The organism is Rhizobium sp. LCM 4573 (assembly GCF_001854865.1).
Taxonomy (GTDB): Bacteria; Pseudomonadota; Alphaproteobacteria; order Rhizobiales; family Rhizobiaceae; genus Neorhizobium.
In genome coordinates, this window is record NZ_MDDW01000024.1 from 57,672 (window position 1) to 155,192 (window position 97,521).

General features: G+C 62.3%; 84 protein-coding genes. 57 read left to right on the forward strand and 27 right to left on the reverse strand.

From position 1 onward, the window contains the following. Positions 1–151 precede the first annotated feature (151 nt). Genes LCM4573_RS18730 through LCM4573_RS18755 form a run of 6 tightly spaced genes read left to right on the forward strand, consistent with a single transcriptional unit; the run spans position 152 to position 7,674 of the window. Complete coding sequence (locus tag LCM4573_RS18730; protein ID WP_071007896.1) at positions 152–2,464, forward strand: bifunctional salicylyl-CoA 5-hydroxylase/oxidoreductase; 2,313 nt, start codon at positions 152–154, stop codon at positions 2,462–2,464. A gap of 11 nt (positions 2,465–2,475) precedes the next feature. Then, positions 2,476–3,267, forward strand: coding sequence for an SDR family NAD(P)-dependent oxidoreductase (locus LCM4573_RS18735; RefSeq protein ID WP_071007897.1), 792 nt, complete (start codon positions 2,476–2,478; stop codon positions 3,265–3,267). Continuing rightward, positions 3,264–4,109: an enoyl-CoA hydratase family protein gene (locus LCM4573_RS18740; RefSeq protein ID WP_071007898.1), complete on the forward strand. Its 846-nt coding sequence runs from the start codon at positions 3,264–3,266 to the stop codon at positions 4,107–4,109. The genes LCM4573_RS18735 and LCM4573_RS18740 overlap by 4 nt, the downstream gene beginning before the upstream one ends. Beyond that, positions 4,109–5,308, forward strand: coding sequence for an acyl-CoA dehydrogenase family protein (locus LCM4573_RS18745; RefSeq protein ID WP_071007899.1), 1,200 nt, complete (start codon positions 4,109–4,111; stop codon positions 5,306–5,308). Before LCM4573_RS18740 ends, LCM4573_RS18745 begins: the two co-directional genes overlap by 1 nt. Continuing rightward, entirely contained in the window at positions 5,301–5,696 is a 396-nt protein-coding gene (locus LCM4573_RS18750) for a RidA family protein (protein ID WP_071007900.1), read from the forward strand. Before LCM4573_RS18745 ends, LCM4573_RS18750 begins: the two co-directional genes overlap by 8 nt. Before the next feature lie 4 nt (positions 5,697–5,700). Continuing rightward, positions 5,701–7,674: a 3-hydroxyacyl-CoA dehydrogenase NAD-binding domain-containing protein gene (locus tag LCM4573_RS18755; protein WP_071007901.1), complete on the forward strand. Its 1,974-nt coding sequence runs from the start codon at positions 5,701–5,703 to the stop codon at positions 7,672–7,674. Here LCM4573_RS18755 and LCM4573_RS18760 read toward each other — a convergent pair. From LCM4573_RS18760 to LCM4573_RS18785, 6 genes are all read right to left on the reverse strand, one after another. Next, positions 7,659–8,342: an ABC transporter ATP-binding protein gene (locus tag LCM4573_RS18760; protein WP_083347531.1), complete on the reverse strand. Its 684-nt coding sequence runs from the start codon at positions 8,340–8,342 to the stop codon at positions 7,659–7,661. The genes LCM4573_RS18755 and LCM4573_RS18760 overlap by 16 nt on opposite strands. Next, entirely contained in the window at positions 8,342–9,091 is a 750-nt protein-coding gene (locus LCM4573_RS18765) for an ABC transporter ATP-binding protein (RefSeq protein ID WP_071007903.1), read from the reverse strand. Before LCM4573_RS18765 ends, LCM4573_RS18760 begins: the two co-directional genes overlap by 1 nt. Next, on the reverse strand, positions 9,084–10,055 hold the full coding sequence (locus LCM4573_RS18770; protein WP_071007975.1) for a branched-chain amino acid ABC transporter permease: 972 nt from the start codon (positions 10,053–10,055) through the stop codon (positions 9,084–9,086). Before LCM4573_RS18770 ends, LCM4573_RS18765 begins: the two co-directional genes overlap by 8 nt. A gap of 10 nt (positions 10,056–10,065) precedes the next feature. After that, positions 10,066–10,989: a branched-chain amino acid ABC transporter permease gene (locus LCM4573_RS18775; protein ID WP_071007904.1), complete on the reverse strand. Its 924-nt coding sequence runs from the start codon at positions 10,987–10,989 to the stop codon at positions 10,066–10,068. Between the two features lie 9 nt (positions 10,990–10,998). Continuing rightward, the gene (locus tag LCM4573_RS18780) at positions 10,999–12,135 is read right to left on the reverse strand and encodes an ABC transporter substrate-binding protein (protein WP_071007905.1); all 1,137 of its coding nucleotides are present in this window, start codon (positions 12,133–12,135) and stop codon (positions 10,999–11,001) included. A 97-nt stretch (positions 12,136–12,232) separates the two neighbouring features. After that, positions 12,233–13,858 carry an AMP-binding protein gene (locus LCM4573_RS18785; protein WP_071007976.1) on the reverse strand — a complete coding sequence of 542 codons (1,626 nt, stop codon included), beginning with the start codon at positions 13,856–13,858 and terminating at the stop codon, positions 12,233–12,235. A gap of 238 nt (positions 13,859–14,096) precedes the next feature. On the opposite strand from LCM4573_RS18785, the gene LCM4573_RS18790 reads away from it, so the two are divergent. After that, positions 14,097–14,921, forward strand: a complete 825-nt coding sequence (locus LCM4573_RS18790) for an alpha/beta hydrolase (protein WP_071007906.1) — start codon at positions 14,097–14,099, stop codon at positions 14,919–14,921. Here the strand turns inward: LCM4573_RS18790 and LCM4573_RS18795 are convergent. From LCM4573_RS18795 to LCM4573_RS18810, 4 genes are read right to left on the reverse strand one after another with little or no spacing between them, the layout of a single operon-like run. Beyond that, positions 14,918–15,436, reverse strand: coding sequence for a winged helix DNA-binding protein (locus LCM4573_RS18795; protein ID WP_071007907.1), 519 nt, complete (start codon positions 15,434–15,436; stop codon positions 14,918–14,920). The genes LCM4573_RS18790 and LCM4573_RS18795 overlap by 4 nt on opposite strands. Before the next feature lie 55 nt (positions 15,437–15,491). Beyond that, the gene (locus LCM4573_RS18800) at positions 15,492–16,472 is read right to left on the reverse strand and encodes a TRAP transporter substrate-binding protein (protein WP_071007977.1); all 981 of its coding nucleotides are present in this window, start codon (positions 16,470–16,472) and stop codon (positions 15,492–15,494) included. Between the two features lie 30 nt (positions 16,473–16,502). Further along, positions 16,503–17,816, reverse strand: coding sequence for a TRAP transporter large permease (locus tag LCM4573_RS18805; protein WP_071007908.1), 1,314 nt, complete (start codon positions 17,814–17,816; stop codon positions 16,503–16,505). A 3-nt stretch (positions 17,817–17,819) separates the two neighbouring features. After that, the gene (locus LCM4573_RS18810) at positions 17,820–18,404 is read right to left on the reverse strand and encodes a TRAP transporter small permease (protein WP_071007909.1); all 585 of its coding nucleotides are present in this window, start codon (positions 18,402–18,404) and stop codon (positions 17,820–17,822) included. Between the two features lie 200 nt (positions 18,405–18,604). Between LCM4573_RS18810 and LCM4573_RS18815 the strand changes: the two genes are divergently transcribed. The 3 genes from LCM4573_RS18815 to LCM4573_RS18825 are packed head-to-tail and all read left to right on the forward strand — an operon-like array spanning position 18,605 to position 24,281. After that, the gene (locus LCM4573_RS18815) at positions 18,605–22,219 is read left to right on the forward strand and encodes a hydantoinase B/oxoprolinase family protein (protein ID WP_071007910.1); all 3,615 of its coding nucleotides are present in this window, start codon (positions 18,605–18,607) and stop codon (positions 22,217–22,219) included. 19 nt (positions 22,220–22,238) lie between these two features. Continuing rightward, the gene (locus tag LCM4573_RS18820; RefSeq protein ID WP_071007911.1) at positions 22,239–23,444 is read left to right on the forward strand and encodes a TIGR03862 family flavoprotein; all 1,206 of its coding nucleotides are present in this window, start codon (positions 22,239–22,241) and stop codon (positions 23,442–23,444) included. Between the two features lie 48 nt (positions 23,445–23,492). Beyond that, on the forward strand, positions 23,493–24,281 hold the full coding sequence (locus LCM4573_RS18825; protein ID WP_071007912.1) for a YdcF family protein: 789 nt from the start codon (positions 23,493–23,495) through the stop codon (positions 24,279–24,281). A gap of 4 nt (positions 24,282–24,285) precedes the next feature. Here LCM4573_RS18825 and LCM4573_RS18830 read toward each other — a convergent pair whose 3' ends face one another. Further along, complete coding sequence (locus tag LCM4573_RS18830) at positions 24,286–24,747, reverse strand: hypothetical protein (protein ID WP_071007913.1); 462 nt, start codon at positions 24,745–24,747, stop codon at positions 24,286–24,288. A gap of 142 nt (positions 24,748–24,889) precedes the next feature. On the opposite strand from LCM4573_RS18830, the gene LCM4573_RS18835 reads away from it, so the two are divergent. Further along, complete coding sequence (locus LCM4573_RS18835; RefSeq protein ID WP_071007914.1) at positions 24,890–25,537, forward strand: trimeric intracellular cation channel family protein; 648 nt, start codon at positions 24,890–24,892, stop codon at positions 25,535–25,537. 5 nt (positions 25,538–25,542) lie between these two features. On the opposite strand, the gene irrA is transcribed toward LCM4573_RS18835, so the two are convergent. Continuing rightward, the gene (gene irrA, locus LCM4573_RS18840; protein WP_071007915.1) at positions 25,543–25,953 is read right to left on the reverse strand and encodes an iron response transcriptional regulator IrrA; all 411 of its coding nucleotides are present in this window, start codon (positions 25,951–25,953) and stop codon (positions 25,543–25,545) included. Positions 25,954–26,250: 297 nt separating this feature from the next. On the opposite strand from irrA, the gene fabA reads away from it, so the two are divergent. The 5 genes from fabA (at position 26,251) to LCM4573_RS18865 (ending at position 30,512) form a co-directional block, all read left to right on the forward strand. Next, positions 26,251–26,766: a 3-hydroxyacyl-[acyl-carrier-protein] dehydratase FabA gene (fabA, locus tag LCM4573_RS18845; protein WP_071007916.1), complete on the forward strand. Its 516-nt coding sequence runs from the start codon at positions 26,251–26,253 to the stop codon at positions 26,764–26,766. A 41-nt stretch (positions 26,767–26,807) separates the two neighbouring features. Beyond that, positions 26,808–28,031 (forward strand): beta-ketoacyl-ACP synthase I, encoded by a 1,224-nt coding sequence (fabB, locus tag LCM4573_RS18850; RefSeq protein ID WP_071007917.1) that lies wholly within the window; start codon positions 26,808–26,810, stop codon positions 28,029–28,031. A 4-nt stretch (positions 28,032–28,035) separates the two neighbouring features. Next, positions 28,036–28,842, forward strand: coding sequence for an enoyl-ACP reductase FabI (gene fabI, locus LCM4573_RS18855; protein ID WP_071007918.1), 807 nt, complete (start codon positions 28,036–28,038; stop codon positions 28,840–28,842). A gap of 110 nt (positions 28,843–28,952) precedes the next feature. Then, the gene (locus tag LCM4573_RS18860; protein ID WP_071007919.1) at positions 28,953–30,164 is read left to right on the forward strand and encodes a S8 family serine peptidase; all 1,212 of its coding nucleotides are present in this window, start codon (positions 28,953–28,955) and stop codon (positions 30,162–30,164) included. 105 nt (positions 30,165–30,269) lie between these two features. Then, on the forward strand, positions 30,270–30,512 hold the full coding sequence (locus LCM4573_RS18865) for a hypothetical protein (RefSeq protein ID WP_071007920.1): 243 nt from the start codon (positions 30,270–30,272) through the stop codon (positions 30,510–30,512). 11 nt (positions 30,513–30,523) lie between these two features. On the opposite strand, the gene LCM4573_RS18870 is transcribed toward LCM4573_RS18865, so the two are convergent. The 6 genes from LCM4573_RS18870 to LCM4573_RS18895 all read right to left on the reverse strand — a co-directional run bounded on the left by LCM4573_RS18870 (position 30,524) and on the right by LCM4573_RS18895 (position 37,071). After that, entirely contained in the window at positions 30,524–31,531 is a 1,008-nt protein-coding gene (locus LCM4573_RS18870) for a class I SAM-dependent methyltransferase (RefSeq protein WP_071007921.1), read from the reverse strand. Positions 31,532–31,616: 85 nt separating this feature from the next. Beyond that, a complete protein-coding gene (pnp, locus tag LCM4573_RS18875) occupies positions 31,617–33,764 on the reverse strand; it encodes a polyribonucleotide nucleotidyltransferase (protein WP_071007922.1) in 2,148 nt (715 codons plus the stop codon). Positions 33,765–34,090: 326 nt separating this feature from the next. After that, complete coding sequence (rpsO, locus tag LCM4573_RS18880) at positions 34,091–34,360, reverse strand: 30S ribosomal protein S15 (RefSeq protein WP_046793802.1); 270 nt, start codon at positions 34,358–34,360, stop codon at positions 34,091–34,093. Positions 34,361–34,524: 164 nt separating this feature from the next. Continuing rightward, the gene (gene truB, locus LCM4573_RS18885) at positions 34,525–35,454 is read right to left on the reverse strand and encodes a tRNA pseudouridine(55) synthase TruB (RefSeq protein WP_071007923.1); all 930 of its coding nucleotides are present in this window, start codon (positions 35,452–35,454) and stop codon (positions 34,525–34,527) included. A gap of 21 nt (positions 35,455–35,475) precedes the next feature. Continuing rightward, entirely contained in the window at positions 35,476–35,886 is a 411-nt protein-coding gene (gene rbfA, locus LCM4573_RS18890) for a 30S ribosome-binding factor RbfA (protein WP_071007924.1), read from the reverse strand. Between the two features lie 159 nt (positions 35,887–36,045). Further along, positions 36,046–37,071 (reverse strand): GntR family transcriptional regulator, encoded by a 1,026-nt coding sequence (locus LCM4573_RS18895; protein ID WP_198539761.1) that lies wholly within the window; start codon positions 37,069–37,071, stop codon positions 36,046–36,048. 295 nt (positions 37,072–37,366) lie between these two features. On the opposite strand from LCM4573_RS18895, the gene LCM4573_RS18900 reads away from it, so the two are divergent. From LCM4573_RS18900 to LCM4573_RS18915, 4 genes are all read left to right on the forward strand, one after another. Then, positions 37,367–38,452, forward strand: a complete 1,086-nt coding sequence (locus LCM4573_RS18900) for an Ldh family oxidoreductase (RefSeq protein WP_071007926.1) — start codon at positions 37,367–37,369, stop codon at positions 38,450–38,452. A 68-nt stretch (positions 38,453–38,520) separates the two neighbouring features. After that, positions 38,521–39,510 carry a C4-dicarboxylate TRAP transporter substrate-binding protein gene (locus LCM4573_RS18905; RefSeq protein WP_071007927.1) on the forward strand — a complete coding sequence of 330 codons (990 nt, stop codon included), beginning with the start codon at positions 38,521–38,523 and terminating at the stop codon, positions 39,508–39,510. A 29-nt stretch (positions 39,511–39,539) separates the two neighbouring features. Next, the gene (locus tag LCM4573_RS18910; RefSeq protein ID WP_071007928.1) at positions 39,540–40,034 is read left to right on the forward strand and encodes a TRAP transporter small permease; all 495 of its coding nucleotides are present in this window, start codon (positions 39,540–39,542) and stop codon (positions 40,032–40,034) included. Positions 40,035–40,038: 4 nt separating this feature from the next. Continuing rightward, the gene (locus tag LCM4573_RS18915; protein WP_071007978.1) at positions 40,039–41,322 is read left to right on the forward strand and encodes a TRAP transporter large permease; all 1,284 of its coding nucleotides are present in this window, start codon (positions 40,039–40,041) and stop codon (positions 41,320–41,322) included. 12 nt (positions 41,323–41,334) lie between these two features. Here LCM4573_RS18915 and LCM4573_RS18920 read toward each other — a convergent pair whose 3' ends face one another. Next, complete coding sequence (locus LCM4573_RS18920; RefSeq protein WP_083347532.1) at positions 41,335–42,372, reverse strand: NAD(P)-dependent alcohol dehydrogenase; 1,038 nt, start codon at positions 42,370–42,372, stop codon at positions 41,335–41,337. Positions 42,373–42,600: 228 nt separating this feature from the next. Between LCM4573_RS18920 and yghU the strand changes: the two genes are divergently transcribed. Beyond that, on the forward strand, positions 42,601–43,506 hold the full coding sequence (gene yghU, locus LCM4573_RS18925; protein WP_071007930.1) for a glutathione-dependent disulfide-bond oxidoreductase: 906 nt from the start codon (positions 42,601–42,603) through the stop codon (positions 43,504–43,506). 37 nt (positions 43,507–43,543) lie between these two features. Here yghU and LCM4573_RS18930 read toward each other — a convergent pair whose 3' ends face one another. After that, a complete protein-coding gene (locus tag LCM4573_RS18930; protein ID WP_116285601.1) occupies positions 43,544–44,677 on the reverse strand; it encodes an NAD(P)/FAD-dependent oxidoreductase in 1,134 nt (377 codons plus the stop codon). A gap of 207 nt (positions 44,678–44,884) precedes the next feature. Here LCM4573_RS18930 and LCM4573_RS18935 point away from each other — a divergent pair, with 207 nt between their 5' ends. Next, complete coding sequence (locus LCM4573_RS18935) at positions 44,885–46,144, forward strand: alpha/beta hydrolase (RefSeq protein WP_071007979.1); 1,260 nt, start codon at positions 44,885–44,887, stop codon at positions 46,142–46,144. Between the two features lie 37 nt (positions 46,145–46,181). On the opposite strand, the gene LCM4573_RS18940 is transcribed toward LCM4573_RS18935, so the two are convergent. Next, entirely contained in the window at positions 46,182–47,153 is a 972-nt protein-coding gene (locus LCM4573_RS18940) for a LysR family transcriptional regulator (protein ID WP_071007932.1), read from the reverse strand. Between the two features lie 154 nt (positions 47,154–47,307). On the opposite strand from LCM4573_RS18940, the gene LCM4573_RS18945 reads away from it, so the two are divergent. From LCM4573_RS18945 to LCM4573_RS19020, 16 genes are all read left to right on the forward strand, one after another. Beyond that, positions 47,308–48,105 (forward strand): alpha/beta hydrolase fold domain-containing protein, encoded by a 798-nt coding sequence (locus LCM4573_RS18945; RefSeq protein WP_071007933.1) that lies wholly within the window; start codon positions 47,308–47,310, stop codon positions 48,103–48,105. Positions 48,106–48,163: 58 nt separating this feature from the next. Continuing rightward, positions 48,164–49,351, forward strand: a complete 1,188-nt coding sequence (locus tag LCM4573_RS18950) for an efflux RND transporter periplasmic adaptor subunit (protein WP_071007934.1) — start codon at positions 48,164–48,166, stop codon at positions 49,349–49,351. 120 nt (positions 49,352–49,471) lie between these two features. Next, a complete protein-coding gene (locus tag LCM4573_RS18955) occupies positions 49,472–52,678 on the forward strand; it encodes an efflux RND transporter permease subunit (protein WP_071007935.1) in 3,207 nt (1,068 codons plus the stop codon). A 211-nt stretch (positions 52,679–52,889) separates the two neighbouring features. Further along, positions 52,890–54,500, forward strand: a complete 1,611-nt coding sequence (locus tag LCM4573_RS18960) for an ABC transporter substrate-binding protein (protein WP_071007980.1) — start codon at positions 52,890–52,892, stop codon at positions 54,498–54,500. 43 nt (positions 54,501–54,543) lie between these two features. Continuing rightward, positions 54,544–55,533 carry an ABC transporter permease gene (locus LCM4573_RS18965; protein WP_071007936.1) on the forward strand — a complete coding sequence of 330 codons (990 nt, stop codon included), beginning with the start codon at positions 54,544–54,546 and terminating at the stop codon, positions 55,531–55,533. Further along, entirely contained in the window at positions 55,530–56,363 is an 834-nt protein-coding gene (locus tag LCM4573_RS18970) for an ABC transporter permease (RefSeq protein ID WP_071007937.1), read from the forward strand. Before LCM4573_RS18965 ends, LCM4573_RS18970 begins: the two co-directional genes overlap by 4 nt. Further along, on the forward strand, positions 56,360–57,151 hold the full coding sequence (locus LCM4573_RS18975) for an ABC transporter ATP-binding protein (RefSeq protein WP_071007938.1): 792 nt from the start codon (positions 56,360–56,362) through the stop codon (positions 57,149–57,151). Before LCM4573_RS18970 ends, LCM4573_RS18975 begins: the two co-directional genes overlap by 4 nt. After that, the gene (locus LCM4573_RS18980; protein ID WP_071007939.1) at positions 57,148–57,951 is read left to right on the forward strand and encodes an ABC transporter ATP-binding protein; all 804 of its coding nucleotides are present in this window, start codon (positions 57,148–57,150) and stop codon (positions 57,949–57,951) included. Before LCM4573_RS18975 ends, LCM4573_RS18980 begins: the two co-directional genes overlap by 4 nt. Continuing rightward, positions 57,941–59,035, forward strand: a complete 1,095-nt coding sequence (locus tag LCM4573_RS18985; protein WP_071007940.1) for an aminotransferase class V-fold PLP-dependent enzyme — start codon at positions 57,941–57,943, stop codon at positions 59,033–59,035. Before LCM4573_RS18980 ends, LCM4573_RS18985 begins: the two co-directional genes overlap by 11 nt. A gap of 60 nt (positions 59,036–59,095) precedes the next feature. Next, a complete protein-coding gene (locus LCM4573_RS18990) occupies positions 59,096–59,305 on the forward strand; it encodes a hypothetical protein (RefSeq protein WP_131818996.1) in 210 nt (69 codons plus the stop codon). A gap of 13 nt (positions 59,306–59,318) precedes the next feature. Then, positions 59,319–59,408 carry a K(+)-transporting ATPase subunit F gene (locus LCM4573_RS18995; protein ID WP_046793781.1) on the forward strand — a complete coding sequence of 30 codons (90 nt, stop codon included), beginning with the start codon at positions 59,319–59,321 and terminating at the stop codon, positions 59,406–59,408. 36 nt (positions 59,409–59,444) lie between these two features. Beyond that, on the forward strand, positions 59,445–61,148 hold the full coding sequence (gene kdpA / locus LCM4573_RS19000) for a potassium-transporting ATPase subunit KdpA (protein WP_071007942.1): 1,704 nt from the start codon (positions 59,445–59,447) through the stop codon (positions 61,146–61,148). A gap of 49 nt (positions 61,149–61,197) precedes the next feature. After that, on the forward strand, positions 61,198–63,243 hold the full coding sequence (gene kdpB, locus LCM4573_RS19005) for a potassium-transporting ATPase subunit KdpB (protein ID WP_071007943.1): 2,046 nt from the start codon (positions 61,198–61,200) through the stop codon (positions 63,241–63,243). Positions 63,244–63,254: 11 nt separating this feature from the next. Then, complete coding sequence (gene kdpC, locus LCM4573_RS19010) at positions 63,255–63,821, forward strand: potassium-transporting ATPase subunit KdpC (protein ID WP_071007944.1); 567 nt, start codon at positions 63,255–63,257, stop codon at positions 63,819–63,821. Positions 63,822–63,886: 65 nt separating this feature from the next. Then, a complete protein-coding gene (locus tag LCM4573_RS19015) occupies positions 63,887–66,583 on the forward strand; it encodes a sensor histidine kinase KdpD (RefSeq protein ID WP_071007945.1) in 2,697 nt (898 codons plus the stop codon). Further along, positions 66,580–67,272 carry a response regulator transcription factor gene (locus LCM4573_RS19020; protein WP_071007946.1) on the forward strand — a complete coding sequence of 231 codons (693 nt, stop codon included), beginning with the start codon at positions 66,580–66,582 and terminating at the stop codon, positions 67,270–67,272. The genes LCM4573_RS19015 and LCM4573_RS19020 overlap by 4 nt, the downstream gene beginning before the upstream one ends. 380 nt (positions 67,273–67,652) lie before the next feature. Here the strand turns inward: LCM4573_RS19020 and LCM4573_RS19025 are convergent, their stop codons facing one another. Then, a complete protein-coding gene (locus LCM4573_RS19025; protein WP_071007947.1) occupies positions 67,653–69,464 on the reverse strand; it encodes a hypothetical protein in 1,812 nt (603 codons plus the stop codon). Positions 69,465–69,586: 122 nt separating this feature from the next. Between LCM4573_RS19025 and LCM4573_RS19030 the strand changes: the two genes are divergently transcribed. Genes LCM4573_RS19030 through LCM4573_RS19040 form a run of 3 tightly spaced genes read left to right on the forward strand, consistent with a single transcriptional unit; the run spans position 69,587 to position 72,279 of the window. Then, positions 69,587–70,690: an inositol-3-phosphate synthase gene (locus tag LCM4573_RS19030; RefSeq protein ID WP_071007948.1), complete on the forward strand. Its 1,104-nt coding sequence runs from the start codon at positions 69,587–69,589 to the stop codon at positions 70,688–70,690. After that, the gene (locus LCM4573_RS19035) at positions 70,687–71,286 is read left to right on the forward strand and encodes a histidine phosphatase family protein (protein ID WP_071007949.1); all 600 of its coding nucleotides are present in this window, start codon (positions 70,687–70,689) and stop codon (positions 71,284–71,286) included. The genes LCM4573_RS19030 and LCM4573_RS19035 overlap by 4 nt, the downstream gene beginning before the upstream one ends. Before the next feature lie 21 nt (positions 71,287–71,307). Next, positions 71,308–72,279 carry a beta-xylosidase gene (locus tag LCM4573_RS19040; protein WP_071007950.1) on the forward strand — a complete coding sequence of 324 codons (972 nt, stop codon included), beginning with the start codon at positions 71,308–71,310 and terminating at the stop codon, positions 72,277–72,279. A gap of 19 nt (positions 72,280–72,298) precedes the next feature. Here LCM4573_RS19040 and LCM4573_RS19045 read toward each other — a convergent pair whose 3' ends face one another. Both LCM4573_RS19045 and LCM4573_RS19050 read right to left on the reverse strand, forming a co-directional pair. Further along, complete coding sequence (locus LCM4573_RS19045) at positions 72,299–73,741, reverse strand: M81 family metallopeptidase (RefSeq protein WP_071007951.1); 1,443 nt, start codon at positions 73,739–73,741, stop codon at positions 72,299–72,301. A gap of 8 nt (positions 73,742–73,749) precedes the next feature. After that, positions 73,750–74,883, reverse strand: coding sequence for an ROK family transcriptional regulator (locus tag LCM4573_RS19050; RefSeq protein ID WP_071007981.1), 1,134 nt, complete (start codon positions 74,881–74,883; stop codon positions 73,750–73,752). Between the two features lie 142 nt (positions 74,884–75,025). Here LCM4573_RS19050 and LCM4573_RS19055 point away from each other — a divergent pair, with 142 nt between their 5' ends. The 12 genes from LCM4573_RS19055 (at position 75,026) to LCM4573_RS19110 (ending at position 87,307) form a co-directional block, all read left to right on the forward strand. Continuing rightward, positions 75,026–76,576: an ABC transporter substrate-binding protein gene (locus tag LCM4573_RS19055; protein WP_071007952.1), complete on the forward strand. Its 1,551-nt coding sequence runs from the start codon at positions 75,026–75,028 to the stop codon at positions 76,574–76,576. Between the two features lie 49 nt (positions 76,577–76,625). Beyond that, entirely contained in the window at positions 76,626–77,546 is a 921-nt protein-coding gene (locus tag LCM4573_RS19060) for an ABC transporter permease (RefSeq protein WP_071007953.1), read from the forward strand. Next, positions 77,546–78,418 carry an ABC transporter permease gene (locus LCM4573_RS19065; protein WP_071007954.1) on the forward strand — a complete coding sequence of 291 codons (873 nt, stop codon included), beginning with the start codon at positions 77,546–77,548 and terminating at the stop codon, positions 78,416–78,418. The genes LCM4573_RS19060 and LCM4573_RS19065 overlap by 1 nt, the downstream gene beginning before the upstream one ends. After that, positions 78,415–79,350 carry an ROK family protein gene (locus tag LCM4573_RS19070; protein ID WP_071007955.1) on the forward strand — a complete coding sequence of 312 codons (936 nt, stop codon included), beginning with the start codon at positions 78,415–78,417 and terminating at the stop codon, positions 79,348–79,350. Before LCM4573_RS19065 ends, LCM4573_RS19070 begins: the two co-directional genes overlap by 4 nt. Position 79,351: 1 nt before the next feature. Then, complete coding sequence (locus tag LCM4573_RS19075; protein WP_071007956.1) at positions 79,352–80,080, forward strand: copper homeostasis protein CutC; 729 nt, start codon at positions 79,352–79,354, stop codon at positions 80,078–80,080. Positions 80,081–80,289: 209 nt separating this feature from the next. Next, positions 80,290–81,894, forward strand: a complete 1,605-nt coding sequence (locus tag LCM4573_RS19080; protein WP_071007957.1) for an ABC transporter substrate-binding protein — start codon at positions 80,290–80,292, stop codon at positions 81,892–81,894. A 61-nt stretch (positions 81,895–81,955) separates the two neighbouring features. Continuing rightward, positions 81,956–82,972: an ABC transporter permease gene (locus LCM4573_RS19085; RefSeq protein ID WP_071007958.1), complete on the forward strand. Its 1,017-nt coding sequence runs from the start codon at positions 81,956–81,958 to the stop codon at positions 82,970–82,972. 1 nt (position 82,973) lies between these two features. Next, positions 82,974–83,879 (forward strand): ABC transporter permease, encoded by a 906-nt coding sequence (locus LCM4573_RS19090; RefSeq protein ID WP_083347533.1) that lies wholly within the window; start codon positions 82,974–82,976, stop codon positions 83,877–83,879. A gap of 10 nt (positions 83,880–83,889) precedes the next feature. Then, entirely contained in the window at positions 83,890–84,735 is an 846-nt protein-coding gene (locus LCM4573_RS19095) for an ABC transporter ATP-binding protein (RefSeq protein ID WP_071007959.1), read from the forward strand. Then, positions 84,732–85,490: an ABC transporter ATP-binding protein gene (locus LCM4573_RS19100; RefSeq protein ID WP_071007960.1), complete on the forward strand. Its 759-nt coding sequence runs from the start codon at positions 84,732–84,734 to the stop codon at positions 85,488–85,490. Before LCM4573_RS19095 ends, LCM4573_RS19100 begins: the two co-directional genes overlap by 4 nt. A gap of 18 nt (positions 85,491–85,508) precedes the next feature. Next, entirely contained in the window at positions 85,509–86,258 is a 750-nt protein-coding gene (locus tag LCM4573_RS19105) for a FadR/GntR family transcriptional regulator (protein ID WP_071007961.1), read from the forward strand. Then, positions 86,255–87,307, forward strand: coding sequence for a dienelactone hydrolase family protein (locus tag LCM4573_RS19110; protein WP_071007962.1), 1,053 nt, complete (start codon positions 86,255–86,257; stop codon positions 87,305–87,307). Before LCM4573_RS19105 ends, LCM4573_RS19110 begins: the two co-directional genes overlap by 4 nt. A gap of 78 nt (positions 87,308–87,385) precedes the next feature. On the opposite strand, the gene LCM4573_RS19115 is transcribed toward LCM4573_RS19110, so the two are convergent. Beyond that, on the reverse strand, positions 87,386–88,534 hold the full coding sequence (locus tag LCM4573_RS19115; RefSeq protein ID WP_071007963.1) for a mandelate racemase family protein: 1,149 nt from the start codon (positions 88,532–88,534) through the stop codon (positions 87,386–87,388). A 213-nt stretch (positions 88,535–88,747) separates the two neighbouring features. Here LCM4573_RS19115 and LCM4573_RS19120 point away from each other — a divergent pair, with 213 nt between their 5' ends. Both LCM4573_RS19120 and kdgD read left to right on the forward strand, forming a co-directional pair. Further along, positions 88,748–89,485 (forward strand): FadR/GntR family transcriptional regulator, encoded by a 738-nt coding sequence (locus LCM4573_RS19120; protein WP_244505365.1) that lies wholly within the window; start codon positions 88,748–88,750, stop codon positions 89,483–89,485. A gap of 89 nt (positions 89,486–89,574) precedes the next feature. Then, the gene (gene kdgD, locus LCM4573_RS19125; protein ID WP_071007964.1) at positions 89,575–90,498 is read left to right on the forward strand and encodes a 5-dehydro-4-deoxyglucarate dehydratase; all 924 of its coding nucleotides are present in this window, start codon (positions 89,575–89,577) and stop codon (positions 90,496–90,498) included. 107 nt (positions 90,499–90,605) lie between these two features. Here the strand turns inward: kdgD and putA are convergent, their stop codons facing one another. Then, on the reverse strand, positions 90,606–94,301 hold the full coding sequence (putA, locus tag LCM4573_RS19130) for a trifunctional transcriptional regulator/proline dehydrogenase/L-glutamate gamma-semialdehyde dehydrogenase (RefSeq protein WP_071007984.1): 3,696 nt from the start codon (positions 94,299–94,301) through the stop codon (positions 90,606–90,608). A gap of 216 nt (positions 94,302–94,517) precedes the next feature. Between putA and LCM4573_RS19135 the strand changes: the two genes are divergently transcribed. Next, a complete protein-coding gene (locus tag LCM4573_RS19135; RefSeq protein ID WP_071007965.1) occupies positions 94,518–94,979 on the forward strand; it encodes an Lrp/AsnC family transcriptional regulator in 462 nt (153 codons plus the stop codon). Between the two features lie 37 nt (positions 94,980–95,016). On the opposite strand, the gene LCM4573_RS19140 is transcribed toward LCM4573_RS19135, so the two are convergent. Next, positions 95,017–96,174 (reverse strand): iron-containing alcohol dehydrogenase, encoded by a 1,158-nt coding sequence (locus LCM4573_RS19140; RefSeq protein WP_071007985.1) that lies wholly within the window; start codon positions 96,172–96,174, stop codon positions 95,017–95,019. Between the two features lie 208 nt (positions 96,175–96,382). On the opposite strand from LCM4573_RS19140, the gene LCM4573_RS19145 reads away from it, so the two are divergent. Further along, positions 96,383–97,327: a lytic transglycosylase domain-containing protein gene (locus tag LCM4573_RS19145; protein ID WP_083347534.1), complete on the forward strand. Its 945-nt coding sequence runs from the start codon at positions 96,383–96,385 to the stop codon at positions 97,325–97,327. Positions 97,328–97,521 lie beyond the last annotated feature (194 nt).

Consider the following 97,521-nt stretch of genomic DNA (forward strand, 5'->3'; position numbering starts at 1 on the left):
TCCGCTCTTGTTTCAGAACTACGGGCCGATATTTCAAATGTCAAAGGCCCAATTACGGGCCTACGCAAGCCCTTGACGCATCGCCTCACATCCATATAGTTTAAACTTAAAATAATATAAGATCGGTGGAACGTCAGGAGGAATCTGGTTCATGCGAATCGTCTGCATCGGCGGTGGTCCCGCTGGCCTCTATTTCGCGCTGCTGATGAAGAAACAGCATCCCGAGCATCGCATTTCCGTGGTCGAGCGCAACCGGCTCTACGATACCTTCGGCTGGGGCGTCGTCTTCTCCGATGCCACGATGGAATCGATGAAGACCTGGGATGTGGAAAGCGCAGCGGAGATCCAGGATGCGTTCAACCACTGGGACGATATCGAGGTGGTCTTCAAGGGCACCCGTCAGCGAACCACCGGCCACGGTTTCGTCGGGATCGGCCGCAAGAAACTCTTGAACATCCTGCAGCGCCGCTGCGAGGCGCTCGGTGTTGAGCTCATCTTCGAGACCGAGGCCGAGAGCGACCTCGACTTTCCGGATGCCGATCTCGTCATCGCTTCCGACGGATTCAATTCCAGTATCCGCAACCGCTACCCGGAAGTCTTCCAGCCGGATCTCGTCGTGCGCCCGAACCGCTATATCTGGCTCGGCACCAACAAGCTCTTCGACGCCTTCACCTTCGATTTCCGCAAGACGAAACACGGCTGGTTCCAGGCGCATATCTACAAATTCGACGAGAACACCTCGACCTTCATCGTCGAGACGACCGAAGAAGCCTATGAAAAGCACGGGCTCGGCGAGATCGATCAGCAGGGCTCTATCGACTTCTGCCAGAACCTCTTTTCGGAAGTTCTCGAAGGCGCCTCGCTGATGACCAATGCTCGGCATCTGCGCGGCAGCGCCTGGCTCAACTTCAACCGGCTGATCTGCGGCAAGTGGAGCCATTTCAACGGCAAGTCCCATGTGGTGCTTATGGGCGACGCCGCCCATACCGCACATTTCGCGATCGGTTCCGGCACCAAGCTCGCGATCGACGATGCCATCGAGCTTACCCGGCAGTTCGACCTGCGGGGGCACGACAGGAAGAATATTCCGGCCGTCCTGCAAACCTATGAGGAAATCCGCCGCGTCGACGTCGCCCGCATCCAGAACGCGGCGCGCAACGCCATGGAATGGTTCGAGGTGGTGGGCCACCGCTATGCGGATACGCTGCCTCCCGAACAGTTCATGTATTCCATGCTGACACGCTCGCAGCGCATCAGCCACGAGAACCTGAGGCTTCGCGACAAGGCCTGGCTCGAAGGCTATGAACGCTGGTTCGCCGAACAATCCGGCATCGAGACCGGTTCGAACGGCCGCGTGCTCCCGCCGATGTTCACCCCCTATTCGGTGCGCGGCGTCGAGCTTTCGAACCGCATCGTGATGTCGCCCATGGCTATGTATTCCGCCAGGGACGGACTGATGGACGATTTCCATCTCGTGCATCTCGGCTCGCGGGCACTCGGCGGCGCCGGCCTCGTCTTTGCCGAAATGACTTGTGTTTCGCCGGATGCCCGTATCACGCCCGGCTGCCTCGGGCTCTGGAACCAGGAACAGGCAGCAGGATGGAAGCGCTTCGTCACGTTCGTGCATGAGAACAGCGCGGCCAAGGTCGGCATCCAGCTTGGCCATGCCGGGCGCAAGGGCGCGACCAAAGTCGCGTGGGAAGGTATCGATCAGCCCCTGCCCGAGGGCGGGTGGCCGCTCCTTTCAGCCTCCGCCATCCCCTACCTGCCGCATAGCCAGCTCCCCAGGGCGATGGATCGGGATGACATGGACCGGGTGAAGGCGGATTTCGTGCGTTCAGCCGAGCTTGCGATCACCACCGGCGCCGACTGGCTAGAGCTGCACTGTGCCCATGGCTACCTGCTGTCGAGCTTCCTTTCGCCGCTGACGAACCTGCGCGAGGACGATTATGGCGGCAGCCATGAGAACCGGGCGCGCTTTCCGCTGGAGGTGTTTAGGGCGATCCGCGCCGTCTGGCCGGACGACAAGCCAATCTCGGTACGCCTTTCCTGCCACGACTGGTTCGAGGGCGGCAATACGCCGGAGGACGCAACGATCTTTGCGCGCATGTTCAAGGAGGCCGGCGCCGATCTGATCGACTGCTCATCCGGGCAGGTGTGGAAGGAGGAAAAGCCGGTCTATGGCCGTCTTTTCCAGACACCTTTCTCCGACAAGATCCGCAACGAGATCGGCATTCCGACCATTGCCGTCGGCGCAATTTCGGAAGCGGACCATGCGAACTCGATTATCGCCGCCGGCCGCGCCGATCTCTGCGCCGTCGCCCGGCCGCATCTCGCCGATCCCGCTTGGGTGCTGCACGAGGCGGCAAAGATCGGCCTCACGAACATTGCTTGGCCGAAGCAATATTACTCGGGCAAGGCGCAATACGAGACCAATCTCGCCCGCGCAGCGGCGGCAAAGTGAGGGAGGCTGCCATGACAGCATCCGGCAAGCTTGCCAATCGTCATGCCCTCGTCACCGGCGCCGGCGGTGGCATCGGTGTCGCGATCGCAACCGCACTGGTCGCAGCCGGCGCCCGCGTGACACTGGCCGGAAGGCGGCCGGAGCCGCTGGAAAAGCTTGCAAGCCTGCTCGGAGCCGACAAGGTGTGCATTGCCGACGGCTTCGACGTCGCCGACCCGATCGCCATCGATAACGGGCTCAAGAATGCCCATGCCTGCTTCGGGCCGGTCGACATTCTTGTCAACAATGCCGGCGAAGCGCCGAGCGCGCCTTTCGAAAAGACCTCGCTCGACACCTGGAATCGGGTGCTCGCCATCGATCTTACCGGGGTGTTCCTGGTGACCAGGGCCCTGCTGCCCGATCTCAAGGTTTACGGCGAGGGCGCGCGCATCATCAACATCGCTTCGACGGCCGGGCTCACCGGCTATCCCTACGTTTCAGCCTATACCGCGGCAAAGCATGGAGTCGTTGGCCTTACCCGTTCCCTGGCGCGGGAGTTGGCAAAGACAGGCATCACGGTGAACGCTGTCTGCCCCGGCTTCACCGACACGCCGCTGATCGCCCGATCAATCGACACGATCACCGCGAAGACAGGGCGGAGCGCCGAGGAGACGATGCAGGAATTCACCAAGGGCAATCCGCAGGGGCGGCTCGTCAGACCGGAGGAGGTGGCCGACGCCGTTCTGTGGCTCGCATCCCCAACAGCGGCATCGATCAACGGCCAGGCAATCGCGATCGCCGGCGGGGAGGTATTGGCAGGATGAACGAGACTTCGATGGCAGGGCATCTGCGGCCCTTCAAGGGCTATCAGGCAAAGCATTTTCTCTGGCAGGTGAGCGATGACGGTCGCGTGGCGACCATCCGCCTCAACCGGCCGGAGCGCAAGAACCCGCTGACCTTCGAGAGCTATGCGGAGCTGCGCGACCTTTTTCGCGATCTCGCCTATGCTTCGGAYATCCGGGCCGTGATGCTGACGGGCGCGGGAGGCAATTTCTCCTCCGGCGGGGACGTATTCGAGATCATCGAGCCGCTGACGAAGATGGCTATGCCGGACCTCCTTGCGTTCACGCGAATGACCGGCGATCTCGTCAAGGCGATGCGCAAGTGCCCACAGCCGATCATCGCCGCCGTGGACGGCATCTGCGCGGGTGCCGGCGCGATCCTCGCCATGGCTTCCGACATGCGGCTGGCGACGCCGGAAGCGAAGACCGCCTTCCTCTTTACCCGGGTCGGACTTGCCGGAGCGGATATGGGCGCCTGCGGTATCCTGCCCCGCATCATCGGGCAGGGGCGCGCCGCCGAACTGCTCTTCACCGGCCGCTCGATGAGCGCTGCGGAGGGCCAAGCCTGGGGGTTCTACAATGCGCTCCACTCCGCCGAAAGCCTTGAAGCGGAGGCGCTGAAGCTCGCCCATTCGCTGGCGGATGGACCGTGGTTCGCGCACACGATGACCAAGACCATGCTGAACCAGGAATGGGCGATGGGCATAGACGAGATGATCGAGTCGGAAGCGCAGGCGCAGGCGATCTGCATGGCAACCAAGGATTTCCGCCGCGCTTTCGAGGCCTTTGCCGAGAAGCGCAAGCCGATATTCGAGGGCGACTGATGGCGGCTCTCACCAATATCAAAGGGCCCGACCGGGAGTTTCTCGACTGGCCGTTTTTCGACAAAAGCCACAAGGCGCTCGCGGAGAAACTCGACCATTTTACCGCTTCGGGTGCGCTTTCCGGCATCGACCATCTGGACGTGGATACAGCTTGCCGCAAGATCGTCCGGACGCTCGGCGACGCCGGATTGCTGCATGCGGCGACCGGTACCGGCGGAGAGCGCCCAATCGATTCGCGCGCAGCCTGCCTGACCCGCGAAACGCTCGCCTGGCATGACGGACTTGCCGACTTCGCCTTTGCCATGCAAGGACTCGGAACCGGGGCTATCGGACTTTCGGGCTCGGAAGAACTACGACGCACGGTGCTGCCGAAGGCACGCTCCGGCGAATGGCTTTCGGCGTTCGCGCTTTCCGAAAAGGATGCCGGCTCCGATGTGGCGGCTATGAGCTGCGCCGCCCGAGAGGAGGGTGACCACTATGTCCTGGACGGCGAAAAGACCTGGATTTCCAATGGCGGCATTGCCGACGTCTATACGGTCTTTGCCCGGACCGGAGAAGCGCCGGGCACGCGCGGCATCTCCGCCTTCGTCGTCTTCGCCGACGATCCGGGCTTTTCCATCGCCGAACGGATCGAGGTGATCGCCCCGCATCCGCTCGCGACCATTCGGTTCGAGAACTGCCGCATTCCGGCTTCTCGCCTGCTCGGCACCCCCGGCGAGGGGTTCAAGATCGCTATGCGTACGCTCGACATTTTTCGTGCTTCCGTCGCGGCCGCAGCGCTCGGCTTTGCCAAGCGCGCATTGGACGAGGCCTTGGCTCACGCGAAAGCCCGGCCGATATTCGGCGCTCATCTTGCCGACCTGCAGCTCACCCAGGCCGCCTTCGGCGATATGGCGGCCGGAATCGATGCGGCCGCACTTCTCACCTATCGCGCCGCCTGGCGCCGCGACGTGCAAAACCTGCCGACCACAAAGGAAGCCGCCATGGCCAAGATGGCTGCCACAGAAACCGCCCAGAGCGTCATCGACCGAGCCGTGCAGATCTTCGGCGGGCGCGGCGTGAAGAGCGGCGAAATTACCGAGAAGCTTTATCGCGAGATCCGGGCTCTGCGCATCTACGAAGGTGCGACGGAGGTCCAGAAACTCATCATTGCGCGCGAACTCCTGAAGTCCGCGCCTCCGGAGAAGACGAATGCATGACATCCTGCAGCCGGAAGGCTGGGCGAAACCGGTCGGCTATGCCAATGGCATGGCCGCAAGGGGGCGGCAGATTTATGTGGGCGGACAGATCGGCTGGAACGGCCAGTGCCGGTTCGAGACCGACGATTTCGTGGAGCAGGTGCGCCAGACGCTGAAGAACGTGGTTGCCGTGCTCTCCGAAGCCGGTGCACGGCCGGAGCATGTGACCTCCATGACCTGGTACTTTACCGACAAGGCGGAATATGTCGAAAATCTCAAGGGCATCGGCAAGGTCTATCGCGAGGTGATGGGCCGGCATTTTCCCGCCATGGCGGCGATGCAGGTGATGGCACTGGTGGAGGATCGCGCCAAGATCGAGATTCAGGCAATCGCCGTGATCCCGGAGTGAGCCGATGAATGAACGGCTTCAGTTCTCCGACAGCGTCTCGGCCGAGCTTCGGAAAGGCGTCCTCATCGTCACGATCGACAATCCGCCGGTCAACGCGACATCAATCAGCGTGCGGCAAGGGCTTGCCGCGGCACTCGCCCATGCGGAGATAACGGACGATGTTCAAGGTCTTGTGCTGACAGGCGCGGGCAAGACCTTCATCGGCGGCGCCGATATCAAGGAATTCGGCCAGGCACCGGTGGAGCCCATTCTGCCGGTAGTGATCGAGGCCATCGAAGCCTTGGCGAAGCCAGTGGTCGCCGCAATCAATGGTGCGGCCCTCGGCGGAGGGCTGGAGGTGGCGCTCGCCTGCCACTGCCGGATTGCATCGCCACCCGCCCAAATGGGCCTGCCGGAGGTCAAACTCGGCATCGTGCCGGGAGCCAGCGGCACGCAGCGCCTGCCGCGTCTTACTGGCATTCCGGCGGCCATCGATCTCATAGCCTCCGGACGGGTAGTGAAGGCGCAGGAAGCGCTGGCACTCGGTATTCTCGATGAGATCGCCCAGGGCGACCTCGTGGAAGCTGCGATCTCCGGAGTGAACCGGTTTGCCGGCAAGCCGCTCCGCCGCACCGGCACGTTGACGATCGCCTCAGCCGATCCCGCTGAAATCGAAAAAACGTCAGCCAAGATTCTCGGCAAAGTACGCGGGCAGAAAGCGCCGGCCGAGGTGATCCGCCTTGTGGGGTCCGCCACTCGCCCGTTGATGGAAGGACTGGCGGACGAACGCGCCACCTTCCTGACACTCAAGGACAGCGATGAAGCCGCAGCCCTCAGGCATGTCTTTTTTGCCGAGCGAGAAGCTTCCAAAGTACCCGGTTTGGAAGGCGTCGAGCCTCGCCCGGTCAGTACCGTCGGCATCTGTGGGCTGGGCCTGATGGGCAGCGGGATCGCGGTTGCGGCACTGGGAGTCGGCTATTCGGTAGTCGGTCTTGACCAGACGGCTGAGGCTGTCGAAAAGGGCCGGGAACGTATCATCGGCCTGCTGGAGCGGACGAAAACCTCCGGGCGACTGGATCAAGCGGCTTTCGATGCTCAGGTCGCACGGCTTTCGGTGACGGCATCGGATGCCGATCTGGCTCCCTGCGACCTTGTGATCGAAGCCGTGTTCGACGATCTTTCCGTCAAAACGGAGCTCTTCCAGCAGCTCGACAAGGTCGTCCGCCCGGATGCGGTGCTTGCGACCAATACCAGCTATCTGAACCCGGACGAGATTGCCGGCGCGACCGCCCATCCGGAACGCGTGATCGGTCTGCACTTCTTCTCTCCGGCACATGTCATRCGGCTTGTGGAGGTGGTGCACTGCGGCAGAACCGCGCCGGATGTGCTTGCAACAGGGCTCGCATTTGCCAAGCGGTTGCGCAAACTGCCGGTGGTCACCGGTGTAACGGAAGGCTTTATCGGCAACCGCATCTTCTCCGCCTATCGACGGGAAGCGGAATTCCTGCTGGAAGACGGCGCCCTGCCTCACGAGATCGACGCGGCGCTGGAAAGCTACGGCTTCCCCATGGGGCTTTTCGCCGTCTATGACATGGCGGGGTTGGAAATTGCCTGGGCACGGCGAAAACGCCTTGCCGCAAGCCGCGATCCCAATGACCGCTACGTAGAAATCGCCGACAGGCTGTGCGAAGCCGGGCGTCTCGGCCAGAAGGCCGGGTGCGGCTGGTATGCCTATCACGATGGCAAGCGATCGATCGACCCGGAAGTGACGGCGATCATCGGAGCGTGCCGCGAGAAAAAGGGTATAGCGCCACGGAAGTTCTCGACCGAGGATATTATTAGCCGGCTTCTGAATGCCATGGCAACGGAGGGTGAAGTACTTCTCGCCGAGGGCATAGCCGCCCGCGCAAGCGATATCGATCTGGTGATGATCAACGGCTACGGCTTTCCGGCACACAAAGGCGGGCCGATGTTCGCCATGGCTCAGACGCCGAGATAGCGATCCTGCAAATCGGTGGAAAGCTCTGCGGGCACGCCTGCCCATACGCTGCGGCCGTTTTCCAGGATGATGCAGCGGTCGGCGACCGGGAGAAGTTCGGAAAGCGTTTTGTCGACCACCAGGATCGCGAGGCCTTCAGCCTTCAATCTGCGGATCGCCTTCCAGATGTCCTGCCGGATTACAGGCGCCAAGCCCTCGGTCGCCTCGTCGAGGATCAGGAGGCGCGGGTTGGTCATCAAAGCCCGGCCGATCGCCAGCATCTGCTGTTCGCCGCCGGAAAGGGAGCGCGCCATTTGGGCATGCCGCTCCTCAAGCCGCGGAAAAAGCGCGTTGACGCGGGCGAGAGTCCATTCACCCGGCCGCGCCGCAGCGACGAGGTTCTCGTGCACGGTCAGGTTCGGGAAGCAGCGGCGGCCTTCCGGCACGAGGCCGATGCCGAGCTTCGCCACCTGATGCGGCGGCTTGCCCTTCGTATCCACGCCGCCGAGCTTTACCTGGCCGGCGCGTGGCGGGTTGAGATTGCAGATAGCACGGATGGTTGTGGTCTTGCCCATGCCGTTGCGGCCCATCAGGGCCACGGCCTCGCCTTCACCAACGGAAAGATCGACCCCAAAAAGCGCCTGGCTCGCACCATAGAAGGCTTCGATCTTCTCGACATCGAGCAGCATCAGACGTGATCTCCGAGATAGGCGGTGCGAACGGCCGGATCGCGGCGGATCTCCTCCACAGTGCCGGTCGCTATGATGCGGCCGTAGACGAGCACGGAGATGCGGTCGGCAAGCGCGAAAACCGCATCCATGTCGTGCTCGACCAGAAGGATCGACGCCTCCTGCCTCAGCGTATCGAGAAAGCGGGTGAGCGACTTCGAACCTYCCGGTCCCATGCCAGCCATCGGCTCATCGAGCAGGAAGGCTTTTGCCCGAAGCGCCAGGGCGATGGCTATCTCGAGTTGCCGGCGCTCGCCATGGGAAAGCTCAGCGGCCGGCACGCGTGCGCGTTCCGCAAGTCCTACACGCTCCAGCATGGCCATGGCGGCATCGATGAGCGAAGTATCGCGCATCACCGGCCTGAAGAAGCGGAAGCTCGAACCCTCCCTCGCCTGCACCGCCAGCATGACGTTGCGAAGCGCGGAAAACTCCGGCGCCAGCGAGGAAACCTGGAAGGTACGGCCGAGGCCAAGCCGCGCGCGCTCGGCAACCGAGAGACTACCGATATCCTGTCCCGCTAAGCGGATCGTACCGATATCCTGACGCAGCGTTCCGCAGATCTGGTGGATGAGGGTGGATTTGCCCGCGCCATTGGGGCCGATCAAGGCGTGAATCTCGCCAAGGCGGAGATCGAGCGTCACGCCATCGGTGGCGCGCAGCGCACCGAAGCTTTTCACCAGCCCGGAGATTTCAAGAACCGGATCAGCCATGTTTGGCCCTCCCCGCAAGAAATCCCAGCAATCCGCCACGCGCGAAAAGTACCACACCGAGCAGGATCAGCCCGAGGAAGAACTGCCAGCGCTCCGTTATCCCGCCGAGCGCATACTCGAAGATGACGTAGAGCATTGCACCAGCGAGCGGGCCAAAGAGCCGCCCGACGCCGCCGAGGATGATCAGCACGATCAGCTCGCCCGACATATGCCAGGAGAGCATGGAGGGACTGACGAAGCGGTTGAGATCGGCAAACAGAGCACCCGCCAATCCGGTTACGGCTGCCGAAATGGCAAAGGCCGTCAGCCGGATGCGGAAGGGTGCGATGCCGACGGTCGCCACCCGCACCTCGTTCTGCCGCGCCGCCTGCAGGGCGGAGCCGAAGCGCGAGGCGCGGATCAGCGCAAAGAGACCAATCGCAGCGATAAGCACCAGGTAGCAGATCAGCAAGAAATTGAGTGGCCGCATGGTGTTGACGCCCGGAAACTGGTTCCGGACGAGGATCGACAGTCCGTCCTCGCCGCCATAGGCCGGCCAGGAGATCGCGAAGTAATAGACCATCTGCGCGAAGGCGAGCGTGATCATGATGAAGTAGACGCCGGATGTGCGCAGGCTGATTGCACCGATCGCCAGTCCGACCAGGCCCGCAACAACAACCGCCACCAACCAGACCACCAGCATCTGGTTCGTGCCGGGTAGCCCGAAGACGAGCGGATCCCCCGAAAAGCCATGGGTCGCCAGAATGCCCGCCGCATAGCCGCCGATGCCGAAGAAGGCCGCATGGCCGAAGGAGACGAGGCCGCCGAGGCCGAGTGCCAGGTTGAGGCCGGTCGCGGCAAGCGCCAGGATGGCGATGCGGGTGGCAAGCGTGATGTAGAAGTTCTGCCCCAGCGCATAGGCACCGAGCGGCACCGCCAGCAGCAGCGCAGCCAGAATCAGATTGGTGAGATTTTCGCGCGACATCATCGAGACCTCACGCATGCGCGGCCGGGAAGAGGCCGCGGGGTTTCACCGCGAGGATCAGCGCCATCACGACATAGATGAGCATCGAGGCAGCGGCACCGCCGATCATGCCGGCCTGGGCGGGCGGCACGAAGAGCGCCAGCAATTGCGGCAGCAGGAAGCGCCCCATGGTATCGGTAACGCCGACTAGCAGCGCGCCGAAAAGCGCTCCCTTGATCGAGCCTATGCCGCCGATGACGATCACCACGAAGGCGAGGATCAGCACCGGCTCGCCCATGCCGACCTGCACCGATTGCAGCGCGCCGACCATGGCGCCCGCAAGGCCCGCAAGCGCCGCGCCGAGCGCGAAAACCACAGTATAGAGCGTGCGGATATCGACGCCGAGCGCGCCGATCATCTCGCGGTCGCTTTCGCCGGCGCGGATGCGCATCCCAAGCCGCGTTTTTGAAATCAGTATATAAAGGCCGAAGGCGATAAGGGCGCCGGCGGCGATGATCGCCAGACGATAAACCGGGTATTGCAGCCCGCCCGGCAGCGGCACGGCGCCAGCCAGAAGGGGTGGAATATCGAGGTAGAGCGGAAAGGAGCCGAAGAGCCAGCGCGTGCCTTCCGAAAAGATCAGGATCAGCGCAAAGGTGGCGAGCACCTGATCGAGATGATCCCGATCATAGAGCCTGCGGATGACGAGGAGTTCGACGATGGCGCCGGCCGCAGCCGCGCAGGCGAGGCTGGCGACGAGGCCGATCCAGAAGGAACCGGTCGCCGCCGCCACCGCGGCGCAGGCGAAAGCGCCGACCATGTAAAGCGATCCGTGAGCGAGGTTGATCAGGCCCATGACGCCGAAGATCAGCGTCAGCCCGGCCGCCATGAGAAACAACATGACGCCGAGCTGCAGGCCGTTCAACAACTGCTCGAGAGCAAGTGCGAGGGTCACCAGCTGACCTTACATCTTGCAGTCTTTAGCATAGGCATCGCCATGATCGGCGAAGATCTTCTCCACCGTCTTGTTGGTGAGCACATCGCCTTCCTTCACCACTTCCGTGACATAGATGTCCTGGATCGGGTGCTGGTTGGTGTTGAACTTGAAGTTCCCGCGCGGCGATTGGATATCGGCCTTAAGGAGTTCCGCGCGGAAGGCTTCAGTGTCCTTCACATCCGCCTTGGCGGCAGCCGAGAGGATGAGCTGTGCCGCATCATAGGCCTGGACGGCATAGATCGACGGCAGACGGTTATACTCCTTCTGGAAGTCGGCAAGGAACTTCTTGCTGGCTTCGTTGTCGAAATCCGGAGCCCACTGGCCGGAGGCCTTGACGCCGAGCGCCGCATCGCCGATCGCCGGCAGCACGTCCTGGCTGAAGGAGAAGCCCGGGCCCATGACAGGAATGTTCACGCCCGACTGGGYGAACTGCTTCATGAAGGCGATGCCCATGCCGCCCGGCAGGAAGACGAAGATGCCATCGGCGCCKGAGGCGCGCATCTGGGCGATCTCCGCAGCGTAATCCGTCTGGCCGACCTGGGTATAGATCTCGCTGGCTACCTCGCCCTTGTAATAGCGCTTGAAGCCGGTCAGCGAATCCTTACCGGCCGGATAGTTCGGCGCCATGATGAACATCTTCTTGTAGCCCTTGTTGGCATATTCGCCCATGGCTTCGTGAAGATTGTCGTTCTGGTAGGCGGCGTTGAAATAGAGCGGGTTGCACTTCTCGCCGGCAAGGGCAGCCGGCGCGGCATTGGTAGAGACGTAGAGCTTGCCTTGCGCCACAGCGCTCGGTGCAACCGCCATCAGAAGGTTCGACCAGACGATGCCGGTCAGGATATCGACCTCGTCGCTCTGGATCATCTTGTCGGCGATCTGCACGGCCAGTTCCGGCTTCTGCCCATCATCCTCGGTGACGACCTCTATTTCCTTGTTACCGGAATTCTTGATCGCCAGCATGAAACCGTCGCGGGTGTCGATGCCGAGCCCGGCACCGCCGCCGGAAAGCGTAGTGATCATGCCGATCTTCAGCGGTTCGGCCATGGCAAGGCCGGAGACCCCGAGGCTCAAGGCCAGCGTGGCCACAGCAAGACTTTTCTTCATTTGATGGCTCCCAGTTGTTTTATTGTTCCCATAATTCACACTCGCCGCGAAACTTCCACCATCTCGATACCGGCTAAGATGTTTTTATTCTCAGGCCTCAGGCTCTTGCGGCCTGTTTCAGCCGAAACCTCTGGATCTTTCCCGATTCCGTCTTGGGCAAAGCATCGGTGAAGACGATGGAGCGCGGATACTTGTAGGGCGCGATCACGCTCTTCACATGCTCCTGTAAAAGTTTCACCAGCGCATCGCAGGCAGCGGAAGGATCGGCCAGCACGACATGCGCCTGAACGATCGTGCCGCGTTCCCCGTCCGGCGCGCCGATGACGGCGCATTCCAGCACGGCCTCATGCTTGAGGAGTGCCGCCTCCACTTCCGGACCGGCGATGTTGTAGCCGGCCGATATGATCATGTCGTCGGAGCGGGCGGCGAAGTGGAAATAACCGTCCTCGTCCTGGGCGAAGGAATCACCGGTCAGGTTCCAGCCGTCGCGAACATAGTCCTTCTGGCGCTCATCGGCGAGGTAACGGCAGCCGGTCGGTCCCTTGACGGCAAGCCGCCCTATCGTGCCGCGCGCAACCTCGTTCATGTCATCGTCCAGGATCACCGCTTCGAAGCCCTTGATCGGCCTGCCTGTGCAGGYGGGCTTCGCATCGCCGAGATGGTTGGAGATGAAGATGTGCAGCATTTCAGTGGAGCCGATGCCGTCGAGGATCGGCTTGCCCGTCTTCCGCGTCCACTCCTCGAAGACCGGCGCGGGAAGCGTCTCGCCGGCGGAGACGGCGATGCGCAGCGAGGAGAGATCCGCGCCCGCGTCCATGGCGGCGAGCATTGCCCGGTAGGCCGTCGGCGCGGTGAAGCTGATGGTCGCCTTATAGGTCTCAATGATCTCGATCATTTTCGGCGGGGTGGCCTGCTCCAGCAGCGTTGCCGCCGCACCGAAGCGCAAGGGGAAGATCGCAAGCCCGCCGAGCCCGAAGGTGAAGGCGAGCGGCGGCGAGCCGACGAAGACATCGTCCGGCGTGACGTTCAGCACTTCCCTGGCGTACGTATCGGCAATGATGAGAATATCCCGATGGAAATGCATGGTCGCCTTCGGCACGCCGGTGGAGCCGGAGGTGAAACCGAGCAGCGCCACATCGTCCCGTCCGGTCTTCACCGCCTCAAAGCGGACCGGCTTGTTCAGCGCCGCGCGGTCAAGTTCCGCATCATGATTGGCAGTTCCGTCGAAGCCGATGACCTGCTTCAGGAAAGCACTCTCCTTGGCTGCCGCCACCAATTCGTCCATGAGCCGCGTGTCGCAAAGCGCCATCGATATCTCTGCTTTGTCGATGACCTTGGTGAGCTCGCCGGCGCGCAGCATGGGCATGGTGTTGACCACCACCGCACCCGCCTTGGTGGCTGCAAGCCAGCAGGCCACCATGGCCGGGTTGTTGGCCGAGCGGATCAGAACGCGATTGCCAGGCTTCAGACCGTAATCCTCGACGAGCGCCCGCGCGATGCGGCTCGTCCAGTCGGAAAGCTCCTTATAGGTGCGGCGGCGGCCATTGCCGATCAGCGCCGTATGATCTCCGAAGCCGCGCTCGACCATTCGGTCCGTGAGCTCGACCGCGGCATTCAGCCATTCGGGATAGTCGAAGCCATCAAACTTGAGTTCGGGCCACTGATCCGCCGGCGGAAGATTGTCGCGCGCAAATGAATCCAGATGGCCTGTCGGTCCCAGCATCATTCATGTTCCCATTCTTTCTGATGCGGCCGGCCGATGGGAAGCTTTGCCTCCTCAAGCCCGATCGCGCGCGGCTTTTTGCCTTTTTGGTGAGAATTGCACCGCCTTCCGCGTCTGGCAAGAGAGAAATTTTAAGTTTGTAATAATTTTCGAAGCAGCGGTTTTCAGCACTTCGCGCCTTCCGTCGAGCGTGCTGCGGTGCCAGTATGCCTGACGGAGAAGACGAGGAGTACCAAGCATGCGCCACCGCATAACCGACTGGAACGATGCCTATGCCAACGGTCCGAACATTCCCGGCGGGGAGCGCTGGCCTGGGCTTTGGGTAGAGCCTGYGCGGCATTATCGCGACGTGCTGATGGATACCGGGCGCGCCAGGCTCGACATTGCTTATGGTCCGGAAGAGCGCAACCGCCTCGACCTTTTCCTTCCGGTCGGCGATCCCGTCGGCCTCGTCGTCTTCGTGCATGGCGGTTTCTGGCTGAGGCTGGACCGGAGTTACCTGTCTCATTTGGCGCGCGGGCCCGTGGAGCACGGTTACGCGGTCGCGATGCCTTCCTATACGCTCTGTCCGGATATCCGCATTTCCGGCATCACGGCCGAAATCGGCGCCGCGATTTCCGAGGCATCGGCCATCGTGGGCGGGCCGATCCGCCTCATCGGCCATTCGGCGGGCGGGCAATTGGCTACGCGAATGATATCGACAACCTCCCCGCTTGCCGAACCGGTGCTGGAACGTATCGTCAAGACGGTTTCGCTATCGGGCCTGCACGACCTGAGGCCCCTGATACACACCGGCATGAACAAGAGCCTGAAGATCGACCGGCAGGAAGCCTGGCGGGAGAGCCCGGCCCTCCTCGAGCCGCTGTCCGGCGTGCGGCTCACCTGCTGGGTCGGCGGCAGCGAGCGCTCGGAGTTCATCCGGCAAAGCGCGCTGCTTGCCAACATCTGGAAAGGACTGGGCGCGGAGACGGATTATGTGGAGGAGCCCGACAAGCATCACTTCACGATCGTCGATGGCCTGGCTGATCCGCGCCACCCGATGGTGAGCGCTCTACTGTCCTAAAGCGAAGCCGCGGCGCGGGCGGCCTGGTCATAATGGCCGGAAAGAGCTCTCAGCCGGGCTGCGACTTCCGAAAGGCTCTCGGCAGAGACCTCGGTCGCGAGCACCGAGCGGACGAGCAATGCCTCGCGTAATGATTTATATCGGACGCAGGCGTCGGCGCCCGCCTCCGTGACGCTGACCAGCTTTTCCTTGCCGCGCCGGYCGGATTTGATGAGCTTCAGGCGCTCGAGCTTTTTCAGGGCATAGGTCACGACATGGGTATCCTCGATATTCAGCACGAGGCAGATGTCGGCGAGCGTCTTGGGCTTGTTGCGGCTGTTGATGTTGTGGAGCACGAGGATATCGACCGGAGAGAGGTCCGGCACGCCGGAAGCGGCCATACACCGCACCATCCAGCGGCTGAAGGCATGGTTCAGCATGATGAGTCCAAACTCGATCTCGGACAAAGCCGGCAATGCGCCGCTCGCCAGATGTCCCGAGGACACGATCGGACCGAACTGATCCTTAGATGACATGCTTCGCCTCCCGAAAACGAGGGCGCCGCGGGCTTTCGGCCGCGGCGCCTCAAAATCACATCTTCCTGTAAGCGTCCAGAATGGCTTTGCCATCGTCGCCGGCCTTGGCGGCCCAATCCTCAGTGAGCTTGGCGCCGACTTCGGCAAGGCCGGTCTTCAGCTCTTCGCTCGGTGCGACGACCTGCATGCCGTTCTGCTTCAACGTGTCCATATAGGCGGCTGTCTTTTCCACCCCGAGACCGAAGCCGCGCGTTTCCGCTGCGGCGGCAGCGTCCGTCACGGCCTTCTGGACCGCCGGATCGAGCGCCTCGAAAGCCTCCTTGTTCACGAATACGACGTTCTTGGGGATCCAGGCCTGGGTATCATAATAGTGGGTCAGTGATTCCCAGATTTTCGAATCGACGCCGGTGGCGGAAGAGGTCATCAGGCCATCCACAACACCCGTCGCCAGCGCCTGAGGCAGCTCGGCCGCCTGGATCGTCACAGGCTGGGCATTCACCAGTTCGGCGATGCGCGCGGTGCCTACGTTATAGGCGCGCCACTTGAGGCCGGCGAGATCGGCAACCGAGTTCAGCTCCTTCTTGGTGAAGATGCCCTGCGGTGGCCAGGGCGTGGTGTAGAGCAGCTTCAGGCCCTGCTCGTCGAGCGCCTTTTCGATCGCCGGCTTGGAAGCCTCCCATAGCTTTTTCGACTGGTCGAAACTGGTGGCAAGGAAAGGCACGACATCAATGCCGAAAACCGGGTTCTCGTTCTCGTGTAGCGAAATCAGCACCTCGCCGGCCTGGGCCTGTCCGGTCTGCACGGCGCGCTTGATGTCGGGCGCCTTGAAGAGCGAGGCATTCGGGTGGACGGCGATCTTCAGGGCGCCATTGGTGGCGGCATCCACATCCGAGGCGAACTGGCTGAGGTTCTGGACATGATAGTTTGCCGGCGGATAGGCCGAGGGCAGGATCCAGGTGGTTTGCGCAAGCGCAGAGCCTGTGGCGGCGAACATCGCCGCGGTGACAAGCCCCGTTCGAACGAGGCTGGAAATCATCGGTTTCATTCTCATTCCCCTTTTCGCAAGTTAACCCGGGAAGGCCATTTTCGGCAGAACCATCACGATATCCGGGAAGACCGTGATGATGGCGACCGTCGCCACAAGCAGGAAGAAGAAGGGCAGCGAGGCGCGCGCCACCGTCAGGCTATCACGCCCGCTCATCGTCTGCAGGACGAAGAGGTTGAAGCCGACCGGCGGCGATACTTCGGCCATTTCGACGATCAGCACCAGGAAGATGCCGAACCAGATGAGATCGAAGCCCGCCTGTTGGATCATCGGCAGCACCACCACCGTCGTCAGCACGATCATCGAGAGCCCGTCGAGGGCGGCGCCCAGCAGGATGTACATGACCGTCAGCACGGCGATCAGGGCATAGGGGCTGAGATTGAAACTCTCCACCCAGGAGGCGAGCGCATTCGGAATGCCCGTATAACCCATGGCGATCGACATGAAGCCGGCACCTGTCAGGATCAGCATGATCATACAGGTAAGCCGGGTCGCGCCCATGACGCTTTCCCAGAAGGATTTCATCGTCAGCGAGCCGGACCAGGCGGCGATCGCGAGCGACCCCAGCACGCCCCAGGCGGCACACTCGGTAGCCRTCGCCCAACCGAGCAACAGGGTCGCGAAGACAAGGGCGATGAGAAGGGCGACGGGGATGAGGTTTGCGGACTCCTTCAGCTTCTCCCTGAAACTCATCTTCGGGGGCGCGGGCGGTGTCTTGTCCGGGTTCATGAGCGACCAGACGGCGATATAGCCGGAATAGAGCGCCATCACGATCAGGCTCGGCAGGAAACCCGCGAGGAATATCTGAATGATCGAGACGTTCGCCGCCACCGCGTAGACCACCATGGTGATGGACGGCGGAATGAGGATGCCGAGCGTACCCGCGCCGGCGAGCGAGCCGAGGCTCACCATCTCGTCATAGCCACGCTTCTTCAGTTCCGGCAGAGCGATCTTGGCGATCATGGCGGTGGTGGCCGCCGATGAGCCGGAGATCGAGCCGAAGAGGCCGCAGCCGAGCACGTTCACATGCATCAGCCGGCCAGGCAGCCAGCCGAGCCAGGGCGATAGGCCGCGAAACATCTCTTCCGAAAGCCGTGTCCGGAACAGGATCTCGCCCATCCAGACGAACAGGGGAAGGGCCGCCAGCGACCAGGAGGCGCTGCCGCTCCAGGAATTGGTGGCAAGCACCGCGCCGATTGGAATGCCCTGCACGAAGAGCATGGCGATCCAGCCGCAGATGAGGAGCGCAATGCCTATCCAGACACCGCCGGTCAGCAGCGCCAGCAAGGCAAACAGCACGACGCCCGCGATTTCAACGAGTTCCAGCGTTCCCATCGATCAGGCCCCGCTCTGGATGGCGCGTTCTATGACTTCCTCGGCGGTTTCCGGCTCCGGTTTCTCGTATCGCGGCATGCCGCCGAAAAGCACGTGCACAAGCTCGTCCACGAAGGCTATCGCCAGGATGACAAGCCCTCCGCAGAAGCCGAGCTGAGGGATCCACAAGGGAACTGCGATGACCCCCTGCGACAGATCGTTGAGGCGCAAGGAGGTCCGCGTCATGTCGACCGCATACCAAGCGAAATAGATGACGGCCGCGGCGCCGACTGCCAACGCGGTTACTTCCATGACCCGCCGCATCGGCCCCTTTATGCGCTCGATCAGCAGGCCGACCCGGATCRTCTCGCCGGAGCGGAACGTATGCGCAAGGCCGAGGAAGGCGGTTGCCGCCATGCACCACGAAGCGAAATCGTCGCCCGCAGGCACGTCGATCCCAAGCGGCCTGCCCGCCGATAGCGCCAGCATGATGAGAAAGATCGCAATCAGGAAAAGCCCGGCCAGCCACCCCGAAACGAGATAGAGGCCGTCGAGCGATTTTCGCAGCCATTCCGGCAGAACGCTGTGACGCGGATCAACGGAGGACATGCGACGCCCTCCCGGCACATGCACGGCAAAAGATCATGATCGGCTCCCCTCGGTTGCCGTTGTCAGGCAGGCTCTTGGCGGCCTTTGCCCGTAGTTTGGGCATGATGCTTCAATGTGCATTTTCCTGTCAACTAATCATTGACGTTTTATCGACGAACTGTTTTCGTTGGCAAAATCAGATTTCCAATAAGGGGCGGAACATGGGCAGCGGCAAGTGGGATTTCTGGATCGATCGCGGCGGCACCTTTACCGATATCGTCGGCCGCAAGCCGGATGGGTCGCTCACCGCACACAAGGTGCTTTCGGAAAACCCCGAAGCCTATCGCGATGCCGCCGTGCATGGCATTCGCGAACTRCTGGGCATGCCCGCCGGCGCGCCGATTCCATCCGAACTCATTGGCGCGGTGAAGATGGGCACCACCGTCGCCACCAATGCGCTGCTCGAGCGCAAGGGCGAGCGGACGCTGCTCGTAACCACCCGCGGCTTCCGCGATGCGCTGGCGATCGGCTATCAGGCACGCGCCGATATCTTTGCCAAGAAGATCATCAAGCCGGAACTTCTCTATTCCGCCGTCGTCGAGATCGATGAACGGGTGCGTGCCGATGGAATAGTTGAAGCCGTGCCAGACGAGGCGACGGTGCGCACCGAGCTTCAAAAGCACTTCGACTCCGGCATCCGCGCGGTCGGGATCGTCTTCATGCATGCCTATCGATATCCGGCTCACGAACAGCTCGCCGCGCGCATCGCCCAAGAGATCGGCTACACCCAGATCTCGCTCAGCCACGAGGTTTCGCCGCTCATCAAGCTCGTCGGCCGGGGCGATACGACCGTGGTCGACGCCTATCTTTCCCCCATCCTGCGGCGCTATGTCGACCAAGTGGCGGGCGAACTCGGTGCCGATGAAGAGACCGGTCCGCAGCTGATGTTCATGCAATCCTCGGGCGGATTGACCGCCGCGCGGCTCTTCCAGGGCAAGGACGCGATCCTCTCGGGCCCGGYCGGAGGCGTGGTGGGTGCGGTGGAAACCTCGCGGCTGGCGGGCTTCGACCGGATGATCGGCTTCGACATGGGCGGTACATCCACCGATGTCTCGCATTACGACGGCGAGTTGGAACGGTCCTTCGAGACGGAAGTCGCCGGCGTGCGCATGCGCGCGCCGATGATGTCGATCCACACGGTCGCGGCCGGCGGCGGCTCGATCCTGCATTTCGAAAACGGCCGCTTTCGTGTCGGTCCGGACTCGGCCGGCGCCAATCCGGGACCGAAGGCCTACCGCCGCAGTGGGCCACTCACGGTCACCGACGCCAACATCATGCTCGGCAAGCTTTCCCCGAAACTCTTTCCGGCGATCTTCGGCCCGAACCGCGATCAGCCGCTCGATGCCGATGCGGTACGCGCCGCCTTTGTGGAGATGGCGAAGGTGATCGGCGACGGCCGGACGTCGGAAGAAGTAGCCGACGGCTTTCTCGCCATTGCGGTCGAAAACATGGCCAATGCCGTGAAGAAAATCAGCGTGCAGCGCGGCTATGACGTGACCCAATACGTACTGACCTCCTTCGGCGGCGCGGGTGGCCAGCATGCCTGCCTCACCGCCGATGCGCTCGGCATCTCGACCGTTCTGATCCATCCCTTCTCCGGCATCCTCTCGGCTTACGGCATGGGGCTTGCCGATATCCGCGCCACCCGCCAGCGGACCATCTCCGAAGAATTGACGGAAGCACTCGAGGCGCTTCCGCCGATCCGCCAGGAACTCACTGCCAGCGTGCTCGAGGAAATGGGCTCGCAGGGCATCCACGACGCCGAAGCCGAAGTGCTGCATCGGGCGCATCTGCGCTACCAGGGCACTGATACGACTTTGCCCGTAATCGTGACGAATGCCGTCGACATGACGGTGGCCTTTGAGGCCGCGCACAGGAAGCAGTTCGGCTTCATCTTCGAAAACCGCGAGATCATCTTCGAAGCCTATGAGGTGGAGGCGATCGGCGGCGGCGCCGATTCCGCCGAGCCGGAATTCCCGCTCGAAACGTCTGCTCCGGTCGCAGCGGAGGAGACGAAATTCTTCTCCGGGGGCGCGTGGCGCGAGGCGCCCGTCTACAAGAGAGACGATATCAAGCCGGGTGCGAGAGCCAACGGTCCCTGCCTTATCATCGAGCCGCACCAGACGATCGTGGTCGAGGACGGCTGGGCCTTCGAGATCACGCAGCTGAACCATGTCGTTCTGAAGCGCGTAGCCGCGCTTTCCCGCGCCAAGCCGATCGGCACGGAGGCCGATCCGGTGCTGCTGGAAGTCTTCAACAACCTCTTCATGTCTATCGCAGAGCAGATGGGCGTAACGCTGCAGAACACCGCTTCCTCGGTCAACATCAAGGAGCGGCTCGACTTCTCCTGTGCGGTTTTCGACGCCAACGGCGCRCTAGTGGCGAATGCCCCGCACATGCCGGTGCATCTCGGCTCCATGGACCGTTCGGTGGAGACGGTGATCGCCGCCAACAAGGRCAAGATCCGTCCCGGCGACGTGTTCGCGCTCAACGCGCCCTATAACGGCGGCACGCATCTGCCGGATATTACCGTCGTGACGCCGGTATTCGACGATATCGGTCGGCAAATCCTCTTCTATGTCGCCTCGCGTGGCCATCATGCGGATGTCGGCGGCACGGCGCCGGGTTCGATGACGCCGCTTGCAACGACCGTGGACGAAGAGGGCGTGCTGTTCGACAACGTGCTTCTCGTGGATCAAGGCCGCTTCGACGAGGCAGGCATCACGAAGCTCCTTTCCGAGCACCCCTACCCCGCCCGCAATGTCGCCCAGAACGTCGCGGACCTGCGGGCGCAGATCGCCGCAAACGAAAAGGGCGTGCACGAGATGCGCAAGATGATCGCGCAGTTCGGTCTTGACGTGGTGCAGGCCTATATGGGCCATGTGCAGGACAATGCCGAGGAGAGCGTGCGCCGCGTCATCGAGAAGCTGAACGACGCGGAATTCTCCTACGCGACCGACCAGGGCAGCACGATCCGGGTGAAGATCACCGTGGACAAGGCTAAGCGCGAAGCCACAGTGGATTTCACCGGCACCAGCCCGCAGAGGCAAAACAACTTCAACGCTCCGGAACCGGTGACGCGCGCCGCCGTGCTCTATGTCTTCCGCGTGATGGTGGAAAGCTCGATCCCGATGAATGCCGGATGCCTGAGGCCAATCAGGATCATCGTGCCGGAAGGCTCGATGCTGAAACCAAAATATCCGGCCGCCGTCGTCGCCGGCAATGTCGAGACCAGCCAGCACGTCACCAACGCGCTATTCGGTGCACTGGGTGCGCTGGCCGCGAGCCAGGGCACGATGAACAACCTGACGTTCGGCAACGCGACCTATCAGTATTACGAAACGCTGTGCTCGGGCTCGCCGGCCGGCGTGTTCAACGATCTTAGCGGTTTCGACGGAACAGATGCCGTGCATGTCCACATGACCAATTCGCGCCTTACCGATCCGGAAATCCTCGAAACCCGCTATCCGGTACTGCTCGAAGATTTCCACATCCGAGAAAACTCCGGCGGCAAAGGCAGGTGGTCGGCAGGCAGYGGTACGAAACGTACCATCCGCTTCCTCGAAAAGATGGATTGCGCCATCCTCTCCTCTCACCGGACGATCCGCCCGCATGGGCTTGCCGGCGGCGAGGCGGGCGAGATGGGCCTGACCACCGTGCGACGTCTCAACGGATCATTCGAAGAACTCGGCGGCTGCGCCCAGACGCTCATCGAAGCGGGCGAGGCCGTCACAGTCCAGACACCGACAGCCGGAGGCTATGGCAAAATCGCTTGATCTGCCGTAACCGGAAAGCATGAAACAGGTTGCGATCATCGGCGGCGGCCCGGCGGGCCTTGCGGCGGCGGAGGTTCTCTCCGCCTCCGGCCATGTCGTGACTGTCTACGAGGCCATGCCGACCTTCGGCCGAAAATTCCTGTTGGCGGGAAAATCCGGCCTCAACATCACCCATTCCGAGGATTTTTCAACGTTTGCAGAGCGTTTCGGCGTGGCAAACGCATATCTGCGGCCGGCGCTCGAAGCCTTCACCCCGAACGACGTGCGGGAATGGGCGGCCGGCCTCGGGACGGAAACCTTCGTCGGAAGCTCCGGCAGGGTCTTTCCCAAGGTCATGAAGGCTTCGCCGCTTTTGCGCGCCTGGCTCAAGCGCCTGGAGGCCGAGGGCGTTGCATTGAAAACTCGTCATCGCTGGGTCGAGTTCGACGGAAACGGCTATTGTTTCGATACGCCGGAGGGTGAGACCATCGTGCGACCGGATGCCGTGCTTCTGGCACTCGGCGGCGCTAGCTGGCCGAAGCTGGGCTCGGATGCCGCATGGGTGCCGTGGCTGAGGAACGAGGGTATTGCAGTTTCCGATTTGCAGCCCGCCAACTGCGGTTTCGACGTCGCCTGGAGCGAGATGTTTCGCGAGCGCTTCGCCGGCGAGCCGCTGAAGTCGGTTGCGGCAACCTCGGATGCCGGCACGTTCCAGGGCGAGTTCGTGATCTCCAGGCACGGCATCGAGGGTAGCCTCGTCTATGCTCATTCCGCCGCGCTGCGCGACCATATCTCGGATGAGGGACAGGCGGCCCTCATCATCGATCTCGCGCCGGGACGCACCGCCGAGCGGCTCTCTCGCGATCTCGCGCGGCAAGATGCCAAGGCCAGTTTTTCCAATCGGCTGCGCAAGGGGGCTGGGCTGGAGGGTGTGAAAGCCGCCCTCTTCCGCGAGCTTGTGCCCGATGCCAATCGCCTCCCGACGGGAGATCTGGCAAAACTCATCAAGGCGCTGCCGATCCCGCTCCTCCGTCCTCGACCGATCGCGGAAGCCATCTCGTCTGCCGGCGGAATCCGCTGGAGCGAAATCGACGAAAATTACATGCTGAAAGCCCTTCCCGGCCTCTTCGCCGCCGGCGAGATGCTGGACTGGGAAGCGCCGACCGGCGGATATCTGCTTACCGCCTGTTTCGCCACGGGCCGAGCGGCGGCGCGGGGAATGGCGGCATGGCTCGCGGGAGGTTGATACGCGGCCACATTGACATCGGCTGCATCCGGCTGCGACAGGAGTTCCATGTTCCTGATTTCAAAAATCTTCTGGCTCGTTGCCCAGCCACTCTCGATCGCGTTCCTGTTCGCCGCTATTACCGCCCTTCTCGGCTTCACGGGATGGCGCAGGCTTTCCGCCGCCACCTCGCTGCTGGCAGCACTCGTGCTCTTCGTGACGCTCTATACGACCAGCGGAGCAGTCGCCCTCCAGGTTCTGGAAGATCGCTTTCCTAAACCGTCCGGCGACCCTGCCAATCTTTCCTGCATCGTCGTGCTCGGCGGAGCGCTCGAAAACGAGGTGACGACCTCCCGTGGAGGAACGGAGTTCAACCAGGCCGCAGATCGTTATGTCGAAACCCTACGGCTTGGGCTCAAATATCCACAGGCCCRCATTCTGGTTTCGGGCGGCGACGGGTCGCYCAGCGGCGAATATGAGGGTGAATCGGAAGCCTCTGAACGCTTCTTCGCAGCCTTCGGCATTTCGCCCGGCCGTCTCGTCAGGGAGAATGCGTCCCGCACGACCTACGAGAACACGCAGCAGACCTCGGAACTGCTGGCGCGAGAGGGGCTGAGCGATTGCCTGCTCGTGACTTCCGCCTTCCATATGCCGCGCGCCATGGGCCTATTCCGTAAGGCGGGCATATCCGTCATCCCCTGGCCGGTCGATTATCGCACCAGCGGTATTGCAACCCTGTCGCCCGACTTCACACAGCCGACCTCCAATGCACAGCTCACCGCGACCGCCATGCGCGAATGGATCGGACTTCTCGCCTATTATCTGACCGGCCGCATCGATCGGATCTTCCCGCGCTGACGCTTCATTTCTTGGAGATGGTGACGAAGCGGCCTCCGCGAACGCGAACGCGCATCACGCAAGGCTCCGTGTCGGTCCGGTCGCAGAAGCGCGGGTGCATCTTCAGCATGAAGACCATGTTGCCGAAATATTTGACGAAGTCGTAGCCGTAGATCCGCGCCGTGGCGATCATGAAATAGCCGCCCTCCTTGGCCTGGAGATAGAAATTATAGGGGCAGCCGTCCTCATCGCAGGCAGGGCCCTTCGCTCCGTTGCAGGTGAGCTCGGCATGATTGGCCACCGCATCGACGATGCCGTCATTGTTGATGTCGAAGCGTTTGATGAAGTCAGGTCCAAAATCGGCCGTCGCGCATTGCTGGCGGAAATGATCCTTCTCGTAGATCTCCGGATCAGTCAGCAACTGCTGCTGGGCAACCGAGCCGGCGGGAACGAAAACGAGCGCGGCCAGGTGCAAGGCGACGGCCAAAAAYTTCTTCACGTGCGGTCATTCCTCGAATTTCATCTGTTTAAAGCCCGCCGTTCCGGATGACGGACATGGCTGGTGATGCGTATGCTACGGCCACGCACTTGCGCGACGCTGACGCCGAAGAGGCAGGAGGGGACCTGGCGTGCTTCTGACCGTTCTCGATTATGCGGGGATTGCTGTCTTCGCCGCGACAGGCGCTCTTGCGGCTTCCCGCAAGCAGCTCGATCTCATCGGCTTTCTGTTCTTCGCGGCCGTTACCGGTCTTGGCGGCGGGACCTTGCGCGATCTGGTGCTGGGCCTCAGCCCGGTATTCTGGGTAGCCGACCCCACCCACATCATCGTCTGCGTGCTGATAGGTCTCTTCCTGTTCTTCACCGCTCACCGGGTAGAGTCGCGCTATCGCCTGCTGATCTGGCTCGATGCCGTGGGGCTTGCCGCCTATAGCGTGCTCGGCGCAGCAAAAGGACTTGCGGCCACCGGCTCTCCAACCATTGCCATCATCATGGGAGCGCTTACCGCGACATTCGGAGGCATCATGCGCGACCTCATCGCCCATGAACCTTCCGTGCTGCTGCGGCCGGAAATCTACATCACCGCGGCGCTTGCCGGCGCCTGCGGATTCACGGCCGGCCAAGCGCTCGGCATGCCCGCTTATGCGAGCTCGGCTTGCGGCGTTGTGATCGCATTCGCCCTGCGCGGCGGTGCAATCCACTACGGTTGGACCTTGCCGCGCTACAAGCCTCGGCCCGGCCGGAACCCGGAAGATTCATTGAAGAAGCGGGAAAGATAAGGCCGTCAGGCCCTCTTTTCCCTCAGGCGGATGATGACGTCCACATGGGCGATTTCCATGCCCTCGGGAGCCTCGGGCAGGTTTCCGATCGCAATATTGCTGACGGGAATATCGAGCACCTCGTTTCGGCCTTCCACGAAGAAATGGTGGTGATCGGAAACATTGGTGTCGAAATAGGTCCTGGCACTCTCGACGGCGAGCACCCGGATCATGCCGGCTTCGGTAAACTGATGCAGGGTGTTGTAGACAGTCGCCAGCGAAACCGGAACACCGGCCGACTGAGCCTCCTCATGGAGTTCCTCGACAGTCAGATGGCGGTCCCCCTTCGCGAACAGGAGATCGGCAAGCGCTACGCGCTGACGCGTCGGGCGCAGCCCGCAATCGCGCAGTCTCGTCTCGATGTCGGCTTCTGCCATAGTGCCGGTGAGCTCCTGAATCACGAGGTTTACGTTGTATCTTGACTTCCGGATATAACTTTTACGGCAGGCGCTTTCAATAGTTGCCAAGGGGCAGCCCAGGCCGGCTGCGGCTAAAAACGCGTTATTTGGGCACTTTGCCTCTGGTTTGCATCGATGGCTTCCTATATGCGGACCTGAGTGGGCAAGGTCTCCGCCCCGCCCTTCGGGTGGAGCCTGGCTATCGTCGAGCTTCATTTTCTGCCGATCTTGCTCTAAAGCTTCGGGGCGACGGCAAGAGGGGGTACAGGAAATTTAATGGAAACCAGACAGTCCAGCTTCACCTACGAAGAACTCCTCGCCTGTGCACATGGCGAACTGTTCGGACCTGGCAATGCGCAATTGCCCCTGCCGCCCATGCTGATGGTACACCGAATCACGGACATATCGGAAACGGGCGGCGCCTTCGACAAGGGCTATCTTCGGGCCGAATACGACGTGCGCCCCGAAGACTGGTACTTCCCCTGCCATTTCGAAGGCAACCCGATCATGCCGGRCTGCCTCGGCTTGGACGGCATGTGGCAGTTGACCGGTTTCTTCCTCGGCTGGCTGGGTGAAGAGGGCCGCGGCATGGCGCTTTCGACCGGCGAAGTGAAGTTCAAGGGCATGGTCCGTCCGCATACGAAGCTGCTGGAATACGGCATCGACTTCAAGCGCGTCATGCGCGGCCGTCTGGTGCTCGGCACCGCCGATGGCTGGCTGAAGGYAGACGGCGAAACTATTTATCAAGCGACCGATCTTCGCGTGGGTCTGTCGAAAGACAAGGTGGGCTGACCCGCCCCCTGTCCAACCGMAACAGTCAAAAGGTCCGAGAAATGAGACGGGTAGTTGTTACAGGTCTCGGTATCGTTTCCTCCATCGGAAGCGACGCCGCTGAAGTCACAGAATCCCTGCGCCACACGAAATCCGGCATTTCCTTTTCGCCGGATTTCGCCGAGCATGGCTTCAAGTGCCAGGTCTGGGGCAGGCCGATGCTCGATCCGACCGACCTCGTCGATCGACGCGCCATGCGCTTCCTGTCGCAGGGCGGCGCCTGGAACCATGTCGCCATGAAACAGGCGATCGCCGATTCCGGCCTGGAGGAGAAGGACTACAGCGAGAACGAGCGCACCGGCATCATCATGGGCTCGGGCGGGCCTTCCACCCGCACGCTCATCGAAGCTGCCGACATCACCCTCAAGAACAACAGCCCGAAGCGGATCGGTCCCTTCGCCGTGCCGAAGGCAATGTCGTCGACAGCCTCGGCGACGCTCGCCACCTGGTTCAAAATCCACGGCGTCAACTATTCCATCTCCTCGGCATGCTCCACCTCGGCCCATTGCATCGGCAATGCCGCTGAAATGATCCAGTGGGGCAAGCAGGACGTGATGTTCGCCGGCGGACACGAGGACCTAGACTGGACCATGTCGAACCTCTTCGATGCCATGGGCGCCATGTCCACCAAGTACAACGACCGGGCGGAAAAAGCCTCCCGCGCCTATGACGTCGACCGGGACGGCTTCGTCATCGCGGGCGGCGCAGGCGTGYTCGTCCTCGAGGAACTGGAGCATGCCAAGGCACGCGGCGCGAAGATCTATGCCGAAATCACCGGCTATGGCGCGACCTCGGACGGCTATGACATGGTAGCCCCGTCGGGCGAAGGCGCGGTGCGCTGCATGCGGCAGGCGCTTTCGACCGTCAAGGGCGAGATCGACTACATCAACACGCACGGCACCTCGACGCCGGTGGGCGACAGCAAGGAAATCGGCGCCATCCGCGAAGTCTTCGGCGACAAGGTTCCCCACATCCAGTCGACCAAGTCGCTGACCGGCCATTCGCTCGGCGCGGCGGGCGTWCAGGAATCGATCTACGGCTTGCTGATGATGCAGGAGCGCTTCATCGGCGAAAGCGCCCATATCGAAAACCTCGACCCGGAATTCGACGGCGTCCCGATCGTCCGCAAGCGCATCGATGATGCCAAGATCGACACCATCCTCTCCAACTCCTTCGGCTTCGGCGGCACCAATGCCACCCTCGTCTTCCAGCGCTACAATGGCTAACTCCATGACGGGACTTATGCAGGGCAAGCGCGGCCTCATCATGGGGGTCGCCAACAATCATTCCATCGCCTGGGGTATTTCGAARGCCGTTGCTGCACAGGGCGCGGAACTCGCCTTCACCTTCCAGGGCGAGGCGCTCGGCAAACGCGTGAAGCCGCTTGCCGCCGAAGTGGGTTCGGATTTCGTCCTGCCCTGCGATGTCGAGGACATCGCTTCCGTCGATGCCACCTTCGCTTCCATCAAGGAGCGTTGGGGCAAGCTCGATTTTCTGGTGCACGCGATCGGCTTTTCCGACAAGAACGAGCTGAAAGGTCTCTACGCGGACACCACGCGCGAGAATTTCAGCCGTACCATGGTGATCTCCTGCTTCTCGTTCACGGAAGTCGCCAAGCGCGCCGCGGACCTGATGACGGACGGCGGTTCGATGCTGACGCTCACCTATGGCGGCTCGGTGCGGGTCATCCCGAACTACAACGTCATGGGCGTCGCCAAGGCGGCGCTCGAATCCTCGGTGCGTTATCTGGCTGCCGATTACGGCCCGCAGAACATTCGCGTCAACGCGATTTCCGCCGGTCCGGTCCGTACCCTGGCCGGCGCGGGCATTTCCGATGCGCGGGCTATGTACTCCTGGAACCAGAAAAACGCCCCGCTACGCCGCACGGCGACGATCGAGGATATCGGCGGGTCTGCTCTCTACCTGCTGTCCAGCCTCTCGAACGGCGTCACCGGCGAGATCCACTATGTAGACGCCGGATACAATATCACCTCGCTGCCAACGCTCGAGCGACTGCGTAACGCCGACGCGGAATAGCAGTCATGGGGCGCCCGCTTCGGCGGGCTTCCCCCCGGCCTCACTTACGCCACCCTTGGCACAACGCGTTTCAATGCTAAATGGAAACGCTGTGACAATGGAGCGTGGCGATGGCGACAAATCCCGTACTGGAAAACCAGCGTCCGATCGCGACGGGAGCGATGATCGTCGCATTGCGCGACGATGCCGACGTGGCCGACTGCGTCCGTATCATGGAGCGGCAGACGGAATCGGAGGTGAGCGTCAGCACCTTCGGCGAGCAGGAAAATACCGCCATCTCTGCGGACAAGGTGACGTTTTTCCCCGAATTGCAGACGGCTTTCATTCCACGCGCAATCGCGGCGCGGCATGCTTCCCGGATGATTGAGCTCGTCAACGAGGAAGCCATCCTCGAAGCCAGGCCGGAGTTCTTCGTCTTCCTTCAACAGCAGTTCGTCGACGGTCAAAATTCGACATGGGGCATAGCGGCAGTCGGCGCGCATGAAAGCCCCTTTACCGGTGAAGGCATCAAGATCGCCGTTCTCGATACAGGCATCGATCTGAAGCATCCGGATTTTGCAGAGCGTACCATAGTCACGCAGAGCTTCGTCGCCGGCGAAACGGTAAACGATCAGCAGGGCCACGGCACCCATTGTGCCGGAACCGCGGTCGGCAAAGCCGTCGATCCCGGCGTTCCGCGCTACGGCGTGGCGCCCGATGCCAGCCTCTTCGTCGGCAAGATTCTCAACAATCGAGGCTTCGGGACCGAAAGCGACATCATCAATGGAATGAACTGGGCGATCGGCCAGAAGTGCGAAATCATCTCGATGTCGGTTGGTGGCCCGGTAAGGCCGGGTGAACGTCACAGCCTTCTCTACGAGCGGATCGGAAAGCTTGCGCTTAGAAATGGTAGTCTCATTGTCRCGGCCGCCGGCAACGAAAGCAACCGCAGCCTGGGCTTCATCGCCCCGGTGGCGAGCCCGGCCAATGCGCCGAGCATCCTCGCAGTCGGAGCGGTCGACGGAGCTCTCGATGTGGCATCGTTTTCCTCCGGCGGCGTCAATCCGGAGGGCGGCGAGGTCGATATCGCGGCGCCCGGCGTCGGCATCTTCTCGAGCGTTCCCCTTCCCCAGAAATACCGGACCCTGATGGGTACCAGCATGGCCTGCCCGCATGTCGCCGGCGTGGYGGCACTCTGGGCTCAATCGGACCCATCGCTGCGCGGCAGCGCGCTCTGGTCGGCCCTGCGACAGAATGCCAAAGCCTTGGCTCTGGAAAGCCGCGACGTCGGCTCCGGCCTCGTGCAGGCGCCGGGGACACCGGATGGCCAAGGACGAGTTTGAACACCCACCTCGGAGGGATTATATTGGCATGGAGGACGGGGCGTGGTTTCACCCTCGTCGCATGAAACTCGGGCATCCTTGATACCGGGCCGAAAGCCTCTTGCCATGAAAAGCTTGTACTATTCCATCGTCGTCGACGAGACACATCTCAGGCAAACGAACTCGATCGCAGAGGCCGCAAGCGCCCGCGGCTTCGAGGTCAGACAAGTCGTATCGGAAATCGGCGCGATCTTCGGCTGCGCCGATCAGGCAACGCTCGAGCGGCTGCAACAGATTCCCGGCGTGGAGGAGATACGGCCCTGCGAGGACTTCCAGCTCCCCACGTTCGACCCTTCCAAGCCGCAATAGCTATCTCAACCTCAGCGCTTCGCCCACAATACCTTGAAGCGGGCATTGCGGCAGGTTTCGCCGTGCTCGCGGAATTCGCTTGCAAGCACCGGCTCGTAAGGCAGGCCCCGATTGGCCACCAGCAATAGCCGCCCCCCACCCTTGAGAGCGGAAGCGGCGGCGCGGATCATCGCCTTGCCAAGTTCCGGATCAGCGGCCTGCGYCTCGTGAAAGGGCGGGTTCATGACGATAAGGTCGTATTTCTCCCTTACCGGCTCGCCGCCCAGATCGTGCCAGAAGAAGCGCGCGTGCAGATCCGGGCAGTTACGGGCGAGATTCTTCTTCGCAAATTCCAGTGCCCGATGATCCGCCTCATAGAGATCGATGCGGTTCACTCGCGGAGATTTTTCCGCCAGCATGACCGAGAGATAACCCCAGCCAGCGCCGAAATCGGCAGCATTGCCATCGAAATCCGTCAGCAGACGACCCGCGAGCAATTCGGAGCCGGCATCGACGCGGTCATGCGAGAACACGCCGGGTGCGGCCTCGTAGCGGGCTTCGATCACATCCGAGGATTTCTTCAACGCCTTGAGTGCTGCCTCGACGTTCTCCGGCCGGGCGAACCAGATCGCCACGCCGTGGTATTTCGGCGTATAATCGAGTTCGATACCGAGCTTCAGAAGCGTATTCCTGAGCGGCTGTATTCCGTCTTCCTTGCCGCCGGCAACCACGATCATTCCGCCAGCCCTGACGCGTTCCAGGGCTTCCGCAACGCGGTTCTCGTTCTCACCGCGATGCTTGCCGCAGAGGACCAGCCCCATATCATAACCGTCACCCTCAGGCTCGGGGAACGCGCCTTCGCGCAGACTGCGGAACAGCGGTCGGAACGGCTGAACGGCAGTCACCTCCGCGGCAAAGCCCTCGGGAAAGGGATGGCCGCCTTCCGCGCCGAGAAAGATCACCCRCTCGCCCTTTCCGGGCATAGGGAGCACTTCCGTGACGAAGGGGTGGAACAGGGTCTTGAGGGCGTCTCGGCTCATGGCGTCTCGATCGGTTAAGCTTCCGGATATGGAAAAGGCGCGGAAATGACTTCCGCGCCCCTATTCATGTGGTGAAGAGGCAGGCTTACTCGGCGGCTTCGCCGTCGTCGGCCTTCTTCTTCTCCTGGGCGATTTCCTGGCCGGTGGCTTGATCGACGACCTTCATGGACAGACGAACCTTGCCGCGCTCGTCGAAGCCCATCAGCTTGACCCATACCTTGTCGCCTTCCTTGACCACATCGGTGGTCTTGGCAACGCGCTCAGAGGCGAGCTGCGAGATATGGACGAGACCGTCACGAGCGCCGAAGAAGTTGACGAAGGCGCCGAAATCGGCGGTCTTGACGACCGTACCCTCATAGATCTGGCCGACTTCCGGCTCGGCGACGATCGAGTGGATCCACTTGCGGGCCGCTTCGATTTCCTTGCCGGAAGAGGAAGCGATCTTGACGGTGCCATCATCCTCGATGTTGATCTTGGCGCCGGTCTTCTCGACGATTTCGCGGATGACCTTGCCGCCCGAACCGATGACTTCGCGGATCTTGTCGACCGGGATGTTCATCACTTCGATGCGCGGCGCGAATTCGCCTAGCTGGCCGCGGCTTTCGGTGATGGCCTTGGCCATCTCGCCGAGGATGTGCTTGCGGCCGCCCTGTGCCTGCTCGAGCGCCACCTTCATGATCTCTTCGGTGATGCCGGCGATCTTGATGTCCATCTGCAGCGAGGTGATGCCGCTTTCCGTGCCGGCGACCTTGAAGTCCATGTCGCCGAGGTGGTCTTCGTCACCGAGGATGTCGGAGAGGACCGCGAAACGATCACCTTCCAGGATCAGGCCCATGGCGATACCGGCGACCGGCTTTGYCAGCGGAACGCCCGCATCCATCAGCGCCAGCGAGGTGCCGCAGACGGTTGCCATCGAGGAGGAGCCGTTGGACTCGGTGATTTCCGAGACGACACGCAGCGTATAGGGGAACTGTTCCTGCGTCGGCAGCATCGGGTGGATGGCGCGCCATGCGAGCTTGCCATGACCGATTTCGCGGCGACCGGGCGAACCCATGCGGCCGGTTTCACCAACCGAGTAGGGCGGGAAGTTGTAGTGGAGCATGAACTGCTCCTTGTACATGCCCGTCAGGCTATCGACATACTGCTCGTCTTCACCGGTGCCGAGGGTCGCGACAACGATCGCCTGGGTTTCACCGCGGGTGAAGAGAGCCGAGCCATGGGTGCGCGGCAGCAGGCCGACTTCGGCGACGATCGGACGAACGGTCTCGAGATCACGGCCGTCGATGCGGCTCTTGGTGTCGAGAATGTTCCAGCGGACGATCTTGGCCTGCAGCTGCTTGAAGATCGAGCCGACTTCTTCCGCGGTGTACTTCGCCTCACCTTCTTCCGGGAGGAAGTGCGCCTTCACCTTGGCCTTGACGGCATCGACGGCAGCGTAGCGATCGGCCTTCTGGGTGATCTTGTACGCTTCGCGAAGCTCGGCTTCGAAGTGCTGGAGCATTTCGGCTTCAAGGGCGGAATAGTCTTCCGGCTGGAAGTCGCGGGGCTCTTTGGCGGCCACTTCGGCGAGCTTGATGATCGCGTCGATGACCGGCTGGAAACCACGATGGCCGAACATGACGGCGCCGAGCATGACTTCTTCGTTGAGTTCCTTGGCTTCCGACTCGACCATCAGCACCGCGTCGCCCGTACCGGCGACGACGAGGTCGAGGGTGGACTCGTCCATCTCGTCGAGATGCGGATTGAGCACGTATTCGCCGTTGATATAGCCGACGCGGGCGCCGCCGACGGGGCCCATGAACGGAACGCCGGAGAGCGTCAGAGCGGCAGAGGTCGCGACCATTGCCAGAACGTCCGGATTGTTTTCAAGATCGTGCTGGATCACGGTGACGACGACCTGCGTGTCGTTCTTGTAGCCTTCCGGGAAGAGCGGGCGGATCGGACGGTCGATCAGGCGGGAAACCAGAGTTTCGTTTTCCGAGGGACGGCCTTCGCGCTTGAAGTAGCCGCCCGGGATCTTGCCGGCCGCGTAGGTCTTTTCCTGGTAGTTGACCGTCAGGGGGAAGAAGTCCTGGCCCGGCTTCGGAGCCTTGGCGGAAACGACGGTGGCGAGCACGACGGTCTCGCCGTAGGTGGCCAGCACGGCGCCGTCAGCCTGACGGGCGATCTTGCCCGTTTCCAGCTTCAGCGGGCGGCCTGCCCATTCGATTTCGACAGAATGCGTATTGAACATGTCTTGTCCTTCAATGCGGGAGCACACGTCATCGCCGGAAGGGCGTAGCGCATGGTCGACCGCAATCATTGCGACATATCATGGGCAAGACAACAGGAGGCTTTGCGTTGCGATCCTTGCAAGATCGGGCCAATGCCCTTGAGGCTTAGCCAAAGCATCCGGCAATCCTGCCCCATGACAGGTCAGCGGTTGGTTGACAGATCCGGCCCATCCGGGTCTGCCGGTGTTGACCGCACCTAAAAAGGCGGCGTGGTCGAAAGCATTTCATCGGGCAGGCCCGAAAAGCAGTCCGGCGGGCGCCGGGGACGGCGCCCGCCGGAAAAATCTTAGCGGCGGATACCCAGGCTGGCGATCAGCTTGGTGTAACGGCCTTCGTCCTTCTTCTTGAGGTAATCAAGAAGCGAGCGGCGGCTGGAAACGAGCTTCAGCAGGCCACGACGGGAGTGATTGTCCTTCTTGTGGTCCTTGAAGTGCTCGGTGAGATTGTTGATCCGCTCCGTCAGAATCGCGACCTGAACTTCCGGGGAACCGGTGTCGCCTTCCACGGTTGCGTATTCCTTGATGAGCTCAGCCTTGCGCTCGACAGTGATCGACATCGGGCTATCCTTTCTTTCATGAGGATTATGGGTCGCCAAAAGGCCGGGATGTCGTCCAGCCTTGGCCGTGAATGTAAAAACAGCGCCAGAAGGCAGCCCTTTTACTGTCGCTGCCTATAAACCATTCAGCATGCAATGGGAAGAGGCGATATTCCAGGCCCCGATCAGCCGAAAACCCGCTTCGGCCGGAACTCTCCCTGGCCTATCTCGCCGATGGCGACCAGCTTTCCTCGGGCGGTGGCATAGGCCTCCACTTCGGCGAGGGGCGCATCGCGGCCACGCAGGATCACCGGATTGCCCATGCGCAGCCGATGTGCCTGATCGTCCGTCACCGGCAGATGCGGCAGATTGGAAAGCGCTTCCGCCGTGTCGATCAGGAAGGCGTCAAGGGCGGCAAGCCGCTCCTCGCGATCTTCGATTTCCTCCAGCGCGGTGAGCTCGGCCAGCGGCACCATCTTCTCTTCCGCGAACGGGGCGACGAAGGTGCGGCGCAGTTCGGAGATATGGCCGTGGCAGCCGAGGTCACGCCCAAAATCGCGCGCGAGCGCGCGCACATAGGTGCCCTTGCCGCATTCCACCTCGAAATGAGCGCTATCCTTCGTGACGGCGAGGAGCGTGAGGCGATGGATTTCCACTTCGCGAGAAGGAATTTCCACCGTCTCTCCATCACGGGCCAGGTCATAGGCGCGCTCGCCGGCGATCTTGATGGCCGAGAACTGCGGCGGCACCTGCGAGATCGTGCCGGTATACTTCGGCAGAAGGGCGCGGATCGCCTCTTCGTCCGGCCGCAGATCAGAGGTCGCCGTCACCTCGCCTTCGAGGTCGTCGGTTGAGCGCTCCTCGCCCCAGGTTACAGTAAACTCGTAGACCTTGCGGCCATCCATGACGTAAGGGACGGTCTTCGTGGCATCGCCGAGCGCGATCGGCAGCATGCCGGAGGCCAGTGGGTCGAGCGTGCCGGCGTGCCCCGCCTTCTGGGCGTTGAACAACCACTTGATCTTGGAGACGGCTTCGGTCGAGCCGAAATCCACCGGCTTGTCGAGGATCAGCCAGCCGGAAATCGGGCGGCCCTTGGGCTTCCTTGGTTTGGACATTCTTCTCTTCTTGTCGTCTTCTTATTCTTCGTCTTCGGCGGTTTTTTCGCCGAGATCGCGGCTCACCTCAGGGGATCGCAGAAGTTCGTCGATCTTCCTGTAATTGTCGAAGCTGGTGTCGTCGCGGAAACGGATCTCCGGCATGTACTTCATTTGCCGGAGCTGACCGCCGATCCGCCCGCGGATGAACTTCGCATTGCGATTCAACGCGTCGATGACCGCCTTGTGGTCGGGAAGCCCGAGGGGTGCCACATAGGCGGTGGCAATCTTGAGATCGGGCGACATGCGGACTTCCGAGACGGAGACCACCGTCTTTTCGAGAAGGTCGTCGCGCACTTCGCCCCGCTGCAGTACCTGCGTGACGGCGGCGCGTACCTGTTCGCCAACGCGAAGCATGCGCTGGGAAGGCGCCGAGGAAGTTGCTTTGGCCATTGTTGTTTCTCTTCTTAGGCGCCTGCAATGCCGGGTGTCGTCCCGCATCGGGCGCTTCGTCAAGCAAAGGCGGTCAAATGACCCAGGAGCGGGCAAAGGTCAAGGCGCTCGCTTCGCCTTTGTCCTCACTCAGCTCCTCATAACGGGCAATATGGCCCGTCAGTCGAGTTTTTCGAGATAGGGCAGGTCGTCCGGCTGCATTTCACGGGTCACCCTGCCGATCCGGTCGATGGCGCGCTCACGCGAGACCTGCAGATGACGCTTCAACGATTGGGCAGCTTCCGTCACTCGCCCCGCCTCCAGCCGCTCCACGACCTCCATGTGCTCCGGCAGGAAAGGCTCGGCGCCGAACAGCCTCGGCATCCAGCGGTAAAGAAAGCTGTGCGCCACCAGAAGCGCCTGCGGCAGGCTGACCGCCTGCATCAGCGTGCGATTGCCGCAATAGCCGAGAAGCGTGACGTGCAACTCCTGTTCCAGCCGGTCGAGATGGGGACCGGCCAGTTCGCCGGCGTTTGCGATCGCCTCTTCCAGGTGGCCACGCATGCCGGCGAGAAAGCCATCCGGCAGATGGGGCGCGGCCTTTTCAAGTGCGACCGGCTCCAAAAGCCAGCGCAGCTCGTAGAGCTCGCCTACATGATCCGGCGTCATGGCCGGCGCGATCCAGCGGGCCCGGTCGTCCTTGCGCACGACGCCACGCTGCTGCAGCCGGCCAACAACATCGCGCGCCACGGTACGGCTGACGTCATAGAAACGGGCGAGTTCGGTCTCGTTGACCCGCCATCCGGCAAAGGAGCAGCGGGCAGCGATCTCGCTCTCCACCTCGCCATAGATGCGCTCCCAACTCGAAAGCTGCGTCAGGCGCAGATCGTCACCTGCCTCACCGAGAGATGCGGCTTCGGTTGAGAAGGGCGACGCCGCAGTACGATGAACCGAATAGCCGCGACCGGAAGACTTTTCGAGGAAGCCTTGCCGCTTGAGCTCCGCCAGCGCCTGGCGCGCCGGGGCGCGGCTGACGCCGAACTGTTCGGCAACAGAGGATTCGCTGAGGCGAGCGCCTGGCCCAAGAGTCCCCTGGGCAATCTGTCCCGCCAGAATATCGAAAACCTGCTGGTAGAGGCGCGGAACCGTGCCGCCCGGCACTTTCGGTCCCTGCAGCTCCGCGCCGGRCATTCGGCCTGCGGCCATGCTTCCTCCATTCATTCCGCCGTGCCTCCAAGGACGCGGCCGCTCGCTTTCGCCATGCCGCATATCGGCCTGCCCGCCAAACTAGCAGTTCCGCAAAAAGCGTTCAATTCGGCGAGGTTCATCGCTACCGGTGGACCGTTCAGAGTGYTTCTGCAGCCGATCGCCCTTCAGAAAAGGCTTGCCAAACGCCAGCTTATGCATAGTGTACACATAAGACATTTTAACCGCAATCCGACAGTGCCGAAAACGCATTCGTGACGGAGCAAGTTCTCGTCGCCGATGGAGGACAGACCCTATGAAGCTTGCCGCCCACCCTGCCGAAGATGGAGYGATCCATGCCCCGCTTGAGGCGGTCGACCGCTTCTGCCGGCAGGTCTTCGAGGCGATCGGTGCGGATGCGGCAACGGCAGATGCTGCGACGCGGGCGATGATGCACGGCTCGCGCCTCGGCGTCGACAGTCACGGCGTACGCCTTCTCAACCATTACGTGGCGGTGATGGAGGGCGGCCGAGTCAACAAACGCCCGAATGTCCGGATCGTACAATCCTTCGGCGCCGTCGCCTCCCTCGACGCGGACCACGGCCATGGCGCACTTGCCGCCTATCGCGCCATGGAACATGCCGTCGAGCTTGCGGGCAAATTCGGCATCGGCGCGGTCTCGATCCGCAACAGCTCGCATTTCGGCCCGGCCGGCGCGTTTGCGATGGACGCGGCCTTGAAGGGCCATGCCGGTCTCGCCTTCTGCAATTCCGACAGTTTCGTGCGCCTGCATGACGGTGCAATGCGCTTCCACGGCACCAATCCGATTGCCTTCGCAGTGCCGGTCGCGGGCGACAATCCCTGGCTTCTGGATATGGCGACCAGCGCGATCCCCTACAATCGGGTGCAGCTTTACCGGAGCCTTGGACGCGAACTGCCGCAAGGCGTCGCCTCCGATGTGGACGGAAGCGACATCCGTGATCCAGCCCTCGTGGAAATGCTGGCGCCGGTGGGCGGCGAATTCGGCTTCAAGGGCGCCGGGCTGGGTGGTCTTGCGGAGATATTGAGCGCGGTCTTTTCAGGGATGCGGCTAAGTTTCGACATCCTGCCGATGAACGGTCCGGACATTTCGACCCCGCGCGAACTCGGTGCCTTCGTGATGGCACTGAAACCCGGCGCTTTCATCGGCGAGGACGTCTTCCAGGCCGGCATGACACGCTATCTGGATGTGCTGCGCACTTCGCCGGCTAGGGACGGACTGAAGGTGATGGCGCCGGGAGACCGTGAATGGGCCGTGGCCGGCCAACGCGAGAGGACGGGCGTTCCGCTCGATCCCGCCACGCGCGAAGCGTTCAGGACATTCGCAAGCCGTTTCGACGTCGTGCCGCCCTTTGCGGCCTGATGTCCGCCGTGGCCGGTCAAGGGGGAATGCCGGCCACGGCGTCGCGAACCATARAGGAGGAGAAAAGCATGCGCATGTTTGCCAGGAAATTTCTGCCGCTTCTGACGGCCGCAAGCCTCGCCGCGCTTGGAGCGGCATCCGCCGCGGCACAGGAATTCACGCTGCGCTTCAACCATGTTCTCGCACCGAGCGAACCCTTCCACGAAGGTTTCATGAATTGGGCGAAGCGCGTCGAGGAACGCACCAATGGCGGATTGAAGATGGAGGTCTTCCACAGTGCCCAGCTTGGCGTGGAGGAGGACATCATCGAGCAGATCCGCCAGGGTGCCAATGTCGGCCAGAACACCGATTCCGCCCGTCTCGGCAATTACGTGCCGAGCATTGCGGTGATGAACGGGCCCTACTTCGTCGACAGCCTGGAGGACGTCTGGAAGCTTTCCGAATCCCCCACGCTTGCCAAATGGCAGGAAGAGCTCGCCACCCAGCATGGTCTGAAAGTGGTCTGCTTCGACTGGGTACAGGACTTTCGGCACTTCTTCACCAACAAGCCGGTTCGCAAGCCCGAGGATCTCTCCGGCCTGCGCATCCGCACGCCACCCGCACCGATCTGGCAAGAATCGATCCGAGCGCTCGGCGCCGCACCGACCGCCATGGCCTTCGGCGACATGTATCCGGCGCTGCAACAGCAGGCGATCGACGGCGTTGAGCTGGTTTATGCCAACATCCCCGGCGGCCGTTTCTACGAAGTGCTGAAATACGCCAACGAGACCAAGCACATCATGCTGATCAACTTCCAGGTCGTCAGCGCGCAATGGTTCAACGCGCTGCCTGCCGAATTCCAGACAGCGCTGGTCGAGGAATGCAGGACAGCGGGCCGCGAAACCTCTCAGAAGATCGCCGAGATGGCCGATGCCATCAAGGCGGACCTGCAGGATAAGGGCATGGAAGTGGTCTCCGACATCGATCTCGATGCTTTCAGACAAGCCGGTGAAAAGGCCTATGAGGCGCTCGGCATCACCGAGGCCAAGAATGCCGTGCAGGCCGAACTCGGCAGGTAACCCATCGTCCCCGCCACAGGAGCAAGCTCATGCGACGGATCCATGAAGCGATCGGAAAATTCGAAGCAGCGATAGCCGGGACGCTGCTGATCCTGATGGTTCTGCTGATCTTCCTGGGTGGGCTGGCGAGGCTTCTGGCCCACCCGCTTAACTGGACCATCGATTTCGCGACCTGCTTCTTCGCCTGGGCCTGCTTCATCTGCGCCGACATCGCCTGGYGGCGCGACAGCCTGATGTCGATCGAGCTCGTCACCGAGCGCCTGCCCGCGAATGTCCAGCGCATGCTGACCTATGTGAACTACACGATCCTGATCGCCTTTCTGCTGTTCATCGTCATTTATGGAACACAGCTTGCGTGGACGAGCCGGGCGCGCAGCTTCATGGGCATTTCCAGCATCAGCTATTCCTGGATCAGCGCCAGCCTGCCCTTTGGCGGACTGCTTCTCTTGATAACCACGATCCTCAAGCTGACCGATCTGCATCGAAGCGATGCGTCCRCCCATTCCTCCGTTTCGGGGCCGTGACGCCATGCTCCTCGTCACCATCGCCTTTATCCTCCTGATGCTTATGGGGATGCCCGTCGCATTCGCGATCGGCATTTCCGGTGTCGTCTTCTTCCTCCAGCATCCGGAACTGCCGATCACCATTCCTTTGCAGCAGACGATCTCGACCACGCAGAACTTCGCGCTGCTCGCCATTCCGCTCTTCATCATGGCCGGCAACCTGATGAACGCGTCCGGCATAACGGAAAAACTTCTCGATCTCGCCTCGGTGATCGCAGGGAGGCTGAAGGGCGGGCTCGCACAGATGTCGCTTGCGCTCTCGGCACTGATGGGCGGTGTCTCCGGCTCGGCCATCGCGGATGCGGCGATGCAGAGCCGCATGCTCGGCAATGAGATGATCAGCCGCGGCATGTCGAAGGGGTTCACCGCCGGCGTCCTCTCCTTCGGCGCGATCCTGACGCCGATCATCCCGCCGGGCTTGGGCTTTATCATCTACGGCACCATCGGGCAGGTCTCGATCGGGCGGCTGTTCGCCGCCGGCTTCGCACCGGCCTTCCTGCTCTGGATCGGGCTTGCGGCCACCGTCTCCATCACCGCCAACCGCCGCGGCTATCCGGCAGCGCGAACGCAGCACGCCTCTCCCGCGGAAATATTTTCTGCGCTGAGCGGCGGCATATGGGCGCTCCTCTTCCCGGTCATTCTTCTGCTCGGGCTGCGCTTCGGTATTTTCACACCCTCGGAGATCGGCGCCTTCGCGGTCATCTACGCGGTCCTGATCGGGATCGCCGCCTATCGAAAGCTGAAGATTGCTTCGTTCCGCGAGGCGCTCGAAGGAAGCCTCTCCGACGTCGGCGCTGTCATGTTCCTCATCGCCCTTTCGGCGATCTTCAGCTACGGCATCGTGCTCGAGCGCATTCCGGAACTCATCTCCGGAGCGATCCTCAACGTGACGGACAGCCTCTACGGGGTGATGATGCTGATCGTGCTCTTCATCCTCGCCTGCGGCTTCTTCATCGACGCCACCGTGCTGATCATCATGCTGACGCCGATCTTCCTGCCGCTGATCAAGCAGCTCGGCGGAGATCCCGTCCACTTCGGGGTGGTCTTCGTGGTCGCCGCGACGATCGGCAATTTCACCCCGCCCGTCGGGGCTGCGATGTATGCCGTCTGCTCGATTCTGAAGGTCAGAATCGGCGATTACACGCGGGAATCCCTGCCGCTGATGTTTGCGGTCAGCCTGGTGACCCTGATCCTGATCTTCATTCCGCAGACGGTGCTCTTCCTGCCGAACCTGCTGTTCAACCGGTAAGGAGGCCTTGGCTCACTCCACCAGGCGGATCTGCAGCTTCACATCCGAAGGATTGYCGGCCGCCGCCCGCTCGAAAGCCTCGATCGATTGCTTGAAATCGAATGTCCCGGTGATCAGCGGCTTCAGGTCCACCTTGCCGGAAGCAATCAGCTCCAGCGCGCGATCGAAGATGTTCGCGTAACGAAAGACGGTCTCGATACGCACTTCCTTGGAGATCGCGCCCGCGACGTCGAACTCCACCTTGCGGACCGGCAGGCCGACGAGCACCAGGGCGCCGCCCGGTCTCACGAGATCAAAAATGCCGTCGAAAGCTCTGGGGCTTCCGCTCGCCTCGAAGACCACATCCGCACCCCAGTTGCCGGTTTCTTCCGCGATCACCTCGGCAAAGGACTTCTTGGTGATATCGACCGGGACAAGGCCCGGATATTGCCCGGCGATCTTGAGCTTCTCGGCGCTGAGATCGGAAATGAAGACACGGGCGCAGCCGCCGGCAAGAGCCGCAAGCGCCACCATGATGCCGATCGGGCCGGCGCCAACCACTGCGGCCACATCGCCCGGCTGGATGCGCGCCCTTGTCGCCGCCTGCATGCCGATCGCAAACGGCTCCACCATGGCCCCTTCCGCGAAGGAGACACTGTCCGGAAGCCTGTAGGTGAAGGCTGCAGGATGCACGACCTCGGGGGTCAGCACGCCATGGATCGGCGGTGTCGCCCAGAAACGCACATCCGGATCGACATTGTAGAGACCAAGCTTGGAGGCGCGCGAGGAGAGATTGGGCACGCCGGGCTCCATGCAGACCCTATCGCCGACCTTGAGGTGTTTCACCTCGCTGCCCACCTCCAGCACCGTGCCGGCCGCCTCGTGACCCAGCACCATCGGCTCGCGCAGCACGTAGGGGCCGATCGCCCCGTGGGTATAATAGTGCACGTCGCTGCCACAAACGCCGACCGTATGGATGGCAATCCTCACGTCGCCCGGCCCGACAGTTAACGGCAGATCGATCTCCCTTAGCGATAGAACGCCTTTTTCTTCAAGGACGAGGGCTTGCATGGGCATTTCCTTTGCTCTGTTGTCTCCGGCTCCGGGCCGATGCCAGGATAGCGGATGCGGTTTCGTCCTGAACAGACACATTCTCAGGCGCAGGTGATTTGCACTACCAGGACCGCCCGTTGCCGGCACAATTTTTCTGCGAGGGCGGCAAAGCGCCGAAGCCATGCCTATATTGGCCGCGCGACACCCGCAAGAATGCAAAGCCTTTCCCAAAAGAGGATAATCTTCATGACCGAGAAATCCCCCGCCGACAACTTTCCCACCGGTTACGAGCCTCCAAAGGTATGGACCTGGGAAAAGGGCAATGGCGGCGCGTTCGCGAACATCAACCGCCCGATTGCCGGCCCGACACACGAAAAGATCCTGCCGATCGGCAATCACCCGCTGCAGCTCTATTCGCTCGGCACGCCGAACGGCATCAAGGTCACCATCATGCTGGAGGAACTGCTTGCCGCCGGTCATAAAGATGCCGAATACGATGCCTGGCTCATCAGGATCGGAGAAGGCGACCAGTTCGGCTCCGGCTTCGTGGAGGTCAATCCGAACTCAAAAATTCCGGCGCTGATGGACCACGCGCCCAAGGGGGGCGGCGAGCCGGTAAGGATATTCGAATCGGCTTCCATTCYCGTCTATCTCGCGGAAAAGTTCGGCGCCTTCCTGCCGGCGGATCTCAGGGCCCGCACCGAAACATTCAACTGGCTGTTCTGGCAGATGGGCTCCGCGCCGTTCCTCGGCGGCGGCTTCGGCCATTTCTATGCCTATGCGCCGATGAAGATCAAATATGCGATCGATCGTTACGCGATGGAAGTGAAGCGTCAGCTCGACGTGCTCGACCGGCACCTCGCCGACAAACAGTATCTGGCGGGCAGCGAGTACACGATCGCMGATATGGCCGTCTGGCCATGGTACGGCAGCCTGGCGCTTGGTCAGGCCTATGGTGACGCCGGACGCTTCCTCGACGTCGAGACCTACAAGAACGTCCAGCGCTGGACGGCCGAGATCGCGGCTCGTCCGGCGGTCAAGCGCGGCCGGATGGTCAACCGCACTTCAGGCGACCCATCCGAACAGCTGCACGAGCGCCACGATGCCTCCGACTTCGAGACCAAGACGCAGGACAAGATAGGCAAGGCGTAACCGCGCTGACCTGGCTAAAGGGGATGTTTCACCCCCTTTAGCTCACCAGTCTACGGGACGGGATCGCGGCCTGCGCCAATTCACAGACATGATCCGCCAAGGCCAGCGAAGAGGTGAGGCCGGGCGATTCGATTCCGAACAGGTTGACGAGCCCGGCGACACGATGGGTTTCCGGCCCTTGCACAACGAAATCCTGCGCGGCCACCGCCGGTGGCACGATCTTCGGCCGGATGCCCGAATAGGCGGGGATGAGCGCGCCGTCCTTGAGCTCCGGAAAATAGCGCCGGATGCCGGCATAAAAGCTCTCCACCCGAGCCGGATCGACCGCATAATCAATGGTATCGATCCATTCCACATCCGGGCCAAAGCGGGCCTGGCCGGAAAGATCGAGTGTGAGATGGATGCCCAGCCCACCCTTGACCGGAACGGGATAGATGAGCCGGCTGAAAGGAGTTTTCTGCCCGGAAAGCGCGAAATAGCTGCCCTTGGCGTAATAGGCTTTGGGAATATGCTCCTTCGGCATGCCCTCGATAGCTTGAGCCAGTGCCGGCGCGCCATGGCCGGCCGAATTCACGAGGAGCCGGCAACGGATCGTTATGGGATCGTCGCCGCCGACATCGAGTTCGATGCCGCCACCCACTACCCTGCCGCCGAGCACCGGGCTTTTCAGCACCAGCATCGCGCCCGCGTTCTCCGCATCACCCAGGAGGGAATGCATGTAGCTGTGGCTATCGATGATGCCGGTCGATGGAGAGAGAAGCGCCCCGGTCGCGGAAAGTGCCGGTTCGAGATCGCGGGCTTCATCGATGGAAATCTGGCGAAGATCGGTAACGCCGTTCGCAGCCGCCCGCGCGGCGATCGCCGGTAATATTTCCAACTCGGTCTCGGATGTGGCTACGATCAGCTTGCCGCATTTTCGGTGCGCTACGCCGCGCTCGGTGCAGTAGTGGTAGAGCGCTTCCCTCCCAGCCACGCAGAAACGCGCCATCATGCTTCCGGCAGGATAGTAGATGCCGGCATGGATCACCTCGCTGTTGCGTGAAGAAGTCTCCGTGCCGATCGCATCAGCCGCTTCGAGGATCAGCACCTCGCGGCCGGAAAGAGCGAGCGCCCGGGCCACAGCCAGGCCCACCACACCGGCCCCGACCACCACGCAATCCAATTCCTCCAACGCTATCCTCCCCGTTCAGCAATCGAAAAGATTGCCCAGGCGACCATCAAAATCAACATTCCACGACTGTCCTACGACCGACCATTGTGGCGACAGCGTCACAACCGGCACGCGATCTCAATCGGAATGGAGGTATTTCACCTTGCCTTTCCGGTTCCGTTTCCCGTAGAGCTTCTTGCATCGAAGATGAAGAACGGCGCGAGGACCATGAACGGTCGGCAGGGCGGCATCAGGTCGACGGGGCGGCGATGGGCAGGGTTGCTTTTGGCCTGCGTCCTGCTTTCGGCCTGCGCGGGGCGGCCCGAAGGCGTACTCATTCCTTCGAATCTATCCGCTCCGGGCGCAAGCACGGTCGATGTCATGGTAGCGACCACGCGCGCTCCCTCTCCGAACCCCGGCGTGCTCTTTTCCGGTGAGCGCGGCGACCGCCCCAAATTGACCGAGATCTCCGTCTCGATTCCACCCGACAGCAGGCGGCAGGTRGGGCACGTGCAGTGGCCGAAGCGGCTTCCGCCGAACCCGGAGCGCGAGTTCGCGACCGTCAGCGTGACCCCGATGGACGGCGATAGCGAGGCCCGCCGCTGGCTTGCCGAGCACCTGCCGAAAAGCCGCCGCGTCATGGTCTTCGTCCATGGCTTCAACAACCGATACGAAGACGCCGTCTATCGTTTTGCCCAAATCGTCCATGATTCCGAGGCGGATGCGGCACCGATCCTGTTCACCTGGCCCTCACGCGCCTCGATCTTCGACTATGCCTACGATAAGGAAAGCACCAACTACTCCCGCGACGCGCTGGAAGACCTGCTTCGCTCGATAGCAAGAGAGCGTAATGTCGGTGAAATCACCGTCATGGCCCATTCCATGGGGTCGTGGTTGACGGTCGAAGCCCTTCGGCAGATGGCGATACGCGACGGCCACGTGGCGCCGAAAATCACCAATGTCATCCTCGCCTCCCCCGATCTCGACGTCGATGTTTTCGGAAAGCAATGGAGCGAGATGGGTGAACATCGGCCACGTTTCACGCTCTTCGTCTCCCGCGACGACCGCGCCCTCAGCCTGTCGAGGCGCATTTCCGGCAATGTGGATCGCCTCGGCCAGATCGATCCGACGGCGGAACCTTACCGCACGGAGTTCGAGAAGGCCGGCATTACCGTGATCGACCTCACCGCGCTCAAGGGTGGCGACCGGTTGAATCACGGAAAGTTCGCGGAAAGCCCTGAAGTGGTGCGGCTGATCGGTACTCGGCTCGTCCAAGGCCAGACCATCACGGATTCGCAGGTGGGGCTCGGCGACCGGATCGGCGCGATAGCACTTGGGACGGCGCAGACGGTGGGCGGAGTCGCAAGCGCTGCGGTCAGCGCTCCGATCGCTGTTTTCGATCCGGCCACCCGAAAGAATTACGACGAGCGCCTCAATCGCGTCGGCAGGGCGCTGGAAAACACCGTCACCACCGCGACCGGGCAATAGGCGACCTCAGGCTTCAGAACGACGACGTCCTTCGAGGTCAAGCAGAAGCGCGCTCGCCCATCTCCTCACGGTAAGCCGCCATTTTCTTGCGTATGTCGAGAGCCGGATCGCGACTCAGTTTCTGCAGGAGCTTGGCGAGCCAATCCACGAAAACACGCACCTTGTTGCTGAGATGTCGGGTCTGGGGGTAGACCACGTAGAGCGGCAACGGCTCGCGGTGCCAATCGGAAAGGACAGGCACCAGCTCCCCCTTCTCCAATGCCTCGCGAACCATGAAATACGGGGATTGAACGACACCCATTCCGGATACTGCGGCGTTCACATAGCTGCGGCTGTCGTTGACCGAGACTACATAGCGGGCGGTGACATCAATCGCCTCGTTTCCCCGCCGGAACTCCAAAGGAAGAACCCGCCCGGATTGAGCATGCAGATAGCCTACCGAGAAATGCTCCGTCTCCAGCTCGCTCGGGTGCTGCGRCTCGCCGAAATTGCCGATATAAATCGGAGACACATAGGTCCGCATGTCCAGTTCGCCGACCTTGCGGGCGATCAGCGACTGGTCAGTGGGCGTGCCGGCGCGTAGCGCGCAATCGACGTTTTCCGCGATGTAATCCACCAGACGGTCACCGACCCCGATATCCAGCTGTATCTGCGGATACCGCTGAGCAAAATCGCACAGTGCCGGTATCACCACATGATCGGCGAAGGCGCCAGCCATTTCCACGCGCAATCGGCCGGAAGGCTGGGCCTGGGAATTGGACAGGCTGCCGTCGAGCTCTTCGAGTTCGGTGAGTATCTGGAGYGCCCGTTCGTAATAGAGCGCGCCATCGGTAGTCACGGCAACGCGCCGCGTGGTGCGATTGAGCAATTTGGTGCGCAGGTGCGCCTCCAGCGCCTGGACGAGATTGGTGACCGTCGTCTTCGGCAAATTGAGCGTCACCGCGGCACGGGTGAAATTCCCGGTCTCGACGACTCGTACGAAAACACGCATTGCGGAAAGTTGATCCATGACCGCTCACCTTTTGCATCGCAACATTATCCCAAATTCCGGAACAGTGTTGTCGAACCAGCCGCGCTTGTCGCACGTGCCGGCAATAATAATATTTTGTGTAGATTGTAGGCAAGCGCCCTCCTTCACTAGGGGTGCCGGCAGAGGTTTTTCAATGGCCGCGCAGTGGGAAAATATATCGCTCGACCGGTCCGAGAGGCCGCCGTTGGGCGTGCGCCTCTACGAAGGCCCATGCCGCGGCAAGGCTCCGCCGCTGGTGCTTTATCTGCGCGGCGGCTCCTTCCTCGACGTTGAGCGCGAGGAGCGCGAGCGGCCGATCGCCAGGGCACTGGCCGAAGCAGGCGCCGTCGTACTCGAGGCCGACTACAGCAGTCAGTCGCAGAATGCCTTTCCCAAGGTGCTCGACTATRCTTTTGGCGCGCTCAACTGCCTCAGCAGCCGGCGAAAACAGCTCGGCGGGGCGAAATCGCTTCTTCTCGTGGCAGGCGAGGAGGCAGGCGGCAATGTCGCGGCGGGCGTAGCACTGAAGGCGCGCGATCTGCTGCCGGGCGAGCTCGACGGGCAAATCCTGCTTTCGCCGATGATCGACCCGATGATGGCGACGACTTCCTTCCGGCAGGCCGATGCGATCGGCATGCGCGAGCGCTGGTCCGATGGCTGGGCCCACTACCTGGCTTCGGCAAGGAATTTCTTCCATCCCTATGCCGCGCCCTGCCAGTGCACGCGGCTTTCGGGTGTCGCTCCGGCGCTAATCGTGACAGCGGAAGACGATCCGTTGCGCGATGAGACAGTGGGTTATGCCGCGCGGCTGCGGGCGGCGGGCGTGCCGGTGCGGCAGCATATCTTTTCAGCCGATTTCGGCTGGACGGGCATTTACAACGAGGAAAGTGGCGAATGGCTCGACGTTCTCTGTCGTCAGTTCGCCGGTTTCGTCCAAGACTTGAGACACTGAAAAACAATTAATCCCAAGACGAATACAGGTTCGCTCTAAGGAGCCAAGGAGAATACCGATGACTTCGAAAAAGGCACGCTGGGCCCTGTGGGGCGCCGGCCTAGGGTTTGCTGTCGCCGCAACCGGGGCAGCCTTTTATCTGGAACTTCCGAGCGGGGCGAATGCCGCGCCGGCGGAGACCGCGGCCGCTCAAACGCCCGCAATTCCGGTGACGGTGGCCACCGTGGAACCGCGCAGCGTCACGACTTGGCAGGAATTTTCCGGCCGTCTGGAAGCCGTGGATCGCGTGCAGGTCCGTTCCCAGGTCGCAGGGACGATCCAATCCGTGCATTTCCGCGAAGGCGGGCTGGTGAAGGCCGGCGATCTGCTCTTGACGATCGATCCGGAGCCCTATGCCGCCGCCGTTGCTCAAGCCGAAGGCACGGTCGCCTCAGCCAAAGCCCGGGTGGAACTCACCCGCACCGAACTCGAGCGCGGCAAGGTCCTTTCCGCCAAGAACACGATCTCGCAAAGCGATCTCGCGCAGCGGCAAGGCGCCTATAGCGAGGCGCTCGCGGCGCTGCAGTCGGCCAACGCGGCACTGAAGACCGCACAGATCAATCTCGGATACACGCAGATCCGCGCTCCGATCTCGGGCAGGACCGGCAAGCTCGAGATCACGGCGGGCAATCTCGTCGCCGCCGGCTCCACCTCGCCGGCGCTCACCACGCTTGTCTCGGTCGATCCGATCTATGCGAGCTTCAATGCCACCGAAGAGCTGGTGAGCCGCACGCTTGCCCAGCTTCCGGYCGAAAACGGTCTTCCGGCCATCGACCAGGTGCCGGTCGAAATCGGCACCCTCGGCGACGAGGGAACACCGATCCGCGGCAAGCTGCAGCTCGTGGACAACGAAGTGAACGCTTCGAGCGGCACGATCCGGGTGCGCGCGGTCTTTGACAATCCCGGCGGCCGGCTGATTCCCGGACAGTTCGTGCGGGTTCGCATGGGCCAGCCTCGCGCCGAAGAGCACCTGATGGTGAGCGAACGGGCGATCGRCACCGACCAGGACAAGAAGTTCGTTTTCGTGGTCGATGGCGCCAACACCGTGGCTTACCGACAGATCGAGCTCGGCGCAGGCGTGGGTGGCGACAGGATCGTCACCAATGGCCTGACCGCCGGCGAGCGGATCGTCGTCAACGGCCTGCAGCGCATCCGCCCCGGCGCGGTCGTCGATCCGCAGGCCGAGGCCAAGGTCGCCCAGCAATAATTACCGCTGCCGGGGCTTCCCGGCAGCCTCAGTCACAACCGGTTTTCTGTCGCTTGCGATCCTCACGGTTCGCAGGCCGGGGCCGTTTCGCCTCTGTTCAACCCCGGAGAGGGCTTTGACATGAACATCTCCAGATTCTTCGTCGACCGGCCGGTCTTTGCGGCCGTGCTGTCGATCCTCATCGTGGTGGCGGGCCTGATCGGCATGCGCGCGCTGCCGATCTCCGAATATCCCGAAGTGGTGCCGCCTTCGGTCGTGGTGCGCGCCACTTATCCGGGCGCCAACCCGACCGTCATCGCGCAGACTGTCGCCACGCCGCTCGAAGAGCAGATCAACGGCGTCGAGGACATGCTCTACATGTCCAGCCAGGCGACCTCGGACGGCGTGCTGACGCTGACCGTCACCTTCAAGCTCGGCACCGATCCGGACAAGGCCCAGCAGCTCGTGCAGAACCGCGTCAGCCAGGCCGAACCCCGCCTGCCGGCCGAAGTCCGCGCGCTCGGCATCACCACGGTCAAGAGCTCACCCGACTTCATCATGGTGGTGAACCTCGTCTCGACCACCGATGCCTACGACATCACCTACCTGCGCAACTACGCGACCTTGAACATCAAGGATCGGCTCGCGCGGATCGAAGGCGTCGGCCAGGTGCAGGTCTTCGGTGCCGGCGACTATTCCATGCGCATATGGATCGACCCGCAGAAGGCGGCCGAACATTCGCTGGCCGCCAGCGATATCACCAACGCCATCCGCGAGCAGAACGTTCAGGCTGCGGCCGGTATCATCGGCGCATCCCCGAGCGTTCCAGGCGTCGACCTGCAGCTCAACGTGAATGCCCAGGGCCGCCTCCAGTCGCCCGAGGAATTCGGCAGCATCATCGTCAAGACCGATGAGAACGGYGCCGTCACCCGCCTTCGGGATGTCGCACGCATCGAGCTCGGCGCCGCCGACTATACGCTGCGTTCGCTGCTCGACGGCGAGCCGGCCGTGGCCGTCGCGGTCCTGCAGGCTCCCGGTTCGAATGCGCTGCAGATTGCCGACAGCGTGCGCGCAACCATGGATGAGCTACAGCTCGCCATGCCTCAAGGGGTCAAATACGAGATCGTCTACGACACGACGAAGTTCGTGCGCTCCTCCATCGAAAAGGTGCTCCACACCCTGCTCGAAGCGATCGGCCTCGTCGTGCTCGTCGTCATCCTCTTCCTGCAGACTTGGCGCGCCTCGATCATTCCGCTGATCGCGGTTCCCGTCTCGATCATCGGCACCTTCGCGGTGATGTACGCCTTCGGGTTCTCGATCAACGCATTGACCCTCTTTGGGCTGGTGCTGGCGATCGGCATCGTCGTGGACGACGCAATCGTCGTGGTGGAAAACGTCGAGCGCAATATCGAGAACGGCCTTACCCCACRCAATGCCACCTATCGGGCTATGCAGGAGGTATCGAGCCCGATCATCGCGATYGCGCTGGTGCTGGTTGCAGTCTYCGTGCCGCTTGCCTTCATTACCGGCCTTTCCGGCCAGTTCTACCGCCAGTTCGCGCTGACGATCGCGATTTCGACCGTCATCTCGGCCATCAATTCGCTGACGCTATCGCCCGCGCTTGCTGCCCTTCTTCTGAAGGATCACCACGCTCCGAAGGATTGGCTGACGCGAGTCATGGACAAGCTGTTCGGCTGGTTCTTCCGCGGCTTCAACCGCGCCTTCGGCGCCGCTTCGAACGGCTACGGCCGCAGCGTCGGCGGGCTACTCGGCCGCAAGACCATCATCATGGCGATCTATTTGGCGCTGGTGGGCGCGACCTACAGCGTCTTCACCACCGTCCCCGGAGGCTTCGTGCCGGCCCAGGACAAACAGTACCTGATCGGCTTCGCCCAGCTTCCGGACGGAGCGACGCTCGACCGCACCGAAAAGGTCATCAAGCAGATGAGCGACATCGCGCTCGAACAGCCGGGCGTCGCGAATGCCGTGGCCTTCCCGGGCCTGTCGATCAACGGCTTCACCATCGGCTCGAATGCCGGCATCGTCTTCGCAATCCTCGACGATTTCGACAAGCGCAAGACACCGGAGCTTTCGGGCGGCGCGATCGCCATGGCGCTGAACCAGAAATACGCCGGCATCCAGGATGCGTTCATCGCCATGTTCCCGCCGCCGCCGGTCAACGGCCTCGGCCAGACGGGCGGTTTCAAGATGCAGATCGAGGACCGTGCCGGCTTCGGCAACCAGGCGCTTGACGAGGCCACCAAGGCGTTCCTCGCCAAGGCCTATCAGGCGCCGGAACTGGCAGGGCTGTTCTCCAGCTTCCAGATCAACGTGCCGCAGCTCTATGCCGACGTGGACCGCGTCAAGGCCGAACAGCTCGGCGTCTCAGTGACGGATGTCTTCGAAACGCTGCAGATCTATCTGGGTTCGCTCTACGTGAACGACTTCAACGCCTTCGGCCGCACCTACAGCGTGCGGGTGCAAGCGGACGCGCAGTTCCGCGCGCGGGCCGAGGATATCGGTCAGCTCAAGGTGCGCTCGAAGTCGGGCGAAATGATCCCGCTTTCGGCTCTACTCAAGGTGGAGGCCCAGACCGGACCGGAGCGCACGACCCGCTACAACGGCTTCCTCGCCGCCGACATCAACGGCGGGCCGGCACCGGGCTTCTCCTCCGGGCAGGCGGAAGCCGCGATCGAGCGGATCGCCGACGAAACGCTGCCGCCCGGCATCGATTTCGAGTGGACGGACCTGACCTACCAGCAGATCCTCGCCGGCAATTCGAGCATCATCGTCTTCCCGCTGGCGCTGCTGCTCGTCTATCTCGTGCTCGCGGCCCAATACGAGAGCCTGACACTGCCGATTGCCATCATCATGATCGTGCCGATGGGCGTGCTGGCAGCATTGACCGGGGTCTGGCTGACCGGTGGAGACAACAATATCTTCACCCAAATCGGACTTGTGGTGCTCGTGGGGCTCTCGGCGAAGAACGCGATCCTGATCGTGGAATTCGCCCGCGAGCTGGAATTCGAAGGCCGCAAGCCGGTGCAGGCGGCCATAGAGGCCAGYCGGTTGAGGCTGCGTCCGATCCTCATGACCTCCATGGCCTTCATCATGGGCGTCGTGCCGCTGGTCGTCTCGACCGGTGCGGGTGCGGRGATGCGCGCCGCCATGGGTGTCGCGGTGTTCTCCGGCATGATCGGGGTGACCTTCTTCGGCATCTTCATGACGCCGGTCTTCTATGTGCTGGTGCGCAAGCTCACCGGCAACCGGCCGCTGATAAACCACGGACGCGTACCCGAAGCCGCCCATGCGAACACGGATGAGGTGCGGCAGATCGCGGCGGAATAAGATCACAGAAGGTCTCGAACATAGAAGGCGGGCTCAAGGCCCGCCTTCTTTTTTTGCCCGCTCCAGTTTGAGCCCAGCGAATAGCTTTACTCTCCCGCGCACGGCGCACACAATAAAATGCCTCGCCGCCCACCGCTTCCGGCATTTTCATCGCTTTGGAAAATCGGATTCCGGATGGAATATGGGGCGCCGAATCCATGTGGAGAAAAAGATGAACCACTTCGCCGTCTCGCGCCGCCTGCTAATGAAGGGGACGGGCCTGCTGCTTGCCTCCACCGCGCTTCCTCGCCTTGCGATGGCTCAGGATGCCCCGAGCGGCGGCCGGCTGATCGTGGCAGCGGATTCGGAACCGAAGAACCTCAATCCGGCGATCGTCGCCTCCAACGGCGTCTTCTTCGTGGCGAGCAAGGTGATCGAGCCCTTGGCGGAAGCCTCCTTTGAGGGGGAAGACGGGCTTCAACCGCGCCTGGCCACGTCCTGGGAAGGTTCCGAGGACGGCCGCTTGGTCACCTTCAAGCTGAGGGAAGGCGTGACCTGGCATGACGGAAAGCCCTTCACCTCCGCCGACGTGGCCTTCTCCGCCCTCAATATCTGGAAGCCTTTGCAAAATCTCGGCCGCATCGTCTTTGCCAACCTCGAAGCGGTCGATACGCCCGACGAAACGACAGCGGTCTTCCGCTTCTCCAGGCCCACACCGCTGCAGCTCATCCGCAATGCTCTGCCGGCGGTGAGCAGCGTCGTACCGAAACATCTCTATGAAGGCACGGACATCGCCACCAATCCGGCCAATGTGAATCTTGTTGGAACCGGGCCGTTCAAGTTCGCCGAATACAAACCCGGCGAATATTACCGGCTGGAGCGAAACGCCGATTATTGGGGCGAAGGCGAGCCGAAGCTCAATGAAGTGATCTTCCGCGTGCTGCCGGATCGCGCCGCCGCGGGTTCCGCGTTGGAAGCGGAGGAAATCCACCTCGCCGCCTTTTCGGCCGTGCCCCTCACAGATCTCGACCGGATTTCGAAAGTGCCGGGCATCAAGGTCGTTTCCAAGGGATACGAGGCGCTGACCTACCAGCTCGTCGTGGAAATCAATCACCGGCGCAAGGAGCTTGCCGATCTCAAGGTGCGTCAGGCGATTGCGCACGCGATCGACAAGCAGTTCGTCGTCGACACGATCTTTCTCGGCTATGCGGCGGCATCCACGGGACCGGTGCCGAAGAACGCACCGCAGTTCTACGATACCGACGTGCCGGTTTACGATTTCGATGTGGCAAAGGCCAATGCGCTGCTGGACGAAGCCGGCTATCCGAAAGCGGCCGACGGAACGCGCTTCTCGCTGAAGCTGAGGCCTGCGCCCTATTTCAACGAGACCCGCCAGTTCGGCGATTATCTGCGCCAGGCGCTCACGGCGATCGGCATCGACGCCCAGCTCGTCAATGCGGATTCCGCCGCACACCAGAAGGCGGTCTATACGGATCACGATTTCGATCTCGCCGTCGCTCCGCCCGTCTTCCGTGGCGACCCGGCGATCTCCACCACCATTCTCGTGCAATCTGGCATTCCGGCGGGCGTGCCCTTCTCGAACCAAGGCGGCTATGCCAATGCCGAGCTCGACGCGATCATCGCCAAGGCGGCCCAAACCGTGGATACGACGGCGCGGACCGAGCTTTATAACGAATTTCAGAAACTTGTGACCACCGACCTGCCGATCATCAACGTGGCCGAATGGGGTTTCATCACCGTTGCCCGCGACACGGTACTGAATGTTTCGAACAATCCGCGCTGGGCGGTGTCGAACTGGGCGGATACGGCCCTGSAATCGTGATAGGATCGGCTCCCGGCATCGATTTTCCGAGGCATTTTAGGGCGTGAAGCGTGCACTCCGACTGATCAGGCGCCGCACATTGAGCAGCATTCCCGTGCTGCTGATCGTGGTCGCGATGACCTTTCTGCTCCTGGAGCAGGCGTCCGGTGATGCGGTCGACGCCTATCTGCTGTCGATCGGCGGCGGTGACGCCACGCTCACGCAATCGCTGCGGCAGGCCTACGGTCTCGATCAGTCGATGTGGGCGCGGCTCTGGCTCTATCTCTCCTCGCTGGCAAAGTTCGATCTCGGCTGGTCGGTCGCTTTCGATCGTCCGGTTCTCGACCTCATCCTCGAACGCCTGCCCAATACGCTTCTCCTGATGGGAAGCGCCACGGCGCTCTCCTTCGGGCTGGGTTCGATGCTCGGCATTCTCGCGGGGGCGAGGCCGGAAAGCCTCCGCGACCGGCTGCTCTCCAYGGGATCGCTGATGCTCTACGCCATTCCGAGCTTCTGGCTTGGCCTCGTGCTCAGCATAATCTTTGCCGTACAGCTCCGCTGGCTGCCAACCTCGGGCATCGAAACCATCGCGTCGGGCAAGGCCGGCCTTGCAAGGGCGGCCGACATCGCGGTCCATCTCGTGCTGCCGGTCGGCGCGCTTTCCCTCATCTATCTCGCGCTCTTCCTGCGGGTCATGCGGGCGGGAATGGCGGAGGTCTGGCCTCTGGACTTCGTGCTTTCCGCCCGCGCCAAGGGGCTTTCGCGATGGCGGATCGTGATGCGGCATGTGGCGCGCAACGCATTCCTGCCGCTGGTCACCATGCTTGGCCTGCAATCGGCGGCCATGCTCGGCGGCAGCGTGGTGATCGAAAGCATCTTCGCGATCCCCGGCTTCGGGCGGCTGGCACAGGAGGCGGTGAGCGGGCGCGATGCGCCCCTCCTCATGGGAATCATTCTCGTCAGCGCCGTGCTGGTCATCTGCGTCAATCTCGTCATCGACATTCTCTATGCCGCGCTCGATCCGCGCGTCGGCTCCTCGGAGGCCGGCACATGACGGTCACGGGAAGATTTCTGCGCGCACCGGAAGGTCTCGGCGGCCTTCTGATCCTGGTGATACTCGCGCTTGCGGCCATTCTCGCGCCGCTGCTTTCGCCCGGCGATCCCTTGAGCATTGCCGGGCGCCCGCTGCTGGCCCCCTTCACCGATCCAGCCTTCCCTCTCGGGACCGACAGGCTGGGCCGTGATGTGTTCGYCGGTATCATCCATGGCGCACGGACGTCGCTTGCAGTCGGCATCGCCGCGGCGCTCGCTGCGCTGGCACTCGGGCTGTGCATCGGGCTTGCGGCCGGCTTTGCCGGCGGCTTGGCGGACGAAGCGCTGATGCGGGTGGTCGATGCCTTCCAGATCGTGCCGAGCTTCCTTTTGGCGCTCGCTTTCGTCAGCGTCATCGGCCCATCCGTGCCAGTCGTCGTGCTGGCCATCGCGCTCGGCGCCTGGGCCGATCCGGCAAGGCTGACGCGGGCACAGGTCCTGGCGATCCGCGAACAGAATTACGTCGCCTCGGCACGCGTTATCGGCATGCATCCGGTCGAAATCGCATTCAAGGAAGTCCTTCCGAATGCCCTGCCGCCGGTTCTGGCGCTTGCAGCCATCATCGTCGCGTCAGCTATCCTCACGGAGGCAGCACTTTCCTTCCTCGGTCTCGGCGATCCGAATATCGTGACCTGGGGTTCGATGATCGCGGAAGGCCGCAATGTTCTTCGCTCCTCCCCCTGGCTCTCGATCTTTCCCGGCATCGCGCTGGTGATCACGGTCGTCGGCGTCTACCTGTTCAGCGAGGGCTTGAGTAAAGCAATATCCGGCCATGGGATACCGATCTCATGAGCCCCCAACTTTGCCAAATACGCGGGCTTTCGGTGCTCTATCACGGGCAACAGGCGCTCGCCCTGAAGAATATCGACCTCGACATCATGCCCGGCGAAAGACTCGCCGTCATCGGCGAAAGCGGTTCGGGAAAAAGCACGCTTGCGCGCGCACTCGCCGGCCTGCTGCCCGCCGGTGCGCGCATGGCCGGCGAGATCGCCTGGCCAAAGCGGGGGCAACGGCCGGTACCCGGCCGCGATCTCGGCTTCGTCTTCCAAGACCCCTCGGCGAGCCTCAACCCGGTGCTGACGATCGGCGAGCAGGTGGCCGAAGGCGCTGCCCGGCACCTCGGCCTTACCTGGCGGGACGCTCACGCCCGTGCATTGGAGATGCTGGAGCGCGTGCGCATCCCGCAGCCGGAAAAGGCGCTGAAAGCCTTCCCGCATCAGCTTTCCGGCGGGCAGCGCCAGCGCGTGGCGATTGCCGCGGCCGTCATCTGCAAGCCGGCCTTCCTGATCGCCGATGAGGCAACCAGCGCGCTCGACATGGTGGTGCAGGCCGAGATCGTGAAACTGCTCGACGAGCTGGTGCTCGAAGCCGGCACGACGCTGCTCTTCATCACCCATGATATCGCGCTCGCCTCCGGCTTTGCGGACCGGCTTGCGATCTTCAGGAACGGCGGCCTCGTGGAAGAGGGGCCGGCGCCGGCCGTGTTGGCCGAGCCACGCGAGGCCTATACGCGCATGCTGATTGAAAGCCATCTCGATTTGCGGAGCCTGCCGCTAATTCGCAAAAGGCGCTCCGCATGACCGAGCTGCTGGCGACCAAAAACCTATCGAGGCGCTTCGTTTCCCGCGACCGAGAGGTGATCGCGCTGGATGATGCTTCCCTGACGCTGAGCGCCGGCGAGACGCTCGGCCTTGCCGGGGCTTCCGGCAGTGGAAAATCGACGCTAGCCCGCGTCCTCCTTCGCCTCATCCAAGCGGATGGCGGGACAATCCGTTTCGAGGGGGAGGATTGGCTTGCACATTCCGGCCGCGAGTTGCGCTGGCGGCGGGCGCGCATGCAGATGGTATTCCAGGATGTGCTCAGCGCCTTCAACCCGCGGGCGACGGTGGCCTCGGTAATCGACGATCCGCTGCGCATCCACAATGTGGTAGCAAAAAGCGAACGGCCTCATGAGATCGCCGCTCTTCTGGATCGGGTCGGCCTGCCGGGGTCCTATTCCGCCCGCTCGATCCGCGAGCTCTCCGGCGGCCAGCGGCAGAGGGTGGCTATCGCGCGCGCCATCGCCACGCGTCCTTCGCTGATCGTGCTGGACGAGGCGGTTTCCGCCCTCGATGTGTCGGTACGCGGCAAGATCCTCGAGCTTCTGGTGACGCTGCAGGAGGAGCGCGGTATCGCCTATCTCTTCATATCGCATGATCTTTCGGTGCTGCGCGCGGTTTCACATCGGATCACGGTGATGGACGCCGGCAAGCTCGTCGAAACGGCCTCAGCGCGGAAGATCATCGATGCGCCGAGCTCGCCGGCGGCCAAGGCTCTTGTTGCGGCCGTGCCGCGCCTCATCATCCCACGCCAGGAAGGACAGGCGGAACATGGCTTCTGACTTATGGAACCTCCTGAACGATCTTCCGACCTTTCCGGCAGATCGCTATGCGTCGATCGCCGACCGGATCGCCCGGCTGCTCGGTACGAGGAACGATGTAGTTCTCATCCAGGCGGAAGCCGTCGTGGCGCTGGAAGCCGTCGCGGCCAACGTTGCGAGGCCAGGGCTTCAAACCGCCAACATCGTCACCAGCCCCTATGGCGGATGGTTCGGCGGATGGCTGCGGCACGGCGGAGCCTCCGTCACCGATATCGTGGCCGAGCCGGCAAGGCCGATCGAAACTTCGGCGGTTGCGGCGGCCTTGGAAGCCAATCCGGATATCCGGGTGCTTTCCCTGGTGCATGCGGAATCGGCAAGTGGCATCCTCAATCCGCTGGAGGATATCCTCTCGCTTACCCGGCAAAGAGGCATCCTCACCGTGGTGGATGCCGTAGCTTCCATCGGGGGCCATCCGCTGGATGTCGATGCGTTCGGCATCGATATTGCCGTGATCGGCCCGCAGAAATCCCTCGCGGGCCCGGCTGGAGTTTCAGCCATTGCCGTAAGCCGTAGGGCCTGGGAATTTGTTGCAAGAGACGGAGCGCGGCGAAATTCAATCCTCTCGCTCCTCGACCAAAGGGGCTGGATCGAAGGTGGCCGCGGAGCTCTGCCGGGCACGCCATCGGCAATGGAATTCTTCGCACTGGAAACAGCCCTCGACCGTGTTGAAGCCGAGGGGTTGGAAAACGTCATCGCAAGACATGCCAAGGCAGCAGCGGCAAGCCGCGCCGGTCTGCTGGCGCTTGGCTCCGAACCGGGGGTCCAGGCAAAAAGCGGCTCGCATCTCGTCACGACCGTGAAGCTGCCGGAGGGGGCGGATATGGATGTTTTGCTGCGAGCTGCAGACGGCTTCGGAGCGGCGCTGACGGCGGGTGTCGGGCCGGGCGCGGAGCGGCTCGTGCGGCTCAATCACACCGGCCGGCGGGCGCGTTTCGATGTCGTGCTCGCCAATGTCATAGCCTACGGCATGGCACTGCGGGCCCAAGGGCTGCCTGCGGATATCGCCGCTGCCTCGGAGACTATCGCCGGCTTCTACGGCGGTTAGCCCCGCAGAAATTCCTATAGGATTTTTATTTCTTTTCCATGCGGGCTCTCTCGAACCTTTATGCGGTTCGGGCCCATGTTTCGCTCTGAAATCCAGGACAAGCGCCGCCGGATCTCCGGCGGCCGTATTGGCATGCCGCAGTTTCCGAAGCGGCCCTGGTTCACTCGATCCATGCAAGGAGCCATCAAAATGGACGTGATCATGATTGGAATGGGCGTCGTCAGCTTCGCCCTGTTCCTCGCCTACACGCAAGCCTGCGACGCGCTGTGACGGGAGCCATAAAATGCTTCTCGAATATCTCCTCGGYGGCGCCGTCACGCTCTTCCTCCTCGTCTATCTCACCTATGCGCTGGTCCGCCCCGAGCGGTTCTGACCGCCGGATCGGCTCAACATTTCGAAGGCTCATCCCATGACAATCAATGGATGGTTCCAGATCCTTCTCTATTGCGGGATCGTCGTCGCGCTCGCAAAACCGCTCGGCGGCTACATGACGCGCGTCTTCAACGGAGAGCGAACCGTTCTCTCTCTCATTTTCCGCCCGCTCGAGCGCAGCCTATACGGCCTCGCGGGCACCAGCGAACGCGAAGAGCAACACTGGACGACCTATACCGTCGCTCTGCTGCTCTTCAACTTCGCCGGTTTTGCGGTTCTCTACGCACTCCAGCGCCTGCAGGGCGGATTGCCGTTTAATCCGGCCGAGATGGGAGCCGTTCCTGCCGAGCTCGCCTTCAACACCGCCGCCAGCTTCGTCTCCAACACCAATTGRCAGAACTACGGTGGCGAAAGCACGATGTCATACCTGACGCAGATGTTGGGCTTGAACGTGCAGAACTTCCTGTCCGCGGCGACGGGGATTGCCATCGCCATGGCGCTGATCCGCGCTTTCGCGCGCAAATCGGTTCAGACGCTCGGCAACTTCTGGGTCGATCTCACCCGCTGCACGCTCTATATCCTCCTGCCCATCTGCGTCATCGGCACGCTGGTGCTGGTCTGGCAGGGCGTTCCGCAGAACCTCAACCCCTATACCGTCGCAACCACGCTCGAAGGTGCGCAGCAGACGATCGCCCAAGGCCCCGTCGCCTCGCAAATGATGATYAAGCATCTCGGCACCAATGGCGGCGGCTTCTTCAATGCCAATGCGGCTCACCCCTTCGAGAACCCGACCGCACTCACCAACCTCATCCACATGGTCGCAATTTTCGCGATCGGCGCCGCGCTAACCAATGTCTTCGGCCGTATGGTCGGCAATGAAAGGCAGGGCTGGGCGATCTTCGCCACCATGGGCATCCTGTTCATCGCGGGCGTCATCGTCTGCTACTGGGCGGAAGCCGCGGGCAACCCGCTGGTCCACGCGCTCGGCATCGACGGCGGAAACATGGAAGGCAAGGAGGTGCGCCTCGGCATACCGCTTTCCGCCCTCTTCGCCGTCATCACCACGGCGGCCTCGTGCGGCGCGGTCAATGCCATGCATGACAGCTTCATGGCGCTCGGCGGCATGATCCCGCTCATCAACATGATGCTCGGTGAAATCATCATCGGCGGCGTCGGCGCGGGTTTCTACGGCATCCTGCTCTTCGTCGTGGTGGCGATCTTCGTCGCCGGCCTTATGGTCGGCCGCACGCCGGAATATCTCGGCAAGAAGATCGAGGCGAAGGAAATGAAGATGGCCATGCTGGCGCTTCTCTGCCTGCCGCTCTTCATGTTGGGTTTCACGGCGTTCGCCGTGGTGCTGCCGAATGCAGTGGCATCGATCGCCAATCCCGGCCCGCACGGCTTCTCCGAGATCCTCTACGCCTACGTCTCGGCAGCCGCTAACAACGGCTCGGCTTTCGGCGGGCTTACCGGCAACACACCCTGGTACAACATCACGCTGGGGCTGACGATGCTTGCCGGCCGCTTCCTGATCATCGTGCCGGCCATGGCACTGGCCGGTTCGCTGGTGACGAAGAAGGCGGCGCCGGAATCGGCGGGCACCTTCCCGACACACGGGCCGCTCTTCGTCGCGCTGCTGCTCGGCGTGATCGTCATCATGGGCGGCCTGGAATTCTTTCCCGCACTCGCGCTCGGTCCGATCGTCGAACACCTGGCGATGCTCGGCGGGCAGACCTTCTGACGGTCTGCCCCGGCTTACCTAACAAGAACACCCATACTGGAGCCTCGTCATGAGCCAGTCCAAATCCGCGAGCATCATGGATGCCGTGCCAGCCATCACCGGCGCATTCGCCAAGCTCAGCCCGAAGAGCCTGGCTAGGAACCCGGTAATCTTTGTGGTCGCCGTTGTTTCCGCTCTTTCCACCATCCTGCTCATTCGGGATCTCATCGCCGGCGAAACCGATATCGGTTTCTCCTTCCAGATCGTAATCTGGCTGTGGTTCACGGTTCTCTTCGCCAACTTCGCGGAAGCCGTGGCCGAAGGTCGCGGCAAGGCGCAGGCGGAATCGCTGCGCAAGACCCGTACCGAAACCCAAGCCAAGCTACTCAACGGCAATAGCCGCGACTTCAAGCTTGTGGCCGGCACCAGCCTGAAGGTCGGCGATGTCGTGCTGGTCGAGGCCGGCGACATCATCCCCTCCGACGGGGAAGTGATCGAAGGCATCGCCTCGGTCAACGAGGCGGCGATCACCGGTGAATCGGCGCCTGTCATCCGCGAGTCCGGTGGCGATCGCTCCGCCGTCACCGGCGGCACGCAGGTGCTTTCCGATTGGATCCGCGTTCGCATCACCGCGGCGGCCGGCTCCACCTTCATCGACCGTATGATCGCGCTCGTCGAAGGTGCCGAACGCCAGAAGACGCCGAACGAGATCGCACTCAACATCCTGCTTGCGGGGATGACGCTGATCTTCGTCATCGCCACCGCGACGATCCCGAGCTTCGCCTCCTATGCCGGCGGCTATATTCCGGTCACCGTTCTCGTCGCGCTTTTCGTGACGCTGATCCCGACCACGATCGGCGCGCTTCTTTCCGCGATCGGCATTGCCGGCATGGACCGGCTGGTGCGCTTCAACGTGCTCGCCATGTCCGGCCGCGCGGTGGAAGCCGCCGGCGACGTCGATACGCTACTCCTCGACAAGACCGGCACGATCACGCTCGGCAATCGCCAGGCGACCGAGTTCCGCCCGGTGTCCGGTGTGACCGCCGAGGAATTGGCCGACGCCGCCCAGCTTGCCTCGCTTGCCGACGAAACCCCGGAAGGCCGCTCGATCACCGTTCTCGCGAAGGAAAAATACGGCATCCGCGCCCGCGACATGCAGAGCCTGCACGCGACCTTCATTCCCTTCACCGCACAGAGCCGCATGAGCGGCGTCGATCTCGACGGCTCCTCGATCCGCAAGGGCGCGGTGGATGCGGTGCTGAACTATCTCCGCACGAACGCGGCCGCCGCCAGCAGCGACGCCATCCGGGAGGCCCAGCAGATCGCCGAGGATATCGCCAAATCAGGCGGTACGCCGCTTGCCGTGGTGCGCGACGGGCGCCTGCTCGGCATCATTCACCTCAAGGATATCGTCAAGGGCGGCATCCGCGAGCGTTTCGCCGAGTTGCGGCGCATGGGCATCCGCACCGTGATGATCACCGGCGACAATCCGATGACCGCCGCCGCGATCGCAGCGGAAGCGGGCGTGGACGACTTCCTCGCCCAGGCCACGCCCGAGAACAAGCTTTCGCTGATCCGTGAAGAACAGGCGAAAGGCAAGCTGGTCGCCATGTGCGGCGACGGCACCAACGATGCGCCGGCGCTTGCGCAGGCCGATGTCGGCGTTGCCATGAACACCGGCACGGTCGCGGCCCGCGAAGCCGGCAACATGGTCGATCTCGACAGCGACCCGACGAAGCTCATCGAGATCGTCGAGATCGGCAAGCAGCTCCTGATGACGCGTGGCGCGCTGACGACGTTTTCGATCGCCAACGATATCGCCAAGTATTTCGCGATCATCCCGGCCATGTTCCTCGCCTTCTATCCGCAGCTCGGCGTCTTGAACATCATGGGGCTTTCGACACCGCAGAGCGCGATCCTTTCGGCGATCATCTTCAATGCGCTGATCATCGTGGCGCTGATCCCGCTCTCGCTGAAAGGCGTCAAGTACAGGGCGATCGGCGCCGGCGCCCTCCTCTCCCGCAATCTCGCAATCTACGGCCTCGGCGGCGTGATCGTGCCCTTCGTGGGCATCAAGGTCGTCGACATGGCCATCACGGCCCTTGGCCTCGCATAAGGACGAATTCAATGCTCAAACAACTAAGACCCGCGATCGTCTTGCTGGTCGCCCTCACCGTCATTACCGGCCTTATCTATCCGCTCGGCATGACGGGCATCGCCCAGGCGCTCTTTCCCGAAAAGGCGAACGGCAGCCTGATCGAACGAAACGGCCAGGTGGTCGGCTCCGCCCTGATCGGCCAGGCATTCACCGGCGAGCGCTATTTCCACGGCCGCCCGTCCGCCGCCGGCGACGGGTACAATGCCGCATCCTCCAGCGGCTCCAACCTCGGCCCGACGAACCCGAAGTTGATCGAACGCATCAAAGCGGATGCCGAGACATTGAAGGCGGAAAACCCGAATGCAACGGTGCCGATCGACCTCGTCACCGCTTCGGGCAGCGGGCTCGACCCGGATATCTCGCCGGAAGCCGCCTATTTCCAGGTTTCGCGCGTCGCCAAGGCGCGCAGGCTGGACGAGCCGACAGTGCGTGCTCTGGTCGACGCTCATGTGGAGGATCGACAATTCGGCCTCCTCGGCGAACCTGTGGTCAACGTGTTGGCGTTGAATCTGGCGCTTGACGAAGCCAATCCCTGACTTGAAATGGGCAGCGGGCGGCATTCTGCCGGCCGCTGCATTCCCGTTCGGGAGAGAGCCTGCCTATGCCCGATGACAACCGCGACATGGAAAACCGGCCTTCGCCGGACGCGCTTCTGGAAAATGCCGAGCGTGAAGGTCGCGGCCGCCTGAAGATTTTTCTCGGCGCAGCTCCTGGAGTGGGCAAGACCTACGAGATGCTGATATCCGGGCGCGCGCGTCGGGCCGACGGCATCGATGTGGTGATCGGAGTGGTGGAAACCCATGGCCGGAGAGAAACCGAAGCCCTTGTCGACGGTTTCGAGATCATCCCGCGCAAGAAGATCGACTATCGAGGCCAGCAGCTCGAGGAAATGGACCTCGATGCCATCCTTGCCCGGCGGCCGGCGCTGGTGCTGGTGGATGAGCTCGCCCATACCAATGCTACCGGAAGCCGCCACCCCAAGCGCTACATGGACGTGAAGGATATCCTCGCCCAGGGGATCGACGTCTATTCCACGCTCAACATCCAGCACGTCGAAAGCCTCAACGACGTGGTCGCGCAGATCACCCGCATTCGCGTGCGCGAGACGGTGCCGGACTCGATCATCGACCGGGCCGATGACGTCGAGATCATCGACATCACGCCGGACGACCTCCTCCAGCGGCTGAAGGAGGGAAAAGTCTATGTACCGGCAACGGCACGGCGGGCGATTGAAAACTACTTCTCTCCGGGCAACCTGACGGCGCTTCGCGAACTGGCGCTACGACGTACCGCGCAGCGGGTGGACGAGCAGCTTCTCAACCATATGCAGGCGCATGCCATTCCCGGTCCCTGGGCGGCGGGCGAGCGGGTGCTCGTCTGTCTCGATCATGGCAGAGGCGGCGCGGGGCTGGTGCGCTACGGCAAACGGCAGGCCGACCGGCTGCGCGCACCCTGGGCGGTGCTGCATCTCGAAACGCCGCAGGCGATCAGCCTGCCGGACGAGGAGAAGGACCGACTTGCCGCCAATATGCGGCTTGCCGAACAGCTCGGCGCCGAGACAGTGACGCTTCCCGCCTTGCGCATTTCGCGGGAGATCATCGCCTATGCCAATATCAACAACTTCACCCATGTCGTCGTGGGGAGGCCGCGAAGACGCGCCTGGTGGCGTATCTGGCAAAGCACCGTAACCGACGACCTCATCCGCTATGCCGGGGACATCAGCGTCCACGTGGTCTCGGGGGATGCGGAGGAGCCTCGCGGCGGCGTGAAGACCGCCAAGCCCCGGCCGGTCAGGATCAGGCCTTATATCCGCAGCGCCGTCTTCGTCGGCCTCGCACTTGTCGCCGGTATCGCGCTCGATCAGGCGCTCGACGTGCAGAACCTCGCGCTGGTATTCCTGATGGCGGTGCTGGCGGCCTCCGTGCGGGGCGGATTGGGCCCCGGTCTCTTCGCTTCGCTCATCGGCGCCCTCTCCTTCAACTTCTTCTTCCTGGAACCGCGCTATACCTTCACCGTGCGCGATCCGGAAAGCGTCGTGGCTTTGGCATTCTTCCTCGGGGTAGCGGTCGTCGCGAGCAATCTGACGGCCGCCGTCCAGCGTCAGGCCRCCGCCGCCCGGCAGCGGGCCCGCACCACGGAAGATCTCTACCTGTTCTCCAAGAAGCTCGCGAGCACCGGCACGCTGGACGATGTGCTTTGGGCGGCAGCCTTCCAGATCGCCTCGATGCTGAAGGTCAGGGTCGTCATCCTGCTTCCCGAAAACGGCATGATCGCCGTCAAGGCCGGTTATCCGCCGGACGACACGCTGGCCGATGCCGATATCGCAGCCGCCAACTGGGCATGGCAGCACAACCGGCCCGCCGGACGAGCGGCTGATACCCTGCCGGGAGCGAAGCGCCTCTACCTGCCGCTACGCACCGGCCGCGAGGCGGTCGGCGTGATCGGCCTGGACAACGACAGGCAGGGCCCGCTGCTCACGCCGGAGCAGCAGCGCCTCTTCGATGCGCTGGCGGACCAGGCCGCGCTTGCGATCGAACGCGTGCAGCTCGTTTCCGACATCGACAAGGCGAAGCTCGCCGCCGAGACCGACCGGCTTCGCACCGCGCTCCTGACCTCCATCTCGCATGACCTCAAGACGCCGCTTGCGGCGATCATGGGCTCGGCGGGAACGCTCAGGGATTTTGGGGCCGGCATTCCTCAAGAGGCCCGGGCGGAGCTGCTTTCGACCGTCATCGACGAATCCGAGCGGCTCAACCGCTTCATTTCCAACCTGCTCGACATGACTCGCCTCGGCTCGGGCGCAATGCAGCCCAACTATGCCTTTCACTTCGTCGGCGATATCGTGGGCACCGCGCTTGGACGAGCGTCGAAGATCGTCGCGAGACACCGGGTCCACGTTGAAGTCCCTGCCGACCTGCCGATGCTGAAGATCGACCCGGTACTGTTCGAGCAGGTTCTGTTCAATCTGGTCGACAATGCCGCCAAATACGCACCGGAGGAAACACGGATCGACATTCGGGCATGGCAGGACGGAGATAGCCTGCTGCTTTCCATCTCCGACGAAGGTCCCGGCATTCCGTCAGGTGACCTCGAGCGCGTGTTCGACAGCTTTTACAGAGTCCGGAAGGGAGATCACGTGCGGGCCGGCACCGGGCTCGGCCTTTCCATCTGCCGCGGCTTCATCGAGGCCATGGGTGGCACGATCAAGGCCTCCAACCGACCGGACCGCTCCGGCGCCATTTTCACCATCCGCATGCCGGTGCGTCGCGAAGCGCCGACAATGGGAGAAGACGAATGACCAATTCCGCCGTCCGCATTCTCATAATCGACGACGAGCCGCCGATCCGAAAGCTCTTACGCGTGGGCCTCTCCACACAGGGCTACGCCATCAGCGAGGCGATGAACGCCAAGGTCGCAGCGGAACTCGTGGAGACGGACAAGCCGGATCTGGTCCTGCTCGATCTCGGGCTTCCCGATATGRCGGGCCACGATCTTCTGGAGAAGTGGCGCCGCGACGGCATCGATCTGCCGATCGTCATCCTCTCAAGCCGAACCGACGAAGCAGGTATCGTCAGGGCGCTCGAGCTCGGAGCCGACGACTACGTGACCAAGCCCTTCGGCATGAACGAGCTCGTCGCCCGCATCCGCGTCGCGCTCCGCCATCGGCTGCAAAGCCACGGCGAAAAGCCGATCTTCCAGACCGGCGACCTTTCCGTCGATCTTGTGAAACGCATCGTGAAGGTGGCGGGCGAGGAAGTGAAGCTCTCCCCGAAGGAATACGAGATCCTGCGCATTCTCGTGCAGCATGCGGGCAAGGTGCTGACGCACCGCTTCCTGCTGGAGCAGGTCTGGGACGGGCTCACCGATGTGCAATACCTGCGCGTCTACGTGCGCCAGCTTCGCCAGAAGATCGAGAAGACACCGGACCAGCCGCAATACATCCTCACCGAAACCGGCGTCGGCTACAGGCTTCGGGAGGGAATTTAGCCGGCTACAGTAAATGGGAAGCACCGTCTCCCGAAAGATTTGAGAAAATCCCTGGAACAGCGGGCGAACGACGAGGTTCGACCCACAATCTTGAACGGTGAGCCCGTGAATTGCTATGCCACGATCGTCTCGAACGGGGTTGGAAAACGAGCCAGAGGGCCCTTTAGATCCCCTGTTGACCAACTGTCTTCCTCAATGGGTCGCCCGGTCGCTTGAGGCAAACGGTATTCGCCGCCTGAGCGAAGCATCGGAACTCACGGACGGGGAACTGCTGAAGTTGAGAGGCGTGGGGCATCAATCGGTGAAGCTAATACGGGCCGCGACCAGAAGCCTCAAGCGACGGAGCAAGTCGGCATCCAAGCATTGACCTTCGCTTCCGTTCATCCAGGGAAGCCGGGCATCCCTGYTTGCATCGGGAAGTCAACTTCGTCCTGAGAGTCCTCAATTTCGAGCAGCTCCCGCAGGCGTACGGCATAGCGTTTCACCAGCGCCTCCAGCCTCGCTTTATCGAGGCCGCCGGCGGAGGCGAAAGCCCCTGACCAGAGGCCTATCTGGAAGGCCAGATAGCAGACTTCGAAGAATGCGAGGACGCCTTCGCGCAGATCGCAATCCGTCTGCTGCCCGATAATCACGGCGAGGCGATTTCGCTCCGCGCCGGAAAGATCGAACTCGATCCCGGCGCCGGCGACATCCCAGGCGATATCTTGGCAGCCTACGAGATCGTGCGCGGCATTGTGGTCGAGCGCATCCGTCTTCACCAGCCGGCCGTCGCCGGTCATCAGCCATTCCCAGGTGTGAAGCCGGTTATCCGTATCGACCCGGTGAAGCCGGCGGGAAAACTTTCCAACGGGACCGATCCGCTGCCTAAGCCTTTTCGCCGCATTTTCGCCGAGCGCCTCGCTCGTATTGAAAATGGCCATGCGGCACAGCTCCTCGAGCGATGCACCTCCACCGGGTGGAGCAAGATGCTGCGCACGAAAGCCGAGATAGCGGCCAAGATGATCGATGAGCTGACCTCGTGGCATGGCGATCGTATTCAGCGGTGCCCCATCGACCCATTTCTCTACCAGGAAACCGTGGCAGGCGCCGGCCATTTCCGACGTAAAACCGGCTTCGTGCAGGAGCGCGGCCCGACGCATCTTTTCCTTGCTGCTTCCGCCAAGACCGGCATATTTGACAAGCCAGTTCCCGCCATCTTCGCCCCGCATCAGAAATTTCCGCTTTTCCATCTGCATGTGGCTCGGCGGCCAAAACCGTTCGTCCGGATGGCGGAGCGCGCGCCAGGCTCCTCCCGAGAGATCCTGCCAGGATTTCTCCCTGGCGCCAACGAGATCGGCCACCCAGGACGAAAGGCGGTGAGCGGGTTCATGCGTATCGATCGTCAGCGCGTCCATCGGCACGTGGTGGCGGTTTCCCTCCCTCCAGAATTTCCGATGCGCCGCGCTTGCCCGTGGACCGGGATCGTCCGGATGGCTGGGAAAGAAATGTATCCGGCCGGCAGCCACACCATTGGCCAACAGCCAATCCGCAACGCCGCCGAAGGAGCTTCCCGAAAGGCCGGGGCCTTCGTCGACGATTGCGAAATCGCAGTCCTCCTCCCCTAGAATGCGGCTAGCAAGCGCGGGAGCGATCTGCGGGCGCCGGTCGAAAGGGTGACCTGACGGGCGCAACGACCAGGCCGGGCCGGCGTCCAGGGCGGCCGCCACGAGTGCAGCAAGTCCTGTGCCGATGCTGCGAAGCCCGATCACGACGGTCCGATCGCTCAATCCCGACCTCGACGCCGCTTCGATATAGCTTTCGGGATAAAGGGCATAGAAGGCATAGCCTTCTCCCCGCTTCACGCGCAGCGGTTCGGCGCACTCCAATTCCTGCAACAGATTCGGCCATTGTCGGGGTAGCGACAGCTCGCCAGCAAAGCCGCTTCGCCACGACTGCATGATGGCTCCGGCCTGCGCGTGAAGAAGTTTTGCGCCCGCCTCCTGGACGAATGAGAGATCATCCACGCTCTTTTCGGCAAATTCCCGATCCGCCAACCCCTGCACCAGTTCTCCCGTGGCGAGGAAGGCGTTCACCAGCGCCTCGTGGCGTTGCCTGCCAGGAGACATCCGTAAGCAGCCGAGGAGCGTTTCGGCGATCTCCCTGCGCATTACGGCCGATCGTTCGACGCGTTCGAGATCGCCATAGACCAGCATCGACTTTTCTCCCCTTCAGGTCTGAAGTCAGCCTTTTCCCAGGAACTCAGGAAAAATGCAGTTTTCCTGGAACACATGGCGCCACGGTTTGTTCGCAGGCTTTGTAGATGCCGGAGAAAAACATGGTTTCGAGATCCATTCGCGTCGGYCTGGTCGGAGTGGGAAACTGCGCCTCCTCGCTGGTCCAGGGCCTGACCTATTACCGCAACGTCCAGGACAACGAGCCGGTTCCCGGTCTCATGCATGTCGATCTCGGTGGCTATCAGGTGAGCGACATCGAGGTTTCCGCCGCCTTCGACGTTGCCGCGTCCAAGGTGGGGCGCGATGTGGCGGAAGCCATTTATGCAGAGCCGAACAACACGAAGCGGTTTGCCGATGTCGCGCCGACGGGCGTTACCGTGAAGCGCGGCAGAACGCTTGACGGGATCGGCAAATATCTCAGGGACGAGATCGAGGAGGCGGCCGAACCGGAAGAGGACGTGGCGGAAATCCTGCGGCGGACACGCACGGACGTGCTCGTTTCCTATCTGCCGGTCGGCTCTGAGGAGGCGACCAAATGGTATGCCGAACAGGCGCTCGCCGCCGGCTGCGCCTTCATCAACTGCATTCCGGTCTTCATCGCCTCAAAACCGGAATGGCAGAGAAAGTTCGCCGCGCGTGGCCTGCCGGTCATCGGCGACGATATCAAGAGCCAGGTGGGCGCCACCATAGTCCATCGAATGCTCGTCAATCTCTTCCGCGAGCGCGGCGTGCGGGTGGATCGCACCTATCAGCTAAACTTCGGTGGCAATACGGATTTCCTCAACATGCTGGAGCGCGAGCGGCTGGAATCGAAGAAGATTTCCAAGACCCAATCGGTCACCAGCCAGCTCGACGTTCCCCTGCCCGCCAATGACGTGCATGTGGGCCCGAGCGACCATGTACCCTGGCTCGCCGACAGGAAATGGGCCTATATCCGGCTCGAGGGCACCACATTCGGCGGCGTGCCGCTCAATGCGGAACTGAAGCTCGAAGTGTGGGACTCGCCCAACTCGGCCGGCGTGGTCATAGATGCCGTACGCTGCGCGAAACTCGCGCTCGACCGTGGCGTGGGCGGCGTRCTGACAGGTCCCTCCAGCTATTTCATGAAGTCGCCGCCGCAGCAATTCACCGATCACGAGGCACGGCGGAGAACGCAGAATTTCATCGACGATCAGGAGGATATCCTGCGCGGGGCGGCCGAATGACGGTAACGTTCTTCCTCGTCCGCCATGCCGCTCATGACGATGTCGGGCGTTTTCTGGCCGGCCGGAAAGAAGGCATCACGCTTGGGGTAGCCGGCAGGGAGCAGGCCCTGCGCCTGGGGCAACGGATGCGGCGGGAGAAGATCAGCGCGGTTCACACGAGCCCCCGAGAGCGTACGCGGGAAACGGCGGCAGCCATCGCGGCCGCCTGCGAGCTCGGCGAGCCGGAGATCACTGAGGCACTTGACGAGGTGAACTTCGGCGACTGGTCCGGCAAGACCTTCGAGGCTCTGGATGCGGACCCCTCATGGCACCAATGGAATACTGTCCGCAGCCTTTCCCGGACACCGGGCGGTGAAACCATGCYGGACGTCCAGCGCCGGGTATTCGAGCTGGTCGCGGCCCTTGCGGCCGGCGATAGCAGCGGGAGGCTTGTGCTGGTTTCGCATGCCGATGTCATCAAGGCGGCCGTGAGCCATGTGTTGGGCCTACCGATTGACGCCTGGCCGAGATTCGACATCGCACCTGCCTCGGTCACCAGCATTGCGGCCGGCCCCTGGGGAGCGAAAGTTCTGACCCTCAACGAGACGATTACCTGAAGCGCATCCTGGAGAAATCGCATGATCGAAGCCACGATGATCTGGAACGAACCCAATAACAAGTCTCACTGGGACCCGGAGCTCGATCCGGACTGGAGCCAGTTCGCCCGCATGGCCATACTCGCTGCCGATGCGATCGGTGCGCAAAATCCGGACCTCGTACGGGTGCTCGGCGGGATCTCRCCGATCGACCCCCACTTCATGACGCGAATGCGCGATTTCAGCGTACTCGACCACCTCGACGCCGTCGCCGTCCACGGTTTTCCGCTCGACTGGAATCTCTGGCAGATCCACGAATGGCCGGCCAAGATCGATGAGATCAAGGCGGTGACCGACCTGCCGGTCTGGGTCAGTGAGGTCGGCGTTTCGACCTTCGGCGCGGAGGAGGTGCAGCTCTGGGGGCTGAAGCGCACCGCAGAGCTGCTGAAGGGCAAGGTGGAGCGCTGCCAGTGGTACAGCCTCTATGATCTCCCGCGCGCCTGGGAAGCGACGACGCGGCACCGGGAGGCCGAAGGTTCCTCCTACTATCGCCACTATTACATGGGCCTTCTGCGGGAGGACGGCACGCCGAAACCGGCTTTCGATGAATTCGTCAGGCACACGCCCGAATTAGGTCTCGTGCAGTGGTTCCACTTCGAGGACCCAAGGCTTGCGGATGCCGTGAACTGGATGAAGCGGCTCGGCGTCAAATCCGTCCGCACAGGCCTTTCCTGGGCCGATCGGTTCCGCCCCAATGCGCTCGACTGGTTCGACCGCCAGATGCGCGCGCTCGAGGATTTCGACGTAACGGTCACCTTCTGCTTCACGCCGGAACATCGCGGCATCGGGGCGCATCACACCAGCCCACCTTTCGCGCCGGAGGAATTTGCGGCCTTCTGCAGCGAAATGGTGGAGCGCTATGCACCGAGGCAGGCCGAGAGACCGGCTCGCGGCGACAGCTTCGCCGTCCGGCCGCTCGCACTGGAAACCTCCCCGACCTTCGGCAGCAGATAAGTGAACCGGATCTTGTCCCTCAGCGTCCGGCAGAGCGGGCTGAAGGGAAGACCTGCGGCTCGAAAGCAAAATCCTTGTCGAACGGATAGGTCGGATGCGGCTTGCGGTGCCGCTCCAGCCGCTCGACGAACTGATCGACGACGCCCGGCGAAAGCGCCATGAGGTTAGGATTGGCGATCGGCGCGAGTTCCGGTGAAAGGTAGCCGGATTTCACGACAATGATCCTTGCACCATGCGGGTCGAGGCCGAGCCGGGTGAAATCCGCGATATTGTGATAGGGCCGACGCTTGRCCGAAAGCACCAGTTTTATGCCGCCGATGACGACCACGGTCTGCCGATCGGCGGGATCGGCGGTTTCGTGCAGAAACTCGACCCGAGCAACGGCCCTCACCGGCCTGCTTCCGATCGTATCGAGCGAGGCACCGATCGAGAGATCGAGTTCACCGCCGACACCCGCAGCGTAACAGGCATCCGTTGCCGCCCTATCGGCAATGCCGGCGAAGACGACGTCTTGCACATTCCTGGCGATCAGTTCCGCCAGCACTTCGGCGCGGTCGCCGACACCGCCGCCCGTCGGGTTGTCGCCGGATTCGGCGAGCACCACCGGCGCGGTCCTGCTGGCGATCGCCCTCTCCACGCATTCCTCAATCGACCCGGTCTCGCAGCCGAAGACGAATTTCTCGCGCGCATCCCAGTAAGCTTGAGCGACACGTCTGGCTTCCCGTTCCAGCACTGCGCGGTCCGTGCCGGTCATGATAGCGGCAGCCGTGGCGCGCGGCTCGTCCGCCCAGACGTACCCCACCATCAGGGAGGCGTCCCAGACACCTTCGATCGCGTCGATTTCCGGCATCATCGCATAGAGGCTCTTTGCCGGCTCATCGACCGTACTTGTGCGTTCGCCGGGCAACACGACGGGAATGGGGGCCCAGACGAGGATCGGCTTCACGCCGGTCTTCAGGCTCCTTACCAGCATGGAGACCGAGCGGCGCATCGTCTCCTCCACATCGATATGCGGCGCGGTGCGATAGGTGGAGTACATGTCCAGCGCATCGATGATACGCTGGCTGACATTGCCGTGCAGATCRTAGCTCGCCGAAACGGTGCAGTCCGGTCCGACCAGATCGCGGGCGGCGGTGATCCAGTCACCCTCCGCATCCTCCATGCCCTGAACATACATGGCGCCGTGCATGGCGAGATAGAGCCCGTCGAGCGGCAGAAGCGGCTTCAAGCGCTCGAGGAACTCCGCCTTGAAACGCTCATAGGTGGAACGCGACACCGGACCGCCGGCGATGGCGCGAGCATGGATGGTGGGCAGGAACTCCGCTTCATAATCCTTGAGGAAAGCGAAATAGGGTGACGCCGTCAGCTCCTCGCCGCGCACCACGCGAAAGTCCCTCTCTTCGTTGAGGACCGGGTTGTAGGTGCTGCATTCGATGTGGATGCCGCCGACGGCGATGCGCATGGTAAACCTCAATTCACGTTTGGGCCGATCAGAAAATTGTGGGCCGCGATGCTGGCCGCGCCGCGCGCCCAGATGTCGCTATCGACCCGCTTGATGCGGATCGGTGTCTGCCCGGCATATCGGGGCAATACGTTCATCTCGACGGCTTGCTGCACCACCGTGCCGAACAATCCGTCAAAGGAGCCTTCGAGATGGGTGATGAGRATGAGGCCCGGATCGTTCATCTGGATCAGATTCGCGATCGCGAGGCCGAGCGCCGAGCCCGCCCGATGGAGGATGCGGATCGCCGCGGCATTGCCGGCCGACGCCTGGTGCTCGACGTCGGAAAGGGATGTGCATTGCAGTCCCTCGGCCCGCGACATCTCCTTGATCGCCTTCATCGAGGCGACCGTATCGAGGCAGCCGCGTTTGCCGCAGCGACAGGGCGCACCGCCGGGCTCGATGGTGCAATGGGCAATCTCACCCGCACCGCCGTGATTGCCTCGATAGAGCCTACCTTCGATGAAATGGGCGCAACCAATGCCGTCACCCAGCGAGACAACACTGAAATTCTGAACCTCCCGGGCGCTGCCGAAGAGCTTCTCGCTGACCGCGACCGCCTTCGCATCGTTCTCGATGAAGGTTTGGATGCCGGTCCGCTCACGGATGATCCGGGCCAGCGGCACGTCCTGCCAGCCGAGCAGTGTTGATTTTACGCAGTTCGCCTGGGTCTCGTCGACGAAACCGGAAAGCGCCACGCCGATGYCCGAAAGTTTTTCCTTCGCGTCCGGCCGACTTTCGAGCAGCGTCGGCAGGCCTTCCGCAATCGCGTTGGCAATCACTTCCGGATCACGCGAGAGCGGCATCGCGCATCTTGCGATAATGCCGCCGTTGAGATCGCCGAGGATCATCGGAGCCGGATCTTCGAGAAGAGAGACGCCGACGAAGAAAGCGCATTCCGGATGCAGGTCGAGCCGTATGGACGGCCGCCCCTGACCATAAATCGTTTCAGTCTCGTGCAACACGCCTCGATCGAGCAGATCAYGGGCGAGGCCGCTCATGGCCGCTTTGCTCAAGCCCAGCATATTGGCCATCTCGGTGCGGCTCAGGGGACCGGACTCGCTGATGACGCGCAGCAACTGGCGTTGGGAGGAAGTGAGCATCGCGTTCAAGGGCGGTATCCGGGATTTTAGAAGTGCTTGACACTAAGTTCATAAAATGAACAAATCAACGGCAATAACTATAAAAAATGATCTAAGGCGGCAACGATCCGCCGATGCCAACAACAATCAGAGGTGAACGATCATGAACATCCTCCACCGGAATCCGTCCAAGGTCCGGCGCCTCGCGCTGGCGACTGCCGTTGCCGGCAGCCTGATGATGCCCACGGCAGCCATGGCCGCTACACTGAACGTCATGCAGAGCGAAGCGCCGCGCTCCATGGATCCCGGTGACCAGACCGCCACGTTTACCGCCGCCCTGCTCGATCCCCTGTATGAGGGGCTCATCAAGCGCGATCCCGATCTCTCGTTGAAGCCGGCCCTCGCCACCGAATGGTCTTCCGACTCTTCCGGCCTCGTCTGGACCTTCAAGCTGCGCGAAGGCGTGAAATTCCATGATGGCACGCCTTTCGATGCCGATGCCGTGGTCAAGAACTTCAATCGCCATCTCGATACCAAGCGCGGCCTTGCCGCAAGCGGGAGGCTCCGCACATTCCTCGATAGCGTGACCGCCATCGATCCCATGACGGTAAAGTTCAAGCTGAAGACCCAGTACCCGGCCTTCCTCGCGCTTCTCACCACAGGCCCTTGCCTGATGGTGAGCCCCGCCGCCGAAGCCGTCGGCACGATTGGTAGCCAGGCGGTCGGCACCGGGCCGTACAAGCTCGCCGAATACAAGTCCGGGGAATATGTGCTGCAGGTGAAGAATACCGAATGGTGGGGAGGCGCGCCGAAGGGTGAGGACGAGATAAAATGGACCTGGACGGCCGAGCCTTCGGTAATGAACATGGCGCTCCAGAGCGGCGAGGCGGACGTCGTCAATCCCTTCCCGTCCGCCTTTGCGGCGCAGATCGGTGCCAACCCAGAGATGAAGCTCAGCAAGACCGATGGTTCGGCGGTCTTCTGGGTATCGCTTAATACTAAGATGAAGCCRCTGGACGATGCTCGGGTGCGCCAGGCGCTGAACTATGCGACCGACCGCGAAGGCATCGTGAGGGCCTTCACCCAAGGGTTCGCGACGCCCGCAAACTCCCCGCTCGCGCCAGTCACGCCTGGCTATGACAAGTCGCTTGCTCCCTACAGCTACGACGTCGAAAAGGCCAAGGTCCTGCTTGCTGAAGCAGGCTATCCGGACGGCTTCGAGATGTCGACCATCGTGCAGGAGCAGGAGGCGCGAATCGGCGAACTCCTGCAGGCCATGTGGGCAAAAGTCGGCGTGAAGCTCGACGTCCGCCGCATGGAAAGCGGCGTGTGGTCCAAGGCAGCTTTCCAGGACCCCGCCGGCAAGGAAGCGGACGGCACGGGTTCGGCGATCGCCTCCTGGTCCTCCGGCGTGAACGGCGCGGATCTTCAGTTCCGCCCCCTCTATTACTCCACGAGCGCTTCACCGACCGGCGCCAATCTGGGCTTTTTCAGCGACCAGAAGCTGGACGGCCTCATCGACAAGGCTGCTTCGACGCTCGACGAGACGGCCCGCAACGCGATCTATGTCGAGGCACAGAAGCTGGTGAACGAGCAGGCGCCGCATGTGCTGCTCTTCACCAAGCAGTATCTCTATGCGACCGGCGCCAATGTGAGCGGTACCTGGATTGTTCCGGGCGGCCTCATCGTGGTCAAGGACGCAACCAAGGAGTAATCGGGCCGCGGGCGGTTCGGCCGCCCGTATCCAGCCCGAATAGCGGTCGATGAAAGCCTATATCGCCAAGAAACTGCTGGCCTTGCCGCTGATCCTCATCGGCGTTTCGCTGATCGTCTTCGTGGCGATCCGGGCGCTGCCAGGCGATCCCGCCCGGCTGATGGCCGGTCCGGAAGCGACTCAGGAAGCGGTCGATGCCATGACCGGGCGGCTCGGCCTCGACCGCAGCCTGCCCGAACAGTATGTCTCCTTCGCCCAAAGCGCGATCCGGGGCGATCTCGGAATATCCATCAAATCGAAGCTGCCGGTGGTGAATGAAATCACCGAGCGCCTGCCCTTCACAATCGGCCTTGCCGTCACGGCCTATATTCTGGCGATCGGCATCGGCGTACCGGCCGGCATGATCGCAGCCATCCAACGGCATGGCTGGCCCGACCAGGCGGTCATGATTCTGGCGATCGCCGGCGCTTCGGTCGCTAATTTCTGGCTGGCGCTGATGGCGATGAACACTTTCTCCGTCAAGCTCGGCTGGCTGCCGCTGCTCGGCGCTTCCTCATGGAAGAGCTTCATCCTGCCCTCGATCACCCTCGCCGTGCTGCCGATGGCTGTGATTGCGCGCATGACCCGCTCGAGCATGATCGAGGTGATGTCGCAGGATTATATCCGAACCGCCTATGCCAAGGGTGTCGCGCCGCGGACCATCTACTGGAGCCATGCGCTGCGCAACGCGCTGATCCCCATCATCACCATTGTCGGCCTCAATTTCGGCAGCCTGATCGGCGGGGCGGTGGTCACCGAATCCGTTTTCAACTGGCCAGGCATCGGCCGGCTGCTCGTCGATGCGGTGCGCTATCGCGACTACCCGGTCATCCAGGGGGTGACCCTGGTCGCCGTGACCRGCGTGGTGATGATGAATTTTCTCGCCGAAATGCTGATCGCGCTCCTCAATCCCAAGATAAGGCTCGGCTGATGGCAGCGATCGAAACCCGAATGGACGCAACGCCACGCCGCCCTTGGCCGATCCGCTGTCTGCGCTGGATGGCGACCCACAGGAGCATTGCGCTGGGTGGCCTGCTGATCGGGCTGATCGTTCTGGCTGCCATTTTCGCGCCGCTGATCGCGCCGGCGGACCCTTACGAGCAGGATCTGCTTGCGACCATGCTGCCTCCTTCATGGGGCCATCCCTTCGGCACGGACGACAGCGGCCGGGACATCCTCTCGCGCGTTCTTTACGGCGCGCGCATTTCGCTTATCGAAGTCGTGCTCGCCGTCGGTCTTGCCGTCATCGCCGGCGTTCCGCTTGGCATTCTTTCCGGTATGAGCGGCCGCTATCTGGACCAGGCGATCATGTGGATCATGGATATCCTCTTCGCCTTTCCCGGCATCGTGCTGGCTATCCTCATCGTCAGCGTGCTCGGTCCCGGCCTCGTCAATCTCCTGATCGCCATCGCCATCTTCTCCGTGCCTGTCTATGCGCGGCTGAGCCGAAATCTCACGCTCGGCCTGAAAGCCCAAGAATATGTCGAGGCGGCCGTCTCGCTCGGGATCTCCCGCCGGCGTATCATGACCCACTATATTCTGCGCAATGCCATCGGGCCGATCATCGTGCAATCGACGCTCACCGCCGGCACGGTTATCCTTTCGGCCGCAAGCCTTTCCTTCCTGGGGCTTGGCGCCCAGCCGCCGCTTCCCGAATGGGGCGCGATGATGAGCGACGGCCGCAATTATCTTGGCCTCAACATCTGGATGTCGCTGTTTCCGGGGCTTGCCATCATGATGACCGTGCTCGGCTTCAACATTCTCGGCGACGGCCTGCGCGACCTTCTGGATCCGCGCAAATGAGCGTTCCGGTCTACTGCGTCGATATCGGCGGCTCGTTCATGAAGTTCGCCATCTCGCCCGCTCCAGGCGAGATGAAACCGTTGGAGAAGGTAGCGACGCCGGCAAATTCCTGGGACGATCTTGCCGCCTCGCTCGCAGCCTTGCTCGACCGCCACGCCGGCGTCGGCCTCCCCACCTCGCCGCTTGCACTTTCGATCGCCGGGCTCGTCGATCCACGCAACGGTATCGCGACCTCGGCAAATGTTCCCTGCGTGACCGGCCGGCATCTCAGCGCCGAGCTGGCGGCGATCCTCGGCCGGCCCGTGCTTGCCGCAAACGACGCCGATTGCCTGACGCTCGCCGAGGCCAATGAAGGCGCCGGGCGCGGCCATTCCGTGGTTTTCTGCGCGATCATGGGAACCGGCATCGGCGGTGGGTTTGCCATCGACGGGCGGCTCGTCAAGGGCGCCGGCGGCGTGACCGGCGAATGGGGGCATGGGCCGATCCTCAACACCTCGGTCGATCTGGGGGACGGCGAAGGGCCGATCCACGTTCCGCGCTTTTCCTGCGGCTGCGGGCAATCCGGCTGCGTCGATACAATCGGCGGGGCGCGTGGCATCGAGCGGCTGCATCATTATCTGCATGGCGCGACCGAGAACAGCCACCACATTCTGGAGGAATGGCAAGCGGGTGAAAGTCGCGCGGCGAAGACGGTCGCCGTCTATCTCGAACTCATCGCCGATCCGCTGGCGCTTGCCGTTCATATCACCGGCGCCTCGATAGTGCCCGTCGGCGGGGGTCTCGCATCGGTGACGCCGTTGATCGACGCTCTCGACGCGGCCGTGCGCAGGCGTATCCTCAACCGCTTCGACTATCCGCTGGTGACGCCCGCGCTGCGGCAGGAGGATGGCGGACTGGTGGGGGCTGCGGTGCTCGGCCACCGGGGAGGTTGATATGCGCATTCTGCTCGAAGTCTGTGTCGACAGCCCCCAGGGCCTGGCTGCCGCTATCAAAGGCGGCGCGGACCGCATCGAACTTTGCTCGGCGCTCGATGTCGGCGGGCTTACTCCTTCCCCCGGTCTGATGGTGCTTGCCGCGCAGGCGCCTATCCCCGTTTACGCGATGATCCGACCGCGCGCGGGCAGTTTCGTCTTCGATGGCGATGACGAGAAGACAGTGATGGCCGATATCCATGCGGTTCGCGCAGCCGGCCTTGCGGGCGTTGTGATCGGCGCCAATCGGCCCGACATGACGCTCGACCTGCCGCTACTACAGCGGTTGATGGAGCGCGCAGAAGGGCTCGGCGTCACGCTCCACCGTGCCTTCGATCTGACTCCCGATCCGAATGCGGCGCTGGAACAGGCGGTGGACCTCGGCGTCGAGCGCATCCTGACTTCGGGCCTTGCGGTCAACAGCTCCGAGGGACTCGACATTCTTAAACGCCTTGTAAGGCAAGCGAGTGGCCGCGTCTCAATCATGCCCGGCGGCGGTGTCAATCTCGCCACCGTCGAGCGAGTGGTGACGGAAACAGGCGCGAGCGAGATCCATAGCTCCTGCCGCCGGCTGGTTGAAAATGAAGATGAGCGAGCGAGCGCCTTCGGATTTCAGCCGCCACGATCCTACGCTACCGACGCCGGGATCGTGAAGGAAATGCGCGTCTTCCTCGACCGCCTTTCAAAATAGCGCGCCGAACGGGGCGCTCCACGTCATCCGACTTGGTCCGACGTCCCCAAACGGCTCATCGAAAAGACCAAGATAATACAAGGAGGAACGCTCCAACGGAGTGGCGACGGGCGCTTTCCGTTTGACAGGAGATATAAGAGGTCATATCTCTTTCAGATGAGGAGCGGTCTTGCGGAGGGCAGGATCATGGTGGCGCAGGAGGAGCACTGATGAAGCCATTCTTCAATACGATATCGTCGATCCTGATCGGGTCCACGCTACTAATGCAGCCTGCCTACGCCGAAACACCGCCCAATATGCTGGTGGTCGGCTTTTCGATGAACAATATCCTGACGCTCGATCCCGCTGCCATTACCGGCAAGGAAGCCGTGCAGGTTCTTGCAAACATATATGATAACCTTGTGTCGCTGAACGCCGTCGATCGCTCGAAGGTTGACCCGCAACTGGCGGAAAGCTGGACGGTCGGCGACGACAATTCTTCGATCACCTTCAATCTGCGTGAGGGTGCCACGTTCGCATCGGGAAATCCGGTGACCTCGGCGGACGTCATCTGGTCGCTCAAGCGGGTGATGAAGCTCAATCTTGCGCAATCGACCTCGCTGAAGACGCACGGCTTCACGGCCGCCAATGCGGAAGAGAATTTCACCGCGCCGGACGAGCATACCGTCGTCATCAAGCTTCCGAAGAAGGTCGATCCGCAGATCATCATCATGACGCTCTGCCTTGTCGGTCCCGGATCGGTGCTCGACAGCAAAGCCGTGATGGAGCAGGAGAAGGACGGCGACCTGGGCAATGCTTGGCTGACCAACAATTCGGCGGGCTCCGGCCCCTTCAAGCTCGAGGGCTGGCGCTCCAACGAGCGGGTGACCCTCGACCGCAACGACGAATATTGGGGCGACGCCCCGGCGATGCGCCGCATCATCATGCGTCATCTCGCAGAATCCCAGAGCCAGCGGCTGATGCTGGAAAAGGGCGATATCGATATCGCCTATTCCATGTCGGCAGCCGACCTGAAGGCGCTGGAAAACAGCGAGGACGTGAAGGTCCAGACCATCGGCGGCAGCGGCTTCTATTATCTCGCCGTTTCCATGAAGGACGAGAAGTTCAAGAACCCGAAGGTTCGCGAGGCGCTGCGCTACCTCATCGACTACCAGGGGCTCAACGACAGCGTCTTGCCCTATTTCGCCAAGTTCCGCGACCGCCCGATCCAGACCGGGATTTCCGGCGCTCTCCCCAGTATCGGCTACAAGCTGGATGTGGAGAAGGCCAGGGCTCTGCTTGCGGAAGCCGGCTATCCGAACGGTTTCTCGACGACGCTCCGGGCGATCTCGGATACTCCGTTCGTCAATCTCGCGCCGGCGATCCAGGCGACCCTCGCTCAAGGCGGTATCAAGGCAGAAATCATCACCGGCTCGGGCGACCAGATCTACGGCGCGATGCGCGAGCGGAAGTTCGAGCTTATCGTCGGCCGCGGTGGCGGCGGGCAATTGCCGCACCCGGACTCGAACCTGCGCTCCATCGTCTACAATCCCGACAATTCGGACGAGGCGAAGCTCACCAACTTCCAAGGCTGGCGAACCTCCTTCTACGACGAGAAGATCAACAAGATGATCGACGATGCGCTCGTGGAGGCCAATCCGGAGGCTCAGGTCAAGAAATACGAGGAAATCCAGGCCTATTACGCCGACATGGTTCCGGCCATCCAGCCGTTCGCCGAGGTCGTCGATAGCGTCGGCTTCCGCGCCGACATCAGAGGTCTGGAGCTCAACGCGTCCTGGTCGACCGAACTTCGCACCGTGTCGAAGGAAAGATAATCGCCCTCCGCCGCCGTGCCCCCACGCGGCGGCGGAAAGCTTGCGATACCGAGGAAATTCCATGAGCAACGAGCGTCTTTTCGCCTTCGCGAGGCAGGCGGGCACCGTATTGGCGACCCTTATCGGCCTGCTTGTCCTGACCTTCTGCATCGGACGCCTGATGCCGGTCGATCCGGTGYGGGCCATCGTCGGGGAGGAAGCGGATCAGRCCACCTACGAAATGGTCGCCGAGCGCATCGGCGCGCACCTACCGCTCTATCAACAGTTCATCCGCTATGTGAACGACCTCACGCATGGCGATTTCGGCGTATCGATCCGCACGGGTCAGCCGGTCATCAACGATATCCTGCATGTCATGCCCGCCACGATCGAGCTCGCCACCTTCGCGATCATCTTCGGCGCGGGTTTCGGTATTCCCCTCGGTATCCTTGCCGCTGTCCAGCGCAACAAGCCGGTCGACCATGTCATCCGGTTCGCCACTCTTATCGGCCATTCCATGCCGATCTTCTGGACCGGCATGATCGGACTCATCATCTTCTATGCCGCGCTCGACCTGGTTGGCGGCGGCGGACGTCTTTCCGATTATTATGTTGGCCTCGTTCCGGACCGAACCGGCTTCATCCTGATCGACGCGGGCCTTGCCGGAGACTGGGAAGTCTTCGCCGACGCGGTCAATCACCTGATGCTTCCAGCCAGCATACTCGGCTATTCCTCGATGGCCTACATCACCCGCATGACGCGCAGCTTCATGCTGGATCAGCTGAATCAGGAATACATCACCACCGCCCGCGTGAAGGGGCTCTCGAAAAGCCGCACGATCTGGCATCACGCATTCGCGAACATCCGCGTGCAGCTCGTAACGATCGTGGCGCTCGCCTATGGCGGGCTCTTGGAAGGCGCGGTGCTGATCGAGACGGTATTCTCTTGGCCTGGCTTCGGCCAATACATGACCAGCAACATGCTGATCGGCGACATGAATGCCGTGATGACCTGCGTGCTCCTGGTCGGCATCATCTTCATTGCGCTGAATCTGCTTTCCGACGCGCTCTACAAGATTTTCGATCCGAGGACGCGCTGACATGACAGCCAACCTTCTTCATTCCCAGGATGCGGCCGTGCCCGAAACCCGTCGAACGCAGAGCCTGGTACTGCRCCAGCTGATCTCGCTTTTCCGCGAACTTCTCGGCAGCCCGACCTCTGCCTTCGGCCTCATCGTCATCRCCATCCTGCTGCTCACCGCGCTTCTCTCGCCGCTGATCGCCCCCTACGATCCGAACATCATCAATCTCGGCAACGCGCTGCAGTCGCCGAGTGCCGCCCACTGGTTCGGGACGGACGAGCTCGGCCGCGACATATTGAGCCGCATCGTCTACGGCACGCGCATCAGCCTCACCATCATCACCATCGTCTCGGTCATCGTCGGCCCGATCGGCCTCATCGTCGGCACGACGGCGGGCTATTTCGGCGGCTGGTACGACACATTCATGATGCGGATCACCGATATCTTCCTTTCCTTCCCAAGCCTCATCCTCTCGCTCGCTTTCGTCGCGGCGCTCGGTGCCGGGCTCGAAAATGCGATCATCGCGATCGGGCTCACGGCCTGGCCGCCGATCGCCCGGCTGGCGCGCGCCGAGACGCTCACCTTCCGGGGCGCGGACTATATCTCGGCCTCGCGCATGCAGGGCGCCTCCAGCCTCCGCATCATCGTGAAATCGATCATGCCCATGTGTCTGCCCTCGGTTCTGGTACGCGTGACGCTCAGCATGGCGACCGTGATCCTGACGGCGGCGGGCCTCGGTTTCCTCGGTCTCGGCGCCCAGCCGCCCCTGCCCGAATGGGGCGCCATGATCGCCACCGGCCGCCGCTACATGCTGGATAATTGGTGGCTGGTCGCCTTCCCCGGCGGCGCTATCCTGCTCGTCAGCCTTGCCTTCAACCTGCTGGGGGACGGCTTGCGCGATGCGCTCGACCCGAAACAGCGCTGAGGATCACGTCATGGACAACAGCCAAGAAGTTCTCCTTCGCGTCGAACAGCTGAGCGTCAGCTACCGCAGCGGCAAAACCTACAATACCGTCGTGAAGGGCGTCTCCTTCGATCTCGGCCGGGAGCGGCTCGGCATCGTCGGCGAATCCGGCTCCGGTAAATCGACGATCGGCCGGGCGCTTTTGAAATTGCTGCCGACAGCCCGTATCGAAGCGAACCGCCTGGATTTCGGCAGCACCGATCTCCTTGCCGCCAGCGAAAAGCAGATGCTCGATATCCGCGGGCGGCGCATTTCGATGATCCTTCAGGACCCGAAATTCTCGCTCAATCCGGTGCATCGTGTCGGCGACCAGATTGCCGAAGCCTATCGCGTACACACGAGGGTCTCCTCGCATGCCGCGAAACAGAAGACGCTCGAAATGCTGGAAGCGGTGAAAATTCGCGATCCGGAACGCGTCTTCGGCCTTTATCCGCACGAAGTCTCGGGCGGCATGGGCCAGCGGATCATGATCGCCATGATGCTGATCCCCGAACCGCAGATCATCATCGCCGACGAACCGACATCGGCGCTTGATGTGACGGTGCGGATGCAGGTGCTGAAAATCCTGAACGAACTCGTGACTGAAAAGGGCATGGGTCTCATCATGATCAGCCACGACCTCAATCTCGTGCGCAATTTCTGCGACCGGGTGCTGGTCATGCGCTCCGGCGAGGTCGTCGAGGAGCGGGCTGCCCGCGACATGACGAACTGCACCCATCCCTATACGCGCGGACTTCTCGCCGCCCAGCCCCATATCGGCGGCAGCCGCAAGCCGCTTCCGGTGCTCAACCGCGACAACAAGGAGGTGCGGGCATGAGCGCCATCGAAGTTCGCAACCTGTCGATCGATCTCGGCTTCGGCGCCGCCAAGAGGCGCATCCTCGGCGATGTCTCCTTCTCTGTGGAAGCAGGCGAATCCTTCGGCCTCGTTGGAGAATCCGGTTCGGGAAAGTCCACCATCCTGCGCTGCATCGCGCAGCTGCTGAAAGCCTGGGAGGGTGATATCCTGATTGCCGGGCAATCGGTGCGCGATATGCCCTTCGACGAATATTGCCGCACGGTGCAGATGGTTTTCCAGGATCCCTATGGCTCGCTCCATCCGCGCCAGTCGATCCGCACGGCGCTGCAGGAGCCCTTGCGAATCCACCGCATGGACCGTCAGGTGGAACGCATGGAACGGGCCTTGATCGATGTCGGCCTCAATCCGGATTTCCTGTCGCGCTATCCGCACGAGCTCTCGGGCGGCCAACGGCAGCGCGTGGCGATCGCCCGGGCGCTCATCCTCGAACCGCGCATCCTGCTCCTCGACGAACCGACCTCGGCGCTCGACGTCTCGGTGCAGGCGGAGGTGCTGAACCTGCTTGCGGATATCCGGGCCAGACGGAACCTCACCTATCTCTTCGTCTCGCACGATCTGGCGGTGATCGACCATATGTGCGAGCAACTGGCGGTGATGCAGCACGGACGGCTGGTCGAGATCATGAGCCGCGACGTTCTGGCCACCGGCCAGGCGAACGATTCCTATGCCAGGGAACTCATCCAGGCGAGCCTCGAATACGACCAGGCAGTCTAGAGCCTCGGAGGAGGAGCGATGACCTTTGAAGCCGAGAAGTCTCTTTCGCAGTCAGCAGCCTGGCGTCGGAAGGAAACGCTTAGTTCCCTGGTCGTCCGCACGATCATCGAGCGCATCAAGCTCGGGGAATATCTGCGCGGATCGAAGCTGCCGACGGAAAAGGCGCTGATCGACGAATTGGGCGTCAGCAGGACGGTCGTCCGGGAAGCGATCGCCAATCTCAGTGCGAGCGGCCACGTCTCGATTCACCACGGTATCGGCGTTTTCGTTCGCGAGGACGCCGGCGTGACGCCGTTTCGCCTCACGAACGAAAACCTGACCAGGGTCGAAAACGTACTCAAGGGTCTTGAGCTGCGCATCGGCATAGAGTCCGAAGCCGCCGCCCTTGCCGCTGAACGCAGAACCCAGGCAGACATTGCAGCCATGGCCGCAGCCTTCACGGCAATGGATGACGCTATCCGCGATCTCGATCGCAATACTCAGGCGGATTTCCAGTTTCATTGTGCCGTCGCCGCCGCCAGCCAGAACGAGCATTTCTACCAGATATTCAATTATCTCGGCGAAACGCTGATGCCCCGCATGCGCATGCAGGCCCATACGGTGAGTGACGCGACCTTCATCGGGCATCTCATGCGCGTCAGTGAAGAGCACCGGGCGATCTTTCGCGCGATCGAAGCGCAGGATGCCAGAGGTGCGCGAGCAGCCATGCGCAAGCACCTCACTGACAGCCGTGATCGGCTGATCGAGAGGTCTCGGAGCACGCCATGATAGATGGTGAAAACATGTCGAGTCTTGCCGTGAGGCTGCGCTACAATCTTTCGTTCCCTTGGAATTTCGACCCGCATGAAGATTTCACCGCCTGGAAGCTCCGCACGCGGGCGAGGGTCCGCGAGGTGCTGGGCATCGAGGCGATCACTCCCGCCGAGGTCCTGGTCATCGGTGAGTGGAGCGAAGACGGCTGCAGGGGCCAGGAACTCGAATTCCGCTTTTCGAACGGCGAGGTAACAAGAGCCTACCTGCTTCGGCCCGATACCGACGGCCCGACGCCGGCGGTGCTCTTGCTGCATGACCACGGCTCGTTCTTCTCGATCGGCAAGGAGAAGATGATCCGCCGGCCGGGAGAACCTCCGGAAACCGCTGCCGAGATCGATCATTGGACGGCACGGCTATATGGCGACCGTCATGTGGGCAACGAACTCGTCCGGCGCGGCTATACCGTGCTCAGTGCGGACGCGATCGGCTGGGGAAGCCGGAAAGGCAATGGTTACGAGGCGCAGCAGGCGCTTGCCGCCAACCTGATGCAGTTCGGCGTCTCTCTCGCCTCGGTCATTCTGCGCGAGGACATGGAGGCTCTGGCCTGGCTGCGCCGGCTTCCCGGGGTCGATCTCCACCGCGTGGCAAGTTTCGGGTATTCGATGGGGGGCTCGCGCGCCTGGCAGCTCGCCGCCCTTTCCGATGAAGTCAAAGCCTGCGTCGCCGGCGGCTGGATGGGAACGCTCGCCGGCCTCATGCAGCCCGGCAACAACCAGCTTCGCGGTCAATCCGCCTTCTGCATGCTGCATCCGCAGATCGCCGGCAAACTGGATTATCCGCATTTCACGGCGCTGGCGGCGCCGAAACCGGCCCTGATCTTCAGCGGTCGGCAGGACCGGCATTTTCCCGAGCCGGTGGCGGATGAAGCTTTTCGGCAGTTGCGCGACATCTGGGGCGCTGCCGGTGCCGGCGACCGGATCGAGACCCGCCTTTGGCCTGGAGCCCACTCTTTTCCCATTGAGCAGCAGGATTATGCGATCGACTGGCTCGACCGTCACCTCTGATCTCAAAATCTCGCAGGAAAAAGCCGGTTCTCGATGGAGAACCGGGCTTTTCGTCCGCCTGGAAGATCGGTCAGCCGATCAGCCGACGAGATTGGCGTTGATGAAATCGAAGTTGATATCCTCGCCAAGGCCGGGCTTGTCGGAAATATGGACGAAGCCGTCCTCATCCATCGGATCGGCCAGCGCGTTCAGATATTCGAAGCCGTCGTCATATTCGAGGAAGGGATGCAGAAGGCCCCGTTCGTACCAATGGGCGTTCTTCGAGCAGGCCGCGATAATGAGATTCGGCGCGCCGTTGCCGTGGATTTCGCAATGCATTCCGAAGGATTCGGCCAGATGCATGCATTTCATGGCCGGGCTGATGCCGCCGACATCGTGTACGCCGGTCCGCAGGATGTCGCAGGCCTTGGAGGTGATCCATTCGGCACGGTTGAAATGCTTGCCGGCTGCGCTTTCCGGTCCGAGCACCGGGATATCGAGATTTTCCGCCAGCCAGGCGTAGGAAGCCGAACTCTGCTCGTCCATCGGCTCCTCGATCCAGTCGAAACCGAGCTTTTCCAGCCCCTTGCCGAGCTCCAGCGCTTCAGTGCGGGAATACCAGTGGAAGGCATCGATCATCAGGTGGATATCCGGCCCGACCGCTTCACGAACGGCGGCRCAGGCCTTGAGGTCCATCTTGACGTTCGGCGCCCAGGAGACAGGTGGCATCCAGGTATGCAGCTTGATCCCCTTGTAACCGCGCTTGACGAGCTTTTCGGCGAAACGGCCGTAATCCTCCGGCGTCGCCAAACCGCCTTCCAGCTCGTCGCCGCACATGATCGAGCCGTAAGCGGGAATTTTTTCGCGATAGCTGCCGATCAGCTTATGCACCGGCATGTTCAGCTTGCGGCCGGCAAGATCCCAGAGCGCGCAATCGACGATCGCCAGCGTTCGGTCGGTGAGCTGCATGGCGCTGCCGCGCTGCCAATGGGCAAGCTCCTGCCAGAGCCTCTCGCGTGCGAAGGGGTCTTCCCCGATCAGCACCTTCTTGACGAACTTATCGACGACATGCGGGCGCACGACTTCCGGGGCCGCAAAGCAGTAGCCTTCGCTGCCGTCGTCGGCCACGATGGTCATCAGAGCCAGATTGACCTTGTGCGGCGGGCCGGGATGGGCATGGCCGGCACTATCCTGATGGCGGCGGGTCGTGTGGGCGAAGACCCGCACATTGACATCAACGATTTTCACGAAACTCCTCCTGTCCCGGCCGGGGCGGGAATCTCGGTTGCCCGGCAAAGCAGGACTTCGCCGCCCCGCACAATGTCGTCATATCTCAATAAATTGTCATACTACAAGGCAGCATGAAGCCGTCAATTAATTTCTTTCGCTCTCTTGACAAAGCAAGAGGATTTTACGCCAGTAAGTAGCAGGAATACCGAGGAATAAGCCGGAGCGGCCGTCTTGATAAGATCAGATCATACCACGCTGGAGGCTTCCCCAAGAAAGGGACGCAACCTGGTCGAAACCGTGAGCCAGCGCCTGCGCGAGACAATCCTGCGCGGAGAGTTGAAGCCCGGAGAAAAGCTCGCCAGCGAGAGTGGATTGACCCAGCAGTATCAGGTCAGCCGAACGGTCATCCGGGAAGCGATCGCCTCGCTCAGGGCCGACGGGCTCGTGGAAGTGCGCCACGGCGTCGGCGTTTTCGTGCTTGCCCCGCAGCCAGGCCTTCACCGCGGTCTGCGCGGCGTCGATCCCAGCCGGGTTTCCTCGATCATCGAGATGCTGGAAGTGCGCGCGGCGATCGAGATCGAAGCCGCCGGACTTGCTGCCGGACGCTGCTCACCCGCGCAGCAGGAACTGATCTTCGAATGTCTCGACAGCATGAAGCAGCAGATTGCCGCCAGCGCTTCGACCATCGACAGCGATCGCGCCTTCCATCTTGCCATTGCCGATTCCACCAACAATCCGCGCTTTCGCGAACTCCTGGAGGCCATAGGCCAGCAGATGATCCCGCGTTCACTCCTGCAAGAGGACGATGGGGATACTTCTCCGCCGGATTATCTTTCGCAAATACAGAACGAACATGAGCGAATCGCCCGCGCGATCGCCGAGCGCGACGAGGCGGCGGCCCGCGACGCGATGCGGATGCATCTCAAGGGGAGTCAGCAGCGTTACCGCTCGCTGATGCGGCGGTCATAGGTGCCACGCCAAACATAATACAAGTGTTGACAGAGATCGTATCTCTTTATAGCCTCCGGGACAAAGCCAACTCCTGGAGGATTATTCCCGTGTCTACGGATCCCAATGAACTGAAACGGGCGCTCGGCGCGGGCCTGCTTTCCTTTCCCGTCACCCCTTTCGGCAAGGATGGTCTCTTCAATTGCAAGGCCTATGAAGAGCATGTCGGATGGCTGGCGGGTTTCRATGCCGCCGTTCTGTTTGCGGCAGGCGGTACGGGCGAATTCTTCTCCCTGGAGCCTGCCGAAATCCCCGAGATTATCGCTGTGGCGAAAGCCTCCGCCGGCAAGACGCCCATCGTTTCGGGCTGCGGTTACGGCACGCGGATCGCCGTATCGATCGCCAAGTCCGCTGAAAAGGCCGGCGCCGACGGCCTGCTGCTATTGCCCCACTACCTGATGGACGCCAGCCAGGAAGGGCTTTTCCAACACATCAAGACCGTGTGCCAATCGGTATCGATCGGTGTCATGGTCTACAATCGCGACAACTCGATCCTCACGGCTGAAACGCTGGCGCGCCTCTGTGAAGCCTGTCCCAACCTCGTCGGTTTCAAGGACGGATCGGGCGATATCGGCCTCGTGCGCAAGATCACGGCGACCATGGGGGACAGGCTCACCTATCTCGGCGGCATGCCGACGGCCGAACTTTTCGCGGATGCCTATCTCGGTGCTGGTGTCACGACCTACTCCTCCGCCGTGTTCAACTTCGTTCCGGCACTCGCCCAGGAGTTCTACAAGGCGCTGCGCGCCGGGGACACCGCGACCACCAACCGCATTCTCATCGATTTCTTCTATCCCTTCATGGAGATCCGCAACCGGCAGAAGGGCTATGCCGTTTCCGCCATCAAGGCCGGCGTCCAGCTGATGGGTTTCGACGCGGGCGCCGTCCGTCCGCCGCTCACCGACCTCACGGCGGAGGAAGTCAGGATGCTCGAAGCGCTCTGCGAACCCTATCGCCAACGCAAGGTCGCCTGAACCTTTGTGTCACGCCTTCCTCCCAAGGCAACGAAACGCCCGCGACCGGATGGCCGCGGGCGTTTCTTCGACCAAAACAATAAGCTCACCTCTCCCTGAGATGCGCTTCAGCCGATAGCCATCAGGCTGGCATTGCCGCCTGCCGCCGCAGTGTTGACCGAGGTGGAGACCTCCTCCAGCAGCCAATTGAGGCAATAGGCTTCGGAATGCGCCAGGAGCTCGGCAGCGGATGCCGCCTGAGTGAGAACCAGCGGGCCGGGCAGGCCGGCAATGCACCCGGTGATCTCCAGCAATCTTTCGCCTTCCCCCTCGATCAGCGCGCCRGCATAGGGACAATCAGCCTTCCAGTCGCTCGTCCATGTGATCTGCGAGGATACGGCGGCGGGCAGGTCAGCCATTCCCTCCTTGAGACCGGAACCGGCATCGATGACAGCCATATTGCCCGTCGCCATCACGGCTCCGAGCTGGACAATCAGGCCTTCCTCTGTTTCCGGCACAAGCAGGATACGACCGCGGGAATGAAGCGCATAAAGATTCTTCTCACCCACCGGGCCCGGAAGCTCGAGGCTCAATCCAAGCGCGGAATTGCTGCCGAAGTCCCGCACCCGTTCGGCAAGCGCCTCGTTGTCGCGGCCCTGCAACCACCGGGCAAGTTCGAGAAGCGCGGGATGCACATAGACCGAGCTGTGTTGCGGCGGTACAGGCGGGTCCTGAACCAAGCGGCCTATATAGAGCGGGCCACCCGCCTTGGGCCCAGTGCCTGAAAGACCCCGGCCGCCGAAGGGCTGCACGCCGACCACAGCGCCGATGATGTTCCGGTTGACATAGATATTGCCGACCTGGACCCGACTGGTCACATGGGCGATCGTCTCATCCAGGCGGGTATGCAGCCCGAAGGTCAGGCCGTAACCGGTGGCGTTGATATCGTCCATCAGGCGATCCAATTCCTCCCGCTTGAAGCGCACGACATGAAGCACGGGGCCGAATATCTCCCGTTCGAGATCGGCAAGTGACTTGAGTTCGATGATCGTCGGGGAGACGAACGTACCGGCCRCAGTCTCCGGCGGCAGGGCAATCTGCTCGACCTTGCGGCCGAGAGCGCGCATCTTCCCAATATGTCCCTCGATATTGCGCTGCGCCTCCTCGGTAATCACCGGGCCGATATCGATCGATAAACGGTCCGTGCGCCCGATGCTCAGCTCGGCCAATGCACCTTTCAGCATGGCCAGGGTACGGTCAGCGATATCTTCCTGAAGGCAGAGAACGCGCAGCGCCGAGCAGCGCTGGCCGGCGCTGTCGAAGGCGGAGGCGATGACATCTCCCACCACCTGTTCGGCAAGAGCGGAGGAATCGACGATCATCGCATTCTGGCCACCCGTCTCGGCGATCAGCGGAATAGGCTTGCCGGCCGCGGACAGCCTCCGGGCGAGCTCCTTCTGGATGAGGCGGGCGACCTCTGTCGAGCCGGTGAACATGACGCCCGCGGTTTCCGGCGCCGCGACGAGGGYAGCACCAACGCGACCGCCGCCTGGAAGGAACTGCAGCGCTCCCCTCGGAACGCCCGCTTCATGAAGAATGTTCACCGCTTCGGCGGCGATCAACGGCGTTTCCTCCGCTGGCTTTGCCAAGACCGGATTGCCTGCGACAAGCGCTGCGGCAACCTGGCCCGTGAAGATAGCAAGCGGGAAGTTCCACGGGCTGATGCAGACGACGGGACCGAGCGGCTTGTGGTTCGGTCCAAGCGTGCGAAGCGTCTGTTCGGCATAGTAACGCAGGAAATCAACCGCCTCGCGCACCTCGGCGATGGCGTTCGGCAGCGACTTGCCGGCTTCGCGCATGGCAAGACCGAGAAGCCGAGGCATGCGGGCCTGCATCAAGTCCGCTGCCCGGATGAGGCATGCCGCCCGCTCCTGCGGCGGCACTGACGACCATTGGCCGACCGCGGCAAGCGCCAGTTCTGCCGCCTTGCGGACGGCTTCGTCCGAAGCCTCCGTCACCTCGCCGACAATATCGGAATGATCGCCCGGATTGCGGATAAGGCGGGTTTCGCCACTTCCCGGGCCTTCCGCAAGCCAGGGTTCGGCTTTCCACTCCACCTTCGCGCTTTCCGCAAGCTCTTCGGAGAGCGCCGCCAGAGTGGCCTCGCTGGAGAGATCGAAGCCTGCCGAGTTGATCCGCGCCGCGCCGAAAAGATTGGCAGGCAAGGCGATCTGGTCATGCTTTGCGCCGGGCACAGGCATGGACCGGACCACTGCTACGGGATCGGCGATCAGTTCTTCCACCGACACTTTGGGATCACCGATGCGGTGGACGAAGGAGGAATTGGCGCCGTTTTCCAGAAGGCGTCGCACGAGATAGGCAAGCAGCGTCTCATGCGTGCCGACCGGCGCGTATATGCGGCAGGGGCGGTTCAGCTTGCCGGGCCCCACGACCTCTTCGTAGAGCGCTTCGCCCATGCCGTGTAGGCATTGGAACTCGTACTTGCCCACTTCGAAATCCGGACCGGCAAGATGATGGATGGTGGCAAGTGTCTGCGCGTTGTGCGTGGCGAATTGCGGGAAAACCACATCCACCGCYGCCAAGAGCTTGCGGGCACAGGCAATATAGGACACGTCCGTGTGGACCTTGCGCGTGAAGACCGGAAAATCCTTAAGGCCATCGAGCTGCGCACGCTTGATTTCGGCATCCCAATAGGCGCCCTTGACGAGGCGAACCATGATGCGGCGCCCTGCCCTGCGGGCAAGATCGATCACGAAATCCAGGACGAAGGGGCAGCGCCTGCCATAGGCCTGCACGACAAAACCGATGCCATTCCAGCCGGAAAGATCGGGGTCGAAACAGAGCTCCTCCAGAAGATCGAGCGAAAGCTCCAGCCGGTCAGCTTCCTCCGCGTCGATGTTCAGGCCGATGTGGTAGGTTTTGGCAAGCGCCGCCAGCGCTTTCACCCGCGGCAGCAGTTCGTTCATGACCCGGCTGGACTGCGACCGCGAATAGCGCGGATGCAGAGCCGAGAGCTTGATCGATATGCCCGGCCCCTCATAGATCCCGCGCCCGGCGGAAGCCTTGCCTATCGCGTGGATCGCGGCCTCGTAATCCCGATAATAGCGCTCGGCATCGGCCGCGGTCGTGGCGGCCTCTCCCAGCATGTCGTAGGAATAGCGGAAGCCCTTCTCTTCCATGCTCTTCGAGCGGTGCAAGGCTTCCTCAATGGTCTCACCGGTGACGAACTGCTCGCCCATCATGCGCATGGCCATGTCCACCCCACGGCGGATGACCGGTTCGCCGCAGCGCGCGATAAGCCGGGTGAGTGCGGCTGCGAGCCCCCGGTCGTTGACCGTCGATGTAAGCTTGCCGGTCACCACAAGTCCCCATGTGGCCGCATTGACGAAGAGCGAACGGCCTTCGCCAAGATGGGCCTTCCAGTTTCCGTCCGCGATCTTGTCCCGTATCAGGGCGTCCCGCGTAGCGGTATCGGGAATGCGGAGCAGGGCTTCTGCGAGGCACATGAGCGCCACGCCTTCCTGACTGGAAAGCGCATATTCCTGCACCAGCCCTTCGACACCGGAACCGCGGTTCTTGCCCCTCAGCGCAGTGATCAGAGTCCGTGCGGTCTGTCTGACCCCATCTGCCAGATCGGCCGGGAGAGTGGCCGCATCGAGAAGCGGCGGCAGGCATTCTTCCTCCGGCCGCCGATAAGCTGCGGTGATTGCCGCTCGCAGCGCAGATTGYGGCCGGATGGGTGGCGCAAAACCGGTGAACGGCGGAACTGGCTGGGCCTCGGCACGGAGGCGGGCGTTTTCCATGGACGGCATGTATTTTCCCAAATGACAATCATCGGTGATCGATCGGCCGGTTGCGCCGATAGTCCCGACAGGCGGAAAACAGACAGATCGCGCCTTGAGACCGCCTCGGGACACGTGAACCAAGTATAATATGGGGCCTGCGGACCAACCGAACTTTTCTATTGAGATCTGTGGTCCTTTTTATCAATAATGGGAACCTTCAAGGGGAAAACGGCCATGAATTTGGATTCTTCAGGCGAATTGGACGCGTTCGATCGCAAGATCCTCGAAGCCGTCCTGGAAGACGGCCGCATTTCCGTGACGGAACTCGCAAATCGCATCGGCCTCTCCAAGACGCCGACGAATGCGCGGCTGAAACGCCTTGTCGATCAGGGCTTCATCCTCGGCTTCCGGGCAATCCTGAATACCCAGAAGCTCGACGCCAGCCATGTCGCCTTTGCGGAGGTGAAGCTTTCCGACACGCGCGAAAAGGCGCTCGAGGAGTTCAACCGCGCGATCAGGAAAATTCCCGAGATCGAGGAATGTCACATGATCGCCGGCCGCTTCGACTATCTCCTGAAGGTCAGGACGCGGAACATCCGACGCTACCGGGAGATTCTCGGAGAGAAGATCTCCAGTCTTCCCTATGTTTCCAGCACTTCGACATCGGTGGTGATGGAATCGGTCAAGGAGCGGTGAGCAGCACGGGTCGGCTAATGATCGCAGGCGCAGCCTACTAGTAAGCGGCCTCGTAGATCGCCAGCCCATCGCCCTCTGTCACCTCACGCGGATTATTGACGAGAAGGCGCGTCTGTTTCATCGCGTCGCGCGCCAACATCGGCAGCGCCTCTCGCGGTATGCCCACCTCGCGCAGCCCTTGCGGCAGCTTCAACTCCCTTCCCAGTTCTTCCAGAGCCTCAATGAAGGCGTCCGCCCGCCTGGCGAAGGGTACCGCGGCCAGCTCGGGGAAGGCATCGGCAGCAATTTCCGCGTATTGGTTGGCCGCTTTCGGCAGGTTGAAGCGCAGCACATGCGTCAGAACCAGCGCGTTGGAGAGACCATGCGGGACATGAAAATGCCCGCCGATCGGATAGGCCAGCGCATGAACCGCCGCCACCGGCGAATTGGCGAAAGCCTGACCGGCGAGAAGCGAACCGAGCAGCATGGCTCCGCGCGCTTCACGGTTCGTCCCGTTGAATACCACCTCCCGGATATTGGCGCCCAGAAGCCGCAGCGCCTGCTTCGAGAGGCCGTTGGAGACCGGATTGTTGTTCGGCGAGGCGGAAGCATAGGATTCGATCGCATGCACCATGGCGTCGATGCCGGTCGCGGCGGTCACCGTCGGCGGAAGCCCGAGCGTGAGATCCGCATCCAGAACCGCGATATCCGGCAGTAGAAGCGGCGAGACGACGCCCTTCTTCTCCGCACCGCCGGTGGTGACGATCGCGATCGGTGTCACTTCCGAGCCGGTGCCGGCCGTTGTCGGCACGAGAACGAGCGGCAGGCGCGGCCCCTTGGCGGCATTGACGCCGTAGACATCGCTCAAGTTTTCGCCGCCACCGGCGATCAACGATCCCAGCTTTGCGACATCCATGGGCGAACCGCCACCGATGGCGATCACTCCGGTCGCACGATGGGATCTGATGAGATCGACAAGTTCCAATACGTTTCTTTCCGGGGGATCGGCATTGACATCGTCGAACACCGCGACTTCGGACGCCGCCCTGGCGAAAGAGGCAAGCGCGGGATCCACAATGCCCAAACGGCGCAATCCTTTGTCGGTGACGAGAACGATCCGGCGGCCGAGCAGCGAAACGGCTATATCCGCGATACGGGCGCCGGCGCCAGCTTCCGAAACGATGGATTTCGTGGTGTTGAAAATGAAGCCGCTCATCTCAACCGCCATCCGCTCGATGATCCCCGCTTCATCCGCATTGCCATCTCCCCGCTCCAGCTTGGCCGCTCCCGCGCATTCCTGGCTGAGCAATCCGAATTATTTCCTGGACGGTAACCAGAAACAAGATCGACGGCTTCCATCTTGATACCGGTCTCGCTTAGAATGCTACCACAGCTTGAGGAAATGCGGTTCTGCAAGGCCAGCCATGACGGGGTTTCACGGGTTCAAGCTATATCGCGGTCTGGTGATTGTCGCCATCGCGCTGGGGGCGGCGGGAATCTGCCGGACACCTGCCGCCGCCTTGGAGAAGAATGAAGGCAAGGATGCCTGCATTTATCGAGGCATTTCGGCCGACGGTTCCCAACCCTTGTGCATTCGCATCAAAAGCTACAACCGGGATCTCTGCCAGATCATCGAGCATGTGGCTTCGGCAAATTCGCTCCCGCCGGATTTCTTCGCGCGCCTCATCTGGCGGGAAAGCCTGTTCAGAGCGGATGCCATCAGTCACAAGGGCGCCGAAGGCATCGCACAGTTCATGCCGGCGACTGCGAAGCTCCGCGGGTTGACCAACAGTTTCGACGTCATCGAGGCGCTTGCCGCATCTTCACGATATCTGAACGACCTGAGGACCCGCTTCGGRAACCTTGGCCTTGCGGCCGCGGCCTATAATGCGGGAGAAACCGGCCTGGAATCCTTTCTCAGGACCGGCCGGCTGCCACTCGAGACCCGCGACTACGTCTTTGCGATAACCGGGCATACGGCAGAGACCTGGAAGGACAATCCTCCCGAAACGCCGGCTCCTCCTCTCGACAAGGCCAAGCCCTTCATCGAAAGCTGCGTCGAGCTCGCCAACAACAGGCGCCTGAGCGGCCCCGTTCTCGCCCGCCGTGAACCGCCGCCTCCCTGGGGGGTGCAGCTTGCCGCTCATTACAATCCGGATGTTGCCGGCCGGCTCTTCGCCAACGCCWTCGGCAAACTGCCGGCACCGCTCAATTCGGAACGCCCCGTGATCGTTCGCCAGAAGGGCGGCAATTTCGGCAATCGGGCGCGTTATGCCGCCCGGATCGGCCGAACAAGCCGCGCGGAGGCTGTTTCCCTTTGCGAGCGCATCAAGGAGGCCGGCGGCTCCTGCACCGTCTTCAAGAACTAGAGTAAAGCACGCTCCGAGCGATCAAAGCTTGCCGCCGGATACGGCATCGCGCTTAGGGGTTGCGTCGACCGGCTTGGCCTCGGTCTGTGGGCGCCGTTTTTGAGCGTGTTTCCGAGTACTGCTTGGTCTTTTTGTTCTTCTGGATATCGTGAGGTTTAGCGAGCACTTGGGTCGCCCGACGGGGAGAGTATTCC

Excerpts from the sequence above, each read along its gene's own strand:
- LCM4573_RS18730 (WP_071007896.1), top strand. The coding sequence starts at position 152 with ATGCGAATCGTCTGCATCGGCGGTGGTCCCGCTGGCCTCTATTTCGCG.
- LCM4573_RS18735 (WP_071007897.1), top strand. The coding sequence starts at position 2,476 with ATGACAGCATCCGGCAAGCTTGCCAATCGTCATGCCCTCGTCACCGGC.
- LCM4573_RS18745 (WP_071007899.1), top strand. The coding sequence starts at position 4,109 with ATGGCGGCTCTCACCAATATCAAAGGGCCCGACCGGGAGTTTCTCGAC.
- LCM4573_RS18750 (WP_071007900.1), top strand. The coding sequence starts at position 5,301 with ATGCATGACATCCTGCAGCCGGAAGGCTGGGCGAAACCGGTCGGCTAT.
- LCM4573_RS18760 (WP_083347531.1), bottom strand. The coding sequence starts at position 8,342 with ATGCTGCTCGATGTCGAGAAGATCGAAGCCTTCTATGGTGCGAGCCAG.
- LCM4573_RS18770 (WP_071007975.1), bottom strand. The coding sequence starts at position 10,055 with ATGTCGCGCGAAAATCTCACCAATCTGATTCTGGCTGCGCTGCTGCTG.
- LCM4573_RS18800 (WP_071007977.1), bottom strand. The coding sequence starts at position 16,472 with ATGATTTCCAGCCTCGTTCGAACGGGGCTTGTCACCGCGGCGATGTTC.
- LCM4573_RS18820 (WP_071007911.1), top strand. The coding sequence starts at position 22,239 with ATGAAACAGGTTGCGATCATCGGCGGCGGCCCGGCGGGCCTTGCGGCG.
- irrA (WP_071007915.1), bottom strand. The coding sequence starts at position 25,953 with ATGGCAGAAGCCGACATCGAGACGAGACTGCGCGATTGCGGGCTGCGC.
- LCM4573_RS18865 (WP_071007920.1), top strand. The coding sequence starts at position 30,270 with ATGAAAAGCTTGTACTATTCCATCGTCGTCGACGAGACACATCTCAGG.
- rpsO (WP_046793802.1), bottom strand. The coding sequence starts at position 34,360 with ATGTCGATCACTGTCGAGCGCAAGGCTGAGCTCATCAAGGAATACGCA.
- truB (WP_071007923.1), bottom strand. The coding sequence starts at position 35,454 with ATGTCCAAACCAAGGAAGCCCAAGGGCCGCCCGATTTCCGGCTGGCTG.
- rbfA (WP_071007924.1), bottom strand. The coding sequence starts at position 35,886 with ATGGCCAAAGCAACTTCCTCGGCGCCTTCCCAGCGCATGCTTCGCGTT.
- LCM4573_RS18905 (WP_071007927.1), top strand. The coding sequence starts at position 38,521 with ATGCGCATGTTTGCCAGGAAATTTCTGCCGCTTCTGACGGCCGCAAGC.
- LCM4573_RS18915 (WP_071007978.1), top strand. The coding sequence starts at position 40,039 with ATGCTCCTCGTCACCATCGCCTTTATCCTCCTGATGCTTATGGGGATG.
- LCM4573_RS18975 (WP_071007938.1), top strand. The coding sequence starts at position 56,360 with ATGAGCCCCCAACTTTGCCAAATACGCGGGCTTTCGGTGCTCTATCAC.
- LCM4573_RS18980 (WP_071007939.1), top strand. The coding sequence starts at position 57,148 with ATGACCGAGCTGCTGGCGACCAAAAACCTATCGAGGCGCTTCGTTTCC.
- LCM4573_RS18985 (WP_071007940.1), top strand. The coding sequence starts at position 57,941 with ATGGCTTCTGACTTATGGAACCTCCTGAACGATCTTCCGACCTTTCCG.
- LCM4573_RS18990 (WP_131818996.1), top strand. The coding sequence starts at position 59,096 with ATGCGGTTCGGGCCCATGTTTCGCTCTGAAATCCAGGACAAGCGCCGC.
- kdpB (WP_071007943.1), top strand. The coding sequence starts at position 61,198 with ATGAGCCAGTCCAAATCCGCGAGCATCATGGATGCCGTGCCAGCCATC.
- kdpC (WP_071007944.1), top strand. The coding sequence starts at position 63,255 with ATGCTCAAACAACTAAGACCCGCGATCGTCTTGCTGGTCGCCCTCACC.
- LCM4573_RS19065 (WP_071007954.1), top strand. The coding sequence starts at position 77,546 with ATGGCAGCGATCGAAACCCGAATGGACGCAACGCCACGCCGCCCTTGG.
- LCM4573_RS19070 (WP_071007955.1), top strand. The coding sequence starts at position 78,415 with ATGAGCGTTCCGGTCTACTGCGTCGATATCGGCGGCTCGTTCATGAAG.
- LCM4573_RS19075 (WP_071007956.1), top strand. The coding sequence starts at position 79,352 with ATGCGCATTCTGCTCGAAGTCTGTGTCGACAGCCCCCAGGGCCTGGCT.
- LCM4573_RS19080 (WP_071007957.1), top strand. The coding sequence starts at position 80,290 with ATGAAGCCATTCTTCAATACGATATCGTCGATCCTGATCGGGTCCACG.
- LCM4573_RS19095 (WP_071007959.1), top strand. The coding sequence starts at position 83,890 with ATGGACAACAGCCAAGAAGTTCTCCTTCGCGTCGAACAGCTGAGCGTC.
- LCM4573_RS19100 (WP_071007960.1), top strand. The coding sequence starts at position 84,732 with ATGAGCGCCATCGAAGTTCGCAACCTGTCGATCGATCTCGGCTTCGGC.
- LCM4573_RS19105 (WP_071007961.1), top strand. The coding sequence starts at position 85,509 with ATGACCTTTGAAGCCGAGAAGTCTCTTTCGCAGTCAGCAGCCTGGCGT.
- LCM4573_RS19110 (WP_071007962.1), top strand. The coding sequence starts at position 86,255 with ATGATAGATGGTGAAAACATGTCGAGTCTTGCCGTGAGGCTGCGCTAC.
- LCM4573_RS19135 (WP_071007965.1), top strand. The coding sequence starts at position 94,518 with ATGAATTTGGATTCTTCAGGCGAATTGGACGCGTTCGATCGCAAGATC.
- LCM4573_RS19140 (WP_071007985.1), bottom strand. The coding sequence starts at position 96,174 with ATGAGCGGCTTCATTTTCAACACCACGAAATCCATCGTTTCGGAAGCT.